This is a genomic window from Undibacterium sp. TJN25, from assembly GCF_049339885.1.
GTDB lineage: Bacteria > Pseudomonadota > Gammaproteobacteria > Burkholderiales > Burkholderiaceae_D > Undibacterium.
The window spans coordinates 169,125-284,467 of sequence record NZ_JBMPPM010000005.1 but is presented as its reverse complement, the minus strand read 5'-3'; the positions used below and the strand labels follow the sequence as shown (position 1 = coordinate 284,467).

The 115,343-nt window shown below is 57.4% G+C and carries 102 protein-coding genes and 1 tRNA gene (2 of these 103 cut by a window edge); 37 read left to right on the top strand and 66 right to left on the bottom strand.

The annotated features are described in order from the left end of the window. From ACO0LO_RS14655 to ACO0LO_RS14645, 3 genes are all read left to right on the top strand, one after another. Positions 1–131, top strand: partial view of a MarR family winged helix-turn-helix transcriptional regulator gene (locus ACO0LO_RS14655; protein WP_422964969.1) — the 3' portion only. The gene continues 331 nt to the left of window position 1, outside the view; 131 of the gene's 462 nt are visible here — the last part of the coding sequence; the start codon falls outside the window, past its left edge; its stop codon occupies positions 129–131. Between the two features lie 298 nt (positions 132–429). Next, positions 430–855 (top strand): organic hydroperoxide resistance protein, encoded by a 426-nt coding sequence (locus ACO0LO_RS14650; protein WP_422964968.1) that lies wholly within the window; start codon positions 430–432, stop codon positions 853–855. Between the two features lie 59 nt (positions 856–914). Beyond that, the gene (locus ACO0LO_RS14645) at positions 915–1,943 is read left to right on the top strand and encodes an alpha/beta hydrolase (protein ID WP_422964967.1); all 1,029 of its coding nucleotides are present in this window, start codon (positions 915–917) and stop codon (positions 1,941–1,943) included. A gap of 85 nt (positions 1,944–2,028) precedes the next feature. Here ACO0LO_RS14645 and ACO0LO_RS14640 read toward each other — a convergent pair whose 3' ends face one another. Next, positions 2,029–2,943 carry a LysR family transcriptional regulator gene (locus ACO0LO_RS14640; RefSeq protein ID WP_422964966.1) on the bottom strand — a complete coding sequence of 305 codons (915 nt, stop codon included), beginning with the start codon at positions 2,941–2,943 and terminating at the stop codon, positions 2,029–2,031. Positions 2,944–3,139: 196 nt separating this feature from the next. On the opposite strand from ACO0LO_RS14640, the gene ACO0LO_RS14635 reads away from it, so the two are divergent. Beyond that, positions 3,140–3,754: an FMN-dependent NADH-azoreductase gene (locus ACO0LO_RS14635; protein ID WP_422964965.1), complete on the top strand. Its 615-nt coding sequence runs from the start codon at positions 3,140–3,142 to the stop codon at positions 3,752–3,754. 118 nt (positions 3,755–3,872) lie between these two features. Here ACO0LO_RS14635 and ACO0LO_RS14630 read toward each other — a convergent pair whose 3' ends face one another. After that, positions 3,873–5,180: an MFS transporter gene (locus tag ACO0LO_RS14630; protein ID WP_422964964.1), complete on the bottom strand. Its 1,308-nt coding sequence runs from the start codon at positions 5,178–5,180 to the stop codon at positions 3,873–3,875. Positions 5,181–5,192: 12 nt separating this feature from the next. Next, positions 5,193–5,348: a hypothetical protein gene (locus ACO0LO_RS14625; protein ID WP_422964963.1), complete on the bottom strand. Its 156-nt coding sequence runs from the start codon at positions 5,346–5,348 to the stop codon at positions 5,193–5,195. Positions 5,349–5,390: 42 nt separating this feature from the next. Between ACO0LO_RS14625 and ACO0LO_RS14620 the strand changes: the two genes are divergently transcribed. After that, positions 5,391–5,993 (top strand): TetR family transcriptional regulator, encoded by a 603-nt coding sequence (locus tag ACO0LO_RS14620; protein ID WP_422964962.1) that lies wholly within the window; start codon positions 5,391–5,393, stop codon positions 5,991–5,993. Positions 5,994–6,089: 96 nt separating this feature from the next. Continuing rightward, positions 6,090–6,728 carry a glutathione S-transferase family protein gene (locus ACO0LO_RS14615; protein ID WP_422964961.1) on the top strand — a complete coding sequence of 213 codons (639 nt, stop codon included), beginning with the start codon at positions 6,090–6,092 and terminating at the stop codon, positions 6,726–6,728. 40 nt (positions 6,729–6,768) lie between these two features. Here the strand turns inward: ACO0LO_RS14615 and ACO0LO_RS14610 are convergent, their stop codons facing one another. The 10 genes from ACO0LO_RS14610 to ACO0LO_RS14565 form a co-directional block, all read right to left on the bottom strand. Then, positions 6,769–7,356 (bottom strand): TetR/AcrR family transcriptional regulator, encoded by a 588-nt coding sequence (locus tag ACO0LO_RS14610; RefSeq protein WP_422964960.1) that lies wholly within the window; start codon positions 7,354–7,356, stop codon positions 6,769–6,771. Positions 7,357–7,414: 58 nt separating this feature from the next. After that, positions 7,415–9,121 (bottom strand): methyl-accepting chemotaxis protein, encoded by a 1,707-nt coding sequence (locus ACO0LO_RS14605; protein WP_422964959.1) that lies wholly within the window; start codon positions 9,119–9,121, stop codon positions 7,415–7,417. 148 nt (positions 9,122–9,269) lie between these two features. Then, positions 9,270–10,937: an acid phosphatase gene (locus ACO0LO_RS14600; protein ID WP_422964958.1), complete on the bottom strand. Its 1,668-nt coding sequence runs from the start codon at positions 10,935–10,937 to the stop codon at positions 9,270–9,272. Positions 10,938–11,122: 185 nt separating this feature from the next. Continuing rightward, a complete protein-coding gene (locus ACO0LO_RS14595; protein ID WP_422964957.1) occupies positions 11,123–12,835 on the bottom strand; it encodes a methyl-accepting chemotaxis protein in 1,713 nt (570 codons plus the stop codon). 268 nt (positions 12,836–13,103) lie between these two features. After that, positions 13,104–14,696: a class I adenylate-forming enzyme family protein gene (locus ACO0LO_RS14590; RefSeq protein ID WP_422964956.1), complete on the bottom strand. Its 1,593-nt coding sequence runs from the start codon at positions 14,694–14,696 to the stop codon at positions 13,104–13,106. 105 nt (positions 14,697–14,801) lie between these two features. Continuing rightward, the gene (locus ACO0LO_RS14585; RefSeq protein WP_422964955.1) at positions 14,802–15,773 is read right to left on the bottom strand and encodes a zinc-dependent alcohol dehydrogenase family protein; all 972 of its coding nucleotides are present in this window, start codon (positions 15,771–15,773) and stop codon (positions 14,802–14,804) included. 376 nt (positions 15,774–16,149) lie between these two features. Next, positions 16,150–17,364: an MFS transporter gene (locus tag ACO0LO_RS14580; protein ID WP_422964954.1), complete on the bottom strand. Its 1,215-nt coding sequence runs from the start codon at positions 17,362–17,364 to the stop codon at positions 16,150–16,152. Between the two features lie 152 nt (positions 17,365–17,516). Further along, positions 17,517–18,593 (bottom strand): alkene reductase, encoded by a 1,077-nt coding sequence (locus ACO0LO_RS14575; protein WP_422964953.1) that lies wholly within the window; start codon positions 18,591–18,593, stop codon positions 17,517–17,519. Between the two features lie 97 nt (positions 18,594–18,690). After that, the gene (locus tag ACO0LO_RS14570; protein ID WP_422964952.1) at positions 18,691–18,987 is read right to left on the bottom strand and encodes an ArsR/SmtB family transcription factor; all 297 of its coding nucleotides are present in this window, start codon (positions 18,985–18,987) and stop codon (positions 18,691–18,693) included. A 223-nt stretch (positions 18,988–19,210) separates the two neighbouring features. Next, positions 19,211–19,648 carry a hypothetical protein gene (locus ACO0LO_RS14565; protein WP_422964951.1) on the bottom strand — a complete coding sequence of 146 codons (438 nt, stop codon included), beginning with the start codon at positions 19,646–19,648 and terminating at the stop codon, positions 19,211–19,213. Between the two features lie 542 nt (positions 19,649–20,190). Between ACO0LO_RS14565 and ACO0LO_RS14560 the strand changes: the two genes are divergently transcribed. Continuing rightward, positions 20,191–20,388, top strand: a complete 198-nt coding sequence (locus ACO0LO_RS14560; RefSeq protein WP_422964950.1) for a hypothetical protein — start codon at positions 20,191–20,193, stop codon at positions 20,386–20,388. Positions 20,389–20,848: 460 nt separating this feature from the next. On the opposite strand, the gene ACO0LO_RS14555 is transcribed toward ACO0LO_RS14560, so the two are convergent. The 5 genes from ACO0LO_RS14555 to ACO0LO_RS14535 all read right to left on the bottom strand — a co-directional run bounded on the left by ACO0LO_RS14555 (position 20,849) and on the right by ACO0LO_RS14535 (position 27,256). Further along, complete coding sequence (locus ACO0LO_RS14555) at positions 20,849–24,175, bottom strand: PAS domain S-box protein (RefSeq protein WP_422964949.1); 3,327 nt, start codon at positions 24,173–24,175, stop codon at positions 20,849–20,851. Further along, positions 24,172–25,293, bottom strand: a complete 1,122-nt coding sequence (locus ACO0LO_RS14550; protein ID WP_422964948.1) for a hybrid sensor histidine kinase/response regulator — start codon at positions 25,291–25,293, stop codon at positions 24,172–24,174. The genes ACO0LO_RS14555 and ACO0LO_RS14550 overlap by 4 nt, the downstream gene beginning before the upstream one ends. Continuing rightward, the gene (locus ACO0LO_RS14545; RefSeq protein WP_422964947.1) at positions 25,290–25,880 is read right to left on the bottom strand and encodes a chemotaxis protein CheB; all 591 of its coding nucleotides are present in this window, start codon (positions 25,878–25,880) and stop codon (positions 25,290–25,292) included. Before ACO0LO_RS14545 ends, ACO0LO_RS14550 begins: the two co-directional genes overlap by 4 nt. Before the next feature lie 11 nt (positions 25,881–25,891). Beyond that, on the bottom strand, positions 25,892–26,719 hold the full coding sequence (locus ACO0LO_RS14540; RefSeq protein ID WP_422964946.1) for a CheR family methyltransferase: 828 nt from the start codon (positions 26,717–26,719) through the stop codon (positions 25,892–25,894). A gap of 114 nt (positions 26,720–26,833) precedes the next feature. Further along, complete coding sequence (locus tag ACO0LO_RS14535) at positions 26,834–27,256, bottom strand: response regulator (protein ID WP_422964945.1); 423 nt, start codon at positions 27,254–27,256, stop codon at positions 26,834–26,836. Between the two features lie 466 nt (positions 27,257–27,722). Here ACO0LO_RS14535 and ACO0LO_RS14530 point away from each other — a divergent pair, with 466 nt between their 5' ends. After that, positions 27,723–27,977 (top strand): hypothetical protein, encoded by a 255-nt coding sequence (locus tag ACO0LO_RS14530; RefSeq protein WP_422964944.1) that lies wholly within the window; start codon positions 27,723–27,725, stop codon positions 27,975–27,977. A 23-nt stretch (positions 27,978–28,000) separates the two neighbouring features. On the opposite strand, the gene ACO0LO_RS14525 is transcribed toward ACO0LO_RS14530, so the two are convergent. The 5 genes from ACO0LO_RS14525 to ACO0LO_RS14505 form a co-directional block, all read right to left on the bottom strand. After that, on the bottom strand, positions 28,001–28,399 hold the full coding sequence (locus ACO0LO_RS14525; RefSeq protein WP_422964943.1) for a polyhydroxyalkanoate granule-associated phasin: 399 nt from the start codon (positions 28,397–28,399) through the stop codon (positions 28,001–28,003). A gap of 120 nt (positions 28,400–28,519) precedes the next feature. Beyond that, positions 28,520–28,777: a hypothetical protein gene (locus ACO0LO_RS14520; RefSeq protein ID WP_422964942.1), complete on the bottom strand. Its 258-nt coding sequence runs from the start codon at positions 28,775–28,777 to the stop codon at positions 28,520–28,522. Between the two features lie 172 nt (positions 28,778–28,949). Beyond that, on the bottom strand, positions 28,950–29,942 hold the full coding sequence (locus tag ACO0LO_RS14515) for a Ku protein (RefSeq protein WP_422964941.1): 993 nt from the start codon (positions 29,940–29,942) through the stop codon (positions 28,950–28,952). Between the two features lie 33 nt (positions 29,943–29,975). After that, positions 29,976–30,572, bottom strand: a complete 597-nt coding sequence (locus tag ACO0LO_RS14510) for a DUF4142 domain-containing protein (RefSeq protein ID WP_422964940.1) — start codon at positions 30,570–30,572, stop codon at positions 29,976–29,978. Positions 30,573–30,692: 120 nt separating this feature from the next. Beyond that, complete coding sequence (locus ACO0LO_RS14505; RefSeq protein ID WP_422964939.1) at positions 30,693–31,763, bottom strand: flavodoxin family protein; 1,071 nt, start codon at positions 31,761–31,763, stop codon at positions 30,693–30,695. A gap of 273 nt (positions 31,764–32,036) precedes the next feature. Here ACO0LO_RS14505 and panE point away from each other — a divergent pair, with 273 nt between their 5' ends. From panE to ACO0LO_RS14485, 4 genes are all read left to right on the top strand, one after another. Then, complete coding sequence (panE, locus tag ACO0LO_RS14500; protein WP_422964938.1) at positions 32,037–32,990, top strand: 2-dehydropantoate 2-reductase; 954 nt, start codon at positions 32,037–32,039, stop codon at positions 32,988–32,990. A gap of 525 nt (positions 32,991–33,515) precedes the next feature. Beyond that, on the top strand, positions 33,516–34,766 hold the full coding sequence (locus ACO0LO_RS14495; protein ID WP_422964937.1) for an aspartate kinase: 1,251 nt from the start codon (positions 33,516–33,518) through the stop codon (positions 34,764–34,766). A 166-nt stretch (positions 34,767–34,932) separates the two neighbouring features. Beyond that, positions 34,933–35,026, top strand: a tRNA-Ser gene (locus ACO0LO_RS14490). A 495-nt stretch (positions 35,027–35,521) separates the two neighbouring features. Further along, positions 35,522–36,298, top strand: a complete 777-nt coding sequence (locus ACO0LO_RS14485; protein ID WP_422964936.1) for a substrate-binding periplasmic protein — start codon at positions 35,522–35,524, stop codon at positions 36,296–36,298. A 75-nt stretch (positions 36,299–36,373) separates the two neighbouring features. On the opposite strand, the gene ACO0LO_RS14480 is transcribed toward ACO0LO_RS14485, so the two are convergent. From ACO0LO_RS14480 to ACO0LO_RS14440, 9 genes are all read right to left on the bottom strand, one after another. Next, positions 36,374–37,420 carry an ABC transporter substrate-binding protein gene (locus ACO0LO_RS14480; RefSeq protein ID WP_422964935.1) on the bottom strand — a complete coding sequence of 349 codons (1,047 nt, stop codon included), beginning with the start codon at positions 37,418–37,420 and terminating at the stop codon, positions 36,374–36,376. Between the two features lie 30 nt (positions 37,421–37,450). Continuing rightward, entirely contained in the window at positions 37,451–38,515 is a 1,065-nt protein-coding gene (locus ACO0LO_RS14475) for an ABC transporter substrate-binding protein (RefSeq protein WP_422964934.1), read from the bottom strand. Between the two features lie 62 nt (positions 38,516–38,577). Then, a complete protein-coding gene (locus ACO0LO_RS14470; RefSeq protein WP_422964933.1) occupies positions 38,578–39,627 on the bottom strand; it encodes an ABC transporter substrate-binding protein in 1,050 nt (349 codons plus the stop codon). Positions 39,628–39,834: 207 nt separating this feature from the next. Further along, the gene (locus tag ACO0LO_RS14465) at positions 39,835–40,725 is read right to left on the bottom strand and encodes an ABC transporter ATP-binding protein (RefSeq protein ID WP_422964932.1); all 891 of its coding nucleotides are present in this window, start codon (positions 40,723–40,725) and stop codon (positions 39,835–39,837) included. Then, the gene (locus ACO0LO_RS14460) at positions 40,722–41,966 is read right to left on the bottom strand and encodes an MFS transporter (protein ID WP_422964931.1); all 1,245 of its coding nucleotides are present in this window, start codon (positions 41,964–41,966) and stop codon (positions 40,722–40,724) included. Before ACO0LO_RS14460 ends, ACO0LO_RS14465 begins: the two co-directional genes overlap by 4 nt. A gap of 79 nt (positions 41,967–42,045) precedes the next feature. Continuing rightward, on the bottom strand, positions 42,046–42,813 hold the full coding sequence (locus ACO0LO_RS14455; RefSeq protein ID WP_422964930.1) for an ABC transporter permease: 768 nt from the start codon (positions 42,811–42,813) through the stop codon (positions 42,046–42,048). Positions 42,814–42,817: 4 nt separating this feature from the next. Then, positions 42,818–43,753: an ABC transporter permease gene (locus ACO0LO_RS14450; protein WP_422964929.1), complete on the bottom strand. Its 936-nt coding sequence runs from the start codon at positions 43,751–43,753 to the stop codon at positions 42,818–42,820. Between the two features lie 11 nt (positions 43,754–43,764). Then, entirely contained in the window at positions 43,765–44,859 is a 1,095-nt protein-coding gene (locus tag ACO0LO_RS14445) for an ABC transporter substrate-binding protein (protein ID WP_422964928.1), read from the bottom strand. Between the two features lie 99 nt (positions 44,860–44,958). Beyond that, entirely contained in the window at positions 44,959–45,702 is a 744-nt protein-coding gene (locus ACO0LO_RS14440) for a class II aldolase/adducin family protein (RefSeq protein ID WP_422964927.1), read from the bottom strand. A gap of 268 nt (positions 45,703–45,970) precedes the next feature. Between ACO0LO_RS14440 and ACO0LO_RS14435 the strand changes: the two genes are divergently transcribed. Then, positions 45,971–47,026 carry an ABC transporter substrate-binding protein gene (locus ACO0LO_RS14435; protein ID WP_422964926.1) on the top strand — a complete coding sequence of 352 codons (1,056 nt, stop codon included), beginning with the start codon at positions 45,971–45,973 and terminating at the stop codon, positions 47,024–47,026. 96 nt (positions 47,027–47,122) lie between these two features. On the opposite strand, the gene ACO0LO_RS14430 is transcribed toward ACO0LO_RS14435, so the two are convergent. From ACO0LO_RS14430 to ACO0LO_RS14420, 3 genes are all read right to left on the bottom strand, one after another. Continuing rightward, positions 47,123–49,534 carry a TonB-dependent receptor gene (locus ACO0LO_RS14430; RefSeq protein ID WP_422964925.1) on the bottom strand — a complete coding sequence of 804 codons (2,412 nt, stop codon included), beginning with the start codon at positions 49,532–49,534 and terminating at the stop codon, positions 47,123–47,125. A gap of 355 nt (positions 49,535–49,889) precedes the next feature. Beyond that, positions 49,890–51,050 carry an LLM class flavin-dependent oxidoreductase gene (locus tag ACO0LO_RS14425; protein ID WP_422964924.1) on the bottom strand — a complete coding sequence of 387 codons (1,161 nt, stop codon included), beginning with the start codon at positions 51,048–51,050 and terminating at the stop codon, positions 49,890–49,892. Between the two features lie 76 nt (positions 51,051–51,126). Further along, complete coding sequence (locus ACO0LO_RS14420; RefSeq protein ID WP_422964923.1) at positions 51,127–52,188, bottom strand: LLM class flavin-dependent oxidoreductase; 1,062 nt, start codon at positions 52,186–52,188, stop codon at positions 51,127–51,129. A gap of 341 nt (positions 52,189–52,529) precedes the next feature. Between ACO0LO_RS14420 and ACO0LO_RS14415 the strand changes: the two genes are divergently transcribed. The 3 genes from ACO0LO_RS14415 to ACO0LO_RS14405 all read left to right on the top strand — a co-directional run bounded on the left by ACO0LO_RS14415 (position 52,530) and on the right by ACO0LO_RS14405 (position 57,247). Then, positions 52,530–53,708, top strand: a complete 1,179-nt coding sequence (locus tag ACO0LO_RS14415; RefSeq protein ID WP_422964922.1) for a sigma-54 interaction domain-containing protein — start codon at positions 52,530–52,532, stop codon at positions 53,706–53,708. A gap of 229 nt (positions 53,709–53,937) precedes the next feature. After that, on the top strand, positions 53,938–56,334 hold the full coding sequence (locus ACO0LO_RS14410; protein ID WP_422964921.1) for a TonB-dependent receptor plug domain-containing protein: 2,397 nt from the start codon (positions 53,938–53,940) through the stop codon (positions 56,332–56,334). 76 nt (positions 56,335–56,410) lie between these two features. Then, positions 56,411–57,247, top strand: coding sequence for an alpha/beta fold hydrolase (locus ACO0LO_RS14405; RefSeq protein WP_422964920.1), 837 nt, complete (start codon positions 56,411–56,413; stop codon positions 57,245–57,247). A 71-nt stretch (positions 57,248–57,318) separates the two neighbouring features. Here ACO0LO_RS14405 and ACO0LO_RS14400 read toward each other — a convergent pair whose 3' ends face one another. The 8 genes from ACO0LO_RS14400 to ACO0LO_RS14365 form a co-directional block, all read right to left on the bottom strand. Beyond that, the gene (locus tag ACO0LO_RS14400; RefSeq protein ID WP_422964919.1) at positions 57,319–58,365 is read right to left on the bottom strand and encodes an alpha/beta hydrolase; all 1,047 of its coding nucleotides are present in this window, start codon (positions 58,363–58,365) and stop codon (positions 57,319–57,321) included. An 80-nt stretch (positions 58,366–58,445) separates the two neighbouring features. Further along, positions 58,446–58,811, bottom strand: a complete 366-nt coding sequence (locus ACO0LO_RS14395) for a hypothetical protein (protein ID WP_422964918.1) — start codon at positions 58,809–58,811, stop codon at positions 58,446–58,448. Positions 58,812–58,938: 127 nt separating this feature from the next. Continuing rightward, positions 58,939–59,505 carry a DUF1415 domain-containing protein gene (locus ACO0LO_RS14390; RefSeq protein ID WP_422964917.1) on the bottom strand — a complete coding sequence of 189 codons (567 nt, stop codon included), beginning with the start codon at positions 59,503–59,505 and terminating at the stop codon, positions 58,939–58,941. Between the two features lie 232 nt (positions 59,506–59,737). Then, on the bottom strand, positions 59,738–60,427 hold the full coding sequence (aqpZ, locus tag ACO0LO_RS14385; protein WP_422964916.1) for an aquaporin Z: 690 nt from the start codon (positions 60,425–60,427) through the stop codon (positions 59,738–59,740). 315 nt (positions 60,428–60,742) lie between these two features. Beyond that, positions 60,743–61,546 carry a substrate-binding periplasmic protein gene (locus ACO0LO_RS14380; RefSeq protein ID WP_422964915.1) on the bottom strand — a complete coding sequence of 268 codons (804 nt, stop codon included), beginning with the start codon at positions 61,544–61,546 and terminating at the stop codon, positions 60,743–60,745. Between the two features lie 93 nt (positions 61,547–61,639). Beyond that, positions 61,640–62,557, bottom strand: a complete 918-nt coding sequence (locus tag ACO0LO_RS14375; RefSeq protein WP_422964914.1) for an ornithine cyclodeaminase family protein — start codon at positions 62,555–62,557, stop codon at positions 61,640–61,642. 208 nt (positions 62,558–62,765) lie between these two features. Continuing rightward, positions 62,766–64,352 carry a malate synthase A gene (gene aceB, locus ACO0LO_RS14370; RefSeq protein WP_422964913.1) on the bottom strand — a complete coding sequence of 529 codons (1,587 nt, stop codon included), beginning with the start codon at positions 64,350–64,352 and terminating at the stop codon, positions 62,766–62,768. 37 nt (positions 64,353–64,389) lie between these two features. Beyond that, a complete protein-coding gene (locus ACO0LO_RS14365; protein WP_422964912.1) occupies positions 64,390–65,067 on the bottom strand; it encodes a haloacid dehalogenase type II in 678 nt (225 codons plus the stop codon). Positions 65,068–65,336: 269 nt separating this feature from the next. On the opposite strand from ACO0LO_RS14365, the gene ACO0LO_RS14360 reads away from it, so the two are divergent. Further along, positions 65,337–66,248 carry a LysR family transcriptional regulator gene (locus ACO0LO_RS14360; RefSeq protein WP_422964911.1) on the top strand — a complete coding sequence of 304 codons (912 nt, stop codon included), beginning with the start codon at positions 65,337–65,339 and terminating at the stop codon, positions 66,246–66,248. A gap of 19 nt (positions 66,249–66,267) precedes the next feature. Continuing rightward, positions 66,268–66,789: a GNAT family N-acetyltransferase gene (locus tag ACO0LO_RS14355; protein WP_422964910.1), complete on the top strand. Its 522-nt coding sequence runs from the start codon at positions 66,268–66,270 to the stop codon at positions 66,787–66,789. 7 nt (positions 66,790–66,796) lie between these two features. On the opposite strand, the gene ACO0LO_RS14350 is transcribed toward ACO0LO_RS14355, so the two are convergent. The 5 genes from ACO0LO_RS14350 to ACO0LO_RS14330 form a co-directional block, all read right to left on the bottom strand. Continuing rightward, entirely contained in the window at positions 66,797–67,138 is a 342-nt protein-coding gene (locus tag ACO0LO_RS14350; RefSeq protein ID WP_422964909.1) for a YnfA family protein, read from the bottom strand. 163 nt (positions 67,139–67,301) lie between these two features. Then, positions 67,302–69,059 carry a methyl-accepting chemotaxis protein gene (locus ACO0LO_RS14345; protein ID WP_422964908.1) on the bottom strand — a complete coding sequence of 586 codons (1,758 nt, stop codon included), beginning with the start codon at positions 69,057–69,059 and terminating at the stop codon, positions 67,302–67,304. A gap of 404 nt (positions 69,060–69,463) precedes the next feature. Next, the gene (locus ACO0LO_RS14340; protein WP_007878889.1) at positions 69,464–69,667 is read right to left on the bottom strand and encodes a cold-shock protein; all 204 of its coding nucleotides are present in this window, start codon (positions 69,665–69,667) and stop codon (positions 69,464–69,466) included. A 327-nt stretch (positions 69,668–69,994) separates the two neighbouring features. Beyond that, the gene (locus tag ACO0LO_RS14335) at positions 69,995–70,651 is read right to left on the bottom strand and encodes a TetR/AcrR family transcriptional regulator (protein ID WP_422964907.1); all 657 of its coding nucleotides are present in this window, start codon (positions 70,649–70,651) and stop codon (positions 69,995–69,997) included. 230 nt (positions 70,652–70,881) lie between these two features. Beyond that, the gene (locus tag ACO0LO_RS14330) at positions 70,882–71,661 is read right to left on the bottom strand and encodes an enoyl-CoA hydratase/isomerase family protein (RefSeq protein WP_422964906.1); all 780 of its coding nucleotides are present in this window, start codon (positions 71,659–71,661) and stop codon (positions 70,882–70,884) included. Between the two features lie 372 nt (positions 71,662–72,033). On the opposite strand from ACO0LO_RS14330, the gene ACO0LO_RS14325 reads away from it, so the two are divergent. Genes ACO0LO_RS14325 through ACO0LO_RS14315 form a run of 3 tightly spaced genes read left to right on the top strand, consistent with a single transcriptional unit; the run spans position 72,034 to position 74,615 of the window. Then, a complete protein-coding gene (locus tag ACO0LO_RS14325) occupies positions 72,034–73,284 on the top strand; it encodes an MFS transporter (RefSeq protein WP_422964905.1) in 1,251 nt (416 codons plus the stop codon). After that, a complete protein-coding gene (locus ACO0LO_RS14320; RefSeq protein ID WP_422964904.1) occupies positions 73,274–73,855 on the top strand; it encodes a DUF3833 domain-containing protein in 582 nt (193 codons plus the stop codon). The genes ACO0LO_RS14325 and ACO0LO_RS14320 overlap by 11 nt, the downstream gene beginning before the upstream one ends. Further along, positions 73,848–74,615 carry an SDR family NAD(P)-dependent oxidoreductase gene (locus ACO0LO_RS14315; protein WP_422964903.1) on the top strand — a complete coding sequence of 256 codons (768 nt, stop codon included), beginning with the start codon at positions 73,848–73,850 and terminating at the stop codon, positions 74,613–74,615. Before ACO0LO_RS14320 ends, ACO0LO_RS14315 begins: the two co-directional genes overlap by 8 nt. A gap of 1 nt (position 74,616) precedes the next feature. Here ACO0LO_RS14315 and ACO0LO_RS14310 read toward each other — a convergent pair whose 3' ends face one another. The 5 genes from ACO0LO_RS14310 to ACO0LO_RS14290 are packed head-to-tail and all read right to left on the bottom strand — an operon-like array spanning position 74,617 to position 79,964. Further along, the gene (locus ACO0LO_RS14310; protein WP_422964902.1) at positions 74,617–75,567 is read right to left on the bottom strand and encodes an aldose 1-epimerase; all 951 of its coding nucleotides are present in this window, start codon (positions 75,565–75,567) and stop codon (positions 74,617–74,619) included. A 7-nt stretch (positions 75,568–75,574) separates the two neighbouring features. Then, positions 75,575–76,225: a bifunctional 2-keto-4-hydroxyglutarate aldolase/2-keto-3-deoxy-6-phosphogluconate aldolase gene (locus ACO0LO_RS14305; protein ID WP_422964901.1), complete on the bottom strand. Its 651-nt coding sequence runs from the start codon at positions 76,223–76,225 to the stop codon at positions 75,575–75,577. Positions 76,226–76,255: 30 nt separating this feature from the next. Continuing rightward, the gene (locus tag ACO0LO_RS14300) at positions 76,256–77,149 is read right to left on the bottom strand and encodes an SMP-30/gluconolactonase/LRE family protein (protein ID WP_422964900.1); all 894 of its coding nucleotides are present in this window, start codon (positions 77,147–77,149) and stop codon (positions 76,256–76,258) included. A 52-nt stretch (positions 77,150–77,201) separates the two neighbouring features. Next, on the bottom strand, positions 77,202–78,926 hold the full coding sequence (gene araD, locus ACO0LO_RS14295) for an L-arabinonate dehydratase (protein ID WP_422964899.1): 1,725 nt from the start codon (positions 78,924–78,926) through the stop codon (positions 77,202–77,204). A 24-nt stretch (positions 78,927–78,950) separates the two neighbouring features. Further along, positions 78,951–79,964, bottom strand: a complete 1,014-nt coding sequence (locus tag ACO0LO_RS14290; protein ID WP_422964898.1) for a 2-dehydro-3-deoxygalactonokinase — start codon at positions 79,962–79,964, stop codon at positions 78,951–78,953. A gap of 138 nt (positions 79,965–80,102) precedes the next feature. Here ACO0LO_RS14290 and ACO0LO_RS14285 point away from each other — a divergent pair, with 138 nt between their 5' ends. Continuing rightward, the gene (locus ACO0LO_RS14285; RefSeq protein ID WP_422964897.1) at positions 80,103–81,044 is read left to right on the top strand and encodes a LysR family transcriptional regulator; all 942 of its coding nucleotides are present in this window, start codon (positions 80,103–80,105) and stop codon (positions 81,042–81,044) included. Positions 81,045–81,303: 259 nt separating this feature from the next. On the opposite strand, the gene ACO0LO_RS14280 is transcribed toward ACO0LO_RS14285, so the two are convergent. The 4 genes from ACO0LO_RS14280 to ACO0LO_RS14265 form a co-directional block, all read right to left on the bottom strand. Beyond that, the gene (locus ACO0LO_RS14280) at positions 81,304–82,080 is read right to left on the bottom strand and encodes an SDR family NAD(P)-dependent oxidoreductase (RefSeq protein ID WP_422964896.1); all 777 of its coding nucleotides are present in this window, start codon (positions 82,078–82,080) and stop codon (positions 81,304–81,306) included. 67 nt (positions 82,081–82,147) lie between these two features. Further along, positions 82,148–83,725: an aldehyde dehydrogenase (NADP(+)) gene (locus tag ACO0LO_RS14275; protein ID WP_422964895.1), complete on the bottom strand. Its 1,578-nt coding sequence runs from the start codon at positions 83,723–83,725 to the stop codon at positions 82,148–82,150. A 19-nt stretch (positions 83,726–83,744) separates the two neighbouring features. Then, positions 83,745–84,752: an AraD1 family protein gene (araD1, locus tag ACO0LO_RS14270; protein WP_422964894.1), complete on the bottom strand. Its 1,008-nt coding sequence runs from the start codon at positions 84,750–84,752 to the stop codon at positions 83,745–83,747. 68 nt (positions 84,753–84,820) lie between these two features. Further along, positions 84,821–86,560, bottom strand: a complete 1,740-nt coding sequence (locus tag ACO0LO_RS14265) for an IlvD/Edd family dehydratase (protein WP_422964893.1) — start codon at positions 86,558–86,560, stop codon at positions 84,821–84,823. A 566-nt stretch (positions 86,561–87,126) separates the two neighbouring features. Between ACO0LO_RS14265 and chvE the strand changes: the two genes are divergently transcribed. The 3 genes from chvE to mmsB all read left to right on the top strand — a co-directional run bounded on the left by chvE (position 87,127) and on the right by mmsB (position 91,163). Continuing rightward, on the top strand, positions 87,127–88,188 hold the full coding sequence (gene chvE / locus ACO0LO_RS14260; RefSeq protein WP_422965163.1) for a multiple monosaccharide ABC transporter substrate-binding protein: 1,062 nt from the start codon (positions 87,127–87,129) through the stop codon (positions 88,186–88,188). A 166-nt stretch (positions 88,189–88,354) separates the two neighbouring features. Further along, the gene (gene mmsA / locus ACO0LO_RS14255) at positions 88,355–89,896 is read left to right on the top strand and encodes a multiple monosaccharide ABC transporter ATP-binding protein (RefSeq protein ID WP_422964892.1); all 1,542 of its coding nucleotides are present in this window, start codon (positions 88,355–88,357) and stop codon (positions 89,894–89,896) included. 58 nt (positions 89,897–89,954) lie between these two features. Further along, the gene (gene mmsB, locus ACO0LO_RS14250; RefSeq protein ID WP_422965162.1) at positions 89,955–91,163 is read left to right on the top strand and encodes a multiple monosaccharide ABC transporter permease; all 1,209 of its coding nucleotides are present in this window, start codon (positions 89,955–89,957) and stop codon (positions 91,161–91,163) included. A 79-nt stretch (positions 91,164–91,242) separates the two neighbouring features. On the opposite strand, the gene ACO0LO_RS14245 is transcribed toward mmsB, so the two are convergent. From ACO0LO_RS14245 to ACO0LO_RS14230, 4 genes are all read right to left on the bottom strand, one after another. Then, positions 91,243–91,713, bottom strand: a complete 471-nt coding sequence (locus tag ACO0LO_RS14245) for a thioesterase family protein (RefSeq protein WP_422964891.1) — start codon at positions 91,711–91,713, stop codon at positions 91,243–91,245. A gap of 35 nt (positions 91,714–91,748) precedes the next feature. Then, the gene (locus tag ACO0LO_RS14240; protein WP_422964890.1) at positions 91,749–92,912 is read right to left on the bottom strand and encodes an acyl-CoA dehydrogenase family protein; all 1,164 of its coding nucleotides are present in this window, start codon (positions 92,910–92,912) and stop codon (positions 91,749–91,751) included. A gap of 125 nt (positions 92,913–93,037) precedes the next feature. Beyond that, the gene (locus ACO0LO_RS14235) at positions 93,038–94,195 is read right to left on the bottom strand and encodes an acyl-CoA dehydrogenase family protein (protein ID WP_422964889.1); all 1,158 of its coding nucleotides are present in this window, start codon (positions 94,193–94,195) and stop codon (positions 93,038–93,040) included. Between the two features lie 73 nt (positions 94,196–94,268). Next, the gene (locus ACO0LO_RS14230) at positions 94,269–95,150 is read right to left on the bottom strand and encodes an SDR family oxidoreductase (RefSeq protein ID WP_422964888.1); all 882 of its coding nucleotides are present in this window, start codon (positions 95,148–95,150) and stop codon (positions 94,269–94,271) included. 225 nt (positions 95,151–95,375) lie between these two features. Here ACO0LO_RS14230 and ACO0LO_RS14225 point away from each other — a divergent pair, with 225 nt between their 5' ends. The 3 genes from ACO0LO_RS14225 to ACO0LO_RS14215 all read left to right on the top strand — a co-directional run bounded on the left by ACO0LO_RS14225 (position 95,376) and on the right by ACO0LO_RS14215 (position 100,852). After that, positions 95,376–96,578 carry an acetyl-CoA C-acetyltransferase gene (locus tag ACO0LO_RS14225; protein WP_422964887.1) on the top strand — a complete coding sequence of 401 codons (1,203 nt, stop codon included), beginning with the start codon at positions 95,376–95,378 and terminating at the stop codon, positions 96,576–96,578. A 54-nt stretch (positions 96,579–96,632) separates the two neighbouring features. Next, positions 96,633–98,783 (top strand): 3-hydroxyacyl-CoA dehydrogenase NAD-binding domain-containing protein, encoded by a 2,151-nt coding sequence (locus ACO0LO_RS14220; protein WP_422964886.1) that lies wholly within the window; start codon positions 96,633–96,635, stop codon positions 98,781–98,783. A 392-nt stretch (positions 98,784–99,175) separates the two neighbouring features. Further along, entirely contained in the window at positions 99,176–100,852 is a 1,677-nt protein-coding gene (locus tag ACO0LO_RS14215; protein WP_422964885.1) for a MutS-related protein, read from the top strand. A gap of 10 nt (positions 100,853–100,862) precedes the next feature. Here the strand turns inward: ACO0LO_RS14215 and chrA are convergent, their stop codons facing one another. Next, the gene (gene chrA, locus ACO0LO_RS14210; RefSeq protein ID WP_422965161.1) at positions 100,863–102,212 is read right to left on the bottom strand and encodes a chromate efflux transporter; all 1,350 of its coding nucleotides are present in this window, start codon (positions 102,210–102,212) and stop codon (positions 100,863–100,865) included. A 153-nt stretch (positions 102,213–102,365) separates the two neighbouring features. Between chrA and ACO0LO_RS14205 the strand changes: the two genes are divergently transcribed. Then, positions 102,366–102,995 carry an ATP-dependent Clp protease proteolytic subunit gene (locus ACO0LO_RS14205; RefSeq protein WP_422964884.1) on the top strand — a complete coding sequence of 210 codons (630 nt, stop codon included), beginning with the start codon at positions 102,366–102,368 and terminating at the stop codon, positions 102,993–102,995. 93 nt (positions 102,996–103,088) lie between these two features. Here the strand turns inward: ACO0LO_RS14205 and ACO0LO_RS14200 are convergent, their stop codons facing one another. Next, positions 103,089–104,288 (bottom strand): multidrug effflux MFS transporter, encoded by a 1,200-nt coding sequence (locus tag ACO0LO_RS14200; RefSeq protein WP_422964883.1) that lies wholly within the window; start codon positions 104,286–104,288, stop codon positions 103,089–103,091. Positions 104,289–104,514: 226 nt separating this feature from the next. Here ACO0LO_RS14200 and ACO0LO_RS14195 point away from each other — a divergent pair, with 226 nt between their 5' ends. Together ACO0LO_RS14195 and ACO0LO_RS14190 are read left to right on the top strand one after the other, a co-directional pair. Next, positions 104,515–104,724, top strand: a complete 210-nt coding sequence (locus ACO0LO_RS14195; protein WP_422964882.1) for a hypothetical protein — start codon at positions 104,515–104,517, stop codon at positions 104,722–104,724. A gap of 174 nt (positions 104,725–104,898) precedes the next feature. Beyond that, entirely contained in the window at positions 104,899–105,426 is a 528-nt protein-coding gene (locus tag ACO0LO_RS14190; protein ID WP_422964881.1) for a GNAT family N-acetyltransferase, read from the top strand. A 71-nt stretch (positions 105,427–105,497) separates the two neighbouring features. On the opposite strand, the gene ACO0LO_RS14185 is transcribed toward ACO0LO_RS14190, so the two are convergent. Together ACO0LO_RS14185 and pal are read right to left on the bottom strand one after the other, a co-directional pair. Continuing rightward, complete coding sequence (locus tag ACO0LO_RS14185; protein ID WP_422964880.1) at positions 105,498–106,355, bottom strand: serine hydrolase; 858 nt, start codon at positions 106,353–106,355, stop codon at positions 105,498–105,500. A 190-nt stretch (positions 106,356–106,545) separates the two neighbouring features. Continuing rightward, positions 106,546–107,076, bottom strand: coding sequence for a peptidoglycan-associated lipoprotein Pal (gene pal / locus ACO0LO_RS14180; RefSeq protein WP_422964879.1), 531 nt, complete (start codon positions 107,074–107,076; stop codon positions 106,546–106,548). A 273-nt stretch (positions 107,077–107,349) separates the two neighbouring features. Here pal and ACO0LO_RS14175 point away from each other — a divergent pair, with 273 nt between their 5' ends. Further along, a complete protein-coding gene (locus tag ACO0LO_RS14175; protein ID WP_422964878.1) occupies positions 107,350–107,775 on the top strand; it encodes a MarR family winged helix-turn-helix transcriptional regulator in 426 nt (141 codons plus the stop codon). A 19-nt stretch (positions 107,776–107,794) separates the two neighbouring features. Here the strand turns inward: ACO0LO_RS14175 and ACO0LO_RS14170 are convergent, their stop codons facing one another. Beyond that, positions 107,795–109,114, bottom strand: coding sequence for a DUF445 domain-containing protein (locus ACO0LO_RS14170; RefSeq protein ID WP_422964877.1), 1,320 nt, complete (start codon positions 109,112–109,114; stop codon positions 107,795–107,797). A gap of 223 nt (positions 109,115–109,337) precedes the next feature. Between ACO0LO_RS14170 and ACO0LO_RS14165 the strand changes: the two genes are divergently transcribed. The 5 genes from ACO0LO_RS14165 to ACO0LO_RS14145 form a co-directional block, all read left to right on the top strand. Further along, a complete protein-coding gene (locus tag ACO0LO_RS14165; protein ID WP_422964876.1) occupies positions 109,338–112,013 on the top strand; it encodes an ExeM/NucH family extracellular endonuclease in 2,676 nt (891 codons plus the stop codon). 79 nt (positions 112,014–112,092) lie between these two features. Further along, positions 112,093–112,746 carry a DUF4082 domain-containing protein gene (locus ACO0LO_RS14160; RefSeq protein WP_422964875.1) on the top strand — a complete coding sequence of 218 codons (654 nt, stop codon included), beginning with the start codon at positions 112,093–112,095 and terminating at the stop codon, positions 112,744–112,746. Between the two features lie 260 nt (positions 112,747–113,006). Then, positions 113,007–114,176: a PilT/PilU family type 4a pilus ATPase gene (locus ACO0LO_RS14155; RefSeq protein ID WP_422964874.1), complete on the top strand. Its 1,170-nt coding sequence runs from the start codon at positions 113,007–113,009 to the stop codon at positions 114,174–114,176. Positions 114,177–114,268: 92 nt separating this feature from the next. Further along, positions 114,269–114,697 (top strand): hypothetical protein, encoded by a 429-nt coding sequence (locus ACO0LO_RS14150; RefSeq protein ID WP_422964873.1) that lies wholly within the window; start codon positions 114,269–114,271, stop codon positions 114,695–114,697. Then, positions 114,694–115,343, top strand: partial view of a CapA family protein gene (locus ACO0LO_RS14145; protein ID WP_422964872.1) — the 5' portion only. 352 nt of this gene lie beyond the right edge of the window; 650 of the gene's 1,002 nt are visible here — the first part of the coding sequence; its start codon is at positions 114,694–114,696; its stop codon lies beyond the right edge, outside the window. The genes ACO0LO_RS14150 and ACO0LO_RS14145 overlap by 4 nt, the downstream gene beginning before the upstream one ends.

Genomic DNA, 115,343 nt, shown 5'->3' with positions numbered 1-115,343 from the left:
TGCGCAAGCAGGCGATAGATGTGCCGGAATCGGTACTGTGTGCAACTGAGTGCTCCGCTGCCGAGGCAATCGCGATGAAAGATGAGCTGGGTGTACTGCGCTCCAGGCTGATGAAGAATACAGCGGATTAAGCGGCAGCATTTTGCCGTTTTATCCCACTAATTAAATAGTGCACTATATTATAGTTGACTATATTAATGGTGAGATTTGTTTTTTTTGGAGTACCCCCTCTACCCTCGGCATCAATACCGTGTGGAGGAAAATGACATAAATAGCGCACTATTTAATAGTAATCTATTTTACTTGAACATTCTCCGGCCATGGCAAGCCGGCAGGAATCGAATGCAAGCCGCAGCACCTTAATACAGAAACAAACCCTGGTCTATGTGACCCCAACCGCAACTGAAGCAACTGAATAGGAGATTCATCATGTCGATAGAAAAAGTACTGTACCGCGCTCATGCAAAAGCCTCTGGCGGCCGTGACGGACGCGCCGTATCGTCCGACGGCGTCCTGGACATCAAACTGTCTACCCCTAAAGAACTGGGCGGCGCCGGCGGCGCAGCCACCAATCCCGAACAGCTGTTTGCAGCCGGCTACTCTGCCTGCTTCCTGGGCGCGATGAAGTTTGTCGCAGCGCGCGACAAGATCGCCATTCCTGCGGATGTCAGCGTGGACGGCAGCGTGGGCATAGGCGCCATCCCTACCGGCTTCGGCATTGAGGTTGAACTCAAGATATCCCTGCCCGGCCTGGACCGCGCGGCAGCCGAAGCGCTGATCGCCAAGGCGCATATCGTCTGCCCTTATTCCAACGCGACCCGCAACAACATCGACATCACCTTGACGCTGATGTAAGCCCGCCACCGTCACATATTAAACATCCATCATCACTCAAGCATCCATAGGGGAACACCATGAAATCGATTAAAAACGCTTTGTCCATGACCGCCATCGCTCTATCCGTTGCCGCTGTCGGCAATGCCCATGCAGCAGGCAGCCCGGGCGTGGAGCACAACACGCAGGCATTCTTGCAGGCGCTGGAAGCCGGTGGCGGCAAACCGATGGAACAATTGTCCCCGGCCGACGCCCGCGCTATCCTGGTAGGCGCGCAGGCAGGCGTAAAACTGACTTTGCCTAAAGCCGACGTGTCGGAAAAGACCATTACCGTGGATGGCAGCGACCTCAAACTGACGATCGTACGCCCCGCCGGCGTCAGCAAGACTTTGCCCGCTTTCATGTTCTTCCATGGCGGCGGCTGGGTGCTGGGCGACTTCCCTACGCATGAACGGCTGGTGCGCGACCTGGTCGTCAACTCCGGCGCGGTGGCAGTATTCGTCAACTACACGCCTTCGCCGGAAGCTAAATACGGTGTTGCCATCAACCAGGCGTATGCCGCCACCAAATGGGTCGCCGAACACGGCAAGGAAATCAATGTGGATGGCAAGCGCCTGGCAGTAGCCGGCAATAGCGTGGGCGGCAATATGGCAACGGTTGTCGCGCTGATGGCGAAAGACAAGGGCACGCCCAAGCTGCGCTATGAAGCCCTGCTGTGGCCGGTGACGGACGCCAATTTCGAAACAGCCTCTTACCAGCAATTTGCAGACGGTCATTTCCTGACCCGCAACATGATGAAATGGTTCTGGGATAACTATACGACCGACGCCGCCAAACGCAAGGAAATCTATGCATCACCCTTGCAGGCTAGCCTGGAACAGCTGAAAGGCTTGCCGCCGACATTGATCCAGACCGCAGAATTCGACGTGCTGCGCGATGAAGGCGAAGCTTACGGCCACAAACTCAATGCCGCGGGCGTGCAGGTCACGAGCGTGCGCTACGGCGGCATGATCCACGATTTCGGCTTGCTGAACGTGGTCAGCGATGTGCCCGCGGTGCGTAGCGCGATGCGCCAGGCCGGCGAAGAACTGAAGCAGCATTTGAAATAAGCAGTTCATCCGTCATGCGGATGCTGCCGGCTGCGTCAACGCGTGCAGCCGGCAGGGCTTCACAGCAGAGATGCGGGGCCACAAATTAGGTGGCCCATTCCTTTTCCTGCAGCCTTTTCAACACCCAGCGTGCCGCCGGCCCCGGCGGCACATCGCTGCGGCACAGGGTCTGGAAGCGGTAGATCGCGTGATCCCATTCGCTGGATTTAAGTGCCTTCAGCCGGCCCTCGGCAATATCGCCCCTGACCATGTGCTCCGGCATGCTGCCCCAGCCCACGCCGGCCAGCAGCAGCGCATACTTCGCATTCAGGTCAGTCACCCTCAGCGTGCGCACGGCCACCACGCCGTAGTCCTTTCCCTCGGTCAGGCGCGAGCGGTCGGTCAGCACCAGTTGCTCGTAATTGCGCGCGAGCGCCTGCGTCAGTTCGCCTTCATGCCGGCTGAGCGGATGCGCCGGCGCGGCAACGGGCACCAGGCGGGTTCCAGCAAAGGTATGGCGCTCCAACTGAGGCAGGCTGACCTCGACGGCCCCGCTGATGCCTATATCTGCAATACCGTCCTGCACCTGCTGCGCGACGGCACCCAGCGCTTCGACATTCAGGCGCAGCGCCACCGTAGGAAAGGTTTGTTGAAAATCCTGTAGCACTTCCACCAGCCATGGAGTCGGAAACATGACATCCACCACCAGCACAACCTGGGCCTCCAGCCCTGCCAGCAGCCCCTGGGCCTTGGCCAGCAGGTCGCCGACCCCTATCGACACCTTGCGCAAATCCGCCAGCACAGCGCGCCCGGCATCCGTCAGCTGCGGCTTGCGGGTGGCTCTGCGGTCGAACAATTCCAGCTCCAGCTGCGATTCCAGATTGGCAATGGCATAGCTGATGACCGACGTTGCCCGGCTCAGCTGCCGGGCGGCGCCGACAAAACTGCCGGCATCCACCACCGCGAGAAAAACCTGTATCTGGTCGAGTGTAGGCGCCCTGGGTGTTTTAGCTGTAGGCATGTGCAAGCTCTTATCAAGTATTTAGAACGTTTCGTTCCAAATTATCCCACTTTTCTGAATAATGGATTACTCCTAGAATCGCTGCAACGCTGAAATAGGTCAACACTGCTGAAACGACTAGCCAGTCTTTACCTGTCTTCATACGCTGCCGGATCATTGTGCCCGGCTTATAGCCACCTTTTTTGAAAGACCTGTCATGAGCAAGCTTTTACACATCAACACAAGCGTACGCAGTACCGGTTCCATCTCCCGCCAGCTGACAACCGAATTCCTGAACAAATGGCAAGCCGCCCATGCCGGCGATACTGTCACGACACTTGACCTGGCCGCCAACCCAGTTCCTCACCTGACAGAGCAGATGATGGGTGCGTTCTTCACACCGGCAGAACAGCGTTCGGCAGAACAGGCGCAAACTATCGCGCTGTCCGACAAGCTGATCGCCCAGGTGAAAGATGCCGACATCATCGTCATCGGCTCGCCCATGTACAACTTCGGCATCAGCTCCACGCTGAAAGCATGGGTGGATCATGTGGCCCGCGCCGGCGTAACTTTCCAGTACACAGCCACCGGCCCGGTCGGCCTGGTCACCGGCAAGAAAGTCTATGTGTTCACCGCGCGCGGCGGCGTATATTCCCAAGGTCCTGCGTCCGCAATGGATTTCCAGGAAACCTACCTGCGCGCAGTGCTCGGCTTCCTCGGCATTACCGACATCACTTTCGTGCATAGCGAAGGCGTAGGCATGGGTGAAGAAGCGGTTGCCAAGGCAATCGAAGGTTCCCGCCAGACTATCGGTACTCTGCTGGCTGCCTGAGGCTGACAGAAATAAAGAAATAAAGAAATAAAGAAATAAGCAAGAGGCGATAAGCCTGCCGCAAACAAAAAGGCCCGCCCCACAAAATGGGGCGGGCCTTTCTCATTGGAACACAAATCTATGCAGCGGCCGGCAAACCCTTGCTGCCCTGCTGCCCCTTGATCTGCAGCACCATCACTGCACAGCCTATGCAGACAACGCCCATCAGCATCGACGATGCCGTATAGGTGCCAAGACTGGAACGCAAGGTGCCTGACAGGAAATTGGCAAAGGCTGCACCCAGCTGGTGGCCCGCGGCTATCCAGCCGAACACGATGGGCGCGGCCAGCCTGCCGAATACATCATTTGCGAGGCGTACGGTAGGCGGCACGGTGGCAATCCAGTCCAGGCCATAAAAAATGGCGAAGATAGGCAGGCCGAAATAACCGAGTCCAAAAGCATGCGGCAGGAACAGCAGCGCCAGGCCGCGCAAGCCGTAATACCAAAACAGCAGCACGCGGGAGTTGTAACGGTCCGTCAGCCAGCCGGACATCGTGGTGCCGACCAGATCCAGCAAGCCCATTGCTGCCAGTATGCTGGCGCCGCCCACTGCGGTAATGCCATAGTCCCCGCACATGGCAATGAACTGCGTGCCGATATAGCCGTTGGTGCTCATGCCGCAGACGAAGAAACTGATGAACAGCAGCCAGAAGTCGCGCATTTTTACCGAACTGATCAGGGCATCAATCGCAATCATGAAGGGATTTTTCTTGCTGCTCTCGGCCGCCAAGGTCGCCGCATCCGTGTCGACGGTCTGGCCATACAGCTTCAGGCCGAGATCCCGCGGACGCTCCGGCAGAAAGATCGCAATCAGCGGTATCGCCAGCGCCGCTACGCCGGCCACCAGGAAAGCGACCGAACGCCAGCCGTAATTTCCCACCATCGATGCCATCAGCGGCAAAAACACCATCTGCCCGGTGGCCGAGCTGGCTGTCAGCAAACCCATTGCCAGGCCGCGCCGTGTTTCAAACCAGCGGCTGACAATGGTAGCAGCCAGCGTCGTTGCGGCCACGCCGCTGCCGGCGCCGACCAGCAGGCCCCAGGTCAGCACCATGTGCCACGGCAGGTGCATGAAGGTACTAAGCGCAGTACCGGCAGATAGCAGGCAGAGGCCGCCCAGCACGATAGGACGCACGCCGAAACGCTGCATCGCCGCCGCGGAAAACGGGCCGATCAGGCCATATAGCGCGATATTGACCGAGATGGCAAACGAGATGGTGGAACGGTTCCAGCCGAACTCCTGCTCCAGCGGCACGATCATTACCGCAGGCGTGGCACGTATGCCGGCGGCAGCCAGCAGCACCACGAAAATAATCGCCAGCACGAGCCACGCATAGTTAAAGCGATGACCGGTGCTTGCTGAAATGGATTTTGCGATTGTAGTCATGTTTAAAAACGGTCAGTAGGAGAAACCCGCCAGCGCGGGAACGCATTGCTTTGCATAGAGGATAACAAACTTCAGGACAGCCTGCGTGCAGCCAGCAAGCAGCAAAGCGGTCTCATCAAAAAAATAAATGATGACCGTCATCATATTTGAATAAATGATGATTGTCATGTATTATTTTACGTGTTGCATATCGTTCACCAAGAGAAACACATGCCCAGAGTATCGAGAGAGCAAGCCGCGCTGAACCGCAAACACATTGTAGAAACGGCGGCCCGGCTCTATAAGGAACACGGGGTCGGCGGCATAGGCGTGGCCGACCTGATGGCGGAAGCCGGCGTCACGCACGGTGGTTTCTATGGCCACTTTGAATCCAAGGATGCACTGGCAGCGGAAGCGTGCAGCCTCAGCTTTGAACGATCTGTCGCGAATTGGGAAGAAATCGGCCGCCGCCACGCGAATTCCAAAAATGCGGCCTTGCATGAGATCGTCGGCAAATATCTGCACAAGTCTGAGCACTCCACGCTCAGCGATATCTGCCCCATGCCGACACTGGCGGCGGACGCGATGCGGCAGGAGGACAGCAGCCCGCTGCGCCAGGCCTTCACTGCCGGCATGCGCCGCCTGGGCGATGCGCTGATTGCGGTCATGCACGACGGCTTCAGCAAGAAAAAACGCCGCGAGCGCGGCCTCGCCTCGCTCGCGCTGATGACGGGAGCGATGATGCTGGCCCGTTCCAGCAGCGATGCCGAATTCGCCGAAGAATTGCTGACAGCGGCGGACGCAGCACTGGCGCAACTTGGTTCTGCGCCTTAGCGAGGGTAAATGCCGGTACAATAAAGCGGCGCATCTGACGCCGAAGCAAGCGCGGCACTGCGGCACCCCTGCCGCCCCTTCGGCGTGGAACACGACATGATTACCCTGCATACCTGGACCACGCCCAACGGCCGCAAAATTTCCATCATGCTGGAAGAACTCGGTTTGCCGTATGAGGTCAACCCCATCAACCTCGGCAAGAGCGAACAATTTTCAGCTGAATTCCTGAGCATTTCACCGAACAACAAGATTCCCGCCATCGTCGATCACGACGCGGAAGGCAGACCGCTGACAATTTTTGAGAGCGGCGCCATCCTGACGTACCTGGCGGAAAAAACCGGCCGCTTCCTGGCTGCTTCCGGCGCGGACCGGTACAGCGCACTGGAATGGCTGCACTGGCAGATCGGCGGCTATGGTCCGATGCTGGGACAGCTGGGATTTTTCGGCGTGCGCAGCAGTGATAAAGCGCCGCTGGCCATCCAGCGTTTTAGCGATGAATCCGAGCGCCTGCTGAATGTCATGGAAAACCGGCTGAGCGGCAACCCTTACCTGGCGGGCGGCCAGTACACGATTGCCGATATCGCGACTTATCCGTGGACACTGGCTGCATCCACTTTCCTGAAACCGATATTAGGAAAAAGCCTGGCGAACAAGCCGGCGATACAGCGCTGGATGAATGACATTGCCCAGCGCCCGGCGGTACAGCGCGGCATGCTGGTGCCGGCCCTGCCCTGAGCCGGCAGAGTAATACGCCGGCCAGCCGCCGGTTACCTAACTACTCAGGCCAGGCGCGCATCGCCATCTGCGCCAGCTGGTGCAATTCTTCGCGCTTTGCGCCGCTGCTGGCCTGCACCGCCATGCCCTGGATCAGTGCGGTAACGAACTTGGCCAGCATTGCAGCGCTCTCGCCGGCGGGCAGATCACCCTCGGCTGCAGCCTGATCCAGCCTTTCCCGTATTGTGGTTTCAGTCATGATGCGGCGCATATTCAGCTCTTCCTGCGCCGGCGCGGCATCCGCGCTGCAAGCCAGGCCACCGGTGACCGTCAGGCAACCAGTGGGCATGCCAGGCGTGGTTTGCGCATCTGCCATGCCCAGCAGCAGCGCCAGCATGCTGTCGCGCGCCTTGGGCCGTGCCATCGCGGCACTGAACATGGGGAAATGCAGCTCGCCATACAGATCCAGCACCTTGCGGAACAATTCTTCCTTGTTGCCGAAAGCAGCGTACAGGCTGGGCCGGTTGATGTTCATTGCCTCGGTCAGGTCACTGAGCGAGGCGCCTTCATACCCTTTTCTCCAGAATACCTGCAAGGCATTGTTCAAGGCGCTATCGACATCGAAGCTGCGTGGCCGTCCCGCTCGCATAATAAAATCCTTCCATTGATGCGAGCATTATAAACGCAGTCCATTTCTGAGATAATTTCTAGAATTCTTCCCAGTCCGCGTTGTCCTGGGCGCCCTGCTTGGCATTGGCTATCCTGGCCGGTGCGGCTCTCCGTGCCGCAGGCGCCGCCTGCCACGCTGGCCTGGCTGCATTCGCCAATGCGACCGGCCTTGCAGCCGCCGGATGTGGGGCAAGGTGTGCAGCATCAAGCTTGAATACGCTGACAACCTGCGCCAGCCCTGCCGCCTGATCCTGCATGGATTGCGCCGCTGCTGCAGCCTGTTCGACCAGCGCGGCATTCTGCTGTGTAGCCTCGTCCATCTGCACAATGGCACGGTTCACTTCTTCTATGCCTGTGCTTTGCTCCTGGCTGGCGGAACTGATTTCCGCAACAATATCGGAAACCCGCTGCACACTGGCGACGATCTCGGCCATTGTTGCCCCCGCCTGCTCCACCAGTTTTGTGCCCGCGCCTACCTGGGCGACAGAACTGTCGATCAGGTTCTTGATTTCCTTGGCTGCGCCGGCACTGCGCTGCGCCAGATTACGGACTTCGCTGGCCACGACGGCAAAGCCGCGCCCCTGTTCACCGGCGCGTGCCGCTTCTACCGCAGCGTTCAGCGCCAGGATATTGGTCTGGAAGGCAATGCCGTCGATGACGCTGATGATATCGACGATCTTTTTGGATGACTCGCTGATGGAACCCATCGTCGCCACCACCTCATTGACGATATTGCCACCCTCCACCGCAATGCCGGATGCCGACGCAGCGAGCTGGTTGGCCTGTTTTGCATTGTCGGCATTCTGTTTCACCGTCGACGTCAGCTCTTCCATCGCCGACGCAGTCTCTTCCAGTGAGCTGGCCTGCTGCTCGGTGCGAGCGGAAAGGTCGAGATTGCCGGTGGAAATTTCCGCCGATGCCGTTGCAATCGCATCGGTGCCGCTTCTGACCTGGCTGACAATTTTCAGCAGGCTGTCGTTCATGCTCTTCAGCGCACCCAGCAATTGTCCGGTTTCGTCCTGCGAGCGGGCTTTGACGTCAGTCGTCAGGTCGCCCGCGGCGACAGCCTCGGCGGCATTGACCGCATGCCCCATGGGACCGGTAATGCCGGCAGCCAGCCGCCATGAAAAAACGGCGCCTACTACAATGGCGGCAATGCCCAGTCCAATGATCAGCATGCGGCCGGATGAGAAATCATTACCGATGCCAGTCGCCGTATTGTTGATCAGATTCATCTGGTATTCGACCAGCTTGCCTACGCTACTGGAATAGGCGTTCATCGCCGGCAGCATCTTGGATACCGTCTCGCTCTTGACCGCTTCTTCGTTACCCGCCTTTTTCAACTCGAACACATGGTCGCGGATGGCGAAGTAAACTTTCCTCTGTTCGCCCACATCCGCAAACAGGCGCTTTCCGGCATCGGTGTGAATCATCTGTTCCAGCTGTTTCTGGATTTCAGACACGCGGACTTTCTGGTCGTCGATCTGCTTCTGGAAAAATTTCTGGTCTTCAGCATCATTGCTTTTGATCAGGGCAAGCGTGCGTATGCCATTGGTATCGACGGATTTCAACCATTCCGTGGCCAGCCTCTCCTTGACCAGATCGGCTTTCACCATGCCGTCCGTGGCGTTGCCCACACCTTGCAGGCGCCAGATGCTGACGCAGGTCATGACTACCATCAACAGCAATACAGAGGTAAAACCCATGCCAAGGCGGGTGCCTATCTTCCAATCCGAAATGCGCATCGCTTATCTCCATGTTAATTACAAATTATTAACAATTATAAGCGACTGAAACGGCAGGAAATTAAATTTAAGCTATCTTTTTTTGCGGCAGGGACACACCGCGAATGTATCCATATCAACGATACATTCACGGTATGCCAGCCAAAGATCAGGCGAAGCTGAGCGCGCCCGTGAGGTCGCCGGGAGGCAAGGCGCCGCGCGCGGCAAAAGCGTCGTTACGCACTTTCAGGCCTTCCAGCAAAGGCAAGCCGTGCAGGCGCGTAATGAAACGCAGGATGGACGTCGTATCGTAGAAGCTGTGATCGACATTAGCCTTCTTCGCATAGGGGGAAACGATAATCGCCGGAATCCTGGAACCGGGCCCCCAGCGGTCGCCCTTGGGCGGCGCAACGTGGTCCCACCAGCCGCCGTTCTCGTCAAAAGTCACCACGACCAGCATGTCCTTCCATTGCGGGCTCTTCTTCAGGTGTTCCAGTACGTTGGCTACGTGCTGGTCGCCCGATTCAATATCCGAATAGCCGGCATGCATGTTCAAATTACCCTGCGGCTTGTAGAACGTCACTGCAGGCAGATTGCCGGCAACAACGTCGGCAAGGAATTTGTTGGAGATGGGGCTGTCGCCAAGGCCGCCATCGCGCAGATGTTCCGAGCGCGCTGCGGAGCCCGGTGCGAACTGCTTGAAGTAGTTAAACGGCTGGTGATGGTACTGGAAGTTCGGTTTTTCTCCGCCGCCCTTGTAGTTCAACGCTACCTGCCATGCACCGCCATACCAGGCCCAGCTCACGCCTTTTTGCGACAGCAGGTCGCCTATCGTGTTATAGGTTTGCGGCGGCAACGTGCTCGGATCTTGCGGATCGGCCAGCATGCTGTCGCCGCCTGGCGCCGGCTTGATATAGCTGGGCTGATAAGGAGGCGCCATCGTATTGACGGCATAGCCGTCCGGAGTGATGGCGCCATCGCTGACAAACTTCGGCCGGCCCGCCAGCGCGGAGGCGGGATTGTCGGCAGCGGCCGCCAGCCGCACACCTGTGGGGCCGTCTTCGGTAACTGCGATCTTCTTTTTTGCCGGCGTATTGGCGGCGTCAAAATATTCCGGCGTGCGGCCGGAGATCAGGAACTGGTGGTTCAGGTAGGAACCGCCAAACGCCGCCATGAAAAAATTGTCGCATAGCGTGTATTGCTGGGCGATTTTCCACAAATCGAGGTTCTTGTCTGTTTCGCCGTAATGGCCCATCACCAGGCCGCCCGAGTCGGCCCATGCCACGAATTGGTCATTCTTGCCATTGTTGATCTGCATCTGGTTCTGGTAAAACAGATGCCACAGATCGCGGGTAATCACGGATTCCGGCAGAGGCAGGCCTTCCGCATCTTTCAGTGCAAACGGCGCATTCGGCAAGCCGCTGATCTGCTCCTCGCCTATCATGTAATGCTTGCCGCCCAGATTCTGTCCGCGCGGCACCATGCCGCCCCACACCTTGGGCAGGCTTGGCAGCACGGAGCCGTCTCTGTCCTTCTGCGCATAACTTGCAGCAGGCACTTCCGACAATGGCTTGCTGACGCCGGGGAAATTGCCAAACAGGTTGTTGAAGCTGCGGTTTTCCAGGTAGATGACGACGACATGCTTGATATGCGCCTTCAGCTTGGCATCCAGCGGACCGGGAACTATCCTGCTGGGCCGCGGTGTCACCGCTTCCCCGATGGCAGGCACCGTGCCCACGACACCCGCTGCGGCTGCGGCCTGCAGCAGGCGGCGGCGCGAAGGGTCCGCCGGATGGCTAGGCTTGTCGTCCTGGTTGGTGGTGGGTTGGTCTGGCATTCTGGCTCCTCGCAAAGTGGCGTATCAAAGATATCGATCGGCTAATATAGCATTTCCATCAACGCCCATGTGTTACCGGCATGTGACGGCGCGCTGGAAAAACGGACAGCCGCTGTCTTGTGCATAAAAAAGCCCGCTTGCGCGGGCTTTTCTTCAAATGCCGGCACCGTCAGGCCGACTCGCCATCAGAACTCTTCCCATTCATCTACGGCGTCGGCTTTGCCGCGCGCGGAGGCGGCAGCGCGTGCAGCCGGCTGCGGACGGGCCGCAGGCAATGCCCGCGCAGCGCGGGTGACAGGCTTGGCCTGCACGGCCACGGGCCGGGCACGCACCGGCACAACTTGCGGCTGCCCATACGTTGCCTGGTTCATCGGTTGCTGAAGCTTGAAGACGCCGACCACTTTCGCCAGATTGTTGGCCTGGCCCTGCATGCTTTCTGCCGCTGCCGCCACTTCTTCCACCAGCGCCGCATTCTGCTGGGTGACGGTGTCCATCTCAGTCACGGCCTGGTTGATCTGTTCTATGCCGGCCGTCTGCTCCTGGCTGGCCGAGGTAATCTCATTCATGATGTCGGTCACGCGCTTGACGCTGGCAACGATCTCATCCATGGTCTTGCCGGCCTGCGCCACGAGCTTGCCGCCGACTTCCACTTTTTCCACTGAATCGCCGATCAGCGACTTGATTTCCTTTGCGGCGCTGGCGCTGCGTTGCGCCAGGTTGCGCACTTCCGTCGCCACCACGGCAAAGCCGCGCCCCTGCTCGCCGGCGCGCGCCGCTTCCACTGCCGCGTTCAGCGCCAGGATATTGGTCTGGAAAGCGATGCCGTCAATGACACTGATGATATCCACGATCTTCTTGGAAGACTGGTCGATCGAGTCCATCGTTTCCACGACCTGCATCACCACCGCGCCGCCGCGCTCCGCCACTTCGGATGCGGATACCGCCAGCTGGTTGGCTTGCCGCGCGTTGTCAGCATTCTGCTTGACGGTGGACGTCAGCTCTTCCATCGACGAGGCCGTCTCTTCCAGCGAACTGGCTTGCTGTTCGGTGCGTGCCGACAGGTCCAGGTTGCCGGCAACGATCTGGCTGGACGCGCTGGCTATCGCGCCCGTGCCGCTGGATACCTGGCCGACGATGTCAACCAGGCTCTGGTTCATGTCCTTCAGCGCCTGTGTCAGCTGGCCGGTTTCATCCCTGGAGCGGACTTCTATGTTGCTGGTCAGGTCGCCGGAGGCAACCGTCTGGGCAATCTTCACCGCATGGCTCAGCGGACGCGAAATGACCCTGGCGATCCAGATGGCAAGGCCAAGGCCGATGACGATTGCCGCCAGCAGCAGGCCGAAAATCCACATGCGGGCGCCGGCATACACTGCATTCGCCGCATCGCCGGACAGGTTGGACTGGTCCATATTGATCTGTATCAGTTTTTCGATCTGCGTGCGCAGGTCGGAATTCATCTTGGTGGAGTGTCCGCGGCTCAGCGCTTTGGCTTCGTCGGCATTGTCTGCGCGGGAAAGCGCGACGATCTTCGCATGGTCGGCCATGAACTGGTCGAAGGTATTGCTAAATTCTTGATAAGTCTCTTTTTCTTCTTTGGAATCGATCAGCTTCTGATAAATGTCACGGTTTTTCTGGAAACTTTCCAGCGTGGTCGCCATTTTTTTCTCGTAGGAGGTCCAGTCGGCATCGGTACTGGATAGCAAATGCTGCAATTCCTGCGAACGGAACAAGGCCAGGTCGCTCTTCATACCCAGTACGGAGCGCACGCTGGGCAGCCAGTTGGTGCGCATTTCAACGGCGTTCTGGTTTACTTTTGCCAATTCAACCATGGAAAAAATACTCAACAGGGCCGTCAATAACAGTACGACGATAAAGGACAGCAGCAGTTTCGTTGCCATTTTTAAATCAAGAAACCAGTTCATCATCAGCTTTCGGAAGTAGATTTACATGGGTTTGCTAAGGGCGTAATTTCTCAGCCTACTGTAACGAAGTTTAACATTATTTCCTCGCGGAAACCAGCCTTAAAGCGCAGGTTTTGCATCAGACAGCCTGATACGACGGGGCGTATAGAGAAGCCAATAAAAACGTACTTGGCAAAATGCACATAAAAAAGGCTGGCTCCACAGCGTGGGAGTCAGCCTTTTCCTTACAGCAGAAGTAGAAAGTTCAGGCCACCGTACCCTTGTAAGCATCCCGCAATTCGCGCTTGAGCACCTTGCCTATCGCACTGCGCGGCAATACATCGGTCAGCTCCAGCGCGCTCAGCCTTTGCATCTTGCCCAGGCGCTCATTGGCCCATGCCAGCAAGGTTTCACTACCGGCTGAAGAACCAGGCCTGGCTACGACAAAGGCCACGGGCGTTTCGCCCCAGCGTTCCGACGGCACGCCGACAACGGCGGCATCGGCGATATCTTCATGCTGGCGCAATACGGCTTCCAGGTCGCTGGGATAGATATTGAAACCGCCGGAAATAACCATGTCTTTTTTGCGGTCGAACAGCAGCAGGAAGCCGTCGCTGTCGAAACGGCCGAGGTCGCCGGAACGGATGAAGCGCCTGCCGGACGGATCGTACCATTCGGCGTCGCGGGTCTTGGACGGCTGGTTGTGATAGCCGGTCATCATCGCCGGCGAATAGCCGACGATCTCGCCCGGCTCCCCTGCCGCTACTTCCTTGCCCTCTTCATCGATCAGGCGTATCTCCCCGCCTAGTGAAGCCACGCCCACGGTATGCAGCTTGTCAGGGTGCTCATGTGCGATCAGGATGCAGCTGACGCCGCCTTCGGTCATGCCATAGTATTCAATCAGGCCACCCGGCCAGCGGCGCAGGATGTCTGCCTTCAGCGGCGCGGAAAAAGGCGCGCTGGTGCAAAACTTCATGTGGAAGGAGGACAGATCGTAACGGTCGAAATCGGGCACAGCCATCAGGCGCTGGTACTGTACAGGCACCAGCATCGTATGCGTGGCTTTGTGTTTTTCGGCCAGCGCCAGATAGGCATTGGCCTCGAACTTCGCCATCAGCAGCACCGATCCGCCGAGCGCCAATGTGGCAAAAAAGCTGACCAGCGTGGTATTCGAATACAGCGGCGTGGACAGCAGTGTCACCGCATTGATGCCGTAACCGTGTACGGCGCCGCGCTGCACGTGACCCCAGCGCATGAAATTGGGCTGCATGATGCCCTTGGGCGTGCCGGTAGTACCGGAGGAATAGATGATGTTGAAAGCCCAGCCCGGCTGGATATCCACTGCCTTCGGACGCTGCCCGGGCGCGGCCAGCCAGTTGTCGAATTCGCTGGCGGCCTTATTGGCGCCAGCGTGTCCATCAGCATCGGCGTCCAGCCTGATACGGGGAATGTCTATCTGGCCTGCCACCGGCTCCAGCTGCTCCGCCACAGCACCATCAAGGAACAGCGCTTTGGCGCCGGCGTCCTTCATCATCGCCACCAGGCTTTCCGCGCTGGAAGAAGGCGCCAGCGGCGCTACTGTCACTCCGGCGCGCAGGCTGCCCAGGAAAGCGACGGCATAGTCAATCGAGGTATAGGCGCAGATGGCGATGGATTCGGCAGGCTTGACGCCATCGCGCTGCAGCGATGCCGCGACCTGATCCATGCGCCGGTCCAGCGCCTCGTAGTCCAGCGTGATGCCGTCCTGGATGAAGGCCGGATGCTGCGGCCTGAAGCTGGCGTGCGCGCGTATCAGGTCGGGGATGGTGCCGAAGTCTTTTGCGAGTAAGTCCTGTATTGCCTGTTCATGCTGGTTCATTCGTCTCGTCTCCATGTTGTTTTTATTAGCTTAACAGACAAAATGAAACAGGGTGGAATGCCTCGCCGCATTCCACCCTGCAGGTAAGCTGCAGTGCCGGAAGAATCAGGCGGCAGCGATGTCCAGCATCACCTTGCCTCCCCGTTCAACATGGGCAATCGCCTCCTTGATGGCGGACAAAGGATAGATTCCGGAAATCGGCGTATACAAGCTGCCGTCGGCAATCAGCGCAGCGCCCTGTTCCAGCGCCGGCTGGATTTTTGCAGCAAATTCAGGGGCGGACAAAAAGAAACCGCGCAGCGTCAGACGCTTGAAAATGATATCGCGCGAATTCACCGCCAGCGGTGTACGGCTCGTCGCGGCGTAGCTGACAATGGTGCCGCCCGTACCCAGCACCGTCGCCAGTGTGGTGGTCGATGCTCCGCCGACACCATCTATCGCCAGCCGCGGCGCTGCGCCGTCCAGCGCACTTTTGACGGCTTCCGCTGCCTCCGGCGTGTCCAGCAGCACCAAGTCGCCACCGGCCTGTTGCAGTTCGCCGACCAGCTCAGCCCGGCGGACGAGATTGACGGTCTTCAGCCCGCGCGCTTTTGCAAAGGCAATTACTGCGCGGCCAACGCCGGAATTGGCGGCGTTCTGCACCACCCATTCGCCCGGTTTCAGATCCACATATTCGCTCAGCATCAGCGCTGCCGTGGGCGGATTGATGCTCAGCATCGCCAACTGCTGTGGATCTGCCTCCCGTGGCAATGCGAACAGGCCGGCGGCCGGCGCCACAACGCGCTCGTTCCAGGTAAAACTATAATAAGGTGCCAGTACGCGGTCGCCGGGTTTTACATTGTGCACGTCCGCACCGACGGCCAGTACGCGGCCGACACCCTCATTGCCGATAACGCTAGGCAGCGCCGGACGCACGGGATAGACACCGCGCGCAACCAGCAGGTCGCTCAGGTCCACCGGTGCATACTCGACACCGATCAATACTTGTCCTGCGCCGGGAGCGGCAGGTTCGGGGACGTCGGCAAACTGAATATTGTCGGCGGGGTTTCCATAAGCAATAAGTTGTGCAGCGCGCATGATGTGATGTCCTTTAATATAAATAGGCAAAAGTAAATGATATAGCGGTGGAGTTGCCAGCCTGCCACCGCACTTCATGCGGCGGGAAGCGGAAATAACGCCACCTAAAACAATGAAACATAAGAAGCCCAGCTGCAAGAAAAAGAATCACGGGCAAAGCCTGCTGCGGTGGCGTCCTGGTTTTTACCAATTGCAATATTAATTTCAACTGCAATTAATAAAATTAATCATAGTGAACATCATTTGAAGGGTCAAGCGAGTTTTGTGCACAGAATAGAAACAGTCTGTTCCGGCCCTAAAAGGAGCGAGTGTGCAAAAAAAAATGCCCGCATACATCATGCGGGCATTTACGGCCGTACCGAAACTGGAGACTGCATCAGGCAGTGCGGGCAGCCGCCTTGTCCGCCGCGTCATCCAGCATGAAGCGGCCTAGCGCCAGTAGCGGGAAGATGCTGCCTGCAATCGCAATCCACGTCCAGCCGCCTTTGTCGTACAGGATACTGGCCAGTGCCGAACCGATGGCGCCGCCGATGAAAATGCTGGTCATGTACAGGCCGTTCAGGCGGCTGCGGCTGGTGGCGTCCAGCGCATATACGGTACGCTGGCCCACAACCAGGTTCATCTGCGCACAGAAGTCCAGCATTACCCCAGTAACACCCAGGCCGATGACGCCGAAAGCCGGATGGATCAGTGCAGGCGCAAAGCTGAGCGCGCCGAACAGCAAAGACAGTCGGGTCGCGATGCGCGAGTGGCCGGCATCAGCCAGACGCCCGCTAAATGGCGCCGCGATCGCACCGGTGGCGCCCACCAGTGCAAAAAGCGCAATCTGCGATTGCGAAAAACCGTAGCGGCGCGCCAATTCCAGCGGCACCGCGGTCCAGAACAGGCTGAACGATGCAAACATGCAAGCCTGGTAAAAGGCCCGCTGGCGCAATACCGGCATCTTTTTGTACAGGCTGCCCAGGGACGCCAGCAACTGGCCGTAGCTGGCCGTATGCTGTGGCTGTCTCTTCGGCATCGTAGTTGCCAGCACGACGGCAATGACCGCCATCAGCACCGATGCGCCGCCGAATACCGTACGCCAGCCGAAATGATCTGCAACAAAGCTGGACACAGGCCGCGCCAGCAATATGCCCAACAGCAGGCCGCCCATGATGCTGCCCACGACCCTGCCGCGCGATTCTTCATGCGCCAGATGGGCTGCCAATGGAATCAGCATCTGCACCGACACCGAACTGAAGCCGATCAGCAGCGACACCAGCAGGAACACGCTGGCCTGGTGTGCAAAGGCGGCGCAAATAAGGCTGGCTACGGCCACCAGGACAGTGACAATCATCATGCGCCGGTTTTCCAGCAGGTCGCCCAGCGGCACCAGGAAAAACAGGCCGAACGCATAGCCTATCTGCGTCAGCGAGACCACCAGGCTGGCGGAATGTGCCGACAGCCCGATATCGGGAGCAATCAATTCTATGATCGGCTGTGCATAATAAATATTGGCCACAATCGCGCCGCAACAGAACGCAAACAGCAGCACCATGCCACGCGTCATCTTGTTTTCAACGTGTATTGCAACAGAGGGGGATGAACTCATGATTTTCCTTGAACCCGCCTGGACGCTGCGAAATCCGCCACGGAACACAGGCTATCGATACAACACCCTGCGGTGTGACGGTCATACCGGCACACCGCAGGGAATACTTCTACTGCAAAGGCAATCCGCACATTACAGGCGCTGCTACCGCATCAGGCTGCCTTGGCTTCCCGCATTGCCGGGTAGTCGATGTAGCCCACCGGCGCCGGAATATCCACTGGATAGAAGGTTTGCGGATTCGGCGTATTCAGCGACGCATTGACAGCGAAACGCTGAACCAGGTCAGGGTTGGCAATATACAGCACGCCGAAAGCGGCCGCATCTGCATCGCCCTTGTCCAGTATTGCCTGGGCACTGTCTTTGCTCAGGCCTTGATTGGCGATATAGACGCCGCCGAACAAGTCTTTCAAGGTACGGCCCAGTTTGTCGTCACCTTCCGATGCGCGTGCGCAAATAAAAGCGATGCCGCGTTTGCCCAATTCCTTGGCAACATAGCTGAAGGTTTCCAGCGGATTGGCATCGCCCATGGCGTGCGCATCGGTACGCGGCGCCAGGTGCATGCCTACGCGGCCTGCGCCCCATACCGAGATAGCGGCGTCGGTCACTTCCAGCATCAGGCGCGCGCGGTTTTCCACGGAGCCGCCGTACTGGTCCGTCCTGTGGTTGGTGCTGGTCTGCAGGAACTGGTCCAGCAGGTAGCCGTTAGCGCCATGGATTTCCACGCCATCGAAACCTGCTTTTTTCGCGTTTTCCGCACCTTTGCGGTAGGCTTCAACGATGCCGGGGATCTCACTGGTTTCCAGCGCACGCGGCGTTACGTATTCCCTTTTCGGACGCAGCAGGCTGACGTGGCCTGTTGCCGCAATCGCGCTAGGCGCAACCGGCAGTTCGCCGTTCAGCAGGCTGGGGTCGGAAATACGGCCTACATGCCACAACTGCATCACGATCTTGCCGCCGCCGGCATGTACTGCGCTGGTGATTTTTTTCCAGCCCTCTACCTGCGCATCGGACCAGATGCCTGGTGTATCGGGATAGCCGACGCCCATGGACGCGACTGAAGTGGCTTCGCTGATGATCAGGCCGGCACCGGCGCGCTGCGCATAATATTGCGCCATCAGTTCATTTGGCACACGGCCTTCATCGGCGCGGCAGCGGGTCAGCGGCGCCATGATGATACGGTTAGGAAGTTGCAATTCACCAATGGTGATAGGGTCGAATAGGCTAGCCATGCTTGAATTTCTCCAGTTAAAAGTTGATTCGGTGCTGCATTTAAAAATGAGTCTGGCGCCACGCGGAAATACCGAGAAATACCGCCGCGTTTTCAGACTACAGTTGCTGATTCATTGCATTCAAAAAGGCCTGTATCGCCTCTTCATCGCGCTTGAAATAGGCCCACTGGCCGATACGGTGGCTGGAAATCAGTCCCACCCTCTCCAGCAAAGCCAGATGCGAAGAAATGGTCGATTGCGACAAACCGGAGCGGCGGTTGATCTGCCCGGCGCAAACGCCAAGCTCCAGAGCATTGCTCTGCTCAGGGAAATTGCCGCACGGATCCTTCAGCCAGGCAAGAATTTCGCGCCTGGCTGGGTTGGATAAGGCCTTGATGATTTCATCTACATCCATGATGTCTCACTTGTTTATTACTTAAATCTATATATCTAAATATCTCGATATATAGAACTATACACGCGAACCCGAATCGATGCTGCAGTGCGATAAATACGCACTTCCTGCCTGGAAAAATGACCCGAAAAACCCTGGAGGCGAAAAAAAACGGACCGCAGTTGCGGCCCGTCTCTGTGAGAATTGCAGATCGGCGAACTTCCTCCTCTCTGCTGATCTCCTATTATTTCTTTTTGTTGGAAACCGGAATCGGATCCAGGTCGATATTTTTGTTCAGTTCGCCGGCTTTACCGGCAGCCTTGGTTTCCGCTTTCACGTCGGCGCGTGTCCTGCCGGCTGTTTTGTCGCCTTCCTTGACGGGTACCGGATCGAGGTCCAGGTTTTTATTCAATTCACCCTTGGTATTGGCTGCGCGTGTTTCAGCCTTCACTTCGGAACGCGGCTTGCCGCCGGTTTTGTTGGCTTTGACAGGAATAGGATCCAGGTCCAGATTCTTGTTCAGCTCGCCTTTGCTATTAGCGGCACGTGTTTCAGCTTTCACTTCAGCGCGGGTTTTTCCAACAGGCGCTGTCGCCGATGCCGAAGCACTGGATGCTGCTGTTTGAGCTTGTGCAGACATTGCTGCCAGTGGAAGTGCCAGAACCAGTAATAATTTTTTCATCGTATGTCTCCCTTATTGTATTCGCATCGCATAAATCACCGGGACGAGTGTCCCCGTTTATGCAATCTCCATTGTTACTGCAATCAAATTCGACCGGCTACCAAACTCGCTCATTCAAATCCACCGGTCACCGGTCTGAATAAACTTACTTCAATTGAAGTCCTTGGAGGCGCCACACACTCTGTGGCTGACCCGAATTGTTTCTGCTTGCCGACTGCTTTCAACTTTTACAGGCCTGTTTTTTTTATATTGGCGCTGCCTGTTTCAGTCTGGAATTAATTCTGCGTCTTTGAATTTACCTCAAGCTTACAAGACAGGCAACAAATGACAGGATGGTTTGCCTGGCAATTGCATGAATGAGACAGATTAAGCGCCATTTAGCGAAATTTCGCACTCCAGCTGCTCGTGTGAAGCAATGCCTTAACAATTAATCAAGCTGCATCGGACTGCTCCTACACACTGCAAAGTTTTCGTCCGGTAGTTAGAGAAATCAAAGCTAATTACAATTTGATACAGCTACCAACGATATTTTGCGAGGCATCATGGAAACCAAACACAGCACCCTGTCCGGCAAGGCCGGTACTTCCTCGAACAATGTGCAGGCGCAGCCGAATTCAGTTTCTGCCGCTGCGGGATTGCCATCGGCACAAGGCGCCGGACAAACTTCCGCGCCCGCCAGAGCGCCTATGCGGATGAGCAGAAGCCATCCCGGACGCAGCATCAGCGACAGCCGCGGTTAACGGGGTCGGACATCAGACATCGGACGTCGGGCGAATACGTCATTACGCTGTCATGTTGCCCAGTTACGTTAGTTTCTATTAATTACCGATAATTACCGATGTTTTGACGCTCTGTTCAGCACTTCGAACATTGCACACCAACATTACACTGCACTTAAAACCATCCGCTGCGCAATACGTAATGTGCACGCAATGTGCAACGGAAAATCATTTGTTGTCCAGGAAAGGAGTCCATCATGCATAAACTTGCCGTCCTCTGGCTATTTGGCGTACCCATGCTTGCATTGGCCGCATTGTGCCTTCTATCGCATTAGATCGTACTCGCCATTCTGAACATTTCTGCAATTCTCCGCAGCCCTGCATCCCTGCTTTATGCCAGGCATCCTGACAGTACTGGATGCCTGCCGCTATGCGCGGAGTCTATTCTGCGCGCCTGCCGTTTTCTGCTTCTATTCGCTTGTTACTCTCCGCCAGTTTCAAGCGCCGCCTTCAATTGCATCAAATCATAAGGCTTACGCAGCATGCTGGCCTTGAAACCTATATTGTCCAGCGACTCCTTGCCGTAGCCGGTGGAAAAAATCACCCGCATTTCCGGCTTGTTGCGCACGACTTTCTTTGCCAGTTCCACACCGGAAATACCGGGCAGGCTGACGTCGGTAAAAAGGATGTCGAAGTTTCCCCTGGTCAATAATTCCCACGCCTCTTCCGCGTCGGACAGGCCGGTAGCGCTATGGCCCAGCATGCCCAGCAACTCGCACACCATCTGTTGCGAATCCAGATCATCCTCGACTACTAGTACCTTTAACGCACTTGCCGCAGGTTCGGATGACACTGTTGCGACGCCGGTGCGCTCGCCGGAAGAAAATAACCGCGCCTGCATCTTCTGCTGACGGTTTGCCAGGATATGCCTGAGCCTGCGCGCCAGTTCCTCTCGCTGGTACGGCTTGCTGAGCAACTCCACGCCGGGGTCCAGGCGCCCGCCGTGCACGATGGCATTCTGCGTGTAGCCGGATGTAAACAGTACTGCAATGTCAGGCAACACTTCCTTCGCCTGCCGCGCCAGATCGGGGCTGCGCACCGGCCCCGGCATCACCACGTCGGTAAACAGCAAATCGATGGGTACGCCGCTTTTGAGGATCACCAGCGCACTTTCGCCGTTTTCTGCCTTCAGTACACGGTAGCCCAGCGCCGTCAGCATGTCGACAACCGTGGTGCGCACGCCCGCATCATCTTCCACCACTAGTATGGTCTCAGTGCCGCCCACCACCGGCCCGGTCAGCACGCCGGGAATTTCCACCTCGGCCTGCAGCGAACGCGGCAGGTAAATCTTGATTGTCGTTCCCTGCTTGGGCTCGCTATAGATCTTGATGTGGCCACGGCTTTGCTTGACAAAACCGTATGCCATGCTGAGGCCCAGGCCAGTGCCCTCGCCCTCCGGCTTGGTCGTGAAGAAAGGTTCAAACGCTTTTTCCACTATCTCGGCAGACATGCCGCAGCCCGTGTCCGATACCGACAGCATCACATACTGGCCGGCCGGCAAATCAGGGACGCTTTGCACATAGTAGTCATCCAGCATTGCATTCCCCAGTTCTATCGTGAGCTTGCCATCGCCCTTCATGGCGTCGCGGGCATTGATGGCCAGGTTCAGGATCACGTTCTCAATCTGGCCGGGGTCGATCAGCACATTCCACAACCCGCCGCTGACGACAGTTTCGATCTCTATCGCCTCGCCCAGGGCACGGCGCAGCAACTCATCCATATTGCGCACCAGCCGGCCCAGATCCGCGACCACCGGCTGCAGAGGCTGGCGGCGCGCAAAGGCAAGCAGGTGCATGGACAATTTTGCACCGCGCTCGACCGCCGCTATCGCAGTGTCCAGCCGTCTTTGCGCAATACTGTCGCTGCCGGAATGCAGGCGCATCAGCTGCAGATTGCCGGAAATGATCTGCAACACATTATTAAAATCATGCGCAACTCCACCCGTCAGCTGGCCAACGGCCTCCATTTTTTGCGCTTGCCGGAGCGCATCTTCCGCCTTGGCCCGTTGCGCGACTTCGTCAGCGACACGCTGCTCCAGGGTTTCGTTCATCTCGCGCAACGCTTCTTCTATGCGGCGGCGTTCGGTGATGTCGGTTTTGACAGCAATCAGCGCCTGCGCTTGCCCGTGTTCGTCCACCAGCCGGCTGACGCTGCTCGACACCCATACGTAAGTATTGCCCGGCTTGAGGTAGCGTTTTTCCAGTGTAAATGCCTCGCCTGTTTCCACCAGGCGGCGGAACTTGAGCGCATTTCCCTGCATGTCGTCGGGATGAATGATGTCGTTCATGTTCAGCCTCAGCAGCTCTTCTTCGGGACGGCCCAGCATGCGGCATAGCGCGCCGTTGACACGCTTGAATCCGCCTGCCAGGTCCAGCTCGGACAAGCCCACGGAAGCCTGGCCGAATATCGCTTTCAGCCTGTCTTCACTGGCACGCAAAGCCTGCTCAATCTCCTTGCGTTCAGTGATGTCCAGCGCCACGCCCACATAGCGCTGCAATTCCAGCGTGTCGCTGCCGATCACTTCACCCTGGCGCGCAATCCAGCGCAGCTCCCCATTATCAAGACGGGTAATACGGTATTCGGCATAAGCAAGCGGATTTTCATTGTTCAGAAATCGAACCGGGCCTATTTTTGCGCGATCTTCCTGGTGCACCAGGCTGGTCAACAAGTCGGCGGTAACTTCGGCGCCGTCGGCAATGCCGAAGAGCTGCCGGTACGTATCCGAGACGACCATCATTCCGGTGCCGGGAAACCATTCAAAGCTGCCTATACCGCCCGCCTGCTGTGCGATGCGCAGACGCTCTTCGGTGGCGGTACGTTCGGTCACGTCCAGGCCATCGATGAAGATGCCGGATATTTCTCCGTTTGCGCTGCGAATGGGTTGATACACGAAATCGACAAAACGCTGCCGCAAGGGCCCGTCGCCGTCGCTTTTGAGGATGACTTTGGCATGCTTGCCTACATACGGTTCTCCCGTGGCGTAGACACGATCCAGCAAATCAATGAAACCTTGCCCCCTGATCTCAGGCAAGGCCTCTTCCACGCCTTTCCCTACCACTTCGCGGTTGCCTATCAGTTGCAGATAGGGCTTGTTGGCGAGTTCGAACACGTGGTCCGGCCCGCGCAACACCGCCATGAAACTGGGAACCTGCTGGAACAGCTCGCGCAGCAGCCCCGTCTCGGCGCTCAGGCTGGAATTGGCCGCCTTGACGACACTCTTTTCATCTTCCAGCAGGCGGTTCAGCCTATTCAGTTCTGCATTGGCGAGTTGCTGGCTTTGCTCGGCACGGATTTGTTCGGTAATTTCAATCGCCGTGCATAGCACGCCGCCGATGTCGCCGCCATCCCCGCGCACGGGAGTGTAAAACAGATCGAACCAGACCTCTTCCGATACGTCATTCCGCTCCACGGCCAGATTCACCCGCTGGTAAGACTGCGACTCTCCGCGAAAGCCGGCTTCAATGACACGCTGGTTCCAGTCCCAGATTTCCGGCCAGGTGGATTCAACCTTGCCGCCCAATGCCTGCGGATGGCGCCGTCCGGCAATCGGCGCATAGTTGTCGTTGTAAAGCATGACATGCTCCGGCCCCCACATCAGAACCATTGCCACGTCGGAATTGAGCATAATATCCACTACCGTCCGCAAGGCCTGCGGCCAGCTGTCCATTGCGCCCAACGTGGTCCGCGTCCAGTCAAAGCGCCGTATCAGTTCGCCGGCTTCACCGCCCCGTAGCGCTGTCGTATTCATAATGCCAGGACGCTTTCCACGGCTGTCCGACGTCGCGGCATCCGCAACGTGAACACCGTACCGTGCTCAGGAGTGGAATCCACTTCCACAGTGCCGCCGTGTGCGCCAATGAATTTGCTGACGGTATACAAGCCCAGGCCCAGTCCCTGCGAAGGATTGCGGCGGTCGCTGCCCTGATGGAAAGGTTTGAAAATCAGCGGTAGCTGCTGCGCGTCGATAACGCCCCGATTCCCGACCTTCAGCACGATCCAGTCCCTGTCGCTGCCATCTATCTGCAGCGAGACCGGCTGTCCCGGCTCGCCGTGCTGCAATGCGTTGTTCAGCAGATTGCCGATGACCTGTTCAAAACGGCAGGCGTCTACGCTGCCGCTGACGTCGCCGCTGCTGTGCAGGCTGATCCTGGATTCCTTGGCGGACAAATGCAACTCTTCCACCATGCCGCGGCACAGCTCTTCATAATTGGCGACGCTCTGGTCCAGTTGCAAACCGCCGGAACGTATCCTGGCCAGATCCAGCAGCTGGTCCACCATCTGCGCCATACGGCGCGCGCTGGACTCTATGCGTCCGGCAGTCACTTTCACTTTCGGATGATCCGTCATCATCGGCAGCAGCATGGCGCCATTCATGACAACAGACAAAGGAGTACGCAGGTCGTGCCCCAGCACCGCCGTGAACATTTCATTCAGGTGCAGCGAGTGGCGCAGTTCCTCAAGCTGGCTGGACAGCAGTTTCCTCTGCTGATACAGCTCAACGAAGACATTGACCTTGCTGATCAGCGCCTTGCCGTCAATGGGCTTGAACAGGAAATCCACCGCCCCGGCCTCATAGCCCCTGAAACTGTAGCTGGGTTCGCGCGTGGCTGCTGTCAGAAAAATAAGCGGAATGGAACGCGTGCGTTCGCTGCCGCGTATCAACTCCGCCAGCTCAAATCCATCCATATTCGGCATCTGCACGTCGATCAATGCAAGGGCCACTTCTTTCACCAGCAGCAATTCCAGCGCCTCCGCACCGGAAGATGCTTTCAGGATGACGATATCAGGGCGGGACAGCAGCGCTTCTACCGCAGTCAGGTTTTGCTGGGTATCGTCAACAACCAGGATAGGTATGGGAGCAGTCACTTGTAGGTCTTCGGTATGTTATTTTTCCAGGCGGCCAGATCCGCCGCCATTTCTGCAAGGCTCATGATGCGGTCGGCGCCGGCCAGCGCTATCGCCGCGGCCGGCATGACAGGCGATGCGGCCTGTTGCGGATCCTGCACCCACCCCAGGCCACCACGCGCCCTGACCTCTTTCAGGCCCGCTGCGCCATCAATGCTGGCGCCTGTCAGTATAATCGCCAGCATTCGTTGGCGGTACGCGTGCACTGCAGAATCCAGTAAAAAATCAATCGCAGGGCGAGAATAATTGCCGGGCGCATCCATCGATAATGAAAAAGTGAAATCAGGTTCAATCAGCATATGGTAATTGGGCGCAGCAAAATACACTGTGCCAGCCTGCACCGGCTCTTTGTCCTCCACTTCCTTGATGCGCAGCGCGCAGCGCGGCTGGTATAGCTCTGGCAGCAGGCTGCTCCTGTCGGGAGGCATGTGCAGGACGATCGCCACCGCGCACCCGCAATCCGGCGGCAAGGCTTGCAGCAGTATTCCCAGGGCCTCCACACCGCCTGCAGAAGCGCCGATTGCGATCAGCTGTATCTCGTTTTCCATGCCGATGCTTCCTAAATGCGCTGATAGATTTTTTCATGCCGCGAGAACTCGCAGAAGTTGCCGGCCTGTGCATTGAAGCGCAAGCTTTCCTTCATACCCAGTCCGAGAAAGCCCCGGTTGACCAGCGCTTCATGAAACAGCGCCGCAGCCCTGTCCTGCAATTCGCGGTTGAAATAGATCAGCACATTGCGGCAGGACACCAGGTGCACCTCCGAAAACACGCTATCGGTCGCCAGGCTATGGTCGGCAAATACAAGTTGCTGGCGCAGGCGGCGGTCGAAAATTGCGCCCTTATAAGCAGCAGTGTAATACTCCGACAGCGACTTCCTGCCGCCGGCCAACTGATAACTGGTGCTGAACTGCGCCAGCCTGTCTGCTGCATAAATGCCGGCTTCGGCGATTTTCAGTGCGTCGGGATTAATGTCGGTGCCATACAGCATGGTGCGTTCCAGCAAACCCTCCTCCTCCAGCAGGATAGCCAGCGACCAGACCTCTTCGCCGCTGCTGCACCCCGCCACCCAGATCTTGATGGAAGGATAAGTTTTTAATACAGGTACGACCTGTTCGCGCAGGGCTTTGAAATATTCTGGATCGCGAAACATCTCGCTGACCTGCACGGTAAAGAATGGCAGCATCTGCGCAAACACCGCGGGCTCATGCAATACCTTATCCTGCAGTTGGGACAAGGTATTGCAGGCGAAACGCTGCATCGCCTGCTCCATGCGTCGGCGCAATGAAGCAACGGAATAATTTCTGAAATCATGCTGGTAGCGCAGCAAGATCGCTTCCAGCAGCAACTTCAGTTCTATGTCAAATACCTGGTCCGATTCTGCTTCCAAACTCCGCTCCACGATCCGGCCTGACGGCCTGTTTCCATTCCTTTCCCCCGCGTTTCAGCGCCGCATCAAGGCGGCCTTCGTAGAGGATCAATCGGGGATGCTGCGTACCGGCTGTCAGGTAATTCTGGACAGCCCTGCGAGCAATTGCTGTATCTGCACGACGTCATACGGTTTCGGTAAAACGCGGCTTTTGAATTTAAGGTGCTGCACCATTTGCGCCCCGTATCCCGAGGCAAATACAACCTGGATATCCGGCTGTTTCACCAGCAGCTGCTTGGCCAACTCTATGCCGGACATGCCGGGCAGGCTGACATCGGTAAGCAGCACGTCGAAGGCCTGTTGTTCCGCCAGCACCAGCGCCTGCTCGGCATCACCCGCGCCTTGCGGCGCCTGACCCAGCAGCTCCAGCATGTCGCACAACATGTCTTTCAAGTTCAGGTTGTCCTCAACCACCATTATGCGCAGCCCCTCACCTTCGGCGCCTGAAGAATTCGCGTCAGCCTGGCCGTTGGCGGCGTCGTTATGGTCAAAATGCATGATGTGCTGAGCTGGTTAAATTGTAAGTATCCTGAGTATAACGACAACGGAGTCCGCTGATGCAGCCGTCGTGTCATTTGCACCCGCATCAAAACCTCATACTGCGCAATAAATATCGCACAATATCGCGTATGCGCCAGTACAGCGTTAGCGCACAGTTTTGGCACGTATATTCTTTTGCATGATAAGGCGCGCCATCTGGTTCTGCCAGCAGCCACTTGCCCAAGGGAATGTAGGATGAAGACTACAAAATTTTTTCAAGTGTGGTAGTTGATAACAGAAGTTTCAGCAAACATACAGTATGCAAAAAAATAAATTTTGAGGTAACACTTTAACTTGAGAGCTTAAGCCGATGATTTGAAATGACGGCGCCTGAACTACTGCATTGGGCGCGTAATTTTTTGCTTTTTTTAACAACACTGCACCGCATTTTTAAGCTATCTTGATTTTAAAGGAGGGACTCAAAATGCGTAAAATTCCTAACAAATATCGCTGCTTTAAGTATTTTTTTCTCTCGATCCTCGGGCTGGCACTGATTAATTTCCTGCGGGTTTCGCAGGGGACTGTATGCAGCTATACAGGCCTGTGCCGCGACGAGTTGCCGCAATGGCTATGGACTGTATCGGTCCTCATAGTTGCGTGCGGCGTAGGCATGTTCCTGTATCAGGCCTATCGCGATCTGCACAAGCAGGACTACCTGTTCGAATCAGACTGGCGCTAGGCCGCTGTACAAGCCAACCTGGCTTATTTCGCCTTGTTCCTGCCGAGTCGCCGTGCATTCCCGACGGCGCGCTTGTGCACAGGAGAAAAACCCTTTTCAATGATATCCAGCGCGGCGGACTGTAATTGGCTGACGCTGCCGTAGGCATTGCGTGTGGGGTTCAGCCATGCACTCATCATACCGAGTGCGACCTGCTGCTGAGACTGCATTGCCTGCGTCGCCATTGCCATCCAGGATTCATTGAATGCCGCCACTTTCTCGGCACCCATCAACTGAAATTCCTTGGCGTCTTTAGCCCCCGGCTGGTGGCCGGCAAGCGCCATGCGCGTCAGCCTGTGGGCCATCACTTGCGGAACGGCAAACATCAACTCCGAAGATTGCTGTATCAGCCGGTTTGTCTTGCGCTGCGCGGATTTGTTCATATTGAATCCCGTTATGGGTGAGACCTGCAAGGACATCTAAGCACTACGCCAAGCATACCGCAACTAAAACAAAGCAGGACTGCCGCCTGCTTTAGCGAGAGCAGCACCTGTTCAAAAGCTTTAACTGGATAGTGGGGCAACCATATCGGCATCCCGCAGATCATCGTAATTATGATCCGAGATATATTTGGCGGCGAAAGCGTGCGCTTCTTCCAGCGCTTCTTTTTCCGTGCCCGAAGTTCCAGCATCGTAGATATTTTCTTTGTCGGGCGATCCTTCTACCTGATGCCGCACGTGGCCGGTGTAGGTGCCATCACCCTGCCTGGTGGCATAGACGCTGAAAATATTGCGGCGGTCTTGAGGGACAAAAGTAGACATGGCAAACTCCAGTAATAAATAACAAGCATGATAGGTTGCCGGACAAAGTCCGGGACAATGGATTTATTGTAAGCAGTCGTTCGGGGGCGAAATATAGGATGCCTGCACCACTGCATGTAGGAGCGGACCGCCTTTCTGAAAGACAACTACGCCGCCCCGGCCAAAAGCAAGATCAGGCGCGTGCCCGCTGCGCCGCTGGAGCGCGTTTCGCGGGCGCTTTGGCTCGCGCCGGCTTTGCTGTTTTTTTGGCGGCAGTTTTTGCCGTAGCGGAGGACTTCCCGGTTTTGCCTGCGCCGGCAGGTACAGCATGCAGCGTTACCGGCTTGGCAGAAGTCCGGGTTTCTGTCTTGGCTGCGGACTTTGCGCCCGGCTTGCCTCCGAGACTCTGCTTCAGCAACGCCATCAGGTCGATTACCTTGGCGCTGGAAGGCTGCTCCCGTTCAGGTTGCGGCTCGGTGATGGTCTTGGTCTGCCTTGCCTTGACTTTTTTCTTGACCAGCGTGAGCACATCCTCGCGATAGGTATCATGGTACTGCTGCGGTTCCCATTTTTCCGTCATGCCCTCCACCAGCGACAGCGCCATCTGCACTTCCTTGTCGCTGATGCCGGACGTCTTCAGGCTTTTGGCGGGAACATCCAGTTCGCCGGTGTCGCGTATCTCATCGTCATACCTGAGGGTATTCAGCACGATCATCTGGTCCATGCACACCAGCGCCGCCAGATGCTGCTTGGTGCGTATCACCACCTGCGCAATGCCGACCTTGCCGGCGCGCCGCAAAGTCTCGCGCAGCAACGCATACACCTTGTCACCGCCGCGGCCGGGCGTCAGATAGTAGGGGTGGTCATAGTAGGTCAGCGGAACATCGGCGGCATCGACAAAGGCAAGGATGTCTATCGTCTGCGTCGCTTCCACGTTGGCGCGCTTCAAGTCTTCGTCCGACAGCACAACATATTCGTTGTCCTTGTACTCATATCCTTTGACGATGTCATCCCACTTTACTTCCTTGCCGGTATGCTTGTTATAGCGACGAAAACCAATGGGCGAAAAGTCGCGCCTGTCCAGCATCGTCAGGTCGAGATCATGCTCTTTTACCGCAGAAAAAAGTTCCACCGGTATATGCACCAGCCCGAAGCTGATGGCGCCCTTCCACAATGCCCGTTGCATACTGCCTCCTGTCCGCTCTATTTTATCTTGCCGCTACTGTTGCTTGTCCACCGCCGTTTTCAGGTTTTGCGCCATTTGCAGATGATGTTCCAGCGCGGGCAGATGCTTTTGCGCAAACGCTTTCACATCTGCGTCTTTCCCGCTGATTGAAGCCTTGCGGAACAGTGCAACGGCTTCCTTATGCGCTGCCACACCTACCTCGTCTGCATACAGCTGATCGAATTGCGGTCCGTTCAGCACATTCAATTTGGCCATCAGCGCCTGTTGTTTCATGCCCGGCTCGTCGGGCACGCTGACGCCCTTGCTGCTGGCCAGCTGCTTCAACTCATCAGCGACCTTGGTGTGGTCGAGCACCATGGCGGCAGCAAATGTTTTTACTGGCTGCGAGGCGTTCTTGCCGGAAGCAGTTTTGCTCGCAAGAATCTCCGTAGTACCGGCCTGCGCGGCATCCAGCAGGAATTCCTTATCGATGCGGCCAAGCTGCCCCTCTACTTCCTTTGATGCAGCGCGCGCATGCGACACCGCAGCTATTGCACCGGCTACGGCAAGCCCTGCGGCCGCCAGTATGACCATGGATTTGCGATGGGGTTTTCGGGAAAAGAATGGACTTACCAAAGAGTTGACGCTCATGGAATTTCTCCTTTGCATGCAGGGCTGGATCGGGAATCCATGTTAGCAATTCGGCCGGTGCATGGCTGTAGGATGCCCGTAAGAACGGGCATTGCGCTGATGTAGGAAAAAGCGAAGCGCTTATTTGGGGCGGGGAGGCCGCAGCCCTTCATCGGGCTCAGCCAGATGTCCGGCCCTGATGCCGGACACTGCGTTGGCAACTGCCCTGGCAACATTGCGCACCTCTTCCTGCATCGCCAAGTCAAGATCCAGCACTTCATGGCTTTTCGCATAGGATTCGTAGTAGCCGATGAACCTGTCCAGGCGCGCCATCTTGCCGGCTTCAATCAGGCCCATCCAGTCCAGCCAGTCCGACAAGCCACGCCGTACTCCCTCAATACCGGCAACGTCCCCATGTACGACCAGACCATAGGCGCGGCCTGCCAGATGCTTGGGATACGGCCATCCCTGCAGTTCCAGGTCCTTGGCTTTGCTGGCGTTCTTGCCGGAGGTCGTCGTCGGGTCCGGATTGCCTCCGTCGGCGCACACCAGCCTGTCTATCATCTGTTTCAGCACACCCGGCGTCTGGTACCAGTACACCGGCGTCATGATGATGACGGCATGTGCGGCCACCCATTTTTCATAGATCTCGGCCATCCAGTCATTCGTCTGGCGCTGCCCGTGGTTGGGGTAGCAACTGCACGGCCAATGGCACAGCGGCATGGCGGTCGATACACAGCCCTTGCACGGGTAGATATGCTTGTCGTACGCGGAAATGAGTTCGCTCAGGTCAAGCACATCGGCCTGCATGCCCGCCGACTCCAGCACTTCCACTGCCAGTTTGGTCATGCGGAAGGTCTTTGAAATTTCTCCAGGGCAGCTGCCGTCGTTGCGCGCGGAGCTGCAGATCAGCAGGACGCGGGATTGGGTTGCCGGATCTTTTTGCACGGCTTCTGCCGCAATCAGCCTGTCGCGCGTCGCGCGCCATTCCACCGACATATCGTAATCGGGGTCCGCAAATTCCGGGCCGGCTTTTTCGGTGATGGGCGCCTTGTGGCTATTGATGTAATTGTCCCAGGCGACCTGTTCGATTTTCCCGATTTCGCCTTTCACCGCTTCAAACGAAGGATCCACAAAGGAACGCCTGAACTCCAGGTGGAACTCATCCCTTTTCAGCTTTGCCGGTGCCTGGCCTTTGCGCGGTTCTGTCAAGTTGATCTCCCGTTTGCCGGTTGCGGTCCGGCTTGTTGACTATTTCGGCTTGTCGTATGTGGGCGGCGATGCTGCACGTGACCACGCCACAATGCAGGATTGCAGCGAAGAACATGGCGGTCTGTGCGATATCGCACAAGGCCTATGCAAGAGGCCCGCTTGCAGACCGGAGAGCCGCCTTCGATGACATTTATGGTTCTGTGCAATAATCATTTCCCATGGAAGCAGCTCATCTAATGCAATTCATATTTCAACAAAAAAGGGAGATTTAACATGCGTGTACTCGTTGTGGGCGCTGGTGCGGTAGGTGGATATTTTGGCGGCAGGATGCTCGCTGCAGGAAGGGACGTTACCTTCCTGGTGCGGCCGCAGCGCGCAGCCCTGCTGGCCAAGAACGGCCTGGTCATCAAAAGCCCGGTTGCCGATCTGTCGCTGGCGGCACCGCCCACCGTGCTGAGCGAACAATTGCAGCCGGGCTACGATCTGATAATCCTCAGCTGCAAGGCCTATGACCTGGATGATGCGATCAACTCCTTTGCACCGGGGATGGGCGAACACACGCTGATCCTGCCCCTGCTGAACGGCATGCGCCATCTGGATACGCTGGAGCAGCGCTTCGGCAAGGAACGCGTGCTGGGCGGCCAATGCGCCATTTCTTCCACGGTAAATGCCGACGGCGCCATCCTGCACCTGGCAGCTTCGCATACACTGACTTTCGGCCCGCGCGACGGCGTGGTAACGGAACGCGTCAAGGCAGCACTGGCAGTGATGTCGGATGCGGGATTCGATCCTGTTCTCAGCGAAAACATCCTGCAGTCGATGTGGGAAAAATGGGTGCTGCTGGCTTCGCTGGCAGCAAGCACCAGTCTGATGCGCAGCGCAATCGGCGACATCCTGGAAGCACCGGGCGGCCAACAGTTTGTGCTGGCAATGCTGGATGAATGCCGCAGCATTGCCGCCGCAGCAGCTTATCCACCATCGGCTCCTTTCGAAGAATATCTGCAAAAACTGTTGACGGCCAAGGGTTCGCCGTTAACGGCGTCGATGTTCCGCGATATCGAGAACCATGCGCGGGTAGAAGCAGACCAGATCATCGGCAACCTGATAGCGCGTGGCCAGCAACTGGGGTTACAGGAGCCCGGCCTGCCATTGCTGCGTGTGGCTTACATCCACCTGAAGGCTTATGAGGCAAGAAGCAGGCGCATGGCATCATCAGTAACAAAATAGAAACAGCAAGGCGACGGGGCTGCAATCTTTTGCTTATATCTTTATGCAAAATAGTAATGACAAAAAATTTTACAGCGCCCTCCGCTTTTCCGATATCAGGCCCGCAGGCGATGCCGGATCATCGCCTGCAACCGTTATCGGAATACGAATACCTACAGCGTAAGTGCTTGAATATAATTGATATTATTTACCTACACCTCCACCTTCCCGCTCAAAATATCGCTGAACTGAATTACCAAGCGCCCTCCTGACAAGTGCAGACCTGTTGCTGCCGGCAACGCATTTTCATCAGTTTTTGCATGCAATTTCAAACTTTCATTTCGTTACTGCTTAAATAATAGGCAGACCCAACTTGTTATTTTGCGTAGCAGCATGTAGAGTAAGGGGTTGATTTTCCGCATTTCCCACCCTGCTTCAGGCGGCCTGCATAAATCGCAGCCTCGCGCCTTACACGTCATGCACTGCATGCTGCACCGCGCCTGGTTGCCGGCTTATCCGGTTTCCGGCATTACTTTTTTGATATCTATGGCTTTAATCGTCCACAAATACGGCGGTACTTCGATGGGTTCGACAGAACGTATCAAGAATGTCGCCAAACGCGTTGCCAAATGGCATGACGCCGGTCACCAGATAGTCGTGGTGCCGTCAGCAATGTCCGGCGAAACCAATCGCATCATCGGTCTGGCCAAGGAAATCATGGCCCAGCCCGACCCGCGTGAACTGGACATGATCGCCTCCACCGGCGAACAGGTGTCGGTAGGCTTGCTGTCCATGGCACTGCAAGCCATCGGCAAGCAGGCTGTGTCCTATGCCGGCTGGCAAGTCGCGATCAAGACCGACTCTGCCTTCACCAAGGCCCGCATTGCGTCGATTGACGACGCTAAAGTGCGCGCCGACCTGGATGCAGGCAAGATCGTCATCATCACCGGCTTCCAGGGTGTGGATGAGAACGGCAATATCACCACGCTCGGCCGCGGCGGCTCTGATACGTCTGCAGTAGCGGTTGCCGCTGCGCTGAAGGCGCAAGAATGCCTGATCTACACCGACGTTGACGGCGTCTATACGACCGATCCGCGCGTGGTGTCCGATGCCCGCCGCCTGAAGACAGTGACATTTGAAGAAATGCTGGAAATGGCGTCGCTGGGTTCCAAAGTGCTGCAGATACGCTCGGTGGAGTTCGCCGGCAACTATCGCATGCCTACCCGCGTGCTGTCGTCACTGACCGACCCTATGATACCGCTGGAAGAAGAAGCCAACTCCGGCACCCTGATTTCGTTCGAGGAAGATACAAACATGGAACAAGCTACCATCACCGGCATCGCGTTTAACCGTGATGAAGCAAAGATCACCGTTTTCGGCGTGCCGGACAAGCCAGGCATTGCCTACCAGATCCTCGGCCCCATCGCCGATGCCAACATCGAAGTGGACATGATCATCCAGAACCAGTCGGTGGACGGCAAGACCGACTTTACCTTCACCGTGCCGCGCGGCGAGTACACCAAGGCCATGCAGGTACTGGAAGCCAGCGTCAAGGAACATATCAGCACCGGCAACATCATCGGCGATCCAAAAGTCTCCAAGGTGTCGGTAGTCGGCGTGGGCATGCGCAGCCATGTCGGCATCGCTTCGCAAATGTTCCGCACGCTGGCAGACGAAAGCGTCAATATCCAGATGATCTCCACATCGGAAATCAAGATTTCGGTATTGATTGACGAAAAATACATGGAATTGGCCGTGCGCTCGCTGCACAAGGCCTTCGGCCTGGAATCGGCGTAAGACAGACGCAATAACAGACCTGGCAATGCACCCGGCCGCACCGCATCAGGCCAGGAAGCAAAAAGCATAACTTTGGCGGCAGTTACTGTTGACCAAAGCCGCGCAAGCGGCTATTATCTCGGTTCTCGATTGCGACGAAGGTAACGACGCCGCAAAAGAACAGTGTGGAGATTTGGCCGAGTGGTCGAAGGCACTTCCCTGCTAAGGAAGCATATGGGCTTAAACCTGTATCGAGGGTTCGAATCCCTCAGTCTCCGCCAGTAACATTGAAAAGCCGCTTAACGTCAGTTAAGCGGCTTTTCTCATTTCAGAAGGAGACTAGTAAGCCATCAGTATGGCTTACGGGGGGATTCGAAGGGAATCGCTTGCGAGCGATTCCGCGGCCTGCGGAACGTAGGCGAATCCCTCAGTCTCCGCCAGTAATACTTAAAAAGCCGCCTGATTGAAAAAATCAGGCGGCTTTTTTCATTGGGAGAACAGGCGGAAACTAGTAAGCCACCAGTATGGCTTACGGGGGGATTCGAAGGGAATCGCTTACAAGCGACTCCGCGGCCTGCGGTAGGCAGGAAAATCCTAATCTCAGCCAGAATCCGGATATCGGCGCCCCATTTCGGCTCCATATCGCACAACAGCGACGCAATTGCTGGTGAATTGCACGATCGGCGCTAAAATGGAAGTGGACATCCACCGCAGTGCTACCTCAAGCCCCCATGCTCGCCAAACTGAGCTTATTGACTGTTTCCATGATACTAGGCATGCCAGGCTTGGCCGTCTGCTCGCGGCCTATTGTCGTGCCCGCTTCGCCGCTGGGGAAAATGATTGTCGTCGATAATGCCACCGGCCAAGTGTCTGGCATTTACCCGGAAATGCTGCGGGAAGGCGGAGCCAGGATAGGTTGCGAGTTTGTTTTCCCGATTATGTCGCGCGCCCGCGCGGAGATGATGATGCCCGCCGGAAAAGCCGATCTGCTGGTGGGGTCGGTCAAGTCGGACGAGCGCGGCGCCTGGGGTAATTTTATAGCGATGACGGGGACGGAATGGATGCTGATCAGCAACCGGAGCGATGCGCCTCCCGCCACGGTGCAGGAGTTGCTGGACAAACCCGGAATCAAGCTAAACGTGGTGCGCGGATTCAATTACGGCCCCGACTACCTGGCAATGCTGGAAAAACTGGAGCGCAGGGGTAAGCTGGAATACGTGAAGGATGCGCAGACCATCGTGCGCAAGATGCAGATCGGTCATGCCGATTATGCGTATATGCCGTCCATTACTTTCGCCGGAGAAGTGGCCGCCCTGGGGCTGAAAGACAGCCTGAGCAAGACAGTTCACTATACGAGGCTGGGCGGCATCCCCACATCCAGTTCAGGCGTTTATATGTCCAGGGCCTTACAAAAAAGCGATGCCGACCAGATACAGGCATTGCTGGTGCAGATCAGGGCCAGCGGCGAACTGCTGACGCGCCTGCAGGCAATTTTTACGCCCGAAGAAATGTCCAGCAGCTATCGCTTACCCGAGGATAGGCCTGGCCGTTGAAGTTTCTGCAAGAGACATATTTTCCTTCACCGCCGCGCCGGGCCGCGTGCAAAGGAAAGTAAAACAAACATTTACTCATCGCACATTAAACTGCGCCGCGCGCAAAGGCTGGGGATCGAGCCAGTCGTCGATACTGAAATCCTGGCTCAGGAAATCCCATTCCAGCAGGAATTCCTTGAACATTGTCAGGCCGCGAATGGATTTTTCAGAAAAGCCGACGCCCAGGCTTTCGTGCAGCTTGTCACCGTAAGCAAAGCGTACCCATGTTTCGGCCCAATTGGTCTCGCGGGCAATCTGCGTCAGCGCCTGCTCGGGGTTGCGCCGGGCCCAGGCATCGGCTTCATCCAGCCCCACCAGGAAACGCCTGACCAGATCCGGATGCTGCTGCAGCGTCAGTGCATTGACGGTCAGGGGGCGGGGCGTACAGTTGTTCACGTGTACCCAGGGGTCGGGGTGAAACCCAAGGTCGATCACGACGCGCGCATCAAGCAGGTGGGCAAGCTCGGCGCCGCGCACGTCCTTGACATAGATCGCATCCACCTCGCCTTTTACCAGGGCATGCGCCAGCGCGGTATAACGATGCGGACTGCCGCGCCTCACTTCCGTGTCGGGTTCCGGCACGGCATCCAGGCTGCGCTGCGCGACGTCTATCCATTGTCCATCGGCATGACCCAGTCCTGCCGTTTCCAGCGCCACCAGCAGGCCGCGCAATGCGGTGGCACGGCCTACGTCGATGCCGTAGTTGCCCGGCGCCTGCCGCGGTAACGCCAGCTTGCGGCCCTTCAGGTCGCGAGCGGATCGGATCCCTGATTCCGGCAGCGCCAGGATGGCCTGGTATTCGTCTATCCAGGAAATGCCGATCACCCGCGTATCCCGCCCTTTTGCCCGGGCCCAGATGGGCTGTGCGGCGCCGCCCAGCCGGAAGGAATCAGGCAGGCTGTGCTCAAAATGGGAAGCCAGTTCAGCCGGATCATCCGATGCCTGCAGCGATTTAATCGCGATGCCGTCGGCGGCAAACTCCCTCGCATGCAGGCCCAGCTGGGCGCTGATGCCCAGCGGCGTCGGCACCGAGCCGCGGGTGTACCAGATGGTGGCCGGCTGCTCGCGCGCATGTTCACTCATGACGGATTCTCCGTGTCTTTTTATAAGAATTCATTTCTTTACAGGCGCAGTCTGTGCGGTCCAATAAGCGCCCAGACCGAGATTTTTCAGTGCGGCGGCCACAAAACGCGGCTCCAGCAGTTCTTCGGCGGCAATGTCCTTGCGGATCAGTTTCTGCTGCCTGGCAAATGAAGACACATCGCGGTAATGCCGGACCACCACGTCGTCAAACAAGGGCGACCAGCGGTCTTTCCATGCGAGGGAAGGATCATCGTAAACACGCCTGACGACACTGTCGGCAACCCCGGGGCGGGTACCGTCTTTTATTACCAGCTCCCGGTTCGCATCCTGCGCCGCCCAGTACTGGGCTTTGATCCAGGCGGTGGCGACCAGTTCGGTCAGTGCGCCATTGGCCTGCGTAAAATCGCGCCTGCCCCACAGTTCGGCGCGCATTTTTCGTTCCGGCAGCCCCTTGCTGGTCCAGATGATACGTCCCACGCCCTTGTCTTCCAGCTGGTAGCCGTTCAATACAAACAGCGCATCAACCGCGCCGGTTGCCAGTGCCGCCGCGCCAGGCTTGATGTCCATATTAACCAGCTTGAAATCTTTCGGCGACAGCTTGTTGTCTTCAATCAGGTGCAGCAGGCCCAGCTCCCAGGGGCGTCCATGGTGGATGCTGATGCGCTTGCCTTTCAGGTCGCGGATAGAAGTGGCGGTCGAGCCGGGCGCCACCAGCAGGAACAAGTCGGTGCCGCGCCCGGCCGGCACCACCACCTGGGTGCGCACGCCGCCTGCATTCAATATCACGGAAGGCAAGTCGCCATAGCTGGCAAAGTCGATACGGCCACTGGCAAAAGCTTCATTGATGGTGGCCCCGGTATCGCCGGTGACCGGAAACCATTCCAGCTTGACGCCGCGTTTCTGCAGCTCCTGTTCCAGCCAGCCTTCTTGCTGCACGCGGTAAGGTATGCCGCTCAAGGCCAGCTTGCCATTCTCGGTAAAAGCTGTGGTGGCAATGCGTATAGCCGGCGGCCCGGCAAAGGCCGCCGTACCATGCCATAGAGACAAAGCGAGGCCTAGTAACGACGCTGCCCGCAGGCAGCCGGTGTAACTCACGCAACATCGCCAGACAACGCATACAAGCCGAACACGCCGAACAAGCAGGGCCGGCGCCTTCATCAGGCGGCGCGCTTCAGCAAGGATTGCGCCGTTTCAAATGGACGCGGATCGACCCATGCACGGACATCCACCGGCGCAGGCAGGAACTTCCAGCGAAACAGGAAGTCGCTGAAACCCTGCAAGCCATCCAGGGAAGTGCCGGACAGATCGGTATGCACGCGCAGATGCGCATCTTCGCCATAGGCAGCCGTAACCCAGTATTCGCTGCTATTGGTCTCACGCGCCAGGAAACGGCGGGTTTCGTCGGGATTGTTGTGAGCCCAGGTTTCCGCCCTGAGCACCTGCTCGACGATACCGACCGCGGCATCGAAATGCTGATCGATAAGGTTCACGTCCACAGTCAGCGTGCGAGGCGTACCGTTGTTGGCGCGGATCAGCGGCTCGGGATGGATTCCCGTGTCAATGACGGTATGCAGGCCAAACTGATGCGCCGTATGCGCGGCGCTGGCGCCCTTGAGGAAAATCGCATCGACTTCGCCGCGCAGCAAGCCCACCAGTTCCGCACTCTGGCCGCTGCGGCTGCCGCTAAAAACGTTGGTGCCGGCTATGCGCTCAGCGACAGTGTCGCTCTGGCCGGCATCGATCACATAGTCCACCAGCTCCACGTCGGCGACCTCCAGACCTTCCAGTTTCAGCGCGTTTTCCAGACCACGGATCGCCTGGGCGCGCGCAAAATCGATCTGCGCATGAACCCATTTCGGCAAGCCGAAACGGCGCCCCTTCAGATCCCGCACGGTACGGATGCCGCTACTGGGCAGGGTCAGGATACGCTGCGTTTCATCCGCCCACGATAAGCCGAGCACGCGCGTTTCTCGCCCTGCCGCGCGGGCCCATAAAGCCGGAATATTGCCGCCGTGGCGTACCGAATTTTGTAGCGTGTGATCGAAATGGGATTCGCGCACCGCCTTGTCGTTGGATTCGCGCAAGGATTTGATGTTAGTCGCCTTGGAACGGAAAGCATCTTCCAGCCAGCCTTTTTGCAGGGCCAGGCCGAGACCGGTAGGAACCGGGCAGCGTGTGTACCACAGCGTGTCGAGTGAATTGCTCATGATGTTCTCCTTGGGTGGAAATAAATGGGGGATGATTCCCCGCCGGGGCCGTACCGGTTACCGGCACTCCCTTTGTTGCAAGCCGGATGCCAGCACGGGTGTGGCACATAAGTCTTTGATTACGCGTAAATATTTCTGAAATGGCCTTATTCCTGCTGTCACGGCAGCAGCGCCGCTGCTGGCCACGCAGCAGTGGATTGCCATTTGCTACAGCGCCAGCCGTTGCGCCCATTCATTGCCGCTCCAGCGCGCGTCGGGAGCCGGCGCAAACGCAACAGGCGGTTCGTCAACGAGTTCAACAAAATCGGCATGCAAGCCATCGCGGATAGCCACAAAGCCGGACTGGCCCCGCTGGCGGGGATGCGCCAGCGCCACCTCCTGTATCCGCCGTATGCGCCCCGGACGCGCTTCCAACACCACGACACGATCCGCCAGATAGACGGCCTCTTCGATGTCATGCGTCACCAGCACCATCGTAATGCCCTCCTCCTGCCATAGGCGGCGCAACTCCTGCTGCAGCCGCAGGCGTGTCAATGCATCCAGTGCGCCAAGCGGCTCATCCAGCAGCAGCACATCGGGGCGCCCTACCAGCGCACGCGCGATCGCCGCGCGCTGCGACATGCCGCCCGATAACTGGTGTGGATAGGCGTCCGCAAAACCGTCCAGGCCGACACGCGCAATCTCTTCCGCCACGCGTTGGCGCCGCTCCGCAGCCGGCACATCTGTATTGGTAAAGCTGAGGCCAATATTCTGTTCTACCGTCAACCAGGGAAACAGCCGGTGGTCCTGGAATACGAGGCCGCGCTGCAGGCTGGCGCCGCGGACGGCTTCGCCGTCATGCAGCAACTGCCCGTGGTATTCATTGTCCAGCCCGGCCAGCAAACGCAGCAGCGTGGATTTTCCGCAACCGGAGCCGCCGACGATGGCGACAAACTCACCCGGCGCTATCTCCAGCGAAATATCATCCAGCACCAGCAACGGTCCGCTTTTCAATGCAAAGGACTTGCTCACATGGCGTATGGAAAGTCCGCCTGCACGCTGCTTCCGGTCTGACAATTGGGCGGTGTTCAGCGCCAGCGGGGAAATCGGGGCATTCATATTGTTGCTTCTCCTTGTGCGGGTGCCAGTGGGTTTGCCAATGCAGCAGGCGCAGGCGGCGCGGATACCGGTTCAGTTTTGCGCAAGTGGTAAGCCAGCCAGGCGACGAGCCATGGCAACAGCCATACCAGGAACACATGCTGCAGGCCTATCAGGTCGGCTAGCCGGCCCGCAGCCAGCGCGCCGCCGGCGCCGCCTGCCATGCCGAACAGCGTCAGATGGGACGACACTTTTGCCTTGTCAACAGGCGCCCTGGCAATTCGGTCGGTATTGACCAGATTGTTCACTCCCAGCCCAAGGCCCAGCAGTACCGAGGCGAACAGATAAGATACGGTATAGGGCAGCAAGCCGAGCAGCAGCAAGGCAGCCATGATGGCCAGATGCGCAGCGCCGTAGTAGCGGTCACGGTGGGGGCTTTTCAATACGGCGTTGCCCAGCACCAGCAGCACGGCGACAAAGCTGAGGCCCTGCACCGCCATCAGCCATACCGAATGCTGGCGCGGCCAGTGCAGCACGCGGATGGCCAGCAGGATGGAGAACACGCCGACGCTGGACGCGGTGAAACTGGCCAGCACTTCAAACAGATAGGTGGTACGCACCGCAGGCAGGCGCACCAGTTCGCGAAGGGAACTGGCGCTTTGCGCATTTCCTGCCCGCTTGCCATTGCCGGCCACGGCAGGCAAGACCTGCCATCCAAGTACCGCCAGCAAGGCGAACATTGCCGCAGAGATGAGAAAGCCGGCTTTCAGGCCGAGCTGGGCAATCAGGTAATTGCCGGTCAACGGCCCCAGGAACTGCATGCCCAGCGTCAGCGTCCCCTTGTACCAGCCCGCCTTGCCCTGGCCAATCTCGGGCAGCCGCACCAGGAAGACGGTACTCATCGCGACAATGCGCAACGCAATGCACAGGCCCACCAGGAACATCAGCAGTGCCACCCAGTGCCAGCCCGGCAACCACGGAAGAATACAAAATACAGCCGACAGCGTAAGGCTGACCGCGGCGTATAGGTACTTTGGATTGCCACGCGAGAGGATAAAACCGGCTGGCAAGGTGCCCACTGCCATCGCCAGGGTTTCAGCGCTGCTGATGAAGGCCAGCTGCAGGTTATTCACCTCCAGATGGATGCCTAGCAGTGTGCCAAGTACCTTATTCATGCCTATCGTCAGGCCGGACAGCAGGGTCAGGCTGATAAAGCCGATCAGGAAGTTGCGTACCTCTGCCGGTGTGCGTAGCTGGCTCATGGAATGGACGATTTTTGATTAGTTTACGAAGCCGGATACAAACTGCGCCGGCGGTTTTGTGGCGCTACCGCCTATTCCCTTATTGGCTGGTGCGTCCTCGCATCAGCAACTGCGCCAGGCGATTGAATACCAGGTTCATCAGCTGTGCCAGTAATGCGATGACCAGCACTGCCAACAGCACAACGTCCATGCGGCCGGATACTTCGCCATTGATCAGCAGCGAGCCCATGCCGGGTCCGGCGGAAAACAGCAGCTCTCCGCCAAGACAGGCCAGCCATGCAAACGCCTGTGCGTGTGTAACGCCAGTGACGATGGCCGGCAATGCGGCCGGCAGCAGGATGCGGCGGAAGGTTTGCAGCTGCGTCAGCGTCAGCATGCGGCCTACCTCCCGGTAACGCAGTTCGACCTGTCGTATGCCCTCGCTTGTATTCAATACCGTGGGGTAAAACGCCGCAATCGCGATGACCAGCAGCTTGGCGGTATCCCCGCTGCCTACCCACAGTCCGAGCAAAGGAATCAGTCCCAGTAGCGGCACCTGGCGGACGCTGTGAAACAAGGGATCGATCAGACGTTCGGCAATCCGTGACTGTGCGACCAGCGCGCCCGTCGCGATTCCCACACCGCCGCCTGCCAGTAGCCCGATTAACGTGCGCAGCAGGCTGGCGCGCAGGTGCAGCCACAACTCCCCAGAGCCCAACAAGCCCATGAAGCCACTCCAGAGCTCGCGCAACGGCACAAACACATACGCCGCACCGCCTCCCCGGCGCGATGACCACTCCCATGCAGCCAACAGCAGCACAGGCAACACCAGTCCCTTGGCAAAATCGACAACGCGGTCGGATTTCATTGCGTCACTTTCCTTTCCAGCGCATCAGGTGTGCTTCCAGCCACAGGAACCCGCGGTCGAGCGAAAAACCGATGACCCCGGTCAGCACCACGCCTATCATTACTACATCAAGGCGGAACATCTGGCGCCCCATTTCCATCATCTGACCCAGACCGCTATCTGCCGCCAGCAGCTCTGCGCCGACCAGCACCATCCACGAACGGCTCAGCGCGATGCGGATGCCGGTCAGCGTGGCTGGAACGATCGCAGGCAGCACCACTTTGCGTATTACCTGCCAGCGCGAGAAACGGAATACTGCAGCGACCTCGAAATACCTTGGCGACAGTCCTGCAATGGCGTCATGCACCGCCAGTGCGACAATAAAAAAACTCGCCTTGACCACAATGAAGACCTTGAAGCTTTCGCCTATGCCGAACAGGAGTATGAACAGGGGAATCAGCGCGACAGACGGCAACTGGCGCAGCACGTTGAACGTGGGCGCAACATAGACCCGCAGGCGCGGCGACAAGCCCAGCAGCACGCCGAATCCTACGCCTGCGATACTGCCAAGGGCGAATCCGCCCAGCAAACGGTATAAGCTGATTTCCAGGTGCTGCGGCAACTCGCCGCTGATGCTCATTTCCCATGCCGTGCGTAATACCTGTAGTGGAGAGGCAAGAATCTGCTCCGGCGCCCAGTCAAGCCCGGTGGCCAGCGACCACAGCACAAGCAGCAATACGGGAGATGTCCAGGCCGACCAGCGGGAAGCAAGCCAGCCCTGAAGCAGGCTCTGCTGCGGCAACGCAAGCGAAGGAGGAACGGCCTGCTCAACAGCTGTAGCCGCAGCCGCCGTGGCAGCCGTAACGGCCGGTGATGGCATGGCAACAGGCGCGACGATACCGGCTGCAGGCTGTATCCCCAATGGACTTCCCGGCACGCGGGATATGCTTACTGAATTCATGTCGGCCTAGCCTATGGCGACCAGAAGTGCTGCAGCTTCAATTGCGCCAGCGCCTGATTCACGAACTGAGGGTCATACAGCGTTGCCGTGTCCAGCGGCTTGCCTATGAGACCGGATTTTTTTGCATAGTCGGCCTCGGCAGCGTAGTGCGCTTTTAATTCCGGGGTGAACAGCGGCGACCAGCGCGCTTTCCACTGCGTATTGTCATCGGCCAGTTCGCGCCGCACTACGCTTTCCGGCTGGCCCGCCAGCACTTCGTAACGGATAAATTCTTCCCTCCCCGCTTCCGCACTTGCACCTTGGTGCACCTTGACATAGGCAGTAGCGACCAGTTGCGCCAGTTGCGGATACTTCTTCAGGAAGCTGCTGTCGCCCCACAGCTCGGCGCGCATCTTCCAGTCTTGCGGCGCAGTCTTGCTGGCCCAGATGATCTTGCCGATTTTTTTATCTTCCAGCAGGAAGGCGTCGCTCAGCGTGAAGAAGGCATCGGCGCTGCCGCTGGCCAGCGCTGCCGCTCCGGCCTGCGGATTCAGGTTAAGCAGCTTGACATCATTGTTGGTCAACCCGTTTGCGGCAAGCAGCCGCGAGAAGGGGAACTCCCAAGGACGTCCCCTATGCAGCGCGATCTTTTTCCCTTTCAGGTCATTGATCGAGCGAGCAGGAGAATTGTAAGGCACCACCAGATAGGTGTTGTTCAGGCTGCCGCCCGGCACGACCAGCTGCGTATGTAGGCCGGAGGCGTTGGCAATAATCGACGGCAAGTCGCCATACTGCGCAAAGTCGATGGACTTGCTGGCGAATGCCTCATTCACCTGCACGGCAACCGAATTGGTCGTTACCGGCACCCACTGCAGCTTGACGCCGAGCTTGCCGAGTTCAGTTTCCAGCCAGCGCTGTTCCGCCACCAGCGCGGACGACCCTGCAAACAGCGTCTTGCCGGACTCCGCATTGCGCGCAACCGCGGCTATACGCACCGCGTCCGGCAAACCTGCCGCCGCGGCTGCGCGGGCCGCCTGCGGCAAAGACAGCAACGCTGCCAGTGCCACCGTTGCCAGCACGCTGGCCACATGCCGGTGTTGTCGAAAAAAAACAGTTGATTCTGACATCGATAAATTCCAGTTATTGCTGCAATTATTTTTGCAGTTGTTCCTACGCATTCCCGCTCAAGCCAGCTTGTTGATACAAGCCGGCAGGCATGGATCGATTTACAGGTCGGTGGCGGGCAACAGCGACAGCGCCTTGGCCTGCTCGATCAGATTGCTCATTTTCCATTGCTGCAGCAGCACGCCGGGACCGAAGTCGCGGGAACCTCCTATGGCTTCCGCAGCGATCTGTATCTTCGCGCCTTCTTCCAGTATCAGGATGAATTCGGCCAGCTTCAGCAAGCCTTGCTTACCCCATACGGTGGAACCGCCGTTTGCTTCCAGGATGGCTGTCGCAAAACTGTTTTTCTCTATCTGGTCCAGGATGAAATCGACTTCCGGCTGGCGGCGGTCGATATAGATGGGAATCTCCCGGACCAGCTGGAAACGCTGTACCGGCACATAGCGGATAGGCAGTGTGCGGTGGGTCTGTGCCCAGGCGCCCAACGCAGGCGAATGCACGTGCGAGATGGATGTCACTTCAGGATGCGTACGGAACAGTTTCAGATAGCGGCTACCGCCGCCCGCATTGCCCACATGCACTGTGCCGTCCAGCCCCAGCACGGCAGCGGCAAGGGGTTCGCCGCTACGGAACGGTCCCGGATCATTGACGACGACGACGAGTTCTTCACCGGGAACGCGCTCGACAAAGCCGACGGTGCCATTCGCTGTCAGGCTGCCGGTGCTGCGCAGCGCATTAAAGGCGAGCTGTGCCAGCTCCCGCGTCTTTTCGACAAAGGCCAGCACGCTGTCGCTGAGATGGACTTCGGAACTTGCAGGTTTTACCGGATTTGCTGTTTCAGTCATTTTATTTCTCCAATGAGGGGTGAGAGGCTCAGCTTGTATATTGCAAAGCGTGTGCCACCCTTTCAGGCCTGTTCGCAGCAAGGAAAAAGAGCCCGGATATGCATCAGCCAGCAGCAACTGTTGATTAACCAGCAGGCGGGTAGGCGCAGGCTGTTGCGCGGCCAGCACTGACGGCATCTGCAACAGCCGTCAGGCCCGGCATGTTTTCTGCTGAACGACGCTGTGCGCCTGTAAGGCGCGCCGACCCACCCTGACGAGAGACCCCACAATGAGCAAGCCAAATAACAGTATCGACACAATCTGGTTCACCCGCTGCCCGGTGCCTACCGCCACCGGCCTGGCCTACAAGCTGGGCTGGCTGGATGAAGAATTTTCCCGCGACGGCATTGCCGTAAAGACCCTGCAGGAAACCGGCGGCGATCTGGCCCGCCACCACTACGACCACGAACTCAGTTCGCTTATCCGCGAAGGCGGCAACCTGCTGGCATTACCCGCCAAAGCCCAGGGCGCGCCTACGCGGCTCATCGGTCTGACATGGATAGACGAATGGCAATCCATCCTGGTCCGTCCAGGATCGGGAATTTCCCGCCCTGAAGACTTGAAAGGCAAGCGCCTGGCCCTGCCGCGTTTCCGCGAAGAGGATATCCTGCACAACCGGCGTGGACGCAGCATTGCACGCGGCATGAGTCTGGCAGGCTACAAGGGCGCGCTCGCCTCGGCCGGCCTGTCGCTGGACGACGTAAGGCTGGTTGAGCTGGCAGAAGAAGAAAAACCGGAACTCAGGAACAACCTGGGCAACGGCCTGTGGAAAGGTATAGAAGCACTGACTCGAGGCGAAGTGGATGCCGTCTACGTCAAGGGTGCGTCCGCTGCCGAGGCGGCGCGCAAGGCCGGTGTGATCGTGGGCATAGACCTGGACCGTTTGCCGGAAAAACGCTTTCGCGTCAATAACGGCACACCGCGCCCGATCACCGTCCACCAGGATTTCCTGGAAAATCATTTTGACCTGCTGGCGCGCTTTCTGGCGCAGACGCTACGCGCAGCCGAATGGGCGAAGGGAAATTTGCCCGGCGTGCAACAGATATTGCAGGACGAGACCCGCGGATCGGCAGACAGCGTACAGGAGGCTTACCGCGACGGTTTCCACCTGTCCCTGGCGCCGGACCTGTCGGAAGAACGGCTGTCGCTTTTCCGCCAGCAAAAAGATTTCCAGCTGGTACACGGCCTGTTGGATCGGGACGTTGACATTGACGCCTGGATAGACACCCGCCCGCTGGAAGAAGCGTACAGGCATTTGCATGACAGCTACAAAACTGCTGCTTAAAATAAACTTCGAAAAAATCAGAAAAATACTGAAAAGAAAATGCCGCTTTACGCGGCATTTTTCTTACTCGTAAAACGGCCAGGTCTAGAGCCAGGTTTAGAAATAGCCGATGTAGGAGAGCCCCACTGTGCGCCGTTGTGCCCAGTACACCGTGTCGCCGTTTGTGGTTCCCGGCACAAAACTGGTCAGCGTATGGTTTTTATACACCTTGTCGGTCAGGTTGTTGCTGTACAGGCTGAACGAATGGATGCCGCCCGGCAGTGTATAGGTCAGGCGCGCGTTCAGCAGCGAATATCCACCCTGGTTAAGCAGGTCGCGCGCGGCAGTTTGCGGATCCACGTAATAGAATTGCTTGGACGTGTAATGCAGGTCACCTCCGAGTACGACCTTGCCACCATCGGCGAAACGGATACGGTAATCCGCAGCCAGCAAGGCCGTCACGTGCGGAGAACGGACAAATTCATTGCCGCTGCGGCTGCCGCCGTTATTCTGGATATCGAACTGATCGAACTCGGTACGCAACAGGCCCAGATTGGCATTGATGTGCAGTGCATCAAAGGGCAGCGCTTCCAGTTCCAGCTCCGCGCCGTTAACATGTGCCTTGGCGACGTTCTGCAGGTAACTGACTGTCTGCGTGGGATCGCCGTTATAAACGCCGGTAATATTGACCTGCACATTTTTGTAGTCGTAGTGGAATACGTTGGCATTGAAGTTAAGACGGCGGTCAAACCACTCCGATTTCAAACCGACCTCCACCGAATCCAATTTTTCAGGAGCAACCGTATTCAACGCCCGCACGTCGGTGGCGCCGGTGTTATAGCCGCCGGACTTGATACCGTGCGCATACTTGAAATAGGCGCGCGCGCTATCGGTGATCTTGTATTCGGGCGTGAAGTCATAGGTCACCGCGCGCCAGGTAGTGGAAGGAACCGACGTGAAATTATTATTGGCGACGGAGGCAGCAGCGTAGTTTCCACCGCTGACGGTATTCCACCAGTTGGCGGCGCTGCCGAAATTGACGGTGCCGGATGCTGCCTGCACCCGTTTCAAATTCAGGTCCTTGGTTTCGGTAGTCCAGCGCAGGCCGAACGTGGCAAGCCACTGGTCGGTGAAGTTGACGGTGGAGCTGCCGAACAACGCAAAACTGCGGGTTTTGTGCGTAAACGTCGTGTCGTTGTAGCCGACCGGCTGCGTGCTGCCCGCCAATGCCCCGGCTATATTGTTGGGCAGCCGCGCGCTCGCCGCGTCTGAGCCTATACCTTCGTTAAAGTAGTGCAAGCCGCCTACCCAGCTGATTTTTTCATCCTTGGGCGAGGCGATGCGTACCTCCTGCGAGAACTGGTGGCTGTCGGCTTTGGTATGGCCGCGGCTGATTTCCAGCGGCGTGTTATCGCTATCGGTCAGGCTTTCATTTTTAAAATTTTCATAACCGGTGATCGAGGTCAGCGTATAAGGCCCCACGTTGTATTGCAGGCTGAGGTTTGCACCGGCCTGCGTGATGGAGTTATATCCCGGTGCATTGGTGCTGACGTCCTGGCTATCCTTGCTGGGTGCATAGCCGTTGCGGTATATGCCGTCGGCGCCATAGCTGTCCACCGTGGTCGTGGCGCCGTTGATCTTGTAGTCGCGGTAATGGACGTTCAGGTTCGCTGTCAGGTCGCTGCTGATTTTTGCCTGCAACTGGCCGCGCAGTGCATTGTCCCTCAACGCGCCATCCTTGTTTCCGGTGTAAAGGTTATTGTAGTTGCCCCTGCCCTGGTCTTCCGAATGGAAGGATATGCGGCCTGTCAGCACATCGTCCTTGATCGGGCCGCCGATGGCGCCCTCCACCAGACGGTTATTGTAGCTGCCGTAGTCAGCCTTTATATAACCGTCCAGATAAGGCGTGGGCTTGCGCGAAATCACGTCTATCGCGCCGCCGGTGGTATTTTTCCCCCATAACGTGCCCTGGGGGCCGCGCAGCACTTCCACCCGGTCCAGATCGAACAGCGGAAAGCCGGTGGCGCTGGAATTGCTGATATACACATCGTCCAGATAAAATCCGACCGGATTTGGAAAATCAATCTGCTGCTGACCCGCGCCGACGCCGCGTATCCACCAGCGGGGCCGGCTGTGCTGCTGGGTGCCGGCAGAAGCATTCGGTACATAATTCAGTATCTCGCTGGCGGACCTTCCCACACCGTTGCTCAGCAGTTGCGCGCCGCCTAGCACCGTGATGGAACTCGGCACTTCCTGCGCCTTGCCCTCCCGCTTCTGCGAAGTCACTGTGACGGTTTGCAATGCGGATTCGTCGCCGGCTGGCGGTATCGCCGACGCAGCCTCAGCAGCCTCCGCAGCCTCGGGTGCGGCATCGGCAATATCTTCAGCGTATGCAACCGCGCCCGTCAAAAAGGCGCTGCTTCCCAGCGCAATGGCAAAGGCGGCGCGCAATTCTCGCGTCAGCTGGTTCAGGTTTCCATGGCGGCTGGATTTTTTTTTCGCGGAGAGCGGATTGGCGAGGCTAGACATAGACATCCTTATGTGGAGAGAATGGGAAAAACGAAGCGATGCAGATATGCTTCGCAAGCTCCATGCCTGTCGTTTTGCCTGGTTTAGCGGAGTTTTCTTGCTGATTCCATAGCAGATCGCGTACAACTGTTGGAATCCAAGCAGGCCGGCAGCAGCAGATGTTTTCATCCGTACAGCGACGCCGTACAAATCCGCTTGCGGAAAAAACCAAGGGCCAGTACTCCTTTCGCTATCGCGGCTGGGATACTGGCCCTTCTATAGGTTTGATGCAGGCGGAATGAATACAGGCTTGATAAAGCAGTGCTGTTATGCCGATGCTGATCGGTGATGCTAATGCAGCAGCGAAGTAAAAATATCAGCCTACCGCACGCAGTAGCTGTGGATTCGCATGGCCGCGCACCAGCGGCAATACTTCCTCGCCTACCCGGTAAGCTTCTTCCAGATGCGGTGTGCTGGCGAGGATAAAAGCGTCTGCTCCCAACTGCACCAGGTCGTCCAGACGTTCCGCGACCTGCTGGTAGCTACCGACTATCCCTTGGGTTTGGCCACCGCGAAACAGATTAAAACCTGACCAGATGTTCGGTTCCACGATCAGGTCTTTATAGCTATTGATCGTCGTGGGCCGGTTTCCGCGCTGGCGCGCCGCACCGACTGAATCGCTGCCATCGAGGCCCAGGAATTGCTGTAGCGTGGCTTTATCGACGTTGTCGAAACCCTTGCGTACTTCTTCCCATGCTTCCTCTTCGGTAGGCCGGGCAATGATGTCCACGCGCACCGCGCACTTTATCTTGCGGCCTAGTAAATCGGTTTTTTCCTTGACCCGTTTGAATTTCTCGCGCAGTGCGTCGAAAGGCTCCAGCCAGGTCAAATAATAATCGGCATGCCGGGATGCCGAAGCCAGCGCAGCATCGGAAGAACCGGAGAAATAGATTTCCGGAAAATCTTCTTCCGACAATGGATGGGCCAATCCCGCATCCTGTACCTGATAGAACTTGCCCTGATAAGAGAAAGGGCCGCCGCGCCATACGCCGCGCACAATATCAAGAAACTCTGTCGTGCGGGTGTACCTGTCATCATGGCTGGCAGAATCTCCCCACCATAGCTGCGCCGGGCCGCCACCGCCGGTGATGACGTTATATAAGGCCCTGCCGCCGGTCGCGCGTTGCAGGCTCGCCGTCATGCGCGCCGCCACCACGGGATTCAGGAAACCCGGCTGGAAAGGGATCATGAAGCGGAAGTTGCTGGTTTCCCGCGCCAGCAGTGCCGAGATCACCCAAGGTTCATCCGTCATGGGGAATGAAGGAATCAACCCGCCCTGGAAGCCGGATATCTCCGCAGCATGCGCAATTTCCGCTATGTAGTCCAGGTAATTGAAGCCATCGTTCCCGCCTCCGCCCAGGCCGCTTTTGCGCAGGTTATCGTTGCCTGGAAACCAGTCGCCGCGGAAAGGAATTCTGCTGCGGTGGGAACTCGGCTCACCGTGTGTGGGGATGCGCCAGAATATATCGATTGTCATAATAATGGTTCCTGATAATTGTTGTGGACCGAGGATTTGAGCAGCCTCAGGCAGCCTCAGGCAGCCTCAGGCAGCCTCAGGCAGCCTTCAGACCGGCGGGAGTGAGACGGGCGCGCAGCGCCTGCAGCACATGTTCGCCGATGCGGTAAGCCTCTTCCAGGTGCGGAACGGCACTCAGGAAGAAGCTGGAAATACCCGCGTCCGCATATTCCGCCAGGCTTTGCGTGACCTGGGCATAGCTGCCGACCAGCGCCGTACGGCCTTCGGAAAAATCAGGCCATAAGCTGTCTTTGAATTCAGATACGCCCTCTCCGGCATTTCCGGATTGAGACCGGTAGCGTTCGGCATCGCGGACCGCCTCCTGCTCGGTTTCACGCGCCAGCACGTCGATGCGCAAGCCGATGGCCAGGCTGCGGCCGTTCGCGGCTGCCTGGTCTTGAAGCACAGAGATGGCTGGGCGCAAGACACTTAACGGCGCAGCAGCCAGCACGTGTACATCCGCCAGGCGGGCGGACAGCTGATACGCTTCCTTGGTGTCGCCCGACAGATAGACCGGCGGCAAGGGATTGCCGGCGAGCGGCCCACGAAAGCCGCCGTCCTTGACTTCAAAGAAACGTCCCTGAAAGCTGTAGGGTGCACTCGTCTGAACGCCCCGCGCCACGGTGACAAATTCTTCTATACGCGGCAGCAGGTCGGCATCGGCAGCATCGTCACCGTTGCGGCTGCGTTGCGCAGCATCGCTGCCCCGCCCTATTTGCCAGGCTAAGCGGCCGCCGGTGGCACGCTGGAAGCTCACTGCGTTCTTGGCCGCATATACGGCGGAACCCCAGGAAGCGTCAAATTCCGCGATCAGCTTCAAATGCCGGGTGCCGCGCGCAACGTAGCCCGCAACGATCCAGGAATCATCGCCGTTGAAGTCGTTTTGTATCTGCAGTCCGTCAAACCCCGAAAGGTCCGCGGCGCGCGCGATCTGATGCAGGTAGTCGAAATAGTTAAAACGCGTACCGCGCGGATCGCTGACGCCCGCAGTAAAAGCCGGCCTGTCGCCGGCAATCCGTTCGCCGCGCCGGGCGTGCACGGCATCGCCGTAACGCCCATCGCCGCTGGTCGGCAGTTGCCAAATGAATTCGGTAGTCATGAAAATCCTCCTGTTGATATAGGGGCAATCTGCGATAGCCTCAGCCGGTAGAAGGCAGAAAACGTGCCAACACCCCTTCCCGCGACGTAACGTGCCACATGCTGGGGATTCAACATTTGCAGGAAGCATCTGCTGATCCTGAAGCAGCGGATGTTGGAGTGTGTGCAGCGGCTAGAGGCTGCTGTCATCCCCGCAGTATGGCAATCGAATGCGAGCCAGATTTCCTGTCCATTTCCTATCCGGTCCACGGATATGTCCGAAATTCGCATATACCAAATCCGGATAAGCTACATCGACTTCATTCGTTCACGGACCGCTTGCACGGCGGCTATACTCGGCTCATGGAACTTCTATCACACACGCTTTCCGCTGAATTTGTCCGCAGCGCCAACATCGCCAAAGGCCTGGAGGAGGATGCCAAGCCGCTGATCGCCTTTCGCGATGCGCAGCAGCTAAGCCTGCTGGTGCGTGCCACGGCGGTGGTCTTTGCGGACCCGCATTCACGCGCATTACACGACGTAATCGAGCGGGTCGCGCCCAGCGAAGCGACCGTCTTGATTACCGGAGAAACCGGCACCGGCAAAGAACTGGTAGCGCGCCACGTGCACGCGCTCAGCCGGCGCAGGGACGCTGATTTCGTCGCCATCAACTGCGGCGCTTTTTCGGAGACGCTGATAGAGAGCGAACTGTTCGGTTACGAACGGGGCGCCTATACAGGCGCGCTGCAGGGCAAGCCCGGTTGGTTTGAAACGGCCAAGGGGGGAACCCTGTTCCTGGATGAAATAGGCGACCTTCCGCTGGCAATGCAGGTAAAGCTGCTGCGCGTGTTGCAGGAACGCGAAGTGGTCAGGCTGGGCGCGCGCCAAGCGGTGCCTATCGATGTGCGGCTGATCGCCGCCACCAATATCGACCTGTCGGAGGCAGTGCGGGCAGGACGCTTCCGCGAGGATCTGTATTACCGCTTGCAAGTCATTGCCCTGCCTGTGCAGCCTTTGCGCGAGCGCACCGGCGACGTGATGCCGCTCGCCCACCATTTTTTGCAGACCTACTCCAAACGCTTGCAAGTGCAGGATGTCAGGCTAGGTGCAGACGCAGAGCTCGCGCTGCTCGGATATCCGTGGCCCGGCAATATCAGGGAATTGGAAAATGTGATCCACCGCGCCGTACTGCTATGCCGCGACGGCGTGATCAGGGCAGCGGATCTGAGCCTGCTGGGCTGGCAAAGCACGCCGCCAGATACTATTGAAACCACGGCACCAGCACCCCGGCAAGCGCCTGCTGCCGTCCATGGAAATGCGGTTGCGGCAGATAAATCGGAGGCTACCCAGACCGGGCGCTTTTATACAGCATGGCAATGCTTGCTGGAATCCGGAGAAACGATAGAGCTTGAAATGCTGCAACAAAACCTCGTTGTCGCAGCATGGGAACAATGCCAGCGCAACCAGGTGCATGCGGCCAGGCGCCTCAATATCAGCCGCAACATCCTGCGCACCCATCTGAAAAAAGCAGGCGCGATTTAATACGTCCGGCACGCCTGCCAAGCCATGCCGCGCCTCATGGCCGGCTCTCCATTCTTCCGTTTCGCCCCTTCCACCGCTGTTATCTGATTTCGGCATGTCAATAGCTGAAATCATTCGTTTGTGTAGCTTTCCCGCATACGTATCATCGCTTTTCAGCAGGAAGTATTTTCACCTATTCAGTACCAGCTTTTTACAACACTCATTACAACATTTACAGGGAAACCAATTCATGAGCCGCAGCAAGCCGACGTCCATAAAAAAAACCAGCCTTACCGTGCTCGCCGCAACGATCGCCGCCACCGCAGGATGGCAAGCATGCGCCCAGGCGCAAGAGGCCGACGGCAGCCAGGGAAACACCGTCATTGTTACCGGCACCCGCAGCGTCACGCGCACGGTGTCGGATTCCGAGGCACCTATTGATGTACTGACCAGTAAGGACTTGCAAAGCACCGGCTCCAGCGAACTGGCAACGGTGCTGAGCCGGCTACTGCCATCGCTGAATTTCCCACGCCCTGCGGTAGCAGACAACTCTTCGGCGATCCGCACGGCGCAGCTGCGCGGCTTATCCCCGGACCAGACGCTGGTGCTGGTTAACGGCAAACGCTGGCACACCACCGCCGTGGTCAACGTCAGCGGCGCGGCAGGACGCGGCTCGGCCCCTGCCGACCTGAATACTATTCCATTGTCGGAAATCGACAGGATAGAGGTTTTGCGTGACGGCGCGGCCGCTCAGTATGGGTCGGACGCCATTGCCGGCGTCATCAACATCATTTTGAAAAAAGGCGCTGCCGGCGGCGAGATACAGGCCGGTGCAGGCCAGTATGGCAAGGGAGACGGCGCCCAGGGCAACGTCAGCGCCAACTTCGGCACACAGCTTGGCGACAGGGGCTGGCTGCGCTTCACCGTGGAACAGCGCAACCAGAATGAAACCAACCGTTCAGGTGCGGACTTGCGCAACAAGGCAGAACCACTGTACGGCCAGGTAACCCAGTTGCAAGGCGACCCGAAACTGAAACAGACCAGCCTGGGCCTGAACGGCGCGCTGCAACTGGCGGATGGCGTGGAACTGTATGGCTTCGCCAACGGCAGCCGCAGGGACAGTGACGTTGCCGCCACGTGGCGCACCGCGTACACCACGACCACAGGCACCACACTGCGCTCCAGCCTGTATCCGCAAGGCTTTCTTCCTATCGAGCAAAGCACCAGCGACGACGTGGCACTGGTAGCCGGCGTGCGCGGCAAAACCGCCAGTGGCTGGCGCTGGGATGCCAGCGCGAACTACGGCTCCAACACCTTTGACCTGGACATCGCCAATTCGGCCAACTTCAGTATCGTAGGCAGCACGCAAACCCGTTTCCATGCAGGCAAACTGAAAAATTCGCAAACATTGCTGAACTTCGATGCAGCCAGGGAATTTGATGTAGCGTGGCTCCCCGCACCTTTGACCTTTGCTGTCGGCGCGGAAGCAAAACGCGAGAAGTATGAAATCAGCGCTGGGGAGCCTGCGTCCTATTCCGGCTCGGGCGCACAAGGCTTTTCCGGCTTCCAGCCCAGCAATGCTGGCAGCACCGACAGGCACAGCACGGCGATTTATGCCAACGTGGAAGCCGAACTCAGCAAGCAGCTCAGCGCATCTTTTGCCCTGCGTACCGAAAACTACAGCGATTTCTCCAGCGTGACATCGGGAAAATTATCTGGCCGCTATGAGGTCAGCAAGGAACTGGCTTTCCGGGCGGCGGCATCCACCGGCTTCCGTGCACCTTCGCTGGCGCAGCAAAACTACACGATCACCACGACCAATATCCTGACGCTACCGAATGTCGGCCAGCAACTGGTAGATACCGGGACTTTCGGCGTGAATACGGCGGCAGCCAAGGCACTGGGAGCGAAACCGCTGGAAGCGGAGAAATCCCATAACTACAGCGTAGGCGCGGTGATCCAGCCGGTGCGGAATTTTTCCACCAGCGTGGATCTGTACCAGATCAATATCGACAACCGCATCCTGTACTCCGGCAATCTGATCCTGCCCTCTGCGTTGCAGAACACGCTGGCAAGCCAGGGAGTGCTGGTCGGCGCTGCGCGTTACTTCGCCAATGCGATGGATACGCGCACACGCGGCGTGGACATCGTCAGCACATATCAGATCAATCTTTCCAACGCAGACAAGCTGGCGCTTACCCTGGGGTATAACCACAACGACACCAGTGTCAGCTCCATCGCAGCCAATCCAGCGATCCTGACGCAGAACAAGCTGACGCTGATCGACAGGCAAACCATCAATCGCGCTACTGAAGCGTCGCCCAAAGATAAAGTCAGCCTGGGCGCCGACTATAACGCCAGCGTCTGGGGTCTGCATGGCCAGGCAACGCGCTACGGCAAGTTCACGTCACCGCAAAATGATCCATCAACCGACCAGACTTTCAGCGCCAACTGGGTGCTGGATTTGTCCGGCAGCTACCATCTGAGGAAATGGACATTGACTGCGGGCGTCGACAACCTGACGGATAAATATCCCGACCAGGTGATTGCGGCAAACAACCTGGGCGGTACACTGCCCTACAGTACTTTCTCGCCTTACGGATTCAATGGCCGTTATTACTACGCGAAAGCTGCTTATACATGGTAAGCGCCATGCCAGGCAATTGTATGCATGCGCCGGTCTCTTCTGGCCGTCCCTTGCCGGGCGGTGAACGGAGCCGGCGATGAAAAAGCTCACTATCAAAAAATTCCTGAATGGCCATCTCGCCCACTATGTGGTGGATGGCAATGGCCCCTGGATCGTGCTGATTCATCCGCTGGCAACAGACCTGACCGTGTGGACGCCGCATGTCAGGCAGTTGTCGAAGCACTACAGGGTGTTGCGCTACGATATACGGGGCCATGGAAAGAGCAGCAGCCATGCACCGCTGAACGCAAACAGCTATAGCCTGGAACTGCTGGCCGGCGACCTGCGCGCGCTGATGGACGAACTGGGTATAGACAGCGCGCATATTGTCGGCATTGCCCTGGGCGGCCTGATTGGACGCCAGCTTTCGTTGAGCACACCTGAACGGCTACAGTCGCTGACACTGGTCGGCAGCCTGAATGCGCAGGCGCATTCTCCTGCCGAAAACTGGAACCGCTGGATTACGCTTGCCGAGCACCATGGCCTGGACGGCGTGGCAGATGAAATCCTGGCCAGCTATTTTACCGCCGCATTCCGGTCCGGCCATTCGGGGACCATGGCGCGCATCAGCCGCCTGATCAGGGGCACCAGCCAGGCCGGCTTTATCCGTGCCTGCAGCGCGATCAGGAGCATAGACCTCGCCGCCAGGCTGGAGCGTGTCAGGCTGCCGTCATTGATGGTTGCAGGCGAGATGGACCCGGTCGCCCAGGCAGCGGAAAAAACCTTTGCGCGGCTCAGCGGAGCGGAATTTGTTTGCCTGCCCAATGCGTCCCAATGTGCAGCCCTGGAGCAGGAAAGCGCGTTCCTGGCCTGCCTGGAGCGTTTCCTGCAACGCGTTTCCGCACCGGCAGCATTCGAGCCTGTTAACATTTAAATTCGGCGATGCGTTCAAGCCAAAACGCGGTCTGGACTGTAAACCAAACCGGGCAAAGGCCAGGGCAAGCGCTATCTTGACGCAGGCTGCCGGCAAGCCGCACCGCCAAACAACACAGACAGGCCACATGGCGACGTGAACATTCGGTCGCCGTCATGCCCTACACCCTCCACCTTGACCAGCCGTTGTGTTGCCATGCCGGGGTGCCTGCGCTGCATATAGGCAAAGTAGGAGTTTCCACGCACATAGCGATAGGCACCCTGCACTTCGGCAGGACAGATCTTGTCCAGCGCCGGATGATTGGGATTGGTATCTTCCATGCCCAGCAGGTAGACGACATCGCGCGTGGCATACGCAGCTTCATACGCCGCCGGGTCTTTCGCCTGCGCATAGGCCGGCGCACCCGGCCACCCGTATTTCCACTGGTTGAACTGCGGGCAGCTGGCAGTCTCCAGCGGCCGCTCTTCATTGAAATACAGATACGACGATGGATTGGCGACGACATAGCGGGTATGCACGCCCAGCTTCGCCATCCTTTCCTCGCCTTTGCCGACGACGGCATAACGCTGCACGACCTGCGCCCCGCCGGAATGACCGGCAATGACGACGTCTTTTAAATTGGGAAAACGCTCGCGGTCGGCGAGTTGCAGCAGGATCGCGTCAATCGCATCGAAAGAGCTGAGCGCCGCCGGGCCGTTGGCATTTTCCCCGCCCATCCAGCTTTCCCATTGCCAATGCAAAAAATCTTCGCCCAGATGGTGTGCAGGAATATCGGCATCCGCCAGAAATTGCGGCACGATCATCATCGTATGCTGCGCATCGCCTGACACATTCAGTGCCTTTTGCGCGGAACGCCAGTACACATCTGCGTCACGCAGGCGGCCATGGAACACCAGCACCGCCCGGGTGATGCCGGGCTGGGGTATTTTCCAGTCCGCAGACACATACACCGGCAGCGTCCCGCTGCCTGCGGGGGTAGTGACCTTGATCGTGCTGTCGGCGATGACTTTGACGGGACGTTTGTTAGGTGCTACTTCATCGGCGGCTTGTACGTTGCCAAAGCCGAGGCTGAAGCTAAGGCTCAGTGTAAGCAGGAAACTGGTTTTGCTGAATGACATGGGCGGCCTCTGCCTGGAATTGTTATTGGTGAACAATTCTAATGCATTGCCGCCGAACAAGCCAAACAGGCAGGCCTGAGTCAAGCGTATACGTCGACCGCATTGCCCAGCGGAGAATCGCTGGATTTTGCGCTAGCGGAAGCAGAAACGGTTTGGGTAGCGGGGGCAGATTGCTGGCTAGAGGAAGCGGCAGCAGACGTGGAAGGTGTGGAAGACGATGCACTGTTCTGCGCATTCAGCTGATCGATCTTTGCCTGTGTGGCGGCGATCTGGCGGTTCAACGTGTCTACGGCCGCCTTGCCGGCGTCGGTGGTGGCGTTTTTTTCTGCTTCTGTCAGCTGCTTCTGATAGGCCGCCAACTGTTTTTCCAGCGCTGCCAGTTGCGTATCGCTGCTGCTGGCGCTGATGCCGGTTGCTGCGGTGGATGAGCCGATTGCGCTTACCATTTTTTACCTCCTGTTCGGTTCTTAAGTTTAGGTCTTAAGACAGGTATCGGCAAGCAGTGCAGATAATGCAGCTGGTAAGGTGTAAATTCAGGTAAAGGCGTACCGGCATTGATACCGGTGCGGAAACTTATTTCTTTCCGTGCGAGGAAAACAGCCTGCGCCAGCCTTCGTGCCCAAGCTTGCGCATGGTTTCCATGTTCTTTTCGTAAATGATGTCTGCATCCGGAAAAGAAAGCACCGCCTTGTCTACACTCTCTTCACGCAGCAAATGAAGCATGGGGAAAGGCGAGCGGTTGGTATAGTTTTCGATATCATCCACATCGGAACCCGCGAATTGATATTGCGGATGGAAGCTGGCTACCTGGATCTGGCCGTCCAGGTCCAGTTCCTGCAGGGCGCCGTCGGCAACGTCGAGGAAATCGTTGTAATCCAGAAAATCCAGCAGCACTGCCGGATGGATCAGCAGGGTGGTTTCTATCTGCTCCGGATTGGCTTCAGCTAATACTTCCAGTTCTGCAACCAGGTCTCTGAGCAAGTCTTCCGGCGTGCGGGCCGGGCTGACGACATAGCGTATCTGCTCCTTGATCATGGCCGCCTTCGCGAATGGGCAAAGGTTAAGGCCAACGACTGCTTTCTCCAGCCAGGTTTGGGTTGCGGCAACGATGTCTGAAGAACTGATGAATGGGGCTGTCATGGTGCGGTTATGTGACTCTGATCTGGACGATTGGTGCGGAAATTCGATATTTGCCGAGGCGCTTTTTACGCCTGCCAGGCGAGGCCCCAAGCATAACATGCTTGCAGGAAGATCATCAGTTCCGGCAAAAATTAAGCGCACCCAAAAAAGAAAAAAGTAAGAAAAAAACTGCATGCCCGCAATCCGGGACATACAGTTTTTTTATGAGGCAACCGCTTGTTGAAGCCAGAACTTATTTCTCTTCGCCGCCAATGAATTTGTAGATAAACGCGCCCAGCACGCCACCCACGATAGGCGCCACCCAGAACAGCCACAGCTGCGCTGTCGCCCAGCCACCCACGTACAAGGCAACGCCTGTGCTGCGCGCAGGATTGACGGAAGTATTGGTGACAGGGATGCTGATCAGGTGGATCAGCGTCAGACACAGGCCGATGGCGATCGGCGCGAAACCCTGCGGCGCGCGCTTGTCTGTTGCGCCCATGATGACGATCAGGAAAAACGCCGTCATTACCACTTCGGTGATCAGCGCGGCCTGGAAGCTGTAGCCGCCCGGCGAATGTTCGCCGTAGCCGTTGGAGGCGAACCCCGCGGACACATCAAAACCCGCCTTGCCGCTGGCGATCAGGTAGAGTACCCCGCCTGCCGCAATGCCGCCCAGCACCTGGGCAACGATGTAAGGCAACAGCTTCGCAGCCGGGAAACGGCCGCCGGCCCACAGGCCTATCGACACTGCCGGATTCAGGTGGCAGCCGGAGATATGGCCTATGCCGTAGGCCATCGTCAGTACTGTCAGGCCAAAGGCCAGCGCCACGCCATGGAGGCCGATGCCGACACCGGGGAAGGCAGCTGCCAGCACTGCGCTGCCGCAACCGCCCAGCACCAGCCAGAAGGTGCCAAAGAATTCTGCGCCATATTGTTTCATTTTTTGCTCTCTTTCCTGAGGGAAGACCGATTGTCCTGATTACCGTCTCGGCCGGATGATTGATCATGGAATCCACAGCGCATTCTTCTTGCATCTGCCATGGACACTGACCGAGATACTATCTCAAAAAAATATTGCCTCACTGTTAAAAGTTGTTATATTTTCTTTGTTTTTCAGTAATTTAACAATCCTTCAATAATCGTTCCATTTTGCAATTATTTGTAGGCACATAGGCAATCACACCAAGCGTACAAAAAAAGCCTCGTCGAGAAGGCCTTTTGTATAGCTTATCCTGCGGAGTGCGGGCGAAAGACGTCAAACCCGGCATTGCGCATTGAAATCTCTCCAGGCATCATCTTGCAGTTTTTTCATTGTGTCATCCCGCTTCATTTTCTTCAGCACCGCATCCAGCCTGGGGATCAATGCCTGATGGCGCACGCTGAGCCAATGGTAGCCCAGCAGTTTTTCCAGTGGCGGTTCCAGCATGACTACTTTATCCAGTCCCATCATCTTCGCCTTGCAATAGCTGGAGCGCGAATCGATGACAATATCGGTGCGCCCTGCCTGCAGCTTGTTGAATAGGGATTCGAGGTTAGGCGCGGTATCTGCCGGCATGCCTTTCAGCTGGTCCTCCACGATCCGGGCACCCGACAGATAACCTGTCAGATAGCCTTGCAGGCTACGGTAGCCGTTGATTTTGATATGAGGGTTCAGCGAAAACACCACCAGCTCTTCATACGCAATCGGTATGCCGATTTTCTGCATGTCCCCAAGCGGCGTATCGGCGATGCGGAAATCCACGCCGTCCAGTCCCCCTGCTGCTGCCAGCGCTACTATCCGGGGATTGGGCAAAGCCTCAAAACGGATGCGGATACCCAACTGCCGGTAGGCCTCCAGCAAGATGCGCTGCGCCATTATTGCGCTCGGCCCCTGGTCCACGGAAACGGCAAACACCAGCGGCGCTTTTGCAGCAAGGGGCGCAGGCGATTGCGGGTGCAACTGGGCGAAAGCAAGGGCGGGCAAGCACAAGGCGAACAGCAACGCTGCCGCCGTCTTGCGGGCAAAAAAACCGTCGCGCGCCAGGCGCGACAGAATCGTGTAAGGTGAAAAGAAAGTCATCGCCCATTATACCGAACGGCTAACGGGCGATGCTGTGCAGCAAACTTCTTTTGTAACAAGCCTGCGTGGCAGGGATGTGCCTGGAGCCTCCTGTTACCAGCCGTATTTTTGGCAGGCTTTGGCGTACACCATGCCGGCCATTGCAATGTCTTCCAGGCCAACGCCGATGGATTTATAGATGACGATATCGTCCGGCTTCGCGGCGTAATCCATGCTGCCGTTCAGGGCCTGACCCAACTCCGATACCTTGTCCCAGTCAAAGGTGCCGGGCGCGCACATCACCAGGTCGCCGGCTTCCTGCTGCGCTTGCAGCTTCCATTCGACGACAATGGCCGCGGCCCGCGCCACCGCGACATCATCCAGCTCCCGTACCGTGGCCTTGCTGGCGCCTACGGCGGCAACAAAAACACCCTTGGGCAGCAGGTCACCTGCGAATAGCGGCGTCTGCGCCCTGGTCACCGTCACCAGTACGTCGGCGCCGGCAACGGCATCCTGCATGCTGACCGCCCTGGTTGCCACGCCGGTTTCCGCTGCAATGTCCCTGGCAAACGCGTCCGGCACTGCCCTGCCTGCCACCAGGATTTCCTTGAAGTCCCTGACCTGCAGCAATGCCTCGATATGCGAGCGTGCCTGCACGCCGGTGCCTATGACCGACAGCCTGCCGGCATCGGCGCGAGCCAGAGCATCGGTAGCTACCGCCGTGGCGGCAGCGGTGCGGAAAGCCGTCATCGTGTCTGCTTCTATGGTCGCCAGAGGCTGCCCGGTTTCCGTGGAAAACAGTACGATGACGAACTGGAACTTGCCATTGATCGTCGTATAGATCTTGGTGCCCGCCACCTTGGCGCCCGGTACGATGGCGCCCATCGTGGACAGCATCACCCCGGCAGCCGAAGTCCGCACCCTGGCTTGCTGCGCGCCCTGCTCCATCGTGCGGAAAGCCTCGCGCATGGCCTGGATCGAATCGCCGGCGGTAATCAGCTCGGCAACTTGCTGGTTGGTAATCAGTTTCATATCGGTTCCTGTCGTCAATGTCGGATGCGGCAATCCTCTATGTTTGCACAAAACCGGCAGGCCTAGATTGAATTATTCCCCGGAAGCTATGCAAAAAAGTTATAAGCCGGAACACAGGGATACGCAGCCCAAGAAAAATGCGACCCTGGGGTCGCATTCTGTATTCAGGCACGGCGCTGCAGCTGCAGCCAGCGGCAGCCCTATGTCATCAGATTTCTTCGTACAAAGGCAGCGTCAGGAATTCGGCGAAGGATTCGGACGTGGACATCTCTTCAAAGATCTGCGCCGCGCGATCATACGTCGGGCCCGTGCCTGCGGTTTGCTTGACCTTGACCAGCTCTTCCGGAATCATCGCGCGCACCATGTCGGCAGTCACTTTGCGGCCGTCTTCCAGCTTGCCCTTGGTCGAACGTATCCACTGCCATACCTGCGAACGGCTGATCTCCGCGGTCGCTGCATCTTCCATCAGGTTATGGATAGGTACGCAGCCATTGCCGGCCAGCCAGGCGCCGAGGTAATGGATGCCAACATTGATGTTGTAGCGCAGGCCGGCTTCAGTGATCGGCGTTTCAGGCTTGAAGTCCAGCAGATCTTTGGCCGCCACTTCCACATCGGGACGTTGCTTGTCGATCTGGTTGGGTTTGTCGCCCAGTACTTTCTTGAATTCCGTCATCGCCAGGTCCACCAGGCCTGGATGCGCTACCCAGCCGCCGTCGTAGCCGTCTGTCGCATCGCGCGCCTTGTCAGTGCGTACGCCGCCCATGGCGATGTCGTTCTTTTCAGGATCGTTCTTGATGGGGATCAGCGCTGCCATGCCGCCGATTGCCGGCGCATTGCGCTTATGGCAGGTCTTCAGCAGCAGCAACGCGTAGGCGCGCATGAACGGCGCGGTCATCGTGACCTTCGCACGGTCGGCCAGGCAGAAGTCCTTGTCGTTCTTGAATTTCTTGATGCATGAAAAAATGTAATCCCAGCGGCCTGCGTTCAGGCCGGAGCTGTGTTCGCGCAGCTCATACAGGATTTCGTCCATCTCGAATGCAGCGACGATGGTTTCGATCAGCACGGTCGCCTTGATCGTGCCCTGCGGGATGCCGATCTCGTTTTGCGCCATCACGAAAATGTCGTTCCACAAGCGGGCTTCCAGGTGGGATTCCATCTTCGGCAGGTAGAAATAAGGGCCGGCGCCGCGTGCCAGCTGTTCCTTGGCGTTGTGGATCAGGAACAGTGCAAAGTCGAAGATGCCGCCGGAGATGCGTTTGCCGTCAACCAGCACGTGTTTTTCATCCAGGTGCCAGCCGCGCGGACGCACGACCAGCGTAGCGATCTTGTCGTTGAGCTTGTAGCTCTTGCCGTTTTGTTCCAGGCTGATCGTGCGGCGTACTGCGTCGCGCATATTGATCTGGCCTGTGATCTGGTTATCCCAGTTAGGCGTGTTGGAATCTTCAAAATCGGTCATGTAGCTGTCGGCGCCGGAGTTGAAGGCGTTGATGACCATCTTGCGTTCTACCGGGCCGGTAATTTCCACGCGGCGGCATTCCAGCGCCTTGGGGATGGGCGCAATCTTCCAGTCGCCTTCGCGAATGTGTTTGGTTTCCGGCAAAAAGTCCGGTTGTTCGCCTGCATCCAGGCGCTTGGCGCGCTCTACACGGGCGGCCAGCAGTTCCTGGCGGCGCGGCTCAAATGCGCGGCTGAGCTTGGCCACCAGCGCCAGTGCTTCAGGTGTCAGTATCTGTTCAAAACCCGGCTTGATTTCACCCGTGATTTCCATGCCGGTCGGCAGATTCAGTTGTGTCATGCTGTTCTCCAATTTAATCTCTCAGGCAAGCAGCCCGCTAGCGGTTTTTTTCTACGAAATCTAAAACATCAGTCAACGTGCGCCCTAATCCATGCGGCGTCACGCCCAGTTCTTCCAGCGGCGCAGCGGCGCGGTTCACCCAGAAAGTGGTGTAACCGAACCAGGTCGCGCAGCAGGCGTCCCAGCAATTGCTGGAGACAAACAAGATATTCTTGGCGGGTAAGCCAAATACGTCCGGGGCCATCTGGTAGGCCTCCGGCGCAGTCTTGAATTTTTTCACGGCTTCCACCGACAGCAGGTGGCTGAAGACGCCTTGCATGCCAGCCGCTTCCACGGCCGATTGCAGCATGTGCGGATTGCCATTGGACAGTATGCTGAGCGCCAGGCCGCTCGCGCGCAGCTGCTGCAGCACGCCCAGGTTTTCCGGAAAAGGCTTCAGCCGCGCATACTGCCCCATCAGCAGATTCTGCGCATCCAGCGTCAGATTGAGGCCCAGCTTGTTGCACGAAAAAACCAGTGCATCCTGGGTCACTTCCCAAAACGGCTTGTACATGCTGCACATCGTGCGAAGCCGCGTGTATTCAATCTGCTTGTCACGCCACAATTCAGCCAGCGCCATGCCGTGGCCGGGAAAAAGTTTTTCTCCGAGCTCGCGAACGGAATACACATCAAACAGTGTTCCGTAGGCGTCAAAGACGATGGCTTGTATTGACATGGCAATCTTCCAGATTATTGCAGCACAGCACAACAAGTCTGCACGCGGCAACAAATAAATATACGATTGGTAGTATATTCAATATCAGAGTTTATAAATATGACGTTTTATCACTTTATCTTTGCTTTTTAGTTAAAGATGAAGCGTCATACCGATACAATTTATTACGTTAAGTAAAAATACTGGCCTGGAAGTGCGTGTATTCTTACGTTTCGGAACGTATTTCATCTATTTTAGTGAAATATGCTTCCAGCATCGACTGCCAATTCATGGACCAATTCAAACAATTATCAACTTTTGCCGAGGTTGCCACGCGCGGCAGCCTGTCGTCCGCTGCCCGTGCCGAAGGCGTGGCGCCTGCCATGATAGGCCGCCGGCTGGATGCGCTGGAAGAGCGCCTGGGCGTCAAACTGCTACAGCGCACCACACGCAAGATAGCACTGACCAACGAAGGAACCGCCTTCCTGGAGGACTGCCAGCGCATCCTGGCGGAGCTGGAGGAAGCGGAAACCGCGGTGTCGGAGCGCAGCGCCCGCGCCAGTGGCCAGTTAACTGTATCGGCGCCGGCCGGCTTTGGCCGCCAGCATGTGGCGCCGCTGGTGCCTTCCTTCCTGACTGAACACCGCGACGTAAAGCTGACGCTGAGCCTGAACGACCGCGTGGTAGACCTGATAGGCGAAGGCATAGACGTGGCAATACGCATCGCCTCGCTGACGGACTCCAACCTGATAGGCGTCAAGCTGGCCGACAACAAACGCGTCGTGGTTGCCTCCCCTTCCTATCTGAAACGGCACGGCGTGCCGGCTTCGCTGGATGAGCTGAGCCACCATAATTGCCTGGCTTTCAGCAGCGACGGCAGCCAGCGCGGATGGACCTTCCGCCAGAACGGCAAGAACGTGACGCTGAAAGTAGAAGGCAATATGGTCTGCAACGACGGCGAGGTGCTGCACGACTGGGCCATCTCCGGCAAGGGGCTGGCCTGGCGCTCAATGTGGGAAGTGGGCTCAGAAATAGAGTCCGGCAAGCTGGTAACGGTGCTGGATGAGTTTACCGCACCCGGCAACGATATCTATGCAATCTTTGCGCAGCGCCGCCACCTGCCGTTGCGCATACGCGCGTTCGTGGATTTTTTAAGGCATGCTTACAGCAAGCCTAATTATTGGGGTAATTCGCTGAGTTAACATCCTGGATGGAGTTTGTATGACAGCCGCTGCCAATGCCGCCATCACGATTCACTCCGGCTACCTGCCCGGCGCCATCGGCAGCATCACAGAAATGCACGCGAAATACTACGCGCGCACCGCCGGGTTTGGTCAGTATTTTGAGAGCAAGGTCGCAGCGGGCCTGGCTGAATTCGCAGCAAGGCTGGACCGCCCCTGCAACGGCCTGTGGCTGGCCCTGCACGAAGGCGAGATCGCCGGCTCGATTGCCATCGACGGCGAAGATCTGGGCAAGGGGCAAGCGCACCTGCGCTGGTTTATCACCAGCGACCGCATACGCGGCAGCGGCATGGGCCGCAAACTCTTGTCTGCGGCGCTCCACTTTTGCGATACGCAAGAGTTTGCAGAAACCCGGCTATGGACCTTCAGCGGCCTGGACGCCGCGCGCACACTCTATGAGCAGGAAGGTTTCCAGCTTGTGCGGCAATATACCGACAGCCAGTGGGGCAAGGAAATGACGGAGCAGGAATTCATCAGGCTGCGCCTGCACAGCGACACGTAAGCGCCCGCTAAGCTGCCCTGCGACCCAGTGCGATGACGCCGGCGCCGGCCAGCGCCAGGCACACGCCGAGGCAATCATTCCAGCCCGGCCTTACCCCATCCACCAGCCATAGCCAGACCAGTGCGGTGGCAATATAGACCGCGCCGTACATTGCATATACCCTGCCGCTGGCATCCGGATGCAGCGTCAGCAGCCAGACAAAAATACACAGACTACCTGCAGCCGGCAATAGCAGCCACGCGGAGCCCCTGCCGGTCCACCACAGCATGGGCAGATAGCATCCCAGCAGTTCAGCGACGGCGGTCAGCACAAACAGGCCGAAGCCGCGCAGCAGGTCCACGCTTGCCATAATTTCTTGCCTTTATCGTTGCAGAAACAAAATGCCACCGAGCATACCTGTCGTACGCTTTTGAGACAAGCACGCTAGCTGCGGGACATAAAAAACGGCATCCGAAGATGCCGTCTGAATACTACCGGGGTACTACGCTAATGCCATTGCATGTCCCTGCAATTTAAAATTCTTCCCAGTCATCCTGCCCTGCCGGCGCCATTGTTTCCCTCGCAGGCGAGGACTTGGCTTCCTTGATGGACCTGACATTGGAGGCCTTGGACTTGGCAGCAGGCCTTAATGCAGGTTTGGTGGCAGGTCTGGTTACGGGTCTGGTTAAGGGCCTGTGGGATGGAGCCGCAGGAACCGCTGTCACGCTGGCGACGAACTGCTGGCTACGCTCGTCGATCTTGAAGACGCTGACGGCGTCCAGCAGCCGTTTGGCCTGATCCTGCGTGCTGCCTGCGGCGGCGGCGGCCTGTTCCACCAGCGCGGCATTTTGCTGCGTGGCTTCATCCATGCGCACCACCGCGGTGTTGATCTGGTCCAGGCCGGCGCTTTGCTCGGCACTGGCGGCGGTAATTTCACCCATGATGTCGGCCACGCTCTGGATGGAATTGACAATCTCATGCATGGTGCGCCCGGTGTCGTTGACCAGGCGACTGCCTGCTTCGACTTTTTCCACAGAATCCCCGATCAGCTCCTTGATTTCTTTTGCCGCCGTGGCAGAGCGCTGCGCCAGGTTGCGCACTTCGCTGGCGACCACGGCAAAACCCCTGCCCTGCTCGCCGGCACGCGCCGCTTCTACTGCCGCATTCAGCGCCAGGATATTGGTCTGGAAAGCGATGCCGTCGATGACGCTGATGATGTCGACGATTTTCTTGGAGCTGTCCTTGATCGAATTCATCGTATCCACGACGTTGCCCACCATGGCGCCACCGCGCGTTGCCACTTCGGAGGCGGTAATCGACAGCGTATTGGCCTGTTTCGCATTGTCGGCATTTTGCTTGACGGTGGAAGTCAGTTCCTCCATCGACGACGCCGTTTCTTCAAGGCTGGCGGCCTGCTGCTCCGTCCTGCCGGAAAGATCCATATTGCCTCGGGCGATTTCATCGGTGGCCGTGGCAATCGACGAACTGCCGTGCCGGACCTTGCTCACGGTTTCTACGAGGCTTGCGCGCATTGTTTCCAGGCTGAGCATCAGTTTCCCCATCTCGTCCCGCGATTCAGGCACCACTTGCCTGGTCAGGTCGCCGGCGGAAATCTCCTCGAAGTGCTGCATCATCTTGCGCAGCGGATGCGCAATCGCGCGCAGCAGGAAAAACCCGGACACCGATACCGCCAGCAAGCCGCCGACAATGGCAAGAATGGCCACCCAGCGGAAGGTCGCAAACTTGTCCTGGCTGGCGACATGCAGGGCCTCGGTGGATTTGGACTGGTAGGCCACCAGCTCATCCGTCTTGTCGTAATAGGCAGAAAACAGCTTGGGCAGCTTGCCCATGTTGATGCTGTCGGCAGCATCCTTGTCGCCGCCTTTCACCGCCGCCAGAAGCGGCAGGAAGCCTTCATTCAGGTAAGCAGCCCTGCGGGCCGAGACTTCATCCGATATCTTTTTTTCTTCCGCATCTGCCGGCAGTTCCAGATAACGCTTCCAGGCTTTGTCCGATTCGCCGACAAATTTTTCAGCGCGCTTGACGATGTCCGGTGCATCCGGCAGTTCGGGGTGCATCACGGCCCTGTCGATTACCACCCTGGCGCGCAGCGTGTGCGCGCGGCTGTCGCCTATGGCGATTGTGGATGGCAGCTGGTTGGTGAAAATATCCTTGACCACATTATTGCTGGCTTGCCCGCCCATGACTCCCATGGTGCCGATGACGACCAGGAGAATTCCCATGAAGGCCATGGTGGCGATAAGGCGCAGTCTGATCGTCAGGTTCAACATCTGATACCCCCTTTTTGATTTGTTTTAAGTCCGGTACCCCGCACGCGGAAGTCTGTCGCCAAGAAATCGAACAGGCATTTCAGTATAGTCAACAGCAGAGTCGCTACCAGGAAATATTGTGTTTGTATAAATGAAAACAGCGGCCTGTTGTTATTTTTGTTGCGCGCCACTAAATGGAACTCGCGCTTCGGCACCTTATTTCCATTGATCACTAAATGCATAGTCACGCGAATGCGTGGAAAAAACAAAATGAATCGCTAAAAATTGGTTAAATATGGTGTCTTGTCGTCAAAATACAAAACGCCTGCAAATGCAGGCGTATAAAGCGGACAGGCAAAAAAAATCCCCGACTTCTCGGGGATTTTCTAGCGCAACTTTAACAAGTCACAACCAGCTCATCTATATTAGATAGCTTGGATGTTGGATGCTTGTTTGCCTTTAGGGCCAGTTGTCACTTCGAAAGAAACGCGTTGGTTTTCTTTCAGGGATTTGAAGCCATTGGATTGGATTGCGGAGAAATGAGCAAACAGATCTTCACCGCCTTCATCTGGAGTGATGAAGCCGAAACCTTTTGAATCATTGAACCATTTAACAATACCTGTTGCCATTACTATTTCCTATTTCAGTTAAGGTGGGCAAATGCCCGGTAAATCGTTTCAACCAAGTAAGGAATGACAGACTGATACTGCACTACCACCTAGAATCTCAACGACTAAATAATTATAAGGCATAAATCCGGCACTAAGTAAAATTAAAAGAAAAAATCAGGCCCGCTTCCGCCATTAAAGGAGTTTAAGGGCCGGTTTTTAGGTATTTCCCTGTACTTTCAAGCGTTTACCGCGTTTTTCCAGCACGCAAAAATGTTGTAAAAAATAAGAAACTGCCGAAAAAAACGTCAAAAATCAAAGGGATCGGTGTATTTTATTTTGAAAATTTCACGATCCCAGGAAAAATTCCACCGTTTGTTCGGATAACTCATCCAGGCTCAGTCCCTTGCCTGGTTTATACCACTGAACACTGTAATTGATTGCCCCCAGTAATAGCAGCCGCACCACCTTGCTGTCCGAGCGGATCAGGCCTGCTTCCTTTAGCTCAGTAATGGTCTTTTGCCACAGCTGGTCGTAACGGTCTTTGAGGTCGATGATCTGCGCCTGCAAATCCGGCGTCAGTGCATGCCAGTCATATAAAAGCACAGGAATAAAATCGTGGCCTTCTCCCAGCACGGTTTCGAGATGGGCGCGCACCAGTGCGCGGAATTTTTCCAACGGTGGCAAGCTGCCGGCGACAATGCGCTCCACTTCACCCAGGCCGGCAACCAGGCCCTCTTCCATCACCGCAGCGAGGATTTCCTGCTTGCTTTTAAAATGATAAAAAGGGCTGCCGGAACGCATGCCCACTGCATTGGCAATGTCCCTGACGGTCGTGCCGTCAAACCCTTTTTCGCGGAACAGGCGGGCAGATACGCGCACCAGGTCGGCCCGTCGGTTGCCGTCGCCATCGCTGACGGTCGCCAGGGGGCGCGTGCGGGCAACACGCTTTCTGGGCGGCGCTGCGGGTTCGATAGTATGCTGGGAGTGGAGTGTGGTCTTCATGATTGGTCGCCATTATACCGGCTAGGCAGGCTGAAAACGGGTTTCGCCGCCAGTCCCGCCACCGGGCACCACTTCTGTGAAGGGGGAGCGATATCGTCCGTTATCACCCTTCTTGTCCAATAAGCTGCCGGCGCATTTTTCTGCGCCCTGCCCCCCCCTCTTTCGCGGCGACAGGCTCCAGCATATTGCAAGCAAACGGCCTCGTTTCAGAAGCCGCTACGGCTGCCCTGTTACTGGCAACCGAAATGCGGCGCCCGCTTACCCATGAAAGCGGAAATTCCTTCCTCGAAATCCTTGGTGGTTGAAATCGCTGCAAAGTGCTCTATCTCGTCGTCCAGTTGCTGCGCCAGCGACGTAGAGCAGGACTGGTACACCAGGCGTTTCATGCGGATATAGGTTTCATGAGGACCATGCAACAACCGCGAGACCAGCTTGTCGGTGACATCACGCAATTGCTCAGGCGGCACTACCTGGTTAACCAGGCCGTAGCGCAGCGCAGTGTCGGCATCGAAATTATCCGCCAGCAGCATCAGTTCCAGCGTTTTACGCATGCCCACAATGCGCGGCAGAAACCAGGTGCTGCCGGCATCCGGGCTGCCGCCAACGCGCGCATACGCAGTATTGAAACGCGTTCCCTTGGCGGCAATGACCATATCAGCCGCATTCATCGGCCCCATGCTGCCGCCGGCTACCGCGCCATGCACCGCCGCTACGACAATCGCAGGCATGCCGCGCAAGCGCAGGATGGTAGGGTTCAGTTCCTTTCCGATCTCCCTCAGAATTTCGGGCGGGTCGCAGCAATCCGGTCCAAAACTCTCCAGGTCGCCGCCGGCGCCGAAGATAGGCCCGTTCGCCCTGATGAGCACGACCTTGATGCTGGGATCGTCCGCAATATCCTGGGTCACACGGTTGAATTCGCGTATCTCGTTCAAGCCCATCACGTTCAGCTTTGCCGGGTAATCGAACACGATAGTTGCCAGACCCTTTTCTTTCAGCAATTCGGTTGCCATGATGTGTCTCCTCGATGTCAGGTTGCGAACGAAGTTTCCGAAATTTCTACTGTTCATGCTAGTCCTCGGTTCGCTAAAAAGCAAATGCTTGGTGCGCGAAACCAATGCCCATGAACCTTCTGCAGCGCAGCAATTTCCGCTTGAAACCGGAGGCTGCGTATCGCAGCAATGCCAGGCTGCATCGCACAACTTATTTTTTGCGGAATTTCCGGCATATTATTTATTATTTTTTTAGAGAAACTGCAAAGCATGTAACACTAGAGGAGTAAGCCACGAGAACAAATAATATCTTCGCTACCGGGGGAACCGGACAAGTGTGAGGCAACACCATCCCTGAACTTGTATCTCATCAGGCTCCAGAAAGGCCGCACATTGAAAACGAGCTCAGCTTTTCCTGCCACTGCCGTGCTGTCTTACGGCCTGTTTGGCTTGCCACTCGCCATGGTTGCCTTGCCGATCTATATTTTCATACCGCAGTTCTATGCGGAACACAGCGGTCTGGCACTGGCAACCATTGGAACAGCACTGCTTTTCACCAGGCTGCTGGCGGCGTTAACCGACCCTTTGCTGGGCTGGTGGGTGCAAGGCAGCAACGGCTCCTATAGCCGCTTCCTGTTGCTGTCGATTCCGTTGCTGTTAATTGGCTTCGCCATGCTGTTTCACCTACCCCCTTTGGGTAATAACGCTGCATTGGCATGGTTTGTAGTCTCCTTGCTGACGGTGTATCTAGGGTTTGGCTTGGCGATGATTGCACATCAGAGCTGGGGGGCTGCCTTAAGCCAGAAACCCGGCGAACGCACGCGCATTGCCGCATATCGAGAAGCCTGCGGATTAGTTGGCGTCATCACGGCAGCAGGTTTGAGCGGATGGCTGGGATACGACCTGCTGTTGATCGTTTTTGCAATCTGCCTGCTGCTCAGCGGGGCGCTATTGATTTTAAAAGCGCCGCGCCCGCTTCTCGCCGCGGCGGCCCGGCCCAACTCTTCGCGGACCCGCACTGCCCTGCTGGCGCCATTTGAGGACAAGCTATTCCGGGCGCTCTTCAAGATACTGATAGTAAATGGTCTTGCGGCGGCCATACCAGCAACTTTGTTCTTGTTCTTTGCCAAGGACAAATTAAAACTGGCGCCCTATTCTGGCGGGTTTCTCATTCTTTATTTTATGGCAGCCGCAGCTTCCATGCCGCTTTGGGTTAAGCTTGCCCGGCGCTGGGGAGAAGCCCGCACATGGGTGATCGGCATGCTGTCGTCTGCGCTGGTGTTCGTATGGGCTTACGCCCTGGAGCCGGGCGCGGTACTTGGCTTCGGTTCGGTTTGCCTGCTATCCGGAATGATGCTGGGCGCCGACCTGGCTCTGCCGCCGGCCTTGCTGGCAGGCGTCATCGCCCGCGCGGGCCACAGCGGAGGACGCGAGGCGGCTTACTTTGGATGGTGGAACTGGGGAGTCCAAATGACGCTGGCACTGGCGGCGGGGATCACCCTGCCTTTGCTGGAGTGGCAGGGCTATCTGCCGGGACAAACTGCAGGATTGAACGCACTGTCGGCAACCTATGCTTTGCTGCCGTGCTGCCTGAAATTAATTGCCGCTTCGATGCTGTGGCGAGCCCCTTTACGTGATTGCTGATTTTTTCGGAAGCAGAAATGAAGATACTTACTGCATTTATCCGGTTTCCCATCCTTGCTGCGATGGCTTTGCTGGCCGCCTGCTCAACTCCCGTCCCGGTACTGGCGAAGAACCTGCTCTGGACGTGCAACGCTACTTCAACGGTTCGCTGGAAGCGCATGGCATGTTCCAGGACCGCTCAGGCACGGTCATTAAACGCTTTGTCGTCAAGGTGGCATGCAGATGGGATCACGATATCGGAACGCTCGATGAAGACTTTACCTATGCCGACGGAAGCAGGAAAAAACGTGTCTGGACCTTACGCAAAGTGGCAGCCGGTAAATTTATCGGCACAGCGCCGGATGTAGTGGGCGAAGCCATCGGCCAGGTATCCGGAAATGCCCTGCATTGGACCTACGTGCTGGCTCTGCCTGTCGACGGCAGGATCATCCATGTGGACTTTGAAGACTGGATGTTCCTGATCGATAGCAAAGTCATGCTGAATCGGGCGCAGATGAGTAAATTCGGGTTCAGCCTTGGCGCGGTCACACTTTCCTTTAACAAACGCGAGGAGCCGCTCAAGGATGAATAAAAAATTGACGAGCTGGGAAGGAAGGCATATCTGGATCATCGGCGCCTCGAAAGGCATCGGCGCAGCAACCGCACGGCTCCTGCTGGATAGGGGCGCCTATGTCGCCGTATCGGCGCGCAGCCAGGAAGAACTGGAGTTGATGTACGGGGAACAGCCCCATGCCCTGGCGGCAAGCCTGGACATCACCAGCCATGACAGCGTGATACGTGCCAGGGATCAGATCATGTCCGTATGGCCGCGCATGGATTTGATACTGGTTGTCGCGGGCACCTATAACGAGATGCGCGCGGAAAGCTTTTCTCTGTCCACGGCCAATCACATCATTGATGTCAACTTGCGCGGAGTATTCAACTGTATCGACGCTACGCTGCCGGTGCTGTTAAAGCAGCGCGATGGCGGAATAGGCATTGTGGCATCCGTTGCCGGTTTTGGCGGACTGCCCAAAGCACTCGTCTATGGCCCAACCAAGGCGGCGCTGATCAACCTGAGCGAATCCTTGTATCTGGATTTACGGCCTATGGGGATCAATGTTTACCAGATCAATCCCGGTTTTGTCGATACCCCGCTGACAGCCGGCAACGATTTCAAGATGCCTGCACTGATCACTGCCGGGGAAGCAGCGCACGAGATTGTGCGAGGCATCGAAAAAGGCCGGTTTCACATCCACTTCCCGAAACGCTTTACGCGCACTTTGCTGGTACTGAGCTTGCTGCCTTACAGGCTTTATTTTTGGCTGGTGCACAGAATCACGGGATTATGACTTAGCTGGCGGAGGAAACCGTCAAACTGAAACCGGCGCTGTAGGTTTCACCGGGAGCCACGACCGCGCCGCCTATTTCCGCATGCGGATGGGAAGGCAGATTAAGCCAGTCGGTGCAGTTGCTGACAGGTTCCACGCAAAAAAAATCGCGTCCTTCCGGTGTGTACAGCACGATAAAGTCGAAGGGTGACATTGCCTGCAAAGCCAGGCTGCGTGCAGGAGCCTCCTGCGTCGCCATCCAGTCCACGCGCGCGCTGTGCTCCCAGCCGATGAAATTATTATCCAGCACCACGTCATCCACCGCTACCCCGCTGCGCAGCCTCTCCATCAAAGGCGGCCGGGAAAGTTGCGTGGGCATGACCTCGTGGTCGCCCTGCCACATAGCGGCGGCAGAAAGGCTTAGCCGCGTGCCGGCTTCGCGCGGAAAATACGGGTGATGCCCCATGCCCAGCGGCATGGCGACCGTATCCCGGTTTTCTACTTCCATCATGACGGAAAGCTTGTCTTCATACAGCCGGAAATATTGCCTGGCGCTGAATTTGTAGGGCCAGCCGTTCGCATCCTTGTCCGGACCTGCAAAATCCAGCTGCAGACTGGCGGAGTGGCCGTCCTGCTGCATGACTGTCCACGGCCTGGTCCATGCCAGGCCATGCAGCGGATGCCCTTTTACAGCAGGGGGAACGGCGATCTGCCTGCCTTGAAAGCTGGCCCTGCCGTCACGCAGGCGATTACTGAAGGGGATCAGGGGAAAGCTGGCCATGCCTTCCGGATTGCGCTCCCTCAGCGCCTGTTCGGTGGCGGGCCTCAACCAGTGCTGCTGGATACCGTCTTGCTCACTGTAAAAACCGGCGATGGAACCTCCGGCTTCGGGCGCGATTTGCAATCTCAGATGATGGAAGCTCAATTCAAGCAGCGCGGGCCGCGCAGATTCATGGAATGGATCGGGCTTCATGGGCTCCTCAAGCGGGCTGGTTGCTCCGGATATCGGCCAGTCTTTTCACAAACGCAGAAGCAGCGGCCGTGACCGCATTGTAATCTCCTTTTGCCGCAGGTCCAGTCAAACTTCCGCCTATGCCGACCGCGACCGCGCCGCTCTCAAACCACAAGTGCAGATTTTCCAGCGTGACGCCACCGGTAGGCATCAGAGGCGCCTGCGGCAACGGCGCACGCAGCGCTTTTATATAGGCTGGGCTGAAGGCCTCGGCCGGGAACACCTTGACGATATCCGCGCCCGATTCCAGCGCCACCAGGATTTCAGTGGGCGTCATCGCGCCCGGCATGGACAGCACCTGGTAACGCTGGCAGATGCGTATCGTGTCGGGATTGACGTTAGGAGAAATGATGAACTTCGCACCCGCCATGATCGCCAGGCGCGCAGTTTCCGTATCCAGCACGGTGCCGGCACCGAGCAGGACCTTGTCTCCGTGGCGCTGGCGCAGTCTTTTGATGACGTCCAGCGTATCCGGCGTGGTGAATGCGATTTCCAGCGCATCCATGCCACCGGCGATGCAGGCTTCCGCCAGTTGCAAGGCGGCATTGGCGGAGTCGGCCCTGACGATCGCGACCATGCCGCGTTCGAGTATGCCCTGGAAGATAGTGTGTTTCAGCATGAATTCCCCAATTTTTAGTCCTGCACGTGTTCAGGCGCTGCCGGCAAAACGGCTTTCCGGCAGACCTCGTATATCCTGCAGCTGCGCATGAAAAAGTCCGCCTGCCTGCGGCTGCGCGGCCAGTTTTTCTTCGGACAGCCAGTCGCGTGCACTGGTCACGAACAACTGGTCAAACTGCGGGCCGCCCAGGCAGACGCAGCTGGGCTGCGATGTCGGTACTGCCAGCACCCGGTCTTCCCTGCCGTCCGGCGTATAGCGCACCACGCGCTCGCCGCCCCATTGCGCATTCCACAAAAATCCTTCGGCGTCGATGACAGAGCCGTCCGGCGCACCGGCGCCGCCGCTGAGGTCCACGATCGCGTGGAGTAAGCCGGGGTCGGTATGGCCGCTGCCGTAACCGTCCCAGCGGTAGATGATGCCCTTCATCGAATCGCAGAAAAACATTGAATTACCGTCCGGGCTGAAGCAGATGCTGTTGGCGATGGAAACCGCCGGCAAAGGCAGGCGCTGCAGCGACAGATCGGCGTTCAGGCGGTAAAAGCCGCCTATCGCCGGCTTTCCGTGCGCTTCATTCATCGTGCCAAAGACAAAACGTCCCTGGCGGTCGCAGCGGCCGTCATTGACGCGGGTCGTCGGTAGCTCAGCCTCCACCGCACAGACAGGCGTGATATCGCCGTTCGCCAGGTTGAAAAAAGCCAAACGCGAAGCCAGGCCGATCAGCAGCCTGTCCTCATCTTCTGTCAAGGCAAAATTGGACAGCCGTTCCGGCATCTCCCAGGTTTTGCTTTCTGCCGTAGCCGGAGAATAGGCATGCAGGCGCGCCGACAAAATGTCTGTCCAGAAAACGCGCTGCGTGCGGTCGCACCACAGTACACACTCGCCGAGTTGATTCTTTGCGTCTATCAGCAGCTTGATTTGGTTCATGATTTTAAGGTCGGGTTGGAATGCGGCTATTGTACTGCCGCATTGTCCACCACTAGTGTGATTCCCTCGGTACTGCTGCACCGCGGCAGCCGACCAGGAAATCCAGGTCCACGCCCTGATCCGCCTGCAGCACATGCTTGATGTACATTTCCTGGTAGCCGCCGCGCATCGCCGGCTCCGGCGCCTTCCATTCTGCCTGGCGGCGGGCCAGCTCTTCTTCGCTGACGTCCAGGTGCAGACGGCGGCCGGCAACGTCCAGCTCTATCATGTCGCCGTCGCGCACCAGCGCCAGCGGGCCGCCCATGGCCGCTTCCGGCGCCACATGCAGCACCACGGTGCCGAACGCAGTGCCGCTCATGCGTGCATCCGAAATACGCACCATGTCGCGTACGCCCTGTTCCAGCAATTTCTTGGGCAAACCCATATTGCCGACTTCGGCCATGCCGGGATACCCTTTGGGGCCGCAATTCTGCAGCACCATGATGCAGTCGGCATCGATGTCCAGATCGGGATCGTCCACCCGTTCCTTGTAATGCTCTATGCTGTTAAAGACGACTGCGCGGCCGCGGTGCTGCATCAGCTCCGGCGTCGCGGCAGAAGGCTTGATGATGGCGCCACGCGGCGACAGGTTGCCCCGCAATACCGCAATGCCGCCCTCTTCCTTGAACGGCGTAGCAACAGGATGGATCACGTCGGTATTGAAGTTCTCCGCTTCCTGGACGTTTTGCGCCAGGCTCTGGCCGGTGACAGTCAGCGCATCGCCATGCAGGCTGTGCAGCAAATCCTTGATGATCACCGGCAAGCCGCCGGCGTAATAGAAATCTTCCATCAGGTATTGGCCGGACGGCATCAGATTCAGCAGGCAGGGAACATCGCGGCCCAATCTATCCCAGTCTGCCAGCGTCAGGTCCACGCCGATGCGGCCGGCGATGGCCAGCAAGTGCACGACTGCATTGGTAGAGCCGCCGATCGCGCCATTGACCATGATGGCGTTTTCAAAGGCTTCCTTTGTCAATATCTGTGACAGCTTCAGGTCTTCATGCACCATGTCCACGATACGGCGACCTGTCAGCTGCGCCTGCAGCTTGCGGCGCGAGTCCACTGCCGGGATGGCCGCATTACCGGGCAAAGTCACACCCAGGGCTTCGACCATGCTGGCCATTGTCGAGGCAGTGCCCATCGTCATGCAATGGCCGGTGGAACGCGACATGCAGGATTCCGCCTGTTTAAAGCTGTTCAGCGTCATGCGGCCTGCGCGCAAGTCCTCGGAAAATTTCCATACGTCGGTGCCGGAGCCTATGGGTTTGCCGCGATAATTACCGTTCAGCATGGGCCCACCGGATAGCACTATGGTCGGCAGGTCGCAGCTGGCGGCGCCCATCAATAGGGCCGGCGTCGTTTTGTCGCAGCCGGTCAGCAGCACGACGCCATCGATAGGGTTGCCGCGTATAGACTCTTCCACATCCATGCTGGCCAGGTTGCGGAACAGCATTGCCGTGGGACGCAGGTTGGATTCGCCCAGCGACATCGCTGGAAATTCTACCGGGAAGCCGCCGGCTTCCAGCACGCCGCGCTTGACGGCCTCCGCCAGATCGCGGAAGTGTCCGTTGCACGGCGTCAGTTCGGACCACGTATTGCAGATGCCGATCACCGGCCGGCCGTCGAAAGCATCGCTCGGGTAACCCTGGTTTTTCATCCAGCTGCGGTGGATGAAGCTGTCTTTGTCGTCGCCGCCAAACCAGGCGTGCGAACGTAATGTGCGTTTGGATTGTGTCATGTCTCTGCCGTCAATATTGTCTTTTTAATGTATTGCTGCTTGCGGTATCAAACCCCGGGATGCCGCTATCGAGATTGCGCCGAACCCTGCAAGGTTATCCTGCTCCGCATCGCTGACAATAATTTGCTTGCCATAGAAAAAACCGTTCTCGCCTATCAGCAGCGCCAGCGCCTGCCTCAGAATGGGTTTGCCGGAAATGACAATTGCGGTATCGGGGCGCATGCGTATGGCGCTGCTGTTTTTCAATGCCAGCAGATCGCCGCTAAGTACAGCGCCAAGCAGATAGCTGGCTTTTTCGTTATGCTGCGATTCGGTGAACATATCCAGTATGCGGACGCTGAAACAGGCTCGCGCCAGTCCTGTCCTTTGCGCAGCGGCAGCACCGGCCAGCAGCATCTCCGGATGCAGTTCGCTGGCAAACTCGCCGTCCAGCGATTTTTTCAGCAGCGTATTCTGCGTGATCGCCTGCAATAATTCTCCGGCAATCGATGTGGCGCAGCCGACAATCCGCTGAGCACTGTCGAGCGATACCAGCTTGGTATGCGAGCCGGGCAATATGATCATCGCCGGACCCGTCAGCTCCAGCCGGGCTACCAGCGCCATCGCCTCGGTTTCCTCGCCGCGCATCATGTCCATTGCTTCTACATTATGCAGGCCGATCTTGTCCACGCTGTTGCGCACGCCGGGGATAAACCATACCGGCTGCGGGAAAACTTCACTCATCACGATACTTTTCATTCCCTGCGCCAGCTCCTGCAAACCTGCGGGCGCCGGCAGGTGAGGCAGCTCGGACAAACCGACATTGGATGTGATCATGCCGGAAGCGAGCATCAGGTCCAGCTTGTCCTTGCCCAGGCCGGCCTGTGACAAGGCGCTTTCCACCGTACTGTGCACCGCGCTTTTGAGCGCGGCATTATTGCCGTCGATGGCCGTATTTCTCACCCCTACTTCGGCTTGCGCCTGCGCGCGCAGCTGGCCATCCACCCACAGGCTACTGCGGGTATTGGTGGTGCCTGCGTCTATAGTGACAATGTTCATAACGCCATGTTCCGGTACAAAATAGATGGGCTATGTTAAAACCTGACTTAATATCTTTCCAATCAATAATTTGGTAGTTTCAATACCAATTCTGATATCATCTTCGGCCTGACCATTCCTATTGGCATTGGTGAACACGTGGAAAATACAAATTCAAACTGGTTCCTGCGCGCCAGGCTCAAGACCCGCCAGCTGCTGCTGTTGATTGCGCTGGACGAACAAAGAAATATCCATCGCGCGGCGGACGCATTGCACATGACGCAGCCGGCCGCATCCAAGCAGTTGAAAGACCTGGAAGACATGCTGGAAATCCAGCTGTTCGACCGTACCCCGCGCGGCATGCAGCCTACCATCTACGGCGAAAGCATGATACGCCACGCGCGCATGGCGCTTACCAGCCTGTCGCTGGCGCATGAGGATATCGTGGCGCTGAAATCCGGCCTGTCGGGCCAGGTGGAGGTCGGTGTGATCATGACGCCGGGCATGTCGCTGCTGCCGCGCGCCATCTCCCGCATCAAGCAGCAGGCGCCGCTGCTGCGCATAGGCGTACAACTGGAAACCAGCAACATCCTGCTGAAGCGCCTGCAGCGCGGTACGCTGGACTTCATGGTGGGCCGCATCCTGGAACAGGAAGACAAGTCGGACCTGCTGTACGAGGAACTGGCGGAGGAACCGGTATGCGCGGTTGCCCGCGTCGGCCACCCCTTGGAAGGCGCGCTGGGACTGGAACTGAAAGACATCGTCAACGAAGGCTGGATACTATCGCCGCAAGGCAGCGTGCTGCGGCACCGCTGCGACATGATGTTCCGCAAGCAGGGCCTGGAACCGCCGGCCAACGTGGTGGACACCACGGCGATACTGATGATCACTTCGCTGTTGCAGCAGACCGATTTCCTGCATGTACTGCCAATAGAGGTCGCACGCTATTATGCACAGCTGAATGTGCTGAGCATCTTGCCGATAGAGCTGCCGTGCAAGATGGATTCCTTCGGCATCATTACCCGCCGCAGCCACCTGCTGTCTCCTGGAGCGCTGTTACTGCTGGATGCGATCCGGGATGCGGCGAAAGAAATGTATTGATGTGTCAATGAAAAAAAAACCACCCCCGGCCAGGAAACCGGAGGTGGATTAAAACTGGCCGTGCTTTCACTTTGCCACCCATCAAGGGGGAGTGTTCCCAAATCTGCGGCAAAGGCAGTACGACTGTGGAGCCAGTCGTACCCGGCATGTAAAGGATATCTACTTCGGCCAGCTGGTTACCAAGAATGTTCCACCACGCACGCGCTTCATGGCTACTTAGCGCGTACTAGTGCGTATCGTATGCCTGTTTGATGCGTACTTAACTCCATCCTGCATCCACAATGAATTCCTGTGACGTGCACATCACGCTATCGTCGGACGCCAGGAACAGCACCATGCGCGCAATGTGCGACGGCAGCAGTTTGCCGGGCAGGCACTGGTTCTGTTTGATCTCTTTTTCCGCCTGTTCATCGACCCAGAGCGCCAGCTGGCGCTCCGTCATGACCCAGCCAGGTGTCACCGTATTGACACGTATATTGTCCGGCCCCAGGTCCCGCGCCAGGCCGCGCGTCAGGCCGACTACGGCGGCTTTGGTCGTGGTATAAGCTGGATAGCCAGCCCCCTTGATGTGCCAGGAGATGGAGCTGACGTTGATGATGGAGCCGGCGCCCTTTTTTTTCATGCCGGGAGCCACCGCCTGGCTGGTGAAAAACATCGGGCGCTGATTGATCGCGATGCGTTCGTTCCAGTAATCTACCGTCACCTCTTCCAGCTTGTGGCGCTGGTCGTTCGCGGCATTATTGACGAGCACGTCAAAATCGCCGATCTCGGCGGCCAGCGACTGCATGACCTGCTGCAAGGCCGGGATGTCGGTAATGTCGCAGTGGCGGAACAGCGGCGTCTCCAACCCGGCCTGCTGCAGCCTGGCGCACAGCGCTTCGCTGGGCTCCTTCTGGATATCGACAAACGCCACCTTCGCGCCCTGCTCCGCAAATGCCGCGACCAGCGATTCGCCTATGCCGGTACCGCCGCCGGTGATGAAAACCCTTTTCCCCCTGAGGCTGCCGTACTGCGCCAATTGCACTGTGTCGCTCATGCTGATTTCCTTGTGCTGCATATTGAATAATCTGAAATAACTTGTTTACTATACATGCGCTAGCCGTTTATTCCTTGCCCAGCTGGCCGTCCTTGCGCCGCCATATCTGCAAGGGATTGCCATCGCGCAAAGCTTCCGGCAACAGTGCCTGCGGCATATTCTGATATGACACGGGCCGAAGGAAACGCTGGATGGCCGCCGTGCCAACCGACGTACTACGGCTGTCCGACGTCGCAGGGAAAGGCCCGCCATGCACCATCGCGGTGGAGACTTCCACCCCTGTGGGAAATCCATTGACCAGGATACGGCCTACCTTGCGTTCCAGCACCGGCAACAGCCCACGGGCGGTTTCCGTATCCGCATCGTCCATCTGCAGCGTCGCGGTCAACTGGCCTTCGAGCTTTTCCGTTACCAGCAGCATTTCGGCAACATGGTCGCAGGAAACCAGCAGCGAGGCCGGGCCGAACACTTCATTGGACAATGCATGATCCGCCAGGAAATCCTTCGCTTGCGTGATAAACAACGCGGGCACCCCCTGGCAAGTTCCTGCGGCTGCAGATCCCTGGCTCAGCGTTTTTACCTTTTCGTTGCCGGCCAGCTCTTGCACACCGCGCTGGTAGGCGGCCTGTATGCCAGGCGTCAGCATCGTGCCCGGCTGCGCTGCCGCCAGGGCCTGCGCGGCCTGCTCCGCAAACCTGTCGAAATCCTTGCCCTTCAGGCCCAGCACCAGGCCGGGATTGGTGCAAAATTGTCCCACGCCCAAGGTCAGCGATGCAGCAAAACCTGCTGCAATCGCATCGCCCCGGCTTGCCAGCGCCTGCGGCAGCAGGAACACCGGATTGATGCTGCTCATTTCAGCATACACGGGAATCGGCTGCGGCCTCGCCGCGGCAATCGCCATCAGGGCCAGTCCACCCTGGCGGGAGCCGGTAAAACCGACTGCCTGCACAGCAGGATGCCGCACCAGGTCTGCACCCAATGCATTGCCCGTGCCTGTCAGCAGTGAAAATACGCCCCCAGGTAGCTGGCATAGCGATACGGCTTTTTGTATCGCCCGCCCGACCAGTTCGGAAGTGCCGGGATGCGCCGGATGCGCCTTGGCAATGACCGGGCAACCGGCTGCCAGCGCGGAAGCGGTATCGCCGCCGGCCACTGAAAACGCTAACGGAAAGTTGCTGGCGCCGAACACCGCCACCGGGCCCAGCGCAATCATCCGCATGCGTATGCTGGGCCGGGGAATGGCCCGTTCCGGCAATGCCGTATCCAGCCGCGCATCCAGCCACGAGCCTTCGCGCAGCAAGCCGGCAAACAACTGCAGCTGGCCAACGGTGCGGCCGCGTTCGCCTTCCAGCCTGGCGCGCGGCAAGCCGCTCTCAGCCATTGCACGGACGATCAGTTCATCTCCCAGCTCCACGATCTGCTGTGCGATAGTTTCCAGGAAGCGCGCGCGGTCATCCAGCCCGGTCTCGCGGTAGCTGTCAAACGCCGCCTGCGCCAGCGCCGCAGCCCTGGATATCTCTGCCCCGCCTGTTGTATGAAATTCCGGCTGCAAGTCCTCGCCAGTGGCAGGAGCAAATGCACGGAAGGAGTCGCCGGAACCACGGACGCTTGACGCGCCTATCAGCGCTTCACCTGTAATCTTCACAATGTTTCCTTTTTTATTTCTATAAGCTAGTAACGGGGCTCTGCGCAAAAGGCTCAGCTTCGGCCACTGCCAGCCGGTTGCGCAGCGGAGGCCCGAATGCCTGTACCTCTATCTCGAAACTTTCACCAGCCTCTACCTTGATGCCCTCTGCAAAGCTCAGTGTCGCCGTGCCGAAGAAATGCACATGCACGTCGCCCGGGCGACAGAACAAGGGATATTTGAAATGATGGTGTTCAAGGTTGGCAATGGTATGCGACATATTGTCTTCACCGCTGACGAAGGGTTTTTGCCAGCGCAGCGCGCCCTTGCTGTCGCGGATCGCCGATGTGCCCGCAACGTGCGCCGGCAATTCCCCCAGTAGCAAGGCAGGGCCTACCGCGCAGGCGCGCAGCTTGGAGTGCGCCAGGTACAGATAGTTCTGGCGTTCGGTAATGTGGTCTGAGAATTCATTGCCCAGCGCATAGCCGAGGCGGTATGGCCTGCCATCCGAACCGATGATATACAGGCCCGCGATTTCAGGCTCTTCACCGCCGTCCAGTGCAAACGCCGGCATGCTCAGGTCCTGGCCGCTGGTGCTGACAATGGAACCATCGCCCTTGTAAAACCACTCCGGCTGCACGCCGTGCTTGCCCGCTGCCGGTTTGCCGTTTTCCAGCCCCATGCGGAACATTTTCATGCTGTCCGTCAGGCTTTCTATCGCACCGTCCACTTTCTTGTGCATGGCGTCCCGCGTGTCGGCACTTCCCAAGTGGGTCAGGCCGGTGCCGGTGACGAAGCAATGGGCGTCGTCCGCATGGTCCAGCGGGGGCAGCAGGCGCCCTTGCTCGACGACTTCCTGATAACTGACGACGATATCACCCAGCGCCGCTGCAGCCAGGCTTTCAAGCTTGCCCTGTTTCGCTATTGCAGCCTGCGCCAGCTGGTAAGTCGTCGCATAGCCTTCCAGTAAGCGGATATCTTTGTTTTCATTTTCCAGGCTGCCTACGTGGCGCGCGCCTTTGGCATCTTTAAATTGCACCAATAACATATTGTCTCCAGTTTTTATCAAGCGCCCAATCAGGCGCCCGCCTGTCAGTGGCGAGGACTATCTTTCGTTCAATGCGAATGCTTGGGTACTGCGGAACCGCGGCAGCCGACCAGAAAATCGAAATCGCAGCCTTCGTCCGCCTGCAACACCCTGTCTATATATAGCTGCTGGTAACCACTCTGTATCGCCAGCGGCGGGCGGTCCGCCAATTTTTTCAGCCTGGCGGCGATCTCTTCATCGCTGACATCCAGGTGCAGGCGGCCTGCGTGGCAATCCAGTTCCACATAATCTCCATCCTGCACAATCGCCAGCGGTCCACCGGCGGCGGCTTCCGGCGCCACGTGCAATACCACGGTGCCGTAGGCAGTGCCACTCATGCGGGCATCGGAGATGCGTACCATGTCCTTGACGCCTTGTGCCAGCAGCTTGGGCGGCAGCCCCATGTTGCCCACTTCAGCCATGCCGGGGTAGCCCTTCGGCCCGCAATTTTTCATGACCAGCACCGAACTTGCGTCCACATCCAGGTCCGGATCGACGATGCGCTGCTTGTAGTGATCGAAGTTTTCGAACACAACTGCCTTGCCGCGGTGCTGCATCAGCTCTGGCGACGCCGCAGACGGTTTCAGCACCGCGCCGCGCGGCGCGAGGTTGCCGCGCAGGATGCTGATGCCACCGTCGGCGATCAGCGGCTTATCCAGCGGACGTATCACTTCATCGTTATAGATAGGCGCATCACTGGTGTTTTCCCACAGGCTCTTGCCGTTGACGGTCAGCGCGTCCTTATGCGGAATCAGGTTGGCTTCGCCGAGGCGGCGCAGCACGGCAGGCAAGCCGCCGGCATAGTAGAACTCTTCCATCAGGAAGCGCCCGGACGGCATCAGGTCGACGATGGTCGGTGTTTCGCGGCCTATGCGTGTCCAGTCTTCCAGCTCCAGCGGCACGCCGATGCGGCCTGCAATCGCTTTCAGGTGGATGACGGCATTGGTCGAACCGCCTATCGCCGCATTGACGCGTATTGCATTCTCGAATGCTTCCCTGGTCAGTACCTTGGACAAACGCAGGTCTTCCCACACCATCTCCACAATGCGGATGCCGGACATATGCGCCAGCACGTAGCGACGGGAATCCACTGCTGGAATCGCAGCATTGTGCGGCAGCGACGTCCCCAGCGCTTCGGCCATGCAGGCCATCGTGGACGCGGTGCCCATGGTGTTGCAGGTGCCGGCAGAACGGGACATGCCGGACTCTGCGGACATGAACTGGTGCATCGTGATCTGCCCTGCCTTCACGGCTTCATGCAACTGCCAGACGGCAGTGCCGGAGCCGATGTCCTTGCCTTCGTGCTTGCCGTTCAGCATCGGGCCGCCGCTGACGACGATCGCCGGGACATCGCAACTGGCGGCGCCCATCAGCAATGCCGGCGTGGTCTTGTCGCAGCCGACCAGCAGCACCACTGCATCCATGGGATTGCCGCGTATCGATTCCTCGACATCGATGCTGGCCAGATTGCGCGTCAGCATCGCCGTCGGGCGAAGGTTGGATTCGCCGTTGGAAAATACCGGGAACTCCACCGGAAAGCCGCCGGCTTCCAGGATTCCGCGCTTCACATGCTCGGCGATCTTGCGGAAATGGGCATTGCAGGGTGTCAGTTCAGACCAAGTATTGCAGATGCCGATGATGGGCTTGCCCTGGAATTCATGGTCGGGAATCCCCTGGTTTTTCATCCAGCTGCGGTACATGAAGCCGTTCTTGTCGGCGGTGCCAAACCACTCGGCGGAGCGCAGGCGCACTTTCTTTGTCTCGGACATACTCGTTTCCAAACTATTGTTTTGTGTCTTGAAGATGCTGCTGCAGTGGGAGATAGGTTTAGCCACCTCTCAGGATGTACGGATACTAAACAGTCTATAGATATCTTTCTAATGACTTTTTTACCCAATCAGATACCGGATTTGATATCAAATAAGCGCTTCTGATGCGTCATTTGACTCTCCCATCGCTGATTTCCATGCAAATTACCTTGAGAACAAGTTTTTGCGTTCACAAACGCTTCATAATTGGCGCCGTTTTCTTTATTTAAAATGAGTTCTAATATCGAATTCGGTATCGAATTTAGTTAAAAAGTCATTAGAAAGATATCTTTAGACAATTTAGTATCCACGCATCGAATGACTGCCCTCAAACCGCCACGTGGAATCAAGTCCGCAGCGGCGCAAAAAGGGCAAGCCACATGCGATCGCAAAAGCGAAACCGGGGTTTGGCTCCGGACAGACGTGAATGCGGGGAAAGTGCGCAAGCCATATCAGCCTTACTGCGCAGGCGCACTGCACTATCTTTAATATGCAGGCATCAAAATAACAGGAGACAATTTGTGAAAATGATCAAATTAATGATCGCAGGACTTGCGATCGGTATTGCGGGCATCGTCCCCCAGGCCAACGCCCAAGATAAAGGCCTGATCGGCATTTCCATGCCGACCAAGGCATCTGCGCGCTGGATCGCCGACGGCGACAACATGGTCAAGGTATTCAAGGAGCGGGGCTACAAGACCGACCTGCAATACGCAGACGACGACATTCCCAACCAGCTGGCGCAGATCGAGAACATGGTCACCAAGAACGTCAAGGTTCTGGTGATCGCCGCAATTGACGGCACTACGCTGTCCAACGTGCTGCAAAAAGCAGCCGACCAGGGCATCAAGATCATTTCCTACGACAGGCTGATCCGCGGCTCCAAGAACGTGGACTACTATGCCACTTTCGATAACTTCCAGGTCGGCGTCATGCAGGCGGCCTACATTGAAAATGCGCTCGGCCTGAAAGCCGGCAAGGGTCCGTTCAATATTGAACTGTTCGGCGGCTCCGCGGACGACAACAACGCCTTCTTCTTCTACAACGGCGCAATGTCCGTACTGAAGCCTTACATCGACAGCGGCAAGCTGGTCGTGCGCAGCAAACAGCTGGGCATGGACAAGGTTTCCACGCTGCGCTGGGATGGCGCCGTCGCACAGGCCCGTATGGACAACCTGCTGAGCGCCTATTACACCAACAGCCACGTAGACGCTGTATTGTCCCCATATGACGGCCTCAGTATCGGTATCCTGTCTTCGCTTAAAGGCGTAGGCTACGGCACGCCTAAACTGCCTATGCCTGTTGTAACCGGCCAGGACGCTGAAGTTGCTTCCGTCAAATCCATCCTGCGCGGCGAACAAAGGTCCACGGTTTTCAAAGATACCCGCGAGCTGGCCAAGGTCACTGTAGGTATGGTCGATGCAGTCCTCAGCGGCAAGGCGCCACAGATCAACGATACCAAGACGTACAACAACGGCGTCAAGGTCGTGCCTTCCTATCTGTTGAAACCTGTCAGCGTGGATGCTTCCAACTGGAAGCAGGTACTGGTCACCGGCAGCGGCTACTATACCGAAGCACAGTTTAAATAAGCCGCAGGCTTACGCAATTTTGCTTATAGTGTCATTGGCGCGGCGCCCGGTCTGACGGCGCCGCGCCTTTTCCAGGCAAAGATAAAATTAAAAGTAGTTGAGACAAACTGTTCGCCCGCCGCAGCGGATACCGCCGATGCAGCAGCCGGACTCAAGAGGTAACACCATGAATACTATCCTGGAGATGCGCGGGATAAGGAAGACCTTCCCGGGCGTCAAGGCCCTGGACAATGTCAATCTTCACGTACGCAGCGGCGAAATTCACGCCATAGTCGGTGAAAACGGCGCCGGAAAATCCACGTTGATGAAAGTCCTGAGCGGTGTCTATCCGCACGGCAGCTATTCCGGCGACATCTACTACCAGGGCGAGGCCCGGCAGTTCAGGGACATTTCCGACAGTGAAGAAATCGGCATCATCATCATCCACCAGGAACTGGCCCTGGTACCCCTGCTGTCCATCGCCGAGAACCTGTTCCTCGGCAACGAACAGGCAAAGAACGGCATCATCGACTGGGCGCTGGCCTATACCAAAACCCGCGAACTGCTGAAAAAAGTCGGTCTGAATGAATCCCCCAATACGCTGGTCAACAATCTGGGCGTCGGCAAGCAGCAATTGATAGAAATCGCGAAAGCACTGTCCAAAGAGGTCAAACTGCTGATCCTGGATGAGCCGACTGCGAGCCTGAACGAAAGCGACAGCGACGCGCTGCTGGAACTATTGCTGGAACTGAAGCAGCAGGGCATCTCGTCCATCCTGATTTCCCATAAATTGAATGAAATTTCCAAGGTGGCAGATTCCATTACCGTGCTGCGCGATGGCGCCACGGTAGACAGCTTCGACTGCCGCAAGGAACAGATCAGCGAAGACCGCATCATCCAGAACATGGTCGGCCGCGAAATGGCCGACCGCTACCCTAAGCGTACGCCGCAGATAGGCGACACGATTTTTGAAGTACGGGACTGGCGTGTCCACCACCCTGAACAGGCCGGCCGGCAGGTCATCAAAGGCGTCGGCTTCAACGTCAAAAAAGGCGAGATCGTCGGTATCGCCGGGCTGATGGGATCAGGCCGCACCGAACTGGCAATGAGCATCTTCGGCCGCTCCTATGGCAGGAACATCAGCGGCACGGCACTGAAAAATGGCCAGGCGATAGACATTAGCAGCATACAGAAAGCAATCGCACACGGCATCGCCTATGCGACGGAAGACAGGAAGGGCCTGGGCCTGATCCTGGAAGACGATATCAAGCGCAACGTCAGCCTGGCCAACCTGCGCGGCGTATCCAGCAATCTGGTCATCGACGAGGGGCGGGAATTTACAGTTGCAGCGGATTACCGCAACAAGCTGAAGATACGCAGTTCCAACGTATTCCAGAAAGTCTTGAACCTGTCCGGCGGCAACCAGCAAAAAGTAGTGCTCAGCAAGTGGCTGTTCTCCAATCCGGACATCCTGATCCTGGACGAACCCAGCCGCGGCATCGACGTCGGCGCCAAATATGAAATCTACAGCATCATCAGTCAGCTGGCCGCGGAAGGCAAAGGCATCATCATGATCTCTTCCGAAATGCCGGAGCTGCTGGGCATGTGCGACCGCATTTACGTAATGAATGAAGGCAGCTTCGTTGCCGAATTTCCTATCGCGGACGCCAGCCAGGAAAAAATCATGCGCGCGATTGTAAAGAATGGAGATCACAATCATGACAAGTAAACTAGCGACGGTGGAACCCGCCGGCATCGCATCGGAAATCACCTCGGGAAATACAAGTATGAAAGACGTCAAAAGCGTTCAGCCGCAACAGGAAGCGCAAGAGTCCCAGAAAAAAAGCTATGCGGGCTTCCTGAAAAACAATATGCGCGAATACGGCATGCTGATGTCGCTGATAGCGATCATGGCTTTCTTTCAGTACATGACGGACGGTACGCTGATGCAGCCGCTGAACCTGACTAATCTGGTTCTGCAAAACAGTTATATCGTCATCATGGCGCTGGGCATGCTGATGGTCATCGTCGCCGGCCATATCGACCTTTCGGTCGGTTCGGTGGTGGGTTTCATCGGCGCGCTGGCGGCGGTGCTGATCGTCAATTACCAGATCAACTTTATGCTGGCGGCAGTAATTTGCCTGGCAGCGGGCGCCATCATCGGCGCAGCACAGGGCTATTTTGTCGCCTTCTTCAGGATACCCTCGTTCATCGTCACGCTGGCCGGCATGCTGGTATTCAAAGGCCTGACGCTGGCTCTGCTGCAAGGCCAGTCGGTCGGTCCTTTCCCGGAAGGCTTCCAGCGCCTGAGCTCCGGCTTTATCCCGGAACTGATAGAAACCGGTGAATTCCGTGTGACTTCACTGGTAGTCGGTTTCATCGTTGCCGCCGTGCTGATTTTCGTCAAGCTGCGGGCAAGGCTGAAGCAGTCGCGCTACGGCATGGAAGATGAACCTTACCAATTCTTCCTGCTGAAAAATGCCGTGTTTGCCGCCGTAATCTGCTATTTCAGCTACCTGCTGGCCAGCTACAGGGGCATGCCTAACGTGCTGATCGTCATGTTCGTGCTGATGGTGGCCTACACCTTCATCACCAACCGCACAGTGCTGGGCCGCCGCGTATATGCGGTGGGTGGTAATGAAAAAGCGGCGCGCCTGTCCGGCATCAAGACGGAGCGCGTATCCTTCTATACCTTCGTCAACATGGGCATGCTGGCAGCGCTGGCCGGCCTGATCTTTGCCGCCCGCCTGAATACGGCAACGCCAAAGGCCGGCACCGGCTTCGAGCTGGACGTGATTGCCGCCTGCTTCATCGGCGGCGCATCGGCCTCCGGCGGCGTCGGCAAGGTGATGGGCGCAGTCATCGGCGCCTTCGTCATGGGGGTGATGAACAACGGCATGTCCATCATGGGCATAGGCATCGATTACCAGCAGGTGATCAAGGGGCTGGTTTTGCTGGCCGCCGTGTTTGTAGACGTCTACAACAAAAACAAATAAGGCATTGCCAAGGCCGGAGAGGGTCCAGCCCTTTCCGGCGACATCAGCTTATCTGTTAGCTTATCTATTAGTTTATCTGTCAGCTTATCTTACTGTGCAGCATGAACGCCGCCGCCCCGGTCGCAATCCTGTGACCCTCTTCATTGCGTAAATCCATCAAGACATTCGCGACCCGTTTTCCTAACCGCGTCACTTCCGCAGTAGCAAAAAATTTCTTGCCCCTGCCCGGCTGCAGATAGTCGATGCGCAAATCTATCGTGCTCATGCGCGAAAATTCTTTCATCTGCGACAGCACATCGTCTTTGGGATTTTCCTGCGCCATCTTGAGCAGGATGGCAAACCCCGCCACGCTGTCCAGCACCGATGCAATCACACCGCCGTGCAGCATGCCTTGTGAAAAATTGCCCAGCAATTGCTCGCGCATGGCAATGCTGATCTGGGCATTGTCAGGATCAAATGATTCCAGCTTGATGCCCAACAAATGGCAAAACGGGATTTTCTCTTCCACCACATGCCTGAGCATGGACTGGAATTCGGGCTTTTCTGTCATTACCACTGTCATTGCTCACCTATTGAGTATCCTGGCTAGTATCCTAGTTGTCTGGCGATAAGATCTTTCATGATCTCCTCCGCCCCGCCGCCTATCATGTTGACCTTCACTTCGCGGTAGATACGCTCCACCCGCGTACCGCGCATGAAACCCATGCCGCCCAGCGTCTGCACGGCAGTGTCGGCGCAGAACTGCATGGTGCGGGTGGCGATATTTTTCAGCATGCAGATTTGTGCAACCAGTTCACTGCCCTGCTGCTCCGGCTGCCCCATGCGGTAGGCGGTATCTTCCAGCAGGGCCCGCACGGCGCTGATCTGCGTGGCCATCTCCACCAGCTTGTGCCGGACCACCTGATGATCCAGCAGCCGCTGGCCGAAAGTATGGCGATCCCGCGACCACGCCAGCGCGTCTTCATAGCACACGCTGGCGAATCCATAGGCGCCTGCCGCCATGCTGAAGCGCTCGGTATTGAAGTTACGCATGATGATGCGAAAACCCTGTCCTTCGGCGCCGATCAGGTTGGCGGCCGGAACGCGGCAATTGTCAAAATGCAGTTGCGCCGTGTCGGATGCCCACCAGCCCATTTTCTTCAGTTCGGCCCGGCTAAAGCCCGGCCTGTCACGCTCGATCAACAGCAGCGAGATACCGCCTGCCCCCTTGATATCGGGGTTGGTGCGCACGGCAACCGTAAAATAATCGGCGCGCATGCCGGAGGTGATGAAAGTCTTTTCGCCGTTGACGACATAGGTGTCGCCATCCAGCACCGCCGTGGTCTTCAGCGCGGCCACGTCAGAGCCACCCGAAGGTTCCGTAATCGCCAGTGCCGAGATATTTCTTCCAGCAATGACATCCGGCAAAATTCGCTGTTTCAGTTCTTCGCTGCCGCCATACATCAGCGGCGGCGCGCCTATGCTGTGCGACAGCAGCGAGGCAATCACGCCGCCGCTGCCCGCCCTGGACAACTCCTCCGAAGCGATCAGGTGGTGAAACGCGTCCACGTCCGGCGAGCCGCCATACGGTTCCGGAAAGCCCAGGCCCAGCAACCCGATCGCGGCGGCTTTTTGGTAAAGTTCACGCGGAAAAGAGGCCGCCTCATCCCATTCATTGACGAAGGGCGTGATTTCGCTGGCGACAAAGCGGCGCAACATCTGCCGAAAATCTTCGTGCGCGGGCGTGTAGTAAGCAGGATTGGAAATCATAAAATATCAGGGATCGTAGCCCAGATGGAGCGCAGCGCAATCCGGGAATATATTTCAGGCCCGCGTGACATTCCCCGGCTTGCGCTACGCCCCACCCAGGCTACAGGGTGGAACATCGGAATCTGCTATCTGGATTTGCCGGGATGTATGCCCATCGTCTTTGCAATGATGCCCATCATCACCTCGTCCGCGCCGCCGCCTATCGATGCCAGGCGACCATCGCGATACATGCGCGACACCAGGTTTTCCCATGTATAACCCATGCCGCCCCAGAATTGCAGGCAGGTATCCGGCACGGTGCGCATCAGCCGCCCTGCTTTCAGCTTGGCCATTGACGCCAGTTCGGTCACATCCTGCCCCTGTATGTACAGATCGCAGGCGCGGTAAGTCAGCGCGCGCAGACTTTCCACTTCGGTCTTCAGTTCAGTCAGCTTGAAATAGACATACTGGTTGTCCAGCAGCCGGCCGCCGAACATCTGGCGCTCCCTCGCCCACTCGATGGTCCACTCTATGCAGTTGGTCAGCGACTGGATGGAATTGGCGGCAGCCCACATGCGCTCTTCCTGGAACTGCATCATCTGGTAGGTGAAACCCATGCCTTCCTGGCCGACGGCATAATGCTGCGGCACGCGCACTTCATCGAAATAGATCAGCCCGGTATCGGACGAATTCATGCCGATTTTCTTGATTTTCTTTGCCACGCTGATGCCCTTGGTATCCATCGGCACCATGATCAGCGTCTTGTTTTTATGCGGAGAACCGTCGGAGGTGTTGGCCAGCAAGCACATCCAGTCTGCCTGCAAGCTATTCGTGATCCACATCTTGCTGCCATTGATCACATAGTCGCCGCCATCCTTGCGCGCCGTGGTCTTGATCGACGCCACGTCGGAGCCGCCGGATGCTTCCGAAACGCCTATGCAGCCGACCATGTCGCCGCTGATGGCCGGCGCCAGGAACTGCGATTTCAGCGCGTCCGAGCCGAAGCGGGCCAGCGCCGGCGTACACATGTCGGTCTGCACGCCGATGGCCATCGGTACGCCGCCGCAATGGATATGACCCAGGGTTTCCGCCATCATCAGCGAATACGAATAATCCAGTCCCAGGCCGCCGTATTCCACAGGCTTGCACAGGCCGAGAAAGCCCAGGTCTCCCATCTTCTTGAACAATTCCCTGGCAGGGAATATTTCCGCCTCTTCCCATGTGTCTACATGCGGATTAATCTCGGCATCGATAAAGCGCTTCAGGCTGCGCTGCAGTTCCTGGTGTTCGTGGGTAAATTGCATGATGTCTCCTGCTTTATATGTATGTTTATATTTTTTGGCCACCTCAGTCGCGCGGTGCCGGCGGCCGGGCGAACTATTTTTCCTGCAAAACCTTGGGCATGACAGCCAGTGGAAATCCATCATACGGCTGCACCGCTGCGGTCGCCGCAATCTTGTCCTGCCCTGCCGCCCAGCCCGCGCGCATCTGCGGTCTGCCGCCGTCTATGCGCAAGGTGGTGCCGGTGATGAAGCTGGCAGCCTCCGACAGCAGGTAGACAATGCCGGCGGAAATCTCGGCCTCGGTGGACATCCGTTTCAACGGCACGCCCTGCGCCGCGCCGCGCAGCACCGGCGCCATTTCGGGAGGGTAGCTGTCCATGCCGCTGGAAGCCACGTAACCCGGCGCCACCGCATTGACCCTCACCCCGTAGTGGGCCCATTCCAGCGCCGCCGTTTCGGTAAAGCTGACCATGCCGGCCCGTGCGGCGCCGGAGTGTCCCATGCCCGGCATGCTGCCCCACATGTCGGCAACGATATTGACAACGCTGCCGCCATGATCCTGCATCCACTGGTTCAGGCATTCGCGCGCCATCAGGAAACCGCCGGTCAGATTGGTCTTGACGACCGCTTCCCAGCCTTTCAGCGAAATATGCTGCAACGGTGATGGAAACTGCCCACCCGCATTATTGACTAGGCCATCAATGCGGCCATGCAGCGCCAGTACATCCCTGACGGTCTCAGCCACGGCGTCTTCCAGCCGGATATCGCAGGCATGGCAGCTGGCGACACCGCCTGCCTGAGCAATCTCATCCCTGACGGCCTCCAGCTTCTCCAGCTTGCGGCCAACCAACGCCACCGTCGCGCCCAGAGCGGCCAGTTCATGCGCGGTGCAGCGGCCTATGCCGGAGCCGCCGCCGGTCACTACGACAACCTGCCCTGCCATCAAATCCGGTCTGAAAATTGTTCTGTATGCCATGAATATTTCTCAAAAAGATGCTTAAAAGTAAAGCGGGGAGCGCTCCAGGCTGGAACCATTCTACTAACCAAGCAGTTGCTTTGTAAAGTATAAAACTTTAAGATAAATGCATACAATGCTTGAAAAGCAGGGCTCGACGGCAAGCCGAAGCTGAGGCCGATCGAATAAACCTGCCTGTCAAATAAGAACTTGAGCGATGAACTCGCTCTATACCAGGAGACCGGAATGAACGAAGCATATTTATACGACGCCCCCCGCACCCCGCGCGGCAAGGGAAAAAAGGATGGTTCCCTGCATACCGTCAAACCGGTGACACTGCTGGCAGGCCTGATGCGGGACATGCAAACCCGGCTGCAGCTGGATACCGCGCTGATCGATGACGTCGTGCTCGGCTGCGTCACGCCTATCGGCGACCAGGGGGCCGATATCGCCAAGACCGCCGCGCTGGCGGCAGGCTGGGACTGGAAAGTGGCCGGCGTGCAACTGAACCGCTTTTGCGCATCAGGACTGGAGTCGGTGAACCTGGCAGCGCAGAAGGTGCGTTCCGGCTGGGAAGACCTGGTTGTAGCCGGTGGCGTGGAATCCATGTCGCGCATCCCCATGGGTTCCGATGGCGGCGCCTGGGCCGCCGACCCTGAAACCAGCCTGCAGACCGACTTCCTGCCGCAAGGCATAGGCGCCGACCTGATCGCCACGCTGGAAGGTTTTTCGCGTGAAGACGTGGATGCGTTTGCGTTGCGCTCGCAATTGAAAGCGGCTGCCGCCCGTTCCGGGGGCCGCTTCAAATCGATACGCGCAGTCAGGGACATCAACGGACTGGCGATACTGGAAGAGGACGAATTCATCAAGCCCAACTCCACGATGGAAGCGCTGGCCGGCCTGAAAGCATCATTTGAAATGCCGGGCAAGATGGGATTCGACAGCGTGGCAATACGCAAATACCCACAGGTGGAGCGCATCAACCATGTACATACCGCAGGTAATTCGTCTGGAATCGTTGACGGCGCCGCACTGGCATTGATAGGCAGCGATGCCATGGGCAAGCGCCTGGGCCTGACGCCGCGCGCGCGGATTGTCGCTTCGGCGGTGACCGGCACCGATCCCACCATCATGCTGACCGGCCCCGGCCCGGCCACGGTAAAAGCGCTGGCCAAGGCGGGCCTGACGATCAAGGATATCGACCTGTTTGAAGTGAATGAAGCGTTCGCCGCAGTCGTGATGAAGTTCATGAAAGACCTGGGCGTACCGGAAGACAAGGTGAATGTTAACGGTGGCTCGATCGCGCTCGGCCACCCGCTGGGCGCCACCGGCTGCATGCTGCTGGGGAATCTGGTGGATGAACTGGAAGCGCGGCAACTGAAGCGTGGTCTGATCACGTTGTGCGTAGGCGGCGGCATGGGTATAGCGACCATTATTGAGCGGGTATAGCCCCCGCCCTTCGCTGTTGCCAGAGCCATCCAACCAATTCAAACAGAGACAAACATGATCAACTACAGCAAAGATCCCCGCGGCATCGTCACGCTGACGATAGATATGCCCAACCAATCCGTCAACACGATGAACGCCGCCTTCCAGGCCGCATTGCACGATAGCGTGACGCAGCTGGAACAGGAAAAAGAAGGCATCTCCGGCGTCATCATCGCATCCGGCAAGGAAACTTTTTTCGCAGGTGGTGACCTGCGTGAACTGATCAAGGCGAAGCCTGAACACGCGCAGGAATTTTCCGGCATGGTCGAGCAAAACAAGGCAGTCCTGCGCCGGCTGGAAACCTTGGGCAAGCCCGTTGCCGCGGCCATTAACGGTAGTGCACTGGGCGGCGGCTTGGAGCTGGCGCTGGCCTGCCACTACCGGGTCGCGCTGGATAGCCCAAAAACAAAAATAGGCTTTCCTGAAGTAACGCTGGGTTTGCTGCCGGGCGCAGGTGGCGTCATCCGGACGGTACGGCTACTGGGTTTGCAGGAAGCCATGCCCTACCTGATAGAAGGCAAGCAGGTTACACCGGCTGCCGCATTGAAAGCAGGCCTGATCCATGCCGTGGCTGCAGACCGAGAACAGATGTTGCAGCAGGCCGCAAGCTGGATACTGGCCAACCCGCAAGCAAGGCAACCGTGGGACACTGAAGGCTACAAGCTGCCCGGCGGCGCACCGAACTCGCCCAAGCTGCTGCCGATGATCATGGTCGCACCGGCTATGCTGCGTGAAAAGACCAGGGGCAATTTCCCGGCGCCGGAAGCTATCCTGTCCGCCATGGTGGAAGGAGCGCAGGTCGATTTCGACAATGCGCTGAAGATAGAGGGCCGTTACTTCACCCATCTGGCAATCGGGCAGGTGGCAAAAAACATGATAGGCACTTTTTTCTTCCAGATGCAGGAAATCGGCGCCGGCAAGAGCCGGCCTAAAGACGTGCCGAAGTGGAAAGCGGGCAAAGTCGGCATCCTGGGCGCGGGTATGATGGGCGCTGGCATTGCGGCAGTTACCGCTGCGCGCGGCATACCCTGCGTACTGAAAGACGTCAGCCAGGAACAGGCGGAAAAAGGTAAACAGGCCACAGCAGCCGTCCTGGAAAAGAAAGTAAAGCAGGGCCGTCTGTCTGCCGACAAGGCCGCCGCCCAGCTGGCATTGATCCATGCAACCGGCGATGGCGGGGAGCTCGCCGGCTGCGACCTGATCATCGAAGCGGTCTATGAGCAGCGTGAACTGAAAGCCCGAGTCACGCAGGAAGCCGAACCCCATCTGGCAGCCAACGGCATCATGGCGTCCAATACGTCCACGCTGCCCATTTCCGGACTGGCGAAGGCGTTTTCAGACCAACAGCGCTTTATCGGCCTGCATTTCTTTTCGCCCGTCGAAAAGATGCAGCTGGTGGAAATCATCAAGGGTGCCCACACCAGTCCGGAAACGCTGGCGCGCGCCTACGACTACGTGCAGCAGATAGGCAAGACGCCTATCGTCGTCAACGATGCACGTGGCTTTTTCACGAGCCGCGTGTTTGGCACCTTCGTCAATGAAGGCATTGCCATGCTGGCAGAAGGCCTGCCGGCAGCGCTGATCGAGAATGCGGCGTTATCGGTAGGCATGCCCGTGGGCCCGCTGGCGGTGCAGGACGAGGTGTCGCTGAGCCTGTCGCTGCATGTCGCCAGCCAGACCAGGGCCGACCTGGAGGCCGAAGGCAAGGCCCTACCCGCCTACCCGGCCGGCGCCGTCATCGAACAGATGGTCAAGGAATACAAGCGCGCCGGCAAGGCTGCGGGCGCCGGTTTCTACGAATACCCGACTGCCCCCAGGATCAACGGCGGCAAAAAATACCTGTGGCCCGAACTGGCCCGGCTATATGCAAAACCCGGCTTCAGCCTGCCGTATGAAGACGTCAGGGACCGCATCCTGTATATCCAGGCGATAGAGACCATCCGCTGCTTGCAGGAAAACGTGCTGGAGTCCGTGCGGGATGCCAACATAGGCTCCATCTTCGGCATAGGCTTCCCCGCCTGGACCGGTGGCGCCATCCAGTTCGTCAACCATGTGGGAGTGAAAAAATTCACGAAGCGCGCCGCGCAACTGGCGAAAAGCTACGGCGAACGCTTTACACCACCCGAACTGTTGCTTAAACATGCAGCAGATGGCACAAACTTTTAGGCAAACGATGGATTTGCCGGCTGGACATGCTATAACGATATAAACAATTATTGATTATCCTGCTCAGTCGTGTAAACCAGTGCAGCCACTGCGGCGTTATCAGCGATATGCCTGTATGTTTAAAGGAAAGGAGTCCTCTCATGAATCATAAATCAAGAGCCGACGCAGCAAGGCGCGTGCCGTGGGCTATGGTCTTCCCGATAGCGATAGGACTTATCGCCTTGACGCTGGTGTTGTGGCACTTTGTCCAGCATCACTGACCGCTAGACTCAGCAAACCGATTTCTTGCACCCGGTTCAGTTCTGAGCCGGGAATTTTCTAGCCTCTCTTGAATTTCTTGCGATCAATCCCACTTCCTCCTCATTGTTATCACATTTCTATCGAAAGAAATAATGAGCGAACGGGAATCCATGACGGCGCTTTCCTTATCGGCAGCAGTTCCCCCTCGACAGGCCAGTTCCCGATGGAGAAATTTCTTTCACCTGTTTGGCAGTTTTTTTCAAATCGCCCAGCCTACCAGCCTTGACCTGCCTTTCACAATTGAAGAAATCGCGCGCTTTCATCATCTAGTGCGGCAAAACTCCGGCAATTGCCTTGACGACCAAACCTGGAAAGACCTTGAACTGGGCGACTATCTGGATAGCCTGTCTTCGGAGCTCAGTATTTTTGGGCAGCAGTCGCTCTACCATCGTCTGCGCGCCGGGGCAGATTCAGAAACCCTCACCTCAAGCCGAGCGCGGATGACATTGTTAGCGAATGACAGCACCCTTCTCGTACGGCTGTGCGCCGCTTGCCGTCCGTTAAGAGAAACGGCTACCGAAATAAGCAGCGTTTTGTTCGGTGAAACGGTAGAGCAAACGCCGGGCTGGAGCAAGCTGGCCCAGGCCCTCCCCTTTTTCACAGTAGCTGCACTGGCGTTTTGCTTCGTCACTCCATATGCATGGTTTGCCGCTGCGCTGGGTTTTATTCTCCCTGTCGTCGCACAGTTGGAGATGCATGAGAAAATAGAGCACTGGAAGTACACCTCAGCGGCTCTGCAAAAACTTCTTGTCACCAGCGAAGCCCTAGCTTCGATTCCTAAAAACGATGGCGCCCTGCGATTGCAATCTTTCACCGAAGGGCGGGAGCGGATGACGCGACTCTACCGAAGCATTGCACCGCCTCCCTACCTGAATATGCCGCTAGTGTCGGCATACGCAAACTGGATATTCCTGTCCAATGTCAGGCATTATTTCAACGCTCAAAAACAGCTTAAGCTGCATAGCACTTTTTTACAGCAATGCTTTATTGAGGCAGGTAGGCTGGAAGCGGATATTGCTCTGGTTCGCCACCTGAATAATCTGACCATCCAGCAGCAATTCTGTTGGGCAAAAAAAGGCGAAGCAGGCTCGCTGGAGTTGACGGATGTCGTCAATCCCTTGCTGCCTGGCGCCGCGCGGATATCGGTAAAGCTGCAGGCTAAGGGCATCTTCCTTTCAGGCCAAAATGGGGCTGGCAAAAGTACTCTACTGCGAACGGTAGGTTTGAATCTGGCCAGCGCCCGAGCTTTCGGTTTCTGTTATACCAGCCACGCAGAATTACCGGTATCGGACATCCAGACCAGTATTCAGATTGAAGACTCCCTGGCGGCCGGCGAGAGCCTATATATGGCTGAACTAAGACGCGCAAGAGAATTACTGGCCTATGCACAAGGGCCCGCGCCCTGCATCCTGATCATAGACGAGATATTTCGCGGCACCAATCACATGGAAGGCGTGTCGGCAGCGGCAGCCGTACTGCATACGCTGGCAAAGCACTCCCTGCTCATTGTGTCGTCACACAATCTAGTGCTGGCGCCCCTGCTTTCAGACAGCTTGCTTCCGTATCACATAAAACGCGCCCACGGACATGAAAATGACGCACTTCAACTGTCCTTAACGCCGGGCGTGCTCAGCAGTACCAACGGTATTGCCATGCTGTCGTCAAGCGATTTTGGTCCGGACATACCGGATATAGCAAATAGAATATATTCATGGCTCAATACCTGCATCGGCGATCCCGCGCAAGCCACGGTGCCACCCAAGCTCTAACGTCTACCGTTTACATGCCGGGTAGATAAATCTTTGCAAGCAGGCCTGCGACGGCGCAGGCGGCTATCACACGGATCACGTTTTGCCGAAACCTGATCAGCGACAATAAAGCGACAACGGTGATGGCGGCGGCGATCCAGTCCGTTTGTCCGTGAAAGCCGTTTGGCCACCATACGTGGTATCCGAAAAACACCGCCAGGTTCACGATCACCCCAACCACTGCAGCAGTGATGGCCGTCAGCGGCGCCGTGAACCTGAGTTCATTGTGCGTGCTTTCTATCACCGGACCACCAGCCAGGATAAAGAGGAAGGACGGCAAAAAAGTGAACCAGGTAACCAGTACCGCCGCCAGCGCGCCGGAAAGAAACAGGTTGTCGCTCCCCAGCAGCGCTTTCAGGTAGCCGCCGACAAAAGCGACAAAGGCCACCACCATGATCAGCGGACCCGGCGTGCTCTCCCCCAGTGCAAGCCCGTCCATCATCTGCGTGGCGGACAGCCATCCGTAATGCATGACCGCTCCCTGGTACACATACGGAAGCACCGCATAGGCGCCGCCAAAGGTCAGGAAGGCCGCCTTGGTAAAGAACCATGCCATCTGCGTATAAGCGTGCTCCCAGCCGAAGAATGCAACCAGCACCGCCATGGGTACCGCCCATAGCAGCATACCGGCCAGCACTATACGGAGCAAAGCCCTCCAGGAGAACATGGCGTGGGCCGGCGTCGGCGTATCGTCATCGATGATCGCAGGGCCAAATTGCTTTCCTGGCCCGCCGTGATGGCCGCCAGGTTTGAACTTATCTGGGGCTATCCTGCCGCCAGCAAAGCCTGCCAGCGCAGCGCCGCCCACAATCAGCGGAAAAGGCAGGTTAACGATAAAAATGGCGAAAAAAGATGCCACGGCAATAGACCACAGCCAGGCATTTTTCAGCGTGCGCGAACCTATCCGGTGCGCGGCCTGGAAAACGATGGCCGTCACGGCCGGCTTGATACCATAAAATAAACCGGCCACCACCAGGACATCCCCAAAGGCAATGTACAGCCAAGAAAGTGCAATCAGCAAAAACAGCGACGGCAGCACAAACAAGGCGCCTGCAGCGACGCCGCCGCGCTTTCCGTGCATCAGCCACCCTATGTAAGTCGCCAGTTGCTGCGCTTCCGGCCCGGGCAGCACCATGCAAAAATTCAATGCGTGCAGAAAGCGGCGTTCCGATATCCACCGGCGATTCTCAACCAGTTCCTGGTGCATGATGGATATCTGGCCGGCGGGGCCGCCAAAGCTGACCATACCCAGCTTCAGCCAGAATTTAAAAGCATCCCAGAAGCTCACATCCAAAGATGCGGAAGCTATTCTGTTTTTTATTTCTACCGGTGATGGAACATTTTTATCAATCAAAGCAGGCCCGCTATTGAATTTAGGAATTTTGCAATTAAATATGATAGCTGAGGAAACTCACTATAATTCAGACAGGAATATCTTTTACAGAAAAAGATATGCACGGAGCAATATCCGAGCGTGCCTCGCAGCGAACAACCAAAACAGGAGAATCAAATGGAAGAAACAGGCAACAAACCGGAAGACAGCAAAGATATCGGCAAGGATGACCGTATCGAAGGAAAACTCCTGTTCAAATCGCGCTTTGTCACGATCTTCGGCGAAATCAACGACCGCTCGGCGCGCGCCGCCTGCGAAAGGCTGATCGCGCTATCCGAAGAATCAGATGCGCCCATTCATGTGCTGATCTCGTCCCCCGGCGGCCACGTCGAATCCGGCGATGCCATCCATGACATCATCCGTTTCGTGCGCGCGCCAGTCACAACAATAGGCACCGGCTGGGTAGCCAGCGCCGGTACGCACATTTTCCTGGCGGCGCCCAAGGACAGGCGCGTCTGCCTGCCGAATACCCGTTTCATGATCCACCAGCCGGGCGGCGGTGCGGGCGGCCAGGCTTCCGACATCGCGATCCACGCCAAGGAAATTTTGAAGACCCGCGAACGCATCGCGCGCGAAGTGTCCACCGAAACCGGCCAGCCGCTGGAAAAAGTGATGGCGGACATGGAGAGGGATTTCTGGATGAGTGCGGAGGAAGCAGTCAAATACGGCATCGTTTCCCGCGTCATCAACCACCAGAAGGATCTGGCCTGATAACAGGTCCGGCATAGCAGTCTGGTAAGACAAAAGCCCCTGACAGCATGCTGTTCAGGGGCTTTTTGCTGGTTGACGGCCAGGCAGATGTCGTCAGCCGGGGCTTGTGCTTGCCTCAAGGGCCGCCTGCTTGGGCTGCCCCAGCAGCCAGCAGCTAAAGCTCAGCACCAGGCCGACAGCGACACCGCAGGCGAGCTTGAACGCGCTTTCAAACAGTATCGGCGCCACAAAACCGGATACCAGAGCAAACATGAACATCTGTATGAATGCCTGCAGCGAAGATGCGAGGCCACGGTTATCCGGGAAGTAGCTCATGGCGATGATGGTGATGGCCGGGGTAATCAGCGCCAGGCCAAACGCATAGAAAAACAGGGGCATGACGGCCCAAGGCACTTCTGCCGCAAAAAAATGGTTATAGGCGACATTGGCGACGGAAGCCGCCGCCATGATGCCATAACCTGCCAGTATCATCGTCTTCGGCGTAAAGCGGGCAGCATGTTTGGCCGACATTGCGGACCCCGCCACCATGCCGCTGATCAGCGGGATGAACAGCCAGGCAAACGCGGTTTCGGGCTTGTGCAGGATATTCATCACGAAATTGGCAGCAGAGCCTATGTATAAGGCAAAACCGCTGAAACTGAGTCCGACGGCAAGCGCCAGCAGCAGGAAGCGGTGATGCTTCATCACTTTCCAGTAGTTCGCCGCGATGACCACCGGATGGAAGGCATGGCGCGACGCAACGGGCAGGCTTTCCGGCAGCGCGCGATAGCATACGACGAACATCAGCACGCCAAACGAGGTCAGGAACCAGAATACGGAGCGCCACCCCATGCTCACCTGCAGCCAGCCGCCCAATATGGGGGCGATTGCCGGCGCCAGGCCGAACAGCATCATCACGTGCGACAGCATGCGCTGTGCATCCGCGCCGGCGAATTTATCCTGAATAATGGCGCGGCTGACCACCGAGCCGGCGCCGGCAGCCAGCCCCTGCAACACGCGGCATACCAGCAGCCCGCCAAAAGACGGCGTCATCGCGGCGCCCAGCGAGGCCAGTATATAAACCACCAGCGACACCAGGATGACAGGCCGGCGTCCGAAGGAATCGGACAGCGTCCCGTAAAACAGCATCATGAAGGCAAAGGTGAACAGGAACAGGCTCAGGCTTTGCTGCATCAGCAGCGGGCCGACATCAAATGCCTTCGCAATCGCCGGGAATGAGGGCAGATAGGTATCGATCGCCAGCGGGCCGACCATCGATAATCCGGCCAGGATCAGGGTTAACAAGCGGTTCATGCCGAATTCCAGAAGCAAAACCTCCGATTTTACGCGAGGCCCGGTTACGGCGCCAAAAAAACCTGCAGGCCGCTGCGGCCAGGTCCGAAGTTTCGCCGGTCACCACGCTGAAATCATTGCTGACATGTTTGAAACATATCGAAACAATTCCCCGTCAACAGGAAAACGGCAACCACCGTTATATGCTCACGTAGGCACTGCTACGACAACCCCAAAGGAATCCACCATGAACAAACTGATCCTCGCTCTCGTTGCTACCACTTTCACAATGGGCGCCGCTTTCGCGCAAACGCCTGCAGCAGCTCCGGCCGCACCTGCCGCCGCTCCAGCAGCAAGCACGCCAGCTGCCGCTCCTGAAAAAACCGCAAAGAAAAAACACAGCAAACATAAGGCAGCGAAAGACGCGGCAGCAACAGACGCAGCGCCTGCAAAATAAGCTGAAGCTCTACTGATTTCAGACTTAAGCATGCAAAGGGTTCGGCCATTCGCGGCCGGACCCTTTTTTGTATCTGTCAACGTACAGTAATCAGCGCTGACATGGCAACAGCGGTGACAATGCAGCCAAATACGGTCAAAATGAGCACTGCTTATGATGAACCGGAAGATTTCCATGCTATTACGTACCGCAACCCAGGCCGATGCCGCCGCGATCGCCCATCTGCATGCAGAGAACTGGCGCCTGGCCTACCGGGGAATTCTGCAGGATGCCTATCTCGACCATGAAGTGCATGGCGAACGGCTGGCTTCCTGGGAAGAGCGCCTGAGCACCCCTATTCCCGGCCAATATACCGTAGTCGCCGAAGAAGACGGCATAGTCCACGGTTTTGCCTGCGCATTTGCCAACGAAGACCCGCAGTGGGGCCACTACCTGGACAACCTGCATGTGGCCGCCGGCAGCAAAGGGAAGAACATAGGCGCAACGCTGATGGCGGATGTCGCCGCATGGTGCAGCGCCATTGACGCCGGCTGCGGCATGTATTTATGGGTGCTGGAAGCCAACCATGCCGCCATTCGCTTTTACCAGCGCATGGACGGCATAGTCGATGGCGACGAAATGTGGGAGCCTCCCGGCGGCGGCAAGGTGCTGACGCTGCGCTATACCTGGCCGGACCTTGCAGTCTTGCACGCCAAAGCATAAGCGGAGCATATCGCTCCGCTTGATTAACTACTTTTTCAATCTGCCGCGCCGGCCAACACCAACTTTCCGGCTTAGTGGCCCTTGTGCCGATGGTGCCTGAAGACGCGCGTAACCGGTTGCGGCTCCGGTTCGCCTGTCAGCAGGCGGCGAATGCTGGACGCATCGAACAACCGGGCTGAGCTGGCCTTGGCATTCAGCAGCACCAGCGTGGCATTCCTGCCGGCGGCCTTGATGCGCATGATCAGGCAATTGCCCGCCTCATTGGTGAAGCCGGTCTTGGACAGACCGATATCCCAGCCTTTTTTTCCGACCAGACGGTTGGAGTTATGGTATTCCACCTGGCGTCCGTTGATATTCAGGGTCTCGCCGCTATCGGTAGTAATACGCACGATATCAGGATATTTGGACGCAGCTTCAGCCATCTTTGCCAGATCGACGGCATTCGAGCGATTGCTGGGCGACAGGCCCGTGGGCTCTTCAATGACGGTATTGCTCAAACCCAGGCCCTTGATCTTGGCCTGTACCGCGACCATGAATGCCGGCCTGCCACCGGGATAAGTGCGGGCCAGCGATGCGGCAGCGCGGTTATCGGAAGACATCAGCGCCAGTTGCAGTACATCCTTGCGCGGCATGGTTGCGCCTACCGGCACGCGCGACATGCTGTGTTTCAGCATATCCACATCTTCCTGTTCAATCTGGATAGGCGCTTCCATATCCGGCCTGGCATCAAGCACGACCATCGCCGTCATCAACTTGGTCAGCGATGCGATAGGCACCACGTCGTTGGAGTTTTTTTCCAGCAGGATTTTTCCGGTGCCGTCTTCTATGACCAGTGCGTGGGAGGAGCCGATGCGGGGTTGTGCTGCATGGGTTACGCCGGCGAGGCAGGACAGAACAAGGCCGGTAGCGATCAGGTTTTTCATCAACATAAGAAGCAAATGTTTACCATATTGAAAGACTTGAGGAATTTGAACGAAAAATGCGCCCCACAGGGACGCATTTTCTTAGGTGTGCCGAAGCTTAACAGTTTCTGCTGACGCTTGCTCAACTTGATTAAAATTTATATGCCTTTGGAAGGCGTAAATCCGCATCTCTGTTCACTGCCAGATCCGGCTCATCTCAGTTCGCTGTATAAACGATATCGTCGCGGCGATTTTCAGCCCAGGAAGCTTCGTCGGAACCGCTGGCTTTAGGCTTTTCCTTGCCCAGGGAAACCGCTTCCATCTGCGCTTCCGGCACGCCGAGGATAGCCAGTTTTTTACGCAATGCTTCGGCGCGCTTCTGGCCTAGCGCCAGGTTGTATTCGCTGCCGCCGCGTTCGTCGGTATTACCCTGGATCAGAATTTTCTTCTGGTTTTTTGTCAGGTATTTTGCATGCACGTCGGCCACCGCATCGTATTCGCTCTTGACCACATAGCTGTCAAAATCGAAATACACGCTGCGCTTGGCCAAAGGGCTGTTAGGATCGTTCAGCGGATCAGTGCTGGGTGCAGTCACGGTCGATACAGTGCGCGTATCGGGCGCGGCAGCAACGGTTTTGGCCGGTTCTTGCGCTACGACCGGTTTTTCCGCTTCTTTTTGCGCGGTGCTGCACGCACTCAACAGGGCGGCTGCAGACAGCAAGCCGGCAAGCGTGGTGAAATTTTTCATTTTATTTTCCTTGGGGACATAATATTAACGATAATCAAACAAATTCAATAACAACAGATCCTGAATTTATTTAATGTCCGAGCGGCAGATTATGTTTCTGCTTATACGGTCGGGGATTTCGACTGCCGGGCAGCCGAAAAGTTCATGCAGAACTTCATGTGCATGGTATCCGCAATCTCATTTCGGGTGAAGCCGCGCTTCGGACCTTCGTGGCAATTACATCACGGTATGATATAGTTTTTTAAAATATTTTCAAGCAGCAGTCCTTGACCCATGACAAATACCTCCACCCTGAACAAGGAAGATTTTGAAGCCTTGTCTGAATTCCGCTATCAGCTAAGGCGTTTCCTGCGCTTTAGCGAAGACATTGCGCAAAGCGAGGGCTTGACGCCGTTGCAATATCAGTTGCTGCTGCATATCAAGGGTTACCCTAACCGGGAATGGGCGACAGTCGGCGAGTTGGCGGAACGTCTGCAAGCCCAGCACCATGGCGTGGTGGCATTGGTGTCGCGCTGCGAAAAAGCCGGGCTGGTCACACGTGCGCCGGGGGTGGAAGATCGCCGCCAGGTGCAGGTCAGCCTGACGACACTTGGCCAGCAGTGCATCGCCCGTCTTGCTGAATTGCACCATAAGGAACTGACATCGCTGTCCAAGATATTCAAGGTGGCAAATATTTCCGCCTTCAACGACCGCGGCTGAACGCGCGATGCAAGCTGCGCTAACTGCGCAGCAAATGGGTAAGGCTGTAGATCAGCAGACCGACCAGCCCGCCAACCAGCGTGCCGTTGATGCGGATGAATTGCAGGTCCGGGCCGATTGCCAGTTCTATCCTGCCGGTCATCTCCTCCTTCGACCATTTATCTATTTCATGGGTGATGAAAGCACCCACCTTGTCCCTGTATTTTTCTACCAGCGGCGGGATATTGGTCAATATCTTCTCGTTCATCCAGGCTTGCAGCGTAGCATCTGCGGCCAGCTTACGACCCAGCGACAAGGCCATATCGCCAAGGTAGCCTGCGGCGGCAGAGTCCTGGCGCAGCATGTCGTCCAGCATTTTCGCCTTGGCCTCATCCCATAATTGTTTCAGATAGCGGTTTAGTTGCGGATCGGACAGCACGCTGAGCTTGGCATGGTCTATCTTGCTGCGCCATGCAGCATCTGCCTTCAGATGCAGGATAAAATCCCCTACATAGTGGTCAAACTGCGCGCGCCAGGGGTGCTGCGGATCGGCCTGCACTTCGGCGGATTTGGCCTGCAGGCTGCTCACCATGCGTCCGACCCCGCGCGCTGCCAGGTTGCGCATGGTGCCGCCGACTTGTATGCCCAGTATTTTCACGCTGTCCAGATCCAGCACCTCGTTGATCAGCGCCAGCAGCTTGTCATGGTTGGCAGGATCTTCCAGCTTTTCCGACATCGCCTGCAGCATCGTGTCCAGCAAATGCTGGTGGCGCTTTTCCTCCACCATCGCATTCAGTACATCCCCCGCCATGCCGGCAACATCAATATGTTGCAGCCGGTTCTTGATGCTGTCGCGGACGAAACCGCGCATGCCTTCATCGTCCAGCGCCCCCACCACCATCGCGGCGGCCTCGGCCAGCACCTTGCCCAGCCTGGCGCTGCTATCCGGCTGTAATAGCCAGCCAGACAATTTCCCTGCGGGATCAGTATCCTTCACGCGCTGGACGATGCCATCCGCCGTTACGAAATGGGTGGTGATGAAGCTGCCAATATTGGCGGCAATTTCCTGCTTGCTATTGGGAATAATCGCCGTATGCCAGATCGGCAGGCCCAGCGGATGGCGGAACAGCGCCACCACGGCAAACCAGTCGGCAATCGCCCCTATCATCGCCGCCTCGGCAAATGCCGAAACATAAGCCCAGCCGGGATGGTTTGGCAGTAGGTACTGGGCAATTCCGTAAAGAATGACCGCGGCAAAAAGGAAGCCGGCCGCCAGCCATTTCATCGACCCCAGGCGGCGTGCGCGCATCGCCGTCTGGATCGCCTCAACCTCCCGCCGAAGGCTTTCCTGTTCGTTCATTTAATTTTCCAAAATAGTTCCACATAGAAATATTATTTCTATGTGGAAATTTATTACAAAATAATATTCGATTTTATTGTCATTAAACCATATTCCCCACATCCGCTCCCCGCGTTTGCGCAATCGTTTGCGGTAAACCTTCAAAAATGGACGATTTGTCACGCTATGGTCATTTTGCAAACCTAGAATCGCCGGGTCGCACCCACTAAACCAGGAGAAAAATATGATGAAGGAACGGAGTAGCCGCGCCAATCTTGCGGGGCTGTTAATAGCATCAAGTCTGGCCGCTTTGCTGGCCGGCTGTGGCGGCAGCACCGCCGATAGCGGAACTGCGCGCGATGCCAACTCGCTGCTGCAATTACCCCCAGGCGCATTGCCGGCTTGCCCTACTGCCCCCAATGCGTTGATGAATATCGACGTTATCCAGGGAACAGGCGCGACCAGTGCTTACGCTAATCAAAAGGTAAGCGTGCGTGGCGTTGTTGTAGGAGACTTCCAGGCAGCGAATCAACTCAAAGGCTTTTTTATCGAACAGCCCGTGCCTGACAACAATCCCAAAACTTCAGAAGGTATTTTTGTTTATGCCCCTGACAATGCAACAACGGTAAAACTCGGCGATTACGTTCAAGTCAGCGGCACCGTGCAAGAATTCAAGGCCGCCACGACAGATACAGAAAGCACGACTCAGATTAGCCAGTTAAGTGCGGTTTCGGTCTGCGGCAAAGGCCCTACCATTCTGCCCGTTACTGTGAGCTTGCCAGTAGCAAATCCGGAAGATCTGCGCGCATACGAAGGCATGCTCGTTAAATTCACGCAAACTCTGACCGTCAACGACGTACACGACCTCGGCCAGTTTGGTGAAATCGTACTGGCGCCTAACCGCCTGTTCACACCGTACAGCGACCCCAACAGCAGCGATGCCGTGGCAAATGCAGCATTGATTGCCCGCTCCACTATTGTACTGGACGATGGCTCCTCGCCTGCCAATCCCAACCCTATCCCGAATCTGACAGCCAGCGACAAGACCGGCACCCGCCGCGTCGGCGATACCGTGCAAAACGTGCAAGGTATCATGAGCTACGGCTTCGGCAGCTTCGTGATTCAGCCTACACAACAGGCTACTTTCACGGCCAGCAATCCACGCCCTGCTGCCCCAAATGCAGTCGGCGGCACCTTGCGCGCAGGCAGCCTGAACGTGCTGAATTATTTCACCACGCTCAACGTGCGCGGCGCCAACTCTACACTGGAACTGCAACGCCAGCGCGACAAGCTGGTCACCACCATCATCGGCCTGAACTCCGACGTTCTGGGATTGATGGAAATTGAAAACAATGCAACCACGACGATCGGTGATCTGGTTTCCGCGGTAAATGCCAAGCTGGGCGCCAATACCTATGCGTTCATCAACAGCGGCCAACCCGGCACAGACCAGATCAAGGTAGCGATCATCTACAAGCCAAGTGCAGTTACACCAATTGGCAACGCCAAGATCCCTACCGATCCCGGCTTCATCGTCGATGGCGGCCTGCGTCCACCGGTGGCACAGCGTTTTGCGGCCAAGGATAACAATGGCAGCTTCTGGCTGGTGGTCAACCACCTGAAGAGCAAAGGCTCCTGCCCAAGCAGTGCGTCCAGCCCGGACCAGGATTTCGGCCAAGGCTGCTGGAATGCATCGCGCAAGGTACAGGCTACTGCGCTGAAAAACTGGGTCGCGGGCCTGGTATCCAGCTCCGGCGAATCCGACGTGCTGATGGTCGGCGATTACAACTCCTACCTGAACGAAGATCCTATCGCTTCTATCGAAGCCGGCGGTTTTGAAGCACTGGCACGCCGCATTCCTGCTGCTGACCGTTATTCCTATGTATTCGACGGCACATCCGGCGTGCTGGACCATGCTTTTGCCAGCGGCAGCATGCAAGGACAAGTCACCGGTGTCACAGTATGGCACGTCAATGCAGATGAACCACAGGTGCTGGATTACAACACCGAGTTCAAGACCGATGACCGTTATGACGTAACGCCTTACCGTTCTTCCGACCATGACCCAGTTCTGGTAGGCCTGAATTTGCATGCCGACTCTGCCGTGATCGCACCGACCTTGAGTGCCTTGCTGCCGACCAGCGCTCAGGCAGGAGCTGCGGTTTCTATCACCGGCATCAGTGCTGACGTTGCCGGCAATACCGGCACACCGACGCTGACTGTTGACTGGGGTGATGGCACTAGCCAGACACTTGCTGTCAATGCCACGACAGCAAGCAAGACCTACACAAGTGCAGGTACTTATACGATCAAGCTGGTGCTGACTGATGGCACAGGTGTTACTGCCGAATTGTCGGGCCCCATCTCGGTCAGTCCTGCTACTGGCCCAGGCCCTGGAAACGACCCGGAGCTGTTTTTCAGTGAATACGTGGAAGGAAGCGCCACCAACAAAGCGATGGAAATTTACAATCCAACGCAAAATGCGGTCGATCTGAGCGCCTACAAAGTGAGCCTGTACTCCAATGGCAAAGCAACCGTTCAATCGTCCCTCACCCTGAGCGGAACCATTGCGCCTGGCGCGACCTTGGTGCTGTACAACTCCGGCACTACCGCAGCCTTGGTTAACACGATCAAAGGCAACAAGCTGGTGGCAAACGGCGTTATCAACTTCAACGGCGATGATGCCGTGACACTGGAAAAAAACGGCAATGTCGTTGATTCTTTCGGCCAGGTCGGTGTCGAGCCGGCAAACGGCAAATCTTGGGTATCGCCGACCAATGCGGACGTAGTCACCATGGACAAAACCCTGCGCCGCAAATCGGGCATTGTCCACGGAAGTATTCCACCCGCGGCTTGGGATCCTGCTCAGGAATGGGATGTATTCCCTGTCGATACGTTCTCAGGTTTAGGCCAACGTTAATTTAAACGCTTTAAAACATGGCAGCGAACCCGCATCGCCGGGTTTCGCTTCAATTTGAAATCAATCATCAGGAGTAAAAATGAAATTCAGTAAAGTCTTGAACAAAATGGCAGCGGTTGCCGTGTGCGCAATGTCATTTGCCAGCGCAAGCGCTTATGCGGTTCCCGCTTTTGACGTGGATCCGTTTTCCGTATTTGGCGCAGCGGATTCCAGCAACTACAGCTTTGCCGTCGACTTTACCGCCAACCAGGCAATCACCGTCGACGCCCTGGCTTTTTTCTTCAACACCGCAGACGTTGCCGGTTCGCACGCCGTAGCGCTTTTTGACATGAACGGTAACAAACTGGCCGAAACCATCGTTGATACCGCGGATGCGCTGGTCGGCCACTTCCGTTACAGCAGCATTGCTGCAGTCAACCTGATTGCCGGCACTTCCTACCGCATCGTCGGTCTGGGAAATGACGGCGAGTTTGCAGCATCCCAGGATGTTAACGTCAACTCGGGTATCAGTTTCCTGCAAGCAGGAGTAGGTGACGACAGCAACAATACCTCACCTGATTTTAATCCCGCGGGCCTGTCCTGGGGAAATGCAGGTGATCCGACCGATGCTTTTTGGGGTGCCAGCTTCAGCTTTGTTCCGACACGTGCGGAAGTACCTGAGCCGGCAACCTACGCTTTGTTCTTTGCCGGTCTCGGCCTCCTGCTGATTACGCGCCGCCGTAAATCCAACTAGGCGCCTAGAGCTAGCCCGGCGCATCGTTTCTTGAAGAAGCCTGATGCGCCGGGAATCCTGCCTGAGCCCGCATTTTCCTCTCGCCTGTTCCATATTTGCATAGTAAGCTTTGCAACCTAGCTGACAGTGCCTGCCTCATTACGAATAATTTCCGCAAGGCAACCTTAAACCGGCTAGAATAAGCGCTTCACGCCACGTGCCGAGCCCTTTTTCATTGCCGGCAGCGACTGTCATTCATTGCCGCCCCTGAGGAGAAAAGCATGTCCACATTCGGTCCCGAAGAAGCACGCAGCTATATGCACCAGTTGCTGGCGGCAATGCACAAACTCGGCGGCTCGGATCTTTTCATCTCGGCGGACTTCCCTCCCAGCATCAAATCCCACGGCGGCATGAAGCCGCTGAGCCAGCAGAAGCTGAGCGGCGACGTTACCAAGAAGCTGGCGCTGAGCCTGATGAACGACAAGCAGCGCGCGGAATTCGAGGCGGAGATGGAATGCAATTTTGCGATTTCTCTGCCCAACGTGTGCCGCTTCCGCGTCAACGTCTTTGTCCAGCAGCAGTACACCGGCATGGTGATACGCACCATCGCGTCTGAAATCCCGACGTTTGAAAAATTGGCGTTGCCGGAAACGCTCAAAGAAGTCATCATGACCAAGCGCGGCCTGGTGCTGGTCGTCGGCGGCACAGGCTCCGGCAAATCGACCACGCTGGCAGCGATGATCGATTACCGCAACACCAATTCCGCCGGCCACATCATCACCGTTGAAGACCCGGTCGAATACGTACACAAGAACAAGAACTGCCTGGTCACGCACCGGGAGGTCGGCGTCGATACGCACTCATGGCACCATGCGCTGAAGAACACGCTGCGCCAGGCGCCGGACGTCATCCTGATCGGCGAGATCCGCGATACCGAGACGATGGAGCACGCAATCGCTTTTGCTGAAACGGGCCACCTGTGCCTGGGCACGCTACATGCAAACAGCTCCAACCAGGCAATCGACAGGATTATCAACTTCTTCCCGGAAGAGCGCCGTAACCAGCTGCTGATGGATTTGTCTTCCAACCTGCGCTCCATCATCTCGCAGCGCCTGGTCAAGACCGAAGACGGCAACGGCCGCAAGGCAGCAATTGAAATATTGCTGAATACGCCGACCATTGCGGAGATGATCTTCAAGGGCCAGTTCCAGTCCATCAAGGAAATCATGGGCAAATCCCGTGAGCTGGGCATGTGCACCTTCGACCAGGCGCTGTTCGACCTGTATAACAAAAAATTCATCAGCTACGAAGAAGCGATACGCAACGCCGACTCTGCCAATGAACTGCGCCTGCAGATCAAGCTGAAAGGCACGCGCAACATGGGTGGCGCGGCTGCCGGCAGCGCCTTCAGCATGGTTGTGGAAGAAAAGCCGGAAGACGAAGAAGCCTAGCCTAGAACTTCCCAGCCGGGATCGCCGTGCCGACGGTTCTGGATGGCAGTCGTGCTATATTCTCGGCACGTTCCTTCCACCATCCAGGCAAAATGTATAAAAAGAATACCGGCAAACCTGGCATCGGCCTTGCCATTATTTCCACCCTGTTCCCCCTGCTCACCAGCGCTGGCGCCAGTGCCGCGCCGCTACTGCGTTGCGAAGTCATTTATGCCGGCGCTGCCACTACCGTGGAGGCGACTCCGGTTGAGGATCCCTACGGCGTTCCCGCCGTCGACATAGGCGAACGCTTCCGCTTCAAGGCCGTCATGGTCGGCACGGACAAATCCATCCGCTATATCAAGCTGTATGCCTACTTGCAGACCAGGCGCAGGGATATCCCTATCCACGAAGCAGTCTATCTGCCGCCGTACAAAGTATCGGATGCTCCGTATCAGCTGACTCCGCAAAACTCCCTGTATGCAGGCGAAGTGGAACGCGAACTGCAATACCGTTGCAGCCTGCAGGGAGTGCAGCCATGATGCGCGCAACGTATAAATGCATGGCCGGCGCCATGCTTGCAGCCGCGCTGATATCTGGCGGCGTTACCCGTGCAGCAGACACTGCGCCGGAGACGGTAAGCCTGCTGTTCGCCGGCGACATCGTGCTGGACGGTAAACCCGGCAAGGCCATCGAGCAGGGCCAGGATCCTTTTGCTGCTTTTGCCGGTATCCTGGCAAAGGCCGACATCCGTATCGGCAATCTGGAATGCGTCGTCGGCACCGGCGGCGAGCAGGCCGACAAGACCTTCACCTTCCGCGCGCATCCGCGTACGCTGGACGTGCTGAAACGCCATTTCGACGCCGTCGGTGTGGCAAACAACCATTCCGGCGACTACGGCCATCAGGCTTTTGCCGATATGCTGGGTTTGTTGCAGCAGAAGGACATCCCGTATTTCGGCGGCGGCCGTAATCTGCATGAAGCACATACGCCGCTGATTATCACCCGCAAAGGCATACGCATAACGCTGCTGGCCTATGACGAATTCCTGCCCCGCAGTTTTGAAGCCGGCACGGATAGCGCAGGCGTGGCCTGGAGCGAAGACGAACAGGTAGTGGACGACATCCGGAAGGCGCGCAGTGTCCAGCATGCCGATATCGTCATTCCTTTTATGCACTGGGGCTGGGA

Excerpts from the sequence above, each read along its gene's own strand:
- ACO0LO_RS14525 (WP_422964943.1), bottom strand. The coding sequence starts at position 28,399 with ATGAACAAATCCGCGCAGCGCAAGACAAACCGGCTGATACAGCAATCT.
- ACO0LO_RS14165 (WP_422964876.1), top strand. The coding sequence starts at position 109,338 with ATGATGAAGGAACGGAGTAGCCGCGCCAATCTTGCGGGGCTGTTAATA.
- ACO0LO_RS14615 (WP_422964961.1), top strand. The coding sequence starts at position 6,090 with ATGATTACCCTGCATACCTGGACCACGCCCAACGGCCGCAAAATTTCC.
- chvE (WP_422965163.1), top strand. The coding sequence starts at position 87,127 with ATGATCAAATTAATGATCGCAGGACTTGCGATCGGTATTGCGGGCATC.
- ACO0LO_RS14535 (WP_422964945.1), bottom strand. The coding sequence starts at position 27,256 with ATGCATTTTGACCATAACGACGCCGCCAACGGCCAGGCTGACGCGAAT.
- ACO0LO_RS14640 (WP_422964966.1), bottom strand. The coding sequence starts at position 2,943 with ATGCCTACAGCTAAAACACCCAGGGCGCCTACACTCGACCAGATACAG.
- aqpZ (WP_422964916.1), bottom strand. The coding sequence starts at position 60,427 with ATGAAACAATATGGCGCAGAATTCTTTGGCACCTTCTGGCTGGTGCTG.
- ACO0LO_RS14410 (WP_422964921.1), top strand. The coding sequence starts at position 53,938 with ATGAGCCGCAGCAAGCCGACGTCCATAAAAAAAACCAGCCTTACCGTG.
- ACO0LO_RS14565 (WP_422964951.1), bottom strand. The coding sequence starts at position 19,648 with ATGAAAAAATTATTACTGGTTCTGGCACTTCCACTGGCAGCAATGTCT.
- ACO0LO_RS14195 (WP_422964882.1), top strand. The coding sequence starts at position 104,515 with ATGAACAAACTGATCCTCGCTCTCGTTGCTACCACTTTCACAATGGGC.
- ACO0LO_RS14450 (WP_422964929.1), bottom strand. The coding sequence starts at position 43,753 with ATGAATTCAGTAAGCATATCCCGCGTGCCGGGAAGTCCATTGGGGATA.
- ACO0LO_RS14580 (WP_422964954.1), bottom strand. The coding sequence starts at position 17,364 with ATGAGTTCATCCCCCTCTGTTGCAATACACGTTGAAAACAAGATGACG.
- ACO0LO_RS14360 (WP_422964911.1), top strand. The coding sequence starts at position 65,337 with ATGGACCAATTCAAACAATTATCAACTTTTGCCGAGGTTGCCACGCGC.
- ACO0LO_RS14345 (WP_422964908.1), bottom strand. The coding sequence starts at position 69,059 with ATGTTGAACCTGACGATCAGACTGCGCCTTATCGCCACCATGGCCTTC.
- ACO0LO_RS14435 (WP_422964926.1), top strand. The coding sequence starts at position 45,971 with ATGAGCAAGCCAAATAACAGTATCGACACAATCTGGTTCACCCGCTGC.
- ACO0LO_RS14225 (WP_422964887.1), top strand. The coding sequence starts at position 95,376 with ATGAACGAAGCATATTTATACGACGCCCCCCGCACCCCGCGCGGCAAG.
- ACO0LO_RS14185 (WP_422964880.1), bottom strand. The coding sequence starts at position 106,355 with ATGTTGATGAAAAACCTGATCGCTACCGGCCTTGTTCTGTCCTGCCTC.
- ACO0LO_RS14515 (WP_422964941.1), bottom strand. The coding sequence starts at position 29,942 with ATGCAACGGGCATTGTGGAAGGGCGCCATCAGCTTCGGGCTGGTGCAT.
- ACO0LO_RS14235 (WP_422964889.1), bottom strand. The coding sequence starts at position 94,195 with ATGCAATTTACCCACGAACACCAGGAACTGCAGCGCAGCCTGAAGCGC.
- ACO0LO_RS14415 (WP_422964922.1), top strand. The coding sequence starts at position 52,530 with ATGGAACTTCTATCACACACGCTTTCCGCTGAATTTGTCCGCAGCGCC.
- ACO0LO_RS14220 (WP_422964886.1), top strand. The coding sequence starts at position 96,633 with ATGATCAACTACAGCAAAGATCCCCGCGGCATCGTCACGCTGACGATA.
- ACO0LO_RS14155 (WP_422964874.1), top strand. The coding sequence starts at position 113,007 with ATGTCCACATTCGGTCCCGAAGAAGCACGCAGCTATATGCACCAGTTG.
- ACO0LO_RS14335 (WP_422964907.1), bottom strand. The coding sequence starts at position 70,651 with ATGAAGACCACACTCCACTCCCAGCATACTATCGAACCCGCAGCGCCG.
- ACO0LO_RS14400 (WP_422964919.1), bottom strand. The coding sequence starts at position 58,365 with ATGTCATTCAGCAAAACCAGTTTCCTGCTTACACTGAGCCTTAGCTTC.
- ACO0LO_RS14555 (WP_422964949.1), bottom strand. The coding sequence starts at position 24,175 with ATGAATACGACAGCGCTACGGGGCGGTGAAGCCGGCGAACTGATACGG.
- ACO0LO_RS14575 (WP_422964953.1), bottom strand. The coding sequence starts at position 18,593 with ATGGCTAGCCTATTCGACCCTATCACCATTGGTGAATTGCAACTTCCT.
- ACO0LO_RS14585 (WP_422964955.1), bottom strand. The coding sequence starts at position 15,773 with ATGCGCGCTGCACAACTTATTGCTTATGGAAACCCCGCCGACAATATT.
- ACO0LO_RS14170 (WP_422964877.1), bottom strand. The coding sequence starts at position 109,114 with ATGAACGAACAGGAAAGCCTTCGGCGGGAGGTTGAGGCGATCCAGACG.
- ACO0LO_RS14480 (WP_422964935.1), bottom strand. The coding sequence starts at position 37,420 with ATGAGTGAACATGCGCGCGAGCAGCCGGCCACCATCTGGTACACCCGC.
- ACO0LO_RS14570 (WP_422964952.1), bottom strand. The coding sequence starts at position 18,987 with ATGGATGTAGATGAAATCATCAAGGCCTTATCCAACCCAGCCAGGCGC.
- ACO0LO_RS14430 (WP_422964925.1), bottom strand. The coding sequence starts at position 49,534 with ATGTCTAGCCTCGCCAATCCGCTCTCCGCGAAAAAAAAATCCAGCCGC.
- ACO0LO_RS14190 (WP_422964881.1), top strand. The coding sequence starts at position 104,899 with ATGCTATTACGTACCGCAACCCAGGCCGATGCCGCCGCGATCGCCCAT.
- mmsB (WP_422965162.1), top strand. The coding sequence starts at position 89,955 with ATGAAAGACGTCAAAAGCGTTCAGCCGCAACAGGAAGCGCAAGAGTCC.
- ACO0LO_RS14510 (WP_422964940.1), bottom strand. The coding sequence starts at position 30,572 with ATGAGCGTCAACTCTTTGGTAAGTCCATTCTTTTCCCGAAAACCCCAT.
- ACO0LO_RS14625 (WP_422964963.1), bottom strand. The coding sequence starts at position 5,348 with ATGACAATCATCATTTATTCAAATATGATGACGGTCATCATTTATTTT.
- ACO0LO_RS14160 (WP_422964875.1), top strand. The coding sequence starts at position 112,093 with ATGAAATTCAGTAAAGTCTTGAACAAAATGGCAGCGGTTGCCGTGTGC.
- ACO0LO_RS14200 (WP_422964883.1), bottom strand. The coding sequence starts at position 104,288 with ATGAACCGCTTGTTAACCCTGATCCTGGCCGGATTATCGATGGTCGGC.
- ACO0LO_RS14420 (WP_422964923.1), bottom strand. The coding sequence starts at position 52,188 with ATGACTACCGAATTCATTTGGCAACTGCCGACCAGCGGCGATGGGCGT.
- ACO0LO_RS14445 (WP_422964928.1), bottom strand. The coding sequence starts at position 44,859 with ATGTCAGAATCAACTGTTTTTTTTCGACAACACCGGCATGTGGCCAGC.
- ACO0LO_RS14330 (WP_422964906.1), bottom strand. The coding sequence starts at position 71,661 with ATGGCAACCGAATTGCTGAAAGAAAAGGGTCTGGCAACTATCGTGTTC.
- ACO0LO_RS14215 (WP_422964885.1), top strand. The coding sequence starts at position 99,176 with ATGAGCGAACGGGAATCCATGACGGCGCTTTCCTTATCGGCAGCAGTT.
- ACO0LO_RS14355 (WP_422964910.1), top strand. The coding sequence starts at position 66,268 with ATGACAGCCGCTGCCAATGCCGCCATCACGATTCACTCCGGCTACCTG.
- ACO0LO_RS14635 (WP_422964965.1), top strand. The coding sequence starts at position 3,140 with ATGAGCAAGCTTTTACACATCAACACAAGCGTACGCAGTACCGGTTCC.
- ACO0LO_RS14600 (WP_422964958.1), bottom strand. The coding sequence starts at position 10,937 with ATGCCAGACCAACCCACCACCAACCAGGACGACAAGCCTAGCCATCCG.
- ACO0LO_RS14300 (WP_422964900.1), bottom strand. The coding sequence starts at position 77,149 with ATGAACCAAATCAAGCTGCTGATAGACGCAAAGAATCAACTCGGCGAG.
- ACO0LO_RS14520 (WP_422964942.1), bottom strand. The coding sequence starts at position 28,777 with ATGTCTACTTTTGTCCCTCAAGACCGCCGCAATATTTTCAGCGTCTAT.
- ACO0LO_RS14485 (WP_422964936.1), top strand. The coding sequence starts at position 35,522 with ATGCCAGGCTTGGCCGTCTGCTCGCGGCCTATTGTCGTGCCCGCTTCG.
- ACO0LO_RS14455 (WP_422964930.1), bottom strand. The coding sequence starts at position 42,813 with ATGAAATCCGACCGCGTTGTCGATTTTGCCAAGGGACTGGTGTTGCCT.
- ACO0LO_RS14390 (WP_422964917.1), bottom strand. The coding sequence starts at position 59,505 with ATGACAGCCCCATTCATCAGTTCTTCAGACATCGTTGCCGCAACCCAA.
- ACO0LO_RS14545 (WP_422964947.1), bottom strand. The coding sequence starts at position 25,880 with ATGGAAAACGAGATACAGCTGATCGCAATCGGCGCTTCTGCAGGCGGT.
- ACO0LO_RS14265 (WP_422964893.1), bottom strand. The coding sequence starts at position 86,560 with ATGTCCGAGACAAAGAAAGTGCGCCTGCGCTCCGCCGAGTGGTTTGGC.
- ACO0LO_RS14240 (WP_422964890.1), bottom strand. The coding sequence starts at position 92,912 with ATGATTTCCAATCCTGCTTACTACACGCCCGCGCACGAAGATTTTCGG.
- ACO0LO_RS14375 (WP_422964914.1), bottom strand. The coding sequence starts at position 62,557 with ATGAAACTGATTACCAACCAGCAAGTTGCCGAGCTGATTACCGCCGGC.
- ACO0LO_RS14315 (WP_422964903.1), top strand. The coding sequence starts at position 73,848 with ATGAATAAAAAATTGACGAGCTGGGAAGGAAGGCATATCTGGATCATC.
- ACO0LO_RS14650 (WP_422964968.1), top strand. The coding sequence starts at position 430 with ATGTCGATAGAAAAAGTACTGTACCGCGCTCATGCAAAAGCCTCTGGC.
- ACO0LO_RS14405 (WP_422964920.1), top strand. The coding sequence starts at position 56,411 with ATGAAAAAGCTCACTATCAAAAAATTCCTGAATGGCCATCTCGCCCAC.
- ACO0LO_RS14280 (WP_422964896.1), bottom strand. The coding sequence starts at position 82,080 with ATGAGCGACACAGTGCAATTGGCGCAGTACGGCAGCCTCAGGGGGAAA.
- ACO0LO_RS14305 (WP_422964901.1), bottom strand. The coding sequence starts at position 76,225 with ATGCTGAAACACACTATCTTCCAGGGCATACTCGAACGCGGCATGGTC.
- pal (WP_422964879.1), bottom strand. The coding sequence starts at position 107,076 with ATGAAAAATTTCACCACGCTTGCCGGCTTGCTGTCTGCAGCCGCCCTG.
- ACO0LO_RS14460 (WP_422964931.1), bottom strand. The coding sequence starts at position 41,966 with ATGAGCCAGCTACGCACACCGGCAGAGGTACGCAACTTCCTGATCGGC.
- ACO0LO_RS14175 (WP_422964878.1), top strand. The coding sequence starts at position 107,350 with ATGACAAATACCTCCACCCTGAACAAGGAAGATTTTGAAGCCTTGTCT.
- ACO0LO_RS14150 (WP_422964873.1), top strand. The coding sequence starts at position 114,269 with ATGTATAAAAAGAATACCGGCAAACCTGGCATCGGCCTTGCCATTATT.
- ACO0LO_RS14290 (WP_422964898.1), bottom strand. The coding sequence starts at position 79,964 with ATGAACATTGTCACTATAGACGCAGGCACCACCAATACCCGCAGTAGC.
- ACO0LO_RS14465 (WP_422964932.1), bottom strand. The coding sequence starts at position 40,725 with ATGAATGCCCCGATTTCCCCGCTGGCGCTGAACACCGCCCAATTGTCA.
- ACO0LO_RS14495 (WP_422964937.1), top strand. The coding sequence starts at position 33,516 with ATGGCTTTAATCGTCCACAAATACGGCGGTACTTCGATGGGTTCGACA.
- ACO0LO_RS14310 (WP_422964902.1), bottom strand. The coding sequence starts at position 75,567 with ATGAAGCCCGATCCATTCCATGAATCTGCGCGGCCCGCGCTGCTTGAA.
- ACO0LO_RS14440 (WP_422964927.1), bottom strand. The coding sequence starts at position 45,702 with ATGACTGAAACAGCAAATCCGGTAAAACCTGCAAGTTCCGAAGTCCAT.
- ACO0LO_RS14425 (WP_422964924.1), bottom strand. The coding sequence starts at position 51,050 with ATGACAATCGATATATTCTGGCGCATCCCCACACACGGTGAGCCGAGT.
- ACO0LO_RS14245 (WP_422964891.1), bottom strand. The coding sequence starts at position 91,713 with ATGACAGAAAAGCCCGAATTCCAGTCCATGCTCAGGCATGTGGTGGAA.
- panE (WP_422964938.1), top strand. The coding sequence starts at position 32,037 with ATGCGTGTACTCGTTGTGGGCGCTGGTGCGGTAGGTGGATATTTTGGC.
- ACO0LO_RS14365 (WP_422964912.1), bottom strand. The coding sequence starts at position 65,067 with ATGTCAATACAAGCCATCGTCTTTGACGCCTACGGAACACTGTTTGAT.
- ACO0LO_RS14350 (WP_422964909.1), bottom strand. The coding sequence starts at position 67,138 with ATGGCAAGCGTGGACCTGCTGCGCGGCTTCGGCCTGTTTGTGCTGACC.
- mmsA (WP_422964892.1), top strand. The coding sequence starts at position 88,355 with ATGAATACTATCCTGGAGATGCGCGGGATAAGGAAGACCTTCCCGGGC.
- ACO0LO_RS14590 (WP_422964956.1), bottom strand. The coding sequence starts at position 14,696 with ATGAACCAGCATGAACAGGCAATACAGGACTTACTCGCAAAAGACTTC.
- ACO0LO_RS14530 (WP_422964944.1), top strand. The coding sequence starts at position 27,723 with ATGCGTAAAATTCCTAACAAATATCGCTGCTTTAAGTATTTTTTTCTC.
- ACO0LO_RS14230 (WP_422964888.1), bottom strand. The coding sequence starts at position 95,150 with ATGGCATACAGAACAATTTTCAGACCGGATTTGATGGCAGGGCAGGTT.
- ACO0LO_RS14395 (WP_422964918.1), bottom strand. The coding sequence starts at position 58,811 with ATGGTAAGCGCAATCGGCTCATCCACCGCAGCAACCGGCATCAGCGCC.
- ACO0LO_RS14470 (WP_422964933.1), bottom strand. The coding sequence starts at position 39,627 with ATGAGCAATTCACTCGACACGCTGTGGTACACACGCTGCCCGGTTCCT.
- ACO0LO_RS14630 (WP_422964964.1), bottom strand. The coding sequence starts at position 5,180 with ATGACTACAATCGCAAAATCCATTTCAGCAAGCACCGGTCATCGCTTT.
- ACO0LO_RS14595 (WP_422964957.1), bottom strand. The coding sequence starts at position 12,835 with ATGGCAACGAAACTGCTGCTGTCCTTTATCGTCGTACTGTTATTGACG.
- ACO0LO_RS14645 (WP_422964967.1), top strand. The coding sequence starts at position 915 with ATGAAATCGATTAAAAACGCTTTGTCCATGACCGCCATCGCTCTATCC.
- aceB (WP_422964913.1), bottom strand. The coding sequence starts at position 64,352 with ATGACACAACTGAATCTGCCGACCGGCATGGAAATCACGGGTGAAATC.
- ACO0LO_RS14560 (WP_422964950.1), top strand. The coding sequence starts at position 20,191 with ATGGAAACCAAACACAGCACCCTGTCCGGCAAGGCCGGTACTTCCTCG.
- ACO0LO_RS14340 (WP_007878889.1), bottom strand. The coding sequence starts at position 69,667 with ATGGCAACAGGTATTGTTAAATGGTTCAATGATTCAAAAGGTTTCGGC.
- araD (WP_422964899.1), bottom strand. The coding sequence starts at position 78,926 with ATGACACAATCCAAACGCACATTACGTTCGCACGCCTGGTTTGGCGGC.
- ACO0LO_RS14610 (WP_422964960.1), bottom strand. The coding sequence starts at position 7,356 with ATGCGAGCGGGACGGCCACGCAGCTTCGATGTCGATAGCGCCTTGAAC.
- ACO0LO_RS14380 (WP_422964915.1), bottom strand. The coding sequence starts at position 61,546 with ATGACTTTCTTTTCACCTTACACGATTCTGTCGCGCCTGGCGCGCGAC.
- araD1 (WP_422964894.1), bottom strand. The coding sequence starts at position 84,752 with ATGTTATTGGTGCAATTTAAAGATGCCAAAGGCGCGCGCCACGTAGGC.
- ACO0LO_RS14605 (WP_422964959.1), bottom strand. The coding sequence starts at position 9,121 with ATGCGCATTTCGGATTGGAAGATAGGCACCCGCCTTGGCATGGGTTTT.
- ACO0LO_RS14620 (WP_422964962.1), top strand. The coding sequence starts at position 5,391 with ATGCCCAGAGTATCGAGAGAGCAAGCCGCGCTGAACCGCAAACACATT.